Below are 98,246 nucleotides of genomic sequence, written 5' to 3'. Positions count from 1 at the left end.
CGGTCGCATCCGTACCGCAGGAGAACTTCGGTGCCATCGGCCCGATCTTCGCCATGGACCAACCCGCGTCCAGCGACCACACCCGCACCGCCCTCCGCTGGCGGCCCACTCGCCCGAGCCTCCTCGCGGACCTGGAGAACATCGATTCCTGATGCCGCTTGCCAAGCAGCGAGGGCGACAGGCGGCGTGAGCTCGTGGCACCGTCCATCTTGCAGAAAGGCCCAGAAGCCTTTGATGCAGAGGTCTTTGATGCGGCGGCGGGCGAGAGCACGTACGGCCTGCGCGGCACCGCGCGCTCACCGCCCGCCCTAAGCATCCGGTCACCGTGACCACGTACATCAGGGCCTGCTCCGGTCACCCGGCGAAAGGCGGAACCACTGCTTGGTTCCTCTTCCGCGATGCGCTCGGCAAGCACGGCTTGAGCCGGATAGGGCTGTCCGGGCTGCGCGATCCTGGTTCGGAGCAGGTAAACGGACGCCCAGGGACCGATGAGGTACCTGGAGTCGGCGCGACCGCGCGTGACCTCGCGGTCAGGTGGGGCCACGGTGCGGTCACGCCGATTCCAGGAACGCATGCAGGTCGCGTACCGCGCGGGCGACCTCTGCGGGCGCGTCGAACGGCTGGTTGTGGCCGCTCGGGATGCGCCGGTAGTCGAGGAGGCGCGGGAACCGGTCGGCGTGCTCCTCGCGCGGACGGGGGTGCAGTGCCGGATCCTCGGTGGGATCGAGCACGATCGCCGGGACGTCGACGGTCGGGAGAGCGGCCAGGAAGCGCTCGTCGTCCTCGTACTCCGCGGCGCCGGGCACCAGCCCGAAGCGATGTCGGTAGGAGTGGACGGCGACCTCGACGAAATCGGGGTTGTCGAACGACGGAGCCGTCCGTTCGAACTCCGCGTCGTCGACCGGACGTGTCGGCGACCACTCGCGCCAGAGCTGCGCCGCCAGTTCCCGCCGATGGCGCGTGAGACCTTCCCGGCCACGCGCGCTATGGAAGTAGTACTGGTACCAGTCCCGGCTCTCGTCCAACGGCGGCGCAGGCTCGGTGGACGCGGCGATGTCCTGGATGGAGTAGCCCCCGAGGGCGACGACACCCCCGGCGAGATCGGGGCGCAGGGCTGCGGCCACGCACGCTGCGCGGCCGCCCCAGTCGTACCCGACGAGGATCGGCGCCTGCAGCCCGAGCGTGTCCACGAGGCCCAGTACGTCACGCCCGATCGCCGCCTGTTGTCCGGAACGGGCCGTCGAGCGGGACACGAAGCGCGTCGCGCCGAAGCCGCGCAGATAGGGGGCGAGCACGCGCGCTCCCCCACGCGCCAGTTCGTCCGCGACGGCCTCGAAGGAGTACGGGTCGTACGGGAAGCCGTGCAGGAGCAGGACGGGTGGGCCGTCCGCGGGCCCCGCCGTCTCGATACCCACGTCCAGCGGACCGCTGCGCACGGAGACTCGGGTAAAGGTCACAACGACGACATTAGCCGGTCCGCAGAGCGCCGGTTCGGCGAGGCGTCGATCAGCAGCCCGCACCGGCCCTGCCCCCATCGCGCCGCCTACGCAGGCCAGTTCCCGGGAGAGAATGCTCATGCCGTCACGCCCGTGGCCCGTCCTCCCATCGGCAGGTGCCGGTTCACCGTCGTCGGGCAGGCGGGCCGCAGGAGTGCGGTCACGAATGGCCCACCACGTCTGCCCGCAGGTGGGCAGACAGGGCTCGCACCTGCTCCGGGTCACCGCCACCGGACTGCTGCGGTTCGGCCACTCCTGGGCCGCCGTGCACGCCCTCCACACCGTCCGCCCCTCAGCCGCCCACCCCACCGGACGATTCCTGCTCACCCTCATCCCCAAGGCGTATGCGGGCACCGGCGTCCAGGCTGTTTATCCCGGCCCGTAGCCACCGCGCCCGCGTCGGGAGACGGGGTGTAAGCATTTGTGCGCAGGATCATGAGGAAGGCTTTTGGCGCCACCGGCTGATGACATGATCGGCGCCGGGTACCCATAGGCTCATGACAGAAGTGGTTCAGGCGGGTCTGTGGGGGCTGGTTGCAGGTTCTGCGCTGCTCCTCGGGGCAGTGGCGGGTTTCGGGCTGCGGGTGCCGCAGAAGGTGATCGCGACAGTGATGGCCTTCGGAGCCGGCGTGCTGCTGTCGGCGGTCAGCTTCGAGCTGGTCGGGGAAGCCTACGAGCAGGCAGGACTGGCGCCGGCGGCTATCGGCACGCTGGCCGGCGCCGTGGCCTACACGGCGGGCAACATGTGGCTGGCCCACCGCGGCGCCCGCCACCGCAAGCGCTCCGGCCACCACCAGGACCAGACACAGCCCTCCGAGGACCAGCAGAGCGGTTCGGGACTCGCGCTGGCCTTCGGTGCCCTGCTCGACGGCGTCCCGGAGTCGGCGGTCATCGGCGTGAGCCTGCTCGACGGCGGAGCAGTGAGCCTGGTGACCGTGGCGGCGGTGTTCATCAGCAATGTTCCCGAAGGGCTGTCCAGCTCGGCGGGGATGAAGAAGGCCGGCCGCAGCAAGGCGTACGTCTTCGGGGTGTGGGGTGCCATCGCCGCGGCGAGCACCCTCTCGGCGGTCCTCGGCTACACCGTGGTCGGCGGTTTCTCCCCCGCCGTGATCGCCGCCGTGACCGCCGTGGCAGCAGGAGCGATCCTCGCGATGGTCGCCGACACGATGATCCCCGAGGCGTTCGAGGAAGCCCACCTGGCCATCGGGCTGGTCACGGTCAGCGGCTTCCTGGTCTCCTTCGCCCTCTCCCACACCTGACGGACCCGATCACCGTCGCAGGCGGGGACGGCCTTACGCCCGCTGAGGGTCCCAACAGACAGGGCCGATCGCCTTGAAGCGGTGGATCACATCGCGCACGGTGTCCTCGTCGGCCTGGACTGGCTACTGGCTGGACCGGCTACTCCTCGGGCTCCCAGGCGATCAGCTGCTCGAACACCTGCTGGTCGCCCTCGATCTTCGGGCCGCTCAGCGTCAGGCGGCCCCAGACGAAGAGAAGCAGCTGCTCAGCCGTGCCCGTGGCCGAAGCGGAGGGGAGCGCGGCGTCGTCCGTGAGGGGTGCGGGCCAGGCGCCGGTACCGTCCAGCGCGAGGAGCCAGGAGCGGCCTTCGGTGGCGTGGTAGTGGACGGTGGCGGGCTCGTGCGGCCAGGGCACCGGGGTGGAGTTGCAGGTTTCGAGGAACTCGGCCACGCCGTCGATCGCGACGTCCGCCGGCATCGGCTGCACGGCACCTGCGGCGAGCTGAGCGTCATAGGTGTGCACCAGCACCTCGTGCACCCGGCGGCGGGCGACGCCCCAGGCATTCGCCGGCGACATGCCAGCACCCCACCACGTCCAGCACTCGCGCTCCGGGCCGGCCTCGCGCAGCGCACGCAGCAGCAGCTCGTTCGACTCGGCGTACCAGGCCAGCAGTGCCTTGAGCTCGCGCGGCGCCTGTGCGGCGTCCTTGGCCGGCGCAGTCTCGGCCGGGCCCGCAGCGACGATCGCGGCCCACCAGCGCTGGCCCGTCCCCAGATGCTGCACCAGATCGAACAACGTCCACCCGGGGCAGAAAGGCACCGGCGCGCCGAGACTGGGCGTGGCGGCAACCGCACTGCCAAATGCGGCCGACCGCTCGTCGATCAGTTGCAGCAGGGCGCCATACTCAAGACTGTCTGTCACACCGCTTACCTACCAACCCAGTTCAGCAGACCGCACCCTATTTCTGAGGCGGTCATCGCGTGCACCGCGTGCGGGCTGATCGGCAGCGAAAGCGGCGTACGCCAGTCCGAGCACAAGTAGTGCTGCTGCCGGCGCACGTGCCGCAACGCGGCCTCGCTCTCGCCGTGCTCGGACGGTCTAGCGAAGGGCTCGACCACAAGGAAACGAGGCGTCAGCCAGAGTGGCACCGTGGGTCAGAGATAGGGCACCGGGGCCAGGACAGACGGACGACGTCGGTCTTCAAGGCCACAACCAGGTCTTGAAGACCGACGTCACGTCAGGCCCCCGAATTCACCATCAGCATCCCGGTGATACCGCGCCGCTCGCATGCCTGTGGGGTGCACAGGATCTTCTTGGAGGCGAAACGTGCGGTTTGCATGCGCATCACGGGGGGCTGCAGGGGTAGCTGTTGCCGGTGCCCAAGAAGATGGAGTTGATCGGGCTGAGATTCGAGACGGTGCCGTACGGCGAGCCGAAGATGATGGTGGTGCCCCTGCCAGTGGCGTTGTAGCCGGTGCACAGCTCCACCCAGGCGCCACCGTACTGGTTGTTCACCACGTAGTGGTCGCCGAACTGATTGCTGAGGTTGTGCGCGCCATAGGCCCAGTAGATGCCGCCGTCCTGTATACCCGAGTTCGGGTCGGCAGTGTTGTAAATGCAGACGGCTCCGGATGGGCATCCGTAGTAGGTGTCGTTGGCCTTCGCGGACGCGGTCCCGGCGGTAACGGTCATGACTGACCCCGCTACCGCGAGGACCGAAACCGCAATCCTCGCGAATTTACTGAAAATCGCAAGTACCTCCTCGTAAATAGCACTTCTACGGTCCACACCGACAAAAGTGGTGAGGAACGTGACTTTAAAAGACTGCGGCTCCCACGGTCCCTGACAGATGTCAGGGGGACCGGCCCGCCCTGGTGTATGGGGTGCCGGTAAGAACGCTGTCGCCAGCCGCAAACGATAGTGATCTTGTGGGGCGTCACCGGTGTGGGTGGGTCCGGGGCCGTACGGCTGCGGTGGGTGAAGCTCTGCGAGGACGATCGTCGATCGTGGCCCGTACTCCGTTGGACCTGGATGAACTCGTCGAGCGCTGGACGCTGTTGAAGGACGAGCAGGTGCTCGTGTCCGGCAAGCGCAGTGCGACGCGACTGTGCTTCGCCGTGCTGCTGAAGTTCTCTACGCAGTACGGACGGTTTCCCCGGAACCGGACAGGGCTGCCCGGTGAGGCCGTGGAGTTCGTCGCCCTCAAGTACAGGTTCCCGCATCGGAGTTGGAGTCCTACGACTGGACGGGCCGCACGGTCGAGTACCACCGTGCGCAGATCCGGGAGCACCTTGGTTTCCGGGAGTCCAGCGTCGCGGACACGGAGAAGCTGACGACGTATATGGCCGAGCACGTCGCGCACAAGGAACGCAGGCCCGAGCAGGTCCGGGTGGAACCCAGTCGCTCCACATGGCGCACCGCGTGGACCCGGACGCCGACAGCTCACGGCGAGCCCATCGCCCGCTCACCTGAACACCCCAGACGGCCTGGGCGGGGCGCGATCCGCATCCCCGAATGGACGCCCCGACCCAGTCTCACGCGAGCGGCCCCCGGCACACTCGCCGGGGCCCCGTCTCCCATGGGAGACGGATGGGAGAAAGATCTTCCCAATCAGGGCTAGCCAGGGCGAGTGGAAGCTAAGTAAGGCCAGGTAGTGGGATCGGATAGATGCAGGTAGGGACGCTGACCGGGCTTTGCGTCGGCGCAATCGTTGATCCTAACGATCACGATTCCCCCTCTGCTGTTGGCCCCGGAGGCTTGCCCGCTCCACCCTGCCACGGGAACCAGGTCTTGGTGAGTGCGTGTTTGAGGGCTCGAACACGCACGGAAGCCCGGCCCTCAAAGGGCCGGGCTTCGGGTCGCGACAGGCCGGAACGGGCGGGCAGGGCCCGGTCAGCCGTCCTACTTCGACGAATCGTCGTCCGTCGCCAGGCTGCCGTCGCTGATCGTCCGGTCGACCGTGCTGACGGTGTCCTGGAGGTCGAGTGTGCTGAGGCTGTTGAGGGCGTCACCGTCGAGGGAGTGGGACGGGGTGACGGCCGCCACCACGAAGCCGGTGGCGAGGGACGCGATGGCGAGCATGCTGCGCTTCTTCATGCCCCACTCAACTGCCGACCCGCCCTTGGGTCACGGTCGGGCCTTCCGGAACCCACGGTCGGCTCTTCACCGAATCCGCTGACATCCGATGTCCTGACCCGCTGTCAGGCGCCCTGAACCGGGCGAGCACCGACCGCACCGGGATCGGCCTTGTTGGCGCAATTCAACACAACCGCACGTACGGCTCGGATCGCACGCGCCAAGACGCAGGGTCAAGGCATCTGACGGGGTATCGAACAACCATGACCACACCCCTTCCACCACAGTGCAACAGGTCCTACCGTAAACGCGCATGGATGACGCGGACATGCGGACATCCAACCTTTCGCGAGTACGGAGGAACGTAACGATGCGTCACCTTCCCACCCGCACAACTCGCCGAAGAGTGGTCGGAGCACTCACCGCCGGGCTGCTCGGCGCCTTGGGCCTGACCGGTACCTGGGGGACGACCGGGCCGGTCCCGACCGCCGGGGCCGCGACCCCGGCCGTGTCGGCGTCGACCCCGCCGGTGTCTGCCGCGCCCGTGTCTGGCGCGCCCGTGTCGCCCGCGCCGGCCCTGGACGACGGTCTCGCCCTCACCCCGCCCATGGGCTTCAACAACTGGAACTCCACGCACTGCCGAGCGGAGTTCGACGAGGCGATGGTCAAGGGGATCGCGGACATCTTCGTCGACAAGGGGCTCAAGGACGCCGGGTACGAGTACGTCAACCTCGACGACTGCTGGGCACTGCCCGCCCGTGACGCCGACGGCAAACTGGTGCCGGACCCGGCCCGCTTCCCCGGCGGGATCAAGGCGGTCGCGGACTATGTGCACGCCAAGGGGCTCAAGCTCGGCATCTACACCAGCGCGGGCACGAAGACCTGCAACGACGCGGGATTTCCCGGCGCGCTCGGCCACGAGTACAGCGACGCCCAGCAGTTCGCCGACTGGGGCGTGGACTACCTGAAGTACGACAACTGCAACAACCAGGGCGTCGACGCCAGACAGCGCTACACGACGATGCGTGACGCCCTGAAGGCCGCCTCGCAGACGACCGGCCGCCCCATCGTCTACAGCATCTGCGAGTGGGGCGAGAACAAGCCCTGGGAGTGGGCGGCCGACGTCGGTCACCTGTGGCGTACGACCGGGGACATCAGTGACAACTGGGGTTCGATGCTCTCGATCATGAAGCAGAACCTGCCTCTCACGCAGTACGCCGGTCCCGGGCGGTGGAACGACCCCGACATGCTGGAGGTCGGCAACGGCGGGATGACGGACACGGAGTACCGCACGCACTTCTCGATGTGGTCGGTCATGGCCGCGCCCCTGCTCATCGGCTCGGACCTGCGGTCCGCGTCCGAGGAGACCTTCGCCGTCATCGGCAACAAGGAGGTCATCGCGGTCGACCAGGACCCGCTCGGCAAGCAGGGGGCGGTGCTCTCCTCCGAGGGCGGTCGCTGGGTGGTCGCCAAGGAGATGAAGGACGGCAGCCGCGCGGTCGCCCTCTTCAACGAGACCGGCAGCCCGCAGCGCGTCGCCACCAGCGCGAAGGCCGTCGGGTTGCCCGAGGCGGACGCCTACACGCTGCGCGATCTGTGGCAGCACAGGAGCTACAACACTGCGGGCACGATCTCGGCGACCGTCCCCGCCCACGGCACGGTCCTCGTGCGCGTCTCGGCCGACGGCCGGTGGGCCGTGCACCCGCCCGCCGTGGAACTCGGCGTGGACGGAAGCACGTTGACCGAAGCGGGGAGGGCGACCGCCCTGACGACGTCGGTCACCGGTCTGGGCCGCACGCCCGCGAAACGTGTCTCCGTCTCCCTGACCGGACCCGAGGGCTGGCGGGTGCGGGCCATGTCGCCGACCACGGCGGGCTCGCTGCCGACCGGCAAGGCGTTGCGCACCGGGTGGACGGTGACCGCGCCCGCCGGCACGCCCCCGGGGTCGTACGACGTGACGCTGAAGGCTGTGTACCGCTCGCCCGGCGGGGCGCGGGCGCAAAGCGTGCTGCCGCTCACGGCGACCATCGCGGTGGCCCCGCCGTCCGGCACGTCGGATCTCGGCGATCTCCCCTGGCTGTCGACCAGCAACGGCTGGGGTCCCGTCGAGCGCGACACCAGCAACGGCGAGAGCGCGGCCGGGGACGGCGGTCCGCTCACGATCAACGGCGCCGTGTACGCCACCGGGCTCGGCGTCCATGCGGAGAGCGCGGTCGAGTACTACGCGGGTGAGGCCTGCGAGACCGTCGGCGCACAGGTCGGTGTCGACGACGAGGAGGGTGCCGACGGGTCCGTCGCGTTCGAGATCTGGGCCGACGGCACGAAGGTGGCCTCGACCGGGGTTCTCACCAACGCGGACGCGGCGCAGGCCCTTGTCGCCGACGTGAGCGGGGCGCGGGTGATCCGGCTGGTCGTGACGGACGGCGGCGACGGGATCACGTCGGACCACGGCGACTGGGCGTCGGCGCGGCTCAATTGCTGACGCCGTCGGCCCATGGCGGGCCACGCAGTTCCCCGAGCCCCCAGCCCACCGGGGGGCGCGGGCCTGCCCGGGAGGGGACGGTAGTCGTCCGGGTGCGGGCCCGCCGTGGCGCGGCGCGCAGTTCCCCGCGCCCCCAAACCCCTCCCGGGCGCCAGCCTGCCCCGACGCCGAGCCCCTCCCAGGCGCGGGCTGCACGGATGCGGCAGTCGTCCGGGTGCCGGCCCATCGCGGCTCGGCGCGCCGTTCCCCGCGCCCCCAAACCCCTCCCGGGCGGTGTCGTGGTCCGTTGGCCGCCGAGCGGAGCCCCCGCACCCCGACCTCCCAGGGGCGCGGGGAACTGCGCGGCACGCCCCCACCGGCCGTCACGTCTCCGCGGCCGGCGGGCCCCACCCTCAAAACAGCGGGCGGCTCAGCCGACAACCACCGTGCTGCTCGGCCGGAGGCTCAGCGCAGCCGACGCCGCGCCCACAAGACCCGCGTCCGTGCCCATCTGCGCTGGCGTCACCGTGAGCCGCTGGACGAACGACAGCGTCGCGTAGTCGCGCAGAGCGGCCCGCAGCGGCGCGAACAGCACCTCGCCCGCCTTTCCCACTCCCCCGCCGATCACCGCGATGTCGATCTCCACGAGGGTCGCGGTCGCCGCGATGCCCGCCGCCAGCGCCTGCGCGGCCCGTTCGAAGGAGGCCGTCGCAACGGGGTCGCCCGCGCGGGCGGCAGCGGCCACGGCCGCCGCGGAGGCGTCACCTTCGGGGCCCGGCCGCCAGCCACCCTCGACGGCGCGGCGCGCGATGTTCGGCCCGCTCGCGATGCGCTCGACGCACCCACGGGACCCGCACGGACACAGATCGCCGTCGAGATCCACGCTGATGTGGCCGATATGACCGGCGTTGCCCGTGGGACCGGGGTGAAGCTTCCCCCCGAGGACCAGCCCGCCACCGACGCCCGTCGAGACCACCATGCACAGCGCGTTGTCATGGCCACGGGCCGCCCCCTGCCAGTGCTCGGCCGCCGTGATCGCCACCCCGTCACCGATCAGCTCGACGGGCAGCCCGTCCGTCACGGCACGCACCCGCTCGACGAGGGGGAAGTCGCGCCAGCCGGGCACGTTCACCGGACTCACCGTGCCCGCCGAGGCGTCCACGGGACCGGCGCTGCCGATGCCGACCGCCGTGACCCCGCTCCACAGCGGCGAGGCGGTCAGTTCGCCGAGCACGGCCTCGACGGCCCGTATGACGATGTCGCCGTGCTCCTGCGCGGGCGTCGGCCGCTGGGCGCGCAGCAGGATCCGGCCGTGGCCGTCCACCAGCGCTCCGGCGATCTTGGTGCCGCCGATGTCGAGCGCGGCCACGAGGTCGGTGTGCATCAGTGTCAGTTCTCCCGATCGGATCCCGATTGGACCATGAGGAAAGGGCAGGCCGGTCGCGCGGTGGGGAGAGCGGGCCGGAGAAAGCGATGGACAGTCTCTCTCGCATCTGACAACGTTGTCCAGGCTCTATGCTCGACGCCACATCCCGATCCGGGTGCCCACCGGGCCCGTCAAGCCCGACGCGGCCCCACAGGACTACAGGACAGGACAGCGCATCGTGGCCGAGACCACCCGCCGAACCGAGAGCCGCTACGGCAACCGCCCGACGATGAAGGACGTCGCCGCGCGTGCCGGGGTCGGCCTGAAGACGGTATCGCGCGTAGTCAACGGCGAGCCCGGGGTGACCCCCGACACCGAGCGCCGGGTGCAGGAGGCCATCGACGCGCTGGGCTTCCGGCGCAACGACAGCGCACGCGTGCTGCGCAAGGGCACCACCGCGAGCATCGGCCTGGTCCTTGAGGACCTGGCGGACCCCTTCTACGGCCCGCTGAGCCGGGCGGTGGAAGAGGTGGCCCGCGCCCATGGCGCCCTGCTGATCAACGGCTCCAGCGCCGAGGACCCGGACCGCGAGCAGGAACTGGTCCTCGCGCTCTGCGCGCGCCGCGTGGACGGGCTGGTCGTCATCCCGGCGGGTGACGACCACCGCTATCTGGAGCCCGAGATAAAGGCGGGCGTCGCCACGGTGTTCGTGGACCGCCCCGCCGGGCAGATCGACGCGGACGTCGTGCTCTCCGACAGCTTCGGCGGCGCTCGCGACGGCGTCGCGCATCTCATCGCGCACGGCCACCGCCGGATCGGATTCATCGGGGACATGCCCCGCATCCACACCGCCGCCGAGCGGCTGCGCGGCTACCGCGCCGCGATGGAGGACGCCGGCATCCCGGTGGAGCCCGACTGGATGTCCCTGGGCGTCACCGGCCCGGAGCGGGTCCGCCTGGCGGCCGAGACCATGCTCTCGGGCTCCTCCCCCGTGACCGCGGTCTTCGCGGGCAACAACCGCGTGACGGTCACGGTCGTACGGGTCATCGCGGAGCGCGCCCGCCCGGTCGCCCTGGTCGGCTTCGACGACATCGAGCTCGCCGACCTCCTCCAGCCCGGGGTCACCGTCGTCGCCCAGGACGCCGCCCAGCTCGGCCGTACCGCCGCCGACCGCCTCTTCCGCCAGCTCGACGGCTCCCTCGTACTGCCCGAGCGCATCGAACTGCCGACCCGTCTGATCACCCGTGGCTCGGGTGAACTGCCGCCCTCCGCCTGATACATGGGAGAGTCCCGGCACCACCACTCCGCCGACCGCACGCTCGAAGCCCTCGGCCTGGCCGTGGCGCCGCGCGAGGACCCCCTGGTCTATCCCGGCACCTGGCCCGCGGAGTCGGGGCTCCTCGACGGGGACCGGCTGCTGCCCCTGACCCGCCGCACGTTCCCGGGCCGGGTGCCCGTCCTCGCGGTCGGCTCGAACGCCTCTCCCGCGCAGCTCCGGCACAAGATGCGCCAGTACGAGTTGTCGTCCCCGATCCCCCTGGTGAAGGCGCGGGTCACCGGGCTGAAGATCGGCGTCTCGGCGCACGTCAGCGCCCTGGGATACGTGTCCGCGTCGCCCTTTCGCGCCCCCGGGCACACCCGGGAACTGTTCCTCACCTGGCTGGACCCGGCCCAGCTGGCCGCGATCGACGCGAGCGAGGGAGTCACGAGGCCGTCGGGTGCGTACGATCGCGTGCTGCTGCCTTCGGCAGGCTTCCGCGTCGAGCCGGAGCCGGGCGGGCCGGGTGCACCGGGTGAGCCGAGCGGGCCGGGTGCGCCGCTCGACGGTGTCCACCTGTATGTGAACCGTCACGGTGTCCTCCGGGACGGCACCGGGAAGCCGCGCGAGCACCCCGGCGAGCGTCGGCTGCTCACCGAACTCCTCGCGGAATCAACGGGGTTGCGGAAGCTGTTCGGGGCCACGCCCGAGGAGTTCTGCTCCCGGGCCCGCGGCGACCTGCGGCTCTGCGCCGAGGGGACCCGGCTCTTCGCCCGGGAGGGGCGCACGACGGCTTCCGGCCTGGAGAAGTACGTACGCGGTCAGCAGACGGGCAGTCCTGGCACCGGTGCGTCGTTGTCGCCGCCCTGGATGTAGACGTCGCTGACATAGACGCCGGTGTTGCCGCTGTCGTCGTCGGTCTTCGCCCACCAGGTGTTCGTCCACTTCCCGGAGGTCTCGCGGCGCCCCAGGTTCTGCTGGCAGTAGAAGTAGTTGGTGCCGGAGTTGAGCGTGCCCGCCCGCGCTCCCGCGGCGGTGTACGACGCCGCGGTCTTCCAGACCTGGCAGTTGTACTTGCCGCCCCCGATGGCATGGCAGACCGGTGCGGGGCCCGCGGTCTCCCCGCCGCCCGAACTCCCGCCCGTGGTACCGCCCTTGGTGGCTCCGGGCGAGGCAGCGGGTGCCTTGTCCGTCGGCTCGGCGTCCTCGGTGCGGTCGGCGTCCTGCGTGGCATCCGGCTTGTCGCCCGGGGGCGACGACTTCTTCTTGTCGGCCTGTTCCGTGGGCTTCCTGTCGTCCGTCAGGTCGACCGAGCCTCGGGTGGCGCCCGGGGAGGCGGTGCCGTCCGCGTCCCGGGAGGTCCCGGCCCTCGCGGCGGACCCGGACTCGCCGGAGTCCGTCAGCTGGGCGACGATGACGCCGGTCGAGGCCAGCACGACGGCGACGGCCGCGCCGACGAGCAGGACGCGTCCCCTGCCGCGTCGGGGATCGGCGGGCGTGGCGGGGTCGGCAGTGACCGGGGTGACCTGCGCGGCCGGGGCGGCCGGAGCGGCCGACTGCGGCATCGGCTGGGGCGGCCCGAATCCCGGTGGTATCACCGGTACGCTCCGCTCGGTCGCGTCCCGTACCGGGGGCGCGGGCGCCCTCAGCCCGCGGGTCGCCGAGTCCTGGCCGGTCGGGTCCTGGCCGGTCGGGTGATCGTCGGTCGCCGCCGCCACCGCTTCCAGGAGCTCACTCGCGCGGCCGGCCTCCGGGCGGGACTCGGGCTGCTTGTGCATCAGCTGTCGCAGGACGGGACCCAGCGGCCCGGCCCGTCGCGGTTCCGGCAGCGGTTCGACGACGATCGCCGTGAGCGTGGACCACGTGGAGGTGCGGCGGAACGGCGAGGACCCCTCGACGGCCGCGTAGAGCGTGGCACCGAGCGCCCAGATGTCGGAGGCGGGGCCCGGCTCGTACCCCTGGGCCCGTTCGGGTGCCAGGTAGTCCAGGGAACCGACCAGTTCGCCGCTGCGCGTGAGATGCGTGGTGGAGCCGTCGCCGGGGTCCTCCATCGTGGCGATGCCGAAGTCCGTGAGGACGACCCGCCCCGAACGGTCGAGCAGGATGTTGCCCGGCTTCACGTCGCGGTGCAGGACCCCGGCCCGGTGGGCCGCGGCGAGCGCGTCCATGACCTTCGCACCGATCCCGGCGGCCTCGCGGGCGCCGATCGTGCCGCGCTCGCGCAGGACGTCGTCCAGGGACGGCCCGTCCACCAGCTCCATGACGATGAGCGGGCGGCCGTCGATCTCCGCCACGTCGTGCACGGCGATCACACCGGGGTGGCGCACCCGGGCCGCCGCCCGGGCCTCGCGCTGCATCCGCAGTCCCAGGCCAGCGAGTTCGGGTGCGTCCGCGTCCGTGTAGGTGCGCAGTTCCTTGACGGCCACCTCGCGGCCGAGCACCTCGTCGCGGGCCCGCCAGACCACGCCCATTCCGCCGCGGCCCAGTGGGGCCACGACACGGTAGCGGCCGGCCAGGAGCCGCCCGGTCCCGTCCGGCTGTTCGCTCTCCCCGGGCCGGCTCTTCTCTCCCGGCTGCTGGTTCTCCCCCGCAGACACCGCTGCCCCGTTCCTGTGACACGTCAATGAAGTGCCGCCCACAGTACGGGGCCCGGGTGACGGCGAGCGCCGGCGGTAAGGGCTGTGACAGGGCCGCTACTTGGCCGAGACAGTCAGGTCGGCCCGCCTCGGTACGGCGAAGCCCTCCAGGTCCGCGCGCGTGAGCCCGGTCGCGCGTGCCACCTCCGCGATGTCGAGGGCCCCGCAGTCCAGGCCGCGCAGCAGATAGCCGCTGAGCGCCTTGGCGGTGGCGGGCTCGTCCATCACGTCGCCGCCGGCACGGTTGGCGTACGCGACGAGGCGGGCCGCGGCCTGCTCGAACCCTTCGCGGTAGAAGGCGAACACTGCCGCGTACCGGGTCGGGAGGTGCCCGGGGTGCATGTCCCAGCCCTGGTAGTAGGCGCGGGCGAGGGCGCGGCGGGTGAGTCCGAAGTGCAGGCGCCAGGCGTCGTGGACCTTCGCCGTCGGGCCGACCGGCAGCACGTTGGTGGAACCGTCCGAGACCCGTACGCCGGTGCCCGCGGCCGCCACCTGCATGATCGCCTTGGCATGGTCGGCGGCCGGGTGGTCGCTCGCCTGGTAGGCGGCGGAGACCCCGAGGCAGGCGCTGTAGTCGAAGGTCCCGTAGTGCAGGCCGCTCGCGCGGCCCCCGGCGGCCTGGATCATCCGGGCGACGGTCGCCGTGCCGTCGGTGGCGAGGATGGACTGGCTGGTCTCGATCTGGATCTCGAACCCGATCCGGCCCCGCTCCAGACCGTGCGCCTTCTCGAACTCCTCCAGGAGCCGCACCATCGCGGTGACCTGCTCCGCGTACGTGACCTTCGGCAGGGTCAGCACCAGCCCGTCGGGCAGTCCGCCGGCCTCCATCAGCCCGGTGAGGAAGATGTCGAGCGTGCGGATGCCCCGGTCGCGGACCGGCGCCTCCATGCACTTCATCCGAATACCCATGTAGGGGGCGGCCGTGCCGTCCCGGTACGCCTCCGTGATCAGCCGCGCGGCGCGGGCCGCGGTCTCGTCCTCCTCGGCGTCGGGACGCGGCCCGTAGCCGTCCTCGAAGTCGACGCGCAGGTCTTCGATCGGTTCGCGCTCCAGCTTGGCGCGTACGCGGGCGTACACGGGCTCCGCGAGGTCGTCGGAGAGGCCGAGGACGGCGGCGAAGGAGTCCGCGTCGGGCGCGTGCCGGTCGAGGGCGGCGAGGGCCTGGTCGCCCCAGGAGCGGATGGTGTCCGCGGCGAAGGCGTCGCCCGGGACGTACACGGTGTGGACGGGCTGGCGGGTGCCGGGGTCTCCGGGGTAGCGGCGCTCCAACTCGGCGTCGACCGGGGCGAGGGAGGCGCTGATCTCCTCGCTGACGGCGCCGGCGAGGCTCGTCGTCACCTTCTCCTGCTGACCCTGACCCATTCCACACCCTCCTGTTTTCCGCTCAGCGGAATCAACTATCCGTAGAGCGAAGTTATCCGCGACCTTCTGGCTGGTCAACACCCTCATTCCAGCGCTCCCGCAATGAGATCCTCCCCCGACCCCCTCCCGGAACACGCGCGGACTTCCCCCGGGGTCCATCCCGGCATCTCGACATGTTCACGCCCAACTTCGAGACTGCGAGGCGCACGACTCGACCGGCATCCGTGCAGAACCGGTCCGCACCACAGACCGGCATTGGCCACAGAAGGAGCATCCCGTGCCCCGTCACAGCCGAGTCACGCGCCGCCTGGGACTCAGGACCGCGCTCGCCACCGCGGTCGCCCTGCCCCTGTCCAGTACAGCGCTCTCCAGGTCGCCCGCCTCGGCGGCGGACCGCCGCGGCCACCTGGAGGTCATGTCCTTCAACCTGCGGTACGCGAGCACCGCCGAACCCAACAGCTGGGCCGTCCGCCGCCCTGTCACCCGTGCACTGCTGCGCCGGGAGCGACTGCACGTCATCGGCACCCAGGAAGGCCTCCACCAGCAGGTGCGCGACATCGCGACGGACCTCGGCGCGCACTACGACTGGATCGGCACGGGCCGCGCGGGCGGCAGCCGGGACGAGTTCATGACGGTCTTCTACGACACCCGCAGACTCGCCCCGGTCGAGTACGACCACTTCTGGCTCTCGGACACGCCCGCCGTCATCGGCTCGAACACCTGGGGCGGCGGCTCCATACGCATGGTCACCTGGGTCCGCTTCCGTGATCTGCGGGACGGGCAGCGGGAGTTCTACTTCCTCAACACGCACCTGGACAACGCGAGCCAGAACGCACGCGCGCGGGCCGCGTCCCTGATCGCCGAGCGGATCACGGGGCTCGACCGGTCCCTGCCGCTGGTGGTGACCGGCGACTTCAACGTCGCCGCCCACAAGAACCCGGTCTACGACACGATGCTGGGCGCCGGCCTCGTCGACACCTGGGAGACGGCGGCCGAGCGGAGCAGGCTGTACGCGACGTTCCACGGGTACCGGCCGCTGACCCCGGACGGCGACCGCATCGACTGGATCCTCGCCTCGCCCGGGGTGAGCGCGCACCGGGCGTCGATCGACACCTTCTCCGTGGACGGGCAGTTCCCGAGCGACCACCTGCCCGTACAGGCGTCCCTGACCCTGGGCTGAGCAGTGCCCGCACGCCGTGAGGCCCCCTCGACCGACACGGTCGAGGGGGCCTCACCCAGACAAGGAGAGCGCTCAGCCCTTGCGGGTCTTGATTTCTTCGGTGAGTTGCGGGACGACCTCGAAGAGGTCGCCGACGACGCCGTAGTCGACGAGGTCGAAGATCGGGGCTTCGGCGTCCTTGTTGACTGCCACGATCGTCTTCGAGGTCTGCATGCCGGCGCGGTGCTGGATCGCGCCGGAGATGCCGTTGGCGATGTACAGCTGCGGGGACACGCTCTTGCCGGTCTGGCCCACCTGGTTGGTGTGCGGGTACCAGCCGGCGTCCACGGCGGCGCGCGAGGCGCCGACGGCCGCGCCGAGGGAGTCGGCGAGTGCCTCGATGATGGCGAAGTTCTCGCTGCCGTTGACGCCACGGCCGCCGGAGACCACGATCGCGGCCTCGGTCAGGTCCGGGCGGCCCGTCGATGCGCGCGGGGTGCGGCCGGTGACCTTGGTGCCGGTGGCAGCCGCGGAGAAGGTCACGGACAGCGCCTCGACGGTGCCGGCGGCCGGGGCGGCCTCGACGGGGGCCGAGTTGGGCTTGACGGTGATGACCGGGGTGCCCTTGGAGACCCGGGTCTTCGTGGAGTACGAGGCGGCGAACACCGACTGGGTGGCCACCGGGCCGGAGTCGCCGGCCTCGACGTCGACGGCGTCGGTGATGACACCCGAGCCGATGCGCAGCGCGAGGCGGGCGGCGATCTCCTTGGCCTCGGCGGACGAGGGGACCAGCACGGCGGCCAGGGAGCCCGCGGCGGACACGGCCCCGACGGCGGCCTGCAGCGCGTCCACCTTCGGTACGACGAGGTAGTCGGCGTACTCGGCGGCCTCGTCGGTGAGTACCTTGACGGCGCCGTGTTCGGCGAGCGTGGCGGCGGTGTCCGCGGCGCCGGCGCCGAGCGCGACGGCGACCGGGTCGCCGATGCGGCGGGCCAGTGTCAGCAGTTCCAGGGTGGGCTTGCGGACGGAGCCGTCCACGTGGTCGACGTAGACGAGAACTTCAGCCATGGGACTTCTTCTCTCCTGCTTGCGGAAGATGAGGGGCGGGCGGCAACCGCGGGCTCGGACGGACTCCTGGCCCGCGAGGCTCGGCTTAGACGAACTTGCGCTCCGCGAGGAAGGCGGCGAGCTGCTTGCCGCCCTCGCCCTCGTCCTTGACGATCGTGCCCGCGGTGCGCGCCGGCCGCTCGGTGGCGGAGTCGACCCTGGTCCAGGAGCCTTCGAGACCGACCTCGTCGGCCTCGATCTCCAGGTCTTCGAGGTCCCAGGACTCGACGGGCTTCTTCTTGGCGGCCATGATGCCCTTGAAGGACGGGTAACGCGCCTCGCCCGACTGGTCGGTGACCGACACGACGGCGGGCAGGGACGCCTCAAGCTGCTCGGAGGCGCTGTCGCCGTCACGGCGGCCCCTGACGACGCCGTCCGCGACGGAGACCTCGGAGAGCAGCGTGATCTGCGGGACGCCCAGGCGCTCGGCTACCAGGGCCGGGAGCACGCCCATGGTGCCGTCGGTGGAGGCCATGCCGGAGATGACCAGGTCGTAGCCGGCCTTCTCGATCGCCTTGGCCAGCACCAGCGAGGTGCCGATCGCGTCGGTGCCGTGCAGATCGTCGTCCTCGACGTGGATGGCCTTGTCCGCGCCCATCGACAGCGCCTTGCGCAGCGCGTCCTTCGCGTCCTCGGGGCCCACGGTCAGCACGGTGATCTCCGCGTCGTCCGCTTCGCCGGCGATCTGCAGTGCCTGCTCGACCGCGTACTCGTCGAGCTCCGACAGCAGGCCGTCCACGTCGTCACGGTCGACGGTCAGGTCCTCGGCGAAGTGCCGGTCGCCAGTGGCGTCGGGCACGTACTTAACAGTGACAACGATCCTCAAGCTCACGCCGGCTCTCCTACTGCATCGTCTTTTCTGGGCTGCCTGCCTACGGGCAGCATAGGCGCCTGAAGCGGCCGTTCCCGGTGGGGGCGACCCGCGCTCCGGGCGAAATATTACTCGCCAGTACGCGCTTCTACGGTCCCGTAGCTGGTTCCCTCTAAGCAAGCGCTTTGAACTGTGACCTTCGCAACGCAGCGTAATCGGAACTCGACGTGTTCGCAGACGGGGGCGGGCAGGGTGGGCCGGGCGGCCGGACACACCCGCCCCCGAGCGCGCTATTCCCTCAGCGCGTTGAACCGCCCCTGGTGGTACAGCAGCGGGCGTCCGGCACCGGCGGGGTCCCCGAGCACCACCTCGGCGAGCACGACGCGATGATCCCCGGCGGGAACACGGGTGACGACCCGGCACACGAGCCAGGCGAGGACGTCGTCGAGCACGGGAACGCCTTCGGGGCCCTCCCGCCAGGCGGTGGGCTCGCCGAAGCGGTCGGCGCCGCTGCTGGCGAAGGTGGCGGCCAGTTCCCGCTGATGCTCGCCGAGCAGGTGGACGCCCACATGGTCCGTCCGCGAGACGGCCGGCCAGCTGGAGGCGCCGGTGCCGATACCGAAGGAGATCAACGGGGGCTCGGCGGACACGGAGGCGAGCGAGGTGGCGGTGAAGCCGACAGGGCCCTCGTCGCCGCGCGCGGTGATCACGGCGACACCGGCGGCGTGCTGCCGGAAGACGGAGCGGAGCAGGTCCGGGGAGGCGAGTCGGGAGGTACGGAGATCGGGCGTGGCCGTCATGGAGTCGTCCTTCTGCGCGAGGCCGGCGGGGGTCCTGGGCTGCTCAGCAGCCCGGACAGCGCCCGCCCGCACCGCGGACAGGGGCCGCGGCGGAATGGCGTTCACGCGCGAACAGGTCGAAGGGAGGGAGTTCCATGGGCATACGGTCAGACTGACGATAGCTGGCTGATGCAGTCAAGTGCGTCCCGGCAGGTGGGAGATGCGTCACCGAGGGCCTCCAGCCTCACGATCAGGGGCTTTTGGATGATCAGGGTGGTCCGGATGACGAGGGTCTGCCGGATGATCAGGTGGTGCCGACCGCCTCACCGAGCGCGGCGATCACATCCGCCTTGCGCGGCTGTCCGGTGGCGCGGCGCACGACGCGACCCTCGGCGTCGAGGACGAGCACGGTCGGCGTCTTGAGGATCTCCAGTTCGCGGACGAGTCCGAGACGGCTTTCGGCGTCGATCTCGACGTGCCGCACGCCCGGAACCAGCTCGGCGACCTCGCCGAGCACCCTGCGGGTCGCCCTGCAGGGGGCGCAGAAGGCGCTGGAGAACTGGACGAGGGTGGCCCGTTCCCCGAGGCCCTCGCCCAACTCGGCCGCGCCCAGCCGTTTTCCGTCGTCCCGCCCACGCACTACGACCCTCCCGCTCCGACGTCGGTTCAGCACTCCGTAGGCGCTCGCCAGGGCGAGCACCACCACACACACCGCGAGTCCGGTCATCCCCGGCTTCAGCGTTCACGAGGCTGTAAAGATTCCCCGGCCCGCGGAAGTCCTCCCCGCGGAATACTCGATTCATGGACATCGATGCACGTGGGCCGCGTTTCGGAGCGGCCGTGACGACCGCGGTACTGGCGGTCGTACTGATCACCGGCAGTGCCTGGCTGCTGGCCTGGCAGACGCTGGTGTTCGCGCTCGGCGCGGTGGGCGGCGCGGGCCGCTCCCCGTACGGTCTGCTGTTCCGCGGGGTCGTGCGTCCACGCCTCGCGCCGCCCACGGAGTTCGAGGCGCCCGAGCCGCCGCGGTTCGCGCAGGCGGTCGGGTTCGCGTTCGCGGCGATCGGTCTCCTCGGCCTCACCGTGGGCCCCGAGTGGCTCGGACTCGCCGCGACCGGGGCGGCGCTCGCGGCGGCGTTTCTCAACGCGGCGTTCGGGTATTGCGTCGGGTGCGAGATGTACCTGCTCGTACGGCGGGTGGCGGTTCGCGCAAAGTAAAGGCGACGTAAAACACCGAGGTGGATCAAGGGTTACGTGACGAGGATCTCGCCAATCTCAGGCACCAGGGCTGGTCACTCGTCCGTTCTTCGGGCACGATCTGCGCAATGCCGTAAACCTACGGCAGCGTAAGTTTCCCGCCGGGAGCACCCCTTCCCAGGCAGAACAGAGAGAAGGGTCCACTCCGTTCATGGCTGAGCTTGCCTACCGTCCCGCCATCGGTCTCGCCCAGACGTTGTTCAAGGCCTGGGACCTGAAGATCGATCTCAAGGGGACGGAGAACATCCCGCGCACGGGCGGTGCGGTGCTGGTGAGCAACCACATCAGCTATCTGGACTTCATCTTCGACGGTCTCGCCGCCCTGCCGCAGAAGCGCCTCGTCCGTTTCATGGCCAAGGAGTCGGTGTTCCGGCACAGGATCTCGGGCCCGCTGATGCGCAACATGAAGCACATCCCCGTGGACCGCAAGCAGGGAGAGACGGCGTACGCCCACGCGCTGGCCTCACTGCGGTCCGGTGAAATCGTCGGCGTCTTCCCCGAGGCCACGATCTCCCAGTCCTTCACCCTGAAGAGCTTCAAGTCGGGTGCGGCGCGCATGGCCCAGGAGGCGGGCGTCCCGCTGATCCCGATGGCCGTGTGGGGTACGCAGCGGCTGTGGACCAAGGGCCACCCGCGCAACTTCAAGCGCAGCCACACCCCGATCACCATCCGGGTCGGCGAGGCGATCGAGGCCTCCCGCGACAAGTACGCGGGCGCGATCACCCGGCAGGTGCGCGAGCGCGTACAGGAGCTCCTGGAAGCCGCGCAGCGCGCCTACCCCGTACGCCCCAAGGGCCCGGACGACACCTGGTGGATGCCGGCGCACCTCGGCGGTACGGCGCCGACCCCCGAAGAAGTGAAGGCCTCCGAGGCCCGCTGAGCGCGCGGCGCTCCGCCGACGACGGGCGGGCCGCCCGCGGGCCCGCCGACTCAGAGCTCGGTGGGAAGCGACTCCCACAGGTGTGGGCGGTCCCGGGCGGCCTTGAGCGCGGCCAGGACGGCCGGGTGCGGTTCGGCGTACAGCTCCGGGTAGTCCAGCTCGTGCGCCTCCGGGTCGGGCGTGAAGGCCAGGCGCTCGCCGTCGAGGGAGAAACGGGCGTCCACGCCCGGTTTGTTGCCCCGGGGGTCCTGCCGGTGCCAGGCACCGTTGAAGCGGACCGCGACGAGTCCGTGCACCACGTCGAACTTCTGGTAGCAGAACGCCGTCGGGATGTCCTCGGCTCGCAGCAGGGCGGCCAGGGCGTGGGCCTTGGCGTAGCAGATGCCCGTACCCCGCTCCAGGACGTCGGAGGCGCGCCAGGTGACGCGCGGGTCGCCGGAGTCCTGGGAGTGCGGGATGGTGTCGCGCACGAACTCGAACGCGGCCTGTGCATAGGCATACGAGTCGGCGACCTCGCCCGCCAGCCGCGCGGACACCTCTCGCACGATCGGATGATGGTGGTCGATGGCCTCGTCCGCGGCCAGATAGGCGGACAGGTCGGGGTTTTCCTGGATCAGCTCCATACCTGCAGAGCATAGGAAGACGATCACCCGGCGTCAATTACTTTTCCAGGCATCCGCATATCTATGCATGACTCTCCAGGCCGTCAGCTCGCCATCTCCTCCTTGAGCGCCGCCACGAATCCGTCGACGTCGTCCTCGGTCGTGTCGAACGCGCACATCCAGCGGACGTCTCCCGCGGCCTCGTCCCAGAAGTAGAAGCGGTAGCGCTTCTGCAGCCGTTCACTCACGTCGTGGGGCAACCGGGCGAAGACCGCGTTGGCCTGCACCGGGTACAGGATCTCGACGCCGTGCACCGCGCGCACACCCTCGGCGAGGCGCTGGGCCATCTCGTTGGCGTGGCGGGCGTTGCGCAGCCACAGGTCCTTGGCGAGCAGGGCCTCCAACTGCACCGACACGAAGCGCGCCTTGGAGGCGAGCTGCATCGACAGCTTGCGCAGGTGCTTCATGTGGCTGACGGCGTCCCGGTTCAGGACGACGACGGCCTCACCGAACAGCGCGCCGTTCTTGGTGCCGCCGAAGGACAGGACGTCCACGCCGACCGCGTTGGTGAACGCCCGCATCGGTACGTCCAGGGAGGCGGCCGCGTTGGCTATCCGGGCGCCGTCGAGGTGCACCTTCATGCCGTGCCCGTGGGCGTGCTCGCAGATGGCGCGGACCTCGTCGGGCGTGTACACCGTGCCCAGTTCGGTGTTCTGGGTGATCGACACCACCTGCGGCATCGCCCGGTGCTCGTCGTCCCAGCCGTAGGCCTGCCGGTCGATCAGCTCGGGGGTGAGCTTGCCGTCGGGCGTGGCCACCGTGAGCAGCTTGAGCCCGCCCATGCGCTCGGGAGCACCGCCCTCGTCGACGTTGATGTGCGCGCTCTCCGCGCAGATCACCGCGCCCCAGCGGTCGGTGAGCGCCTGCAGTGCCACGACGTTGGCGCCCGTGCCGTTGAAGACGGGGAACGCCTCGGCGCCCGCGCCGAAGTGCCCGCGCATCACCTGCTGGAGGTGGCCGGTGTAGTCGTCCTCGCCGTACGCGATCTGGTGGCCGCCGTTGGCGAGGGCCAGGGCGGCGAGCACCTCGGGGTGGGCCCCGGCGTAGTTGTCGCTCGCGAAGCCGCGCACCTGCGGGTCGTGGCGCCGCCGGGCATCCGTCCTCGGTGGGTTCACGGCTTCTCGGTCAGCCACAGACGCTTTCCGTTCACTTCGGGGGCGGGCTGCTCCCAGACACCGGTGATGGACTCGGCGAGATCCTTGACGTCCGTGAAGCCCGCGAACTTCGCGTTCGGGCGCTCGGCGCGCATCGCGTCGTGCACCAGCGCCTTCACGACCAGGATGGCGGCTGCGGACGTCGGCCCTTCGGCGCCCTCGGAGATGCCCGCCTTGCGGAAGTAGTCGGCCATGGCCAGCGTCCACGCCTCGGCGGCGGCCTTGGCGGCCGCGTACGCGGCGTTGCCCGCGGTGGGCTTGCCGGCGCCCGCGGCGCTGATCAGGACGTACCGGCCGCGGTCGCTGCGCTGCAGTGCCTCGTGGAAGGCGAGGGAGGTGTGCTGCACGGTACGGATGAGCAGCAGTTCCAGCAGGTCCCAGTCGTCGAGACTGGTCTTGGTGAAGGTCTCGCTGCCGCGCCAGCCGCCGACGAGGTGGACCAGTCCGTCGACGCGCCCGAACTCCTTCTCGGTGCGCGTCGCCCAGTCCTTGGCCGAGTCCCGGTCGAGGAGGTCGACCGTGTCGCCGACGACGGTGGCGCCGCCGTGCGCGTAGCGGGCCGCGTCCACGGCCTCGGCCAGTCGCTCCGGGTCGTTGTCGGACCCGACGACCACGGCCCCGGCCTCGGCGAGCCGCAGCAGGGTCGCCCGGCCCACCGGACCGCCCGCGCCGGCCACCGCGATCACCGCGCCGCTCAGTGCCCCGCCGTTACCGTTCCCCATGGTCTTCGCCTCCTGAGCAGTGTTACGGACGCGGTCGCTCACGCGGCCACCCGCTCGGCACTCGCGGCGGTGATGCCCCGGGTACTGGCGATCACGTTCTTGAGCTTCTTCGAGAGTGCCTCATAGAACATGCTCAGGGGAAACTCGTCCGGAAGCACGTCGTCCACCAGTTTTCGCGGCGGCAGCGTCAGATCGAGGGCGTCGGGGCCCTTGGCCCAGCGGGATCCCGGGTGCGGGGAAAGGTACTGGGAGACCAGCTCGTACGCGGCGAACCAGTGGACCAGTTTCGGACGGTCGATGCCGTCGCGGTACAGCTTCTCGATCTCGGCGCACAGCTCGTTGGTGACCTGCGGGGCGCGCTGCCAGTCGATGAAGAGCTTGTTGTCGGTCCAGCGCACGACATCGTGCTTGTGCAGGTAGGCGAAGAGCAGCTGTCCGCCGAGGCCGTCGTAGTTGCGGACGCGGTCGCCGGTCACGGGGAAGCGGAACATCCGGTCGAAGAGCACCGCGTACTGCACGTCGCGGCCCTGCGGGAAGCCGTCGGCCTCCAGCCCCACGGCCTCACGGAAGGCGGTGAGGTCGCAGCGCAGCTCCTCCAGGCCGTACATCCAGAACGGCTGGCGCTGCTTGATCATGAAGGGGTCGAAGGGCAGGTCGCCGTGGCTGTGGGTACGGTCGTGGACCATGTCCCACAGGACGAAGGCCTGCTCGCAGCGTGCCTGGTCGCCGACCATCTCGCGGATGTCGTCGGGCAGTTCGAGGCCGAGCGTGCCGACGGCGGCCTCGGTGACCTTGCGGAAGCGGGCGGCCTCGCGGTCGCAGAAGATACCGCCCCAGCTGAACCGCTCCGGGGCCTCGCGCACGGCGATGGTCTCGGGGAAGAGGACGGCCGAGTTGGTGTCGTACCCGGCGGTGAAGTCCTCGAAGGTGATGCCGCAGAACAACGGGTTGTCGTAGCGGGTGCGCTCCAGCTCGGCCAGCCAGTCGGGCCACACCATGCGAAGGACGACCGCCTCGAAGTTGCGGTCCGGATTCCCGTTCTGCGTGTACATGGGGAAGAGGACCAGGTGTTCGAGGCCGTCCTCGCGGTGCGCCGCCGGCTGGAAGGCCAGCAGCGAGTCGAGGAAGTCGGGCACCTTGAAGCCGCCGTCGGCCCAGCGGCGCAGGTCCTCGACGAGCGCCGCGTGGTACTCGGCGTCGTGCGAGACGAGCGGCGACAGCTCCTGGACGGCGTCCATGACCCGGCGCACGGCCAGGTCGGCGTCGGCCGGATCGGGGGCGCTCTCGGCGTCGAAGTCGATCGACCCGTCCTTGGACTGCCATGGCCGGATCCGCTCCACGGCATCCTTGAGCACGGGCCAGGCCGGGTGGCTCACCACCCTGCTCCGGGGAGGAATCCGCTCCTCCGCACCCACCTGCACAAGAATTTCCGTCATGACCCACCTTCCACGGGAGAACCTCGCGTATGAACACCGTATGCGTGGAGGACTCTCCGGGACAAGTGGAGCATCGGGAGATTATCCTGCCCCCTTGCAACTTCACCGCTATTTTTCCTGCGGGACACCCTGGGGGCGAATACTTCCGCCGTCAGCCGGGTACCTGCCGGAGTTCGGGTGACCGGCTGCCGGTAGCCGGCCCGACGTCCGGTCAACCGGCCGGGGACTCGCCCACGCGGGGGTGAGCCGCGAAGGGGTGGGCAGGGCCCGTTCCCCCGCGCCGACAGGGCTCATTCCCGGCCACCGGAGCGGGTACAAGGTCCGTCGGGGCCATTAGGCTGCGGCCTTGCCGCGTGGGCACGGGACCGCCGTGCGCGGCAGCCGAGCCGCCGTCGACGGAAGCGGAGTCAACCCTTGAACTTCCTCACCATCGGTCATCGCGGGATCATGGGTGTCGAACCGGAGAACACCCTTCGTTCCTTCACCGCCGCCCAGCAGGCGGGCCTCGACCTGATCGAGCTGGATCTGCATCTGAGCAAGGACGGCGCGCTCGTCGTCATGCACGACGCCGACGTGGACCGTACGACCGACGGTTCGGGGCCGATCGCCGAGAAGACCCTCGCGGAGCTGCGCGTGCTGGACGCGGGTCGCGGTGAGCGCGTCCCGGTCTTCGAGGAGGTCCTGGACGCCGTCACGGCCCCGCTCCAGGCAGAGATCAAGGACGTGGCCGCGGCCCGGGCGCTGGCCGAGGTGATGAACCGGCGCGACCTGGTCGGCCGGGTCGAGGTGCTGTCCTTCCACGACGAGGCCGTCGCCGAGATCGCGCGGCTCGTGCCGGGCGTCCGTACGGCGCTGGTCGCCAGCCGCTATGGCATCGATGTCGTCGAGCGGGCGACCGCGGTCGGCGCCACGACCCTGGTGCTGAACATCCGGCGGCTGACGCTGGAGGTCGTCGAGCGCGCCCGCAAGGCGGATCTGCGGATCATCGGCTGGGTCGTGAACACCCAGGACCATCTGCGGCTGGTCCGCGCCCTGGAGCTGGACGGCGCGACCACCGACTACCCGGAGATCAAGCGCACCGGCCGCTTCACGGCGTAGTCACCGACGCGGGGCTGCGGCGTGACGATGGTACGAGCGGCTTCGTCAGGAGCTCGAACTGCAGGTCGTCGCGCTGCGGCACACCGAACCGCTCGTCGCCGTAGGGGAAGGGAGTCATCTCTCCCGTACGGCGGTAGCCGCGCCGTTCGTACCAGGCGATGAGGTCCTCGCGCACGGAGATCACGGTCATGTGCATCTCCTTGGCGTCCCAGGTCTCGCCGGCCAGCCGCTCCGCCTCGGCGATGATCACCTTGCCTAGACCTGCCCCCTGGAGGGCGGGGCTGACCGCGAACATGCCGAAGTAGGCGTGCCTGCCCCGGTGTTCGAGCTGACAGCAGGCGACCGTCGTGCCGTCGCGCTCGACGATCAGCAGCCGGCTGTCGGGCGACTCGATGACGGCGAGGACGCCTTCCGGGTCCGTCCGCCGGCCCTGGAGGATGTCCGCCTCGGTGGTCCAGCCGGTCCGGCTGGAGTCCCCTCGGTAGGCCGACTCGATCAGTGCGACCAGGGCGTCCACGTCGGTGTCGACGGCGTCCCGGAAGGTCAGTCCGTCGGGAGCGGTGGGCATGGAGCGGTTCTCCGATCTCGGGCGCGGCGCGGCTCGGCCATGGACGAGAGTAACCCCTGCCTTCACTCCCCCTACGCTGGGGACTCATGGTGCATGTACTGAGCAGTCGGACCTTGCTCCGCCCCTCCGATCCCGAGCGTTCCCACGCCTTCTACGGCGAGAAGCTCGGGCTGCCCGTCTACCGCGAGTTCGGCACGGGACCCGAGCGCGGCACCGTCTACTTCCTCGGCGGCGGCTTCCTCGAAGTCTCGGGCCGTTCCGCGGAACCGCCCTCCCCTGCCGTCGAGCTGTGGCTTCAGGTGGCCGACGTGCGGGCGGCGTACGAGGAACTCGTGGCCGCCGGTGTCGAGGTGGACCGGCCGCCGGTGAAGGAGCCGTGGGGGCTCGTCGAGATGTGGCTCACGGATCCGGACGGCACGCGGATCGCGGTGGTGGAGGTGCCGTCGGACCATCCGCTGCGGTACCGGCCCTGAGGGACCGGGCACGGTGACTCGGCGGGCCCGGCGGGCCGAGCCCGCCGTCAGCGCCGGGCCGCTCGCGGCGGCGGCCGGCGGCCGCGGCCGACGGTGGTGACAGCGGTCGACGGTGGTGACTGCGGCCGACGGTGGTGGCGCCCGATCACCGTTCCCCGGCCGGGCGGGCAGGCGGGCAGGCGTTACTGCCGGCAGAGGCAGAACGGGTGGCCCGCCGGATCCGCGTACACGCGAAAGCCCCGGCGGCCGTCCTCGTCGTCCAGGTCGAGCGGGGTGGCGCCGAGGGCCAGTACCTGCGCCTCGGCCTCGTCCATGTCCGGCACGTCGAAGTCCAGGTGCAGCTGCTGGGAGCCGCCGTCGGCGCTCGGCCAGTCCGGCGGGCGGTGGTCCGGGGCCCGCTGGAAGGAGATGCGATGGCCGCCGGGCACGCGAAGGTCGTACCAGTCGTCGCTGTACCGACTCACCTCGCCGCCCAGGACGCCCGCGTAGAACTCCGCCAGCGCGGGCGGATCCGGGCAGTCGAGGGCTACGAGGCTGTACGTGGCGATGGCCATGGTGGTCCCTTCGCTTCGGCGTTCACAGGTCCTTCAGCGCGGGCAGCAGCTTCTTCTCCGCCCAGTCCAGGAAGGGGAACTGGTGGTCTCCCCCGATCTGGACGAGGGCGACCTCGGTGAAGCCCGCCTCGACGTAGGGGCGGACGGCCTCGACGAAGGCGTCCACGTCGTCGCCGCACGGGACGCTCTCGGCGACGTCCTCGGGCCGGACGAGCTGGGTGGCCGTGTCGAAGCTCGCCGGGCCCGGAAGTTCGGAGTTGACCGGCCAGCCGCCCAGCGACCAGCGGAACTGCTCGTGCGCCCGCGCCACCGCGGCATCCCTGTCGGTGTCGAAGCAGACGGGCAGCTGGCCCACCCTGGGCTTGCCGCTGCCGCCGTGCCGGTCGAAGGACTCGATCAGTTCGGCCTTCGGCTCGGTCGCGATCACCAGGTCGGCCAGCCGCCCCGCGAGGGCGCAGGAGCGTTCGCCCGAGACGGCGACACCGATGGGCGTCGGCTCGTCCGGCAGATCGAAGAGCTTGGCGTTCTCCACGTCGAAGTGCGTTCCGTGGTGGTTCACGTTCTTGCCCTCGAACAGCGCGCGGATGATCTCGACGGCCTCTTCCAGCATTTCGAGGCGCACGTGGGCGGCGGGCCAACCACCGCCCACCACATGCTCGTTGAGGTTCTCGCCGGAGCCGAGCCCGAGCCGGAAGCGGCCCTCGGCGAGCAGCTGCGTGGTGGCGGCCTTCTGCGCGACGACCGCCGGGTGGTAGCGGGTCGTCGGACAGGTCACGTACGTCATGAGGGGGATCGTGGAAGTGGCCTGCGCGGCGGCCCCGAGAACGCTCCACGCGTACGGCGCGTGTCCCTGCTCGGCCAGCCAGGGGAAGTAGTGGTCGGACGTGACCGAGAAGTCGAAGCCCACCTTCTCGGCGGCCAACACGTGCTGTACGAGCTCGCGCGGCCCGGCCTGTTCGGTCATCATCGTGTATCCGATTTGCACCATATATTCCTAGTAGCCGGTCGAGGTGACCCGAAACGTTCTCCCTTCGGGCGGCACCCGAGTGCCCGTACCTCGACGGTCCAGTCATCCGGCGGGACGAACGCGCGCGGGTCGGGGCGCCGGTGCGGATGGAGGCGCGGGTGCGGGTGCAGGCGTGGGTGCGGGTCAGTCGACCGGGTGGCCGGCGGCGATGTGGCTCACATCGCTCAGCCGCAACGGCTCCTCGCCGATTCTGCCGGTTGTGCCGGTCGTACCGCTTCCGGCGGGCCCGCCCGTTCCGCGGGTCCCGTCATCGGCTCCGGACGCGATCGGGCCGAGCAGGAAGCCCACATGATCACCGGCGTCCACGCGCCCCTCGACCTGCCCCACGAACCAGGCGGGCACCCCGTCCAGCACGGGGACGCCACCCGGCCCGGGGGTCCACGCCGCGCGGGTGAACTTGTCGACCCGGTGCCCGCTCCCGTCCACGCCGTCCCCGGTCTCTCCTCCGAACAGCTCCGCGAGCGCGTACTGGTCCCGGCCGAGCAGATGCACGGCGAGCCGCGGGGCCGAGCGGGCCACCCGGTAGGTGCGGTTGGCCTTCGACAGCCACACCATGAAACGGGCCGGCCGGATCGAGCACTGCGCGGCGAAACCCACCAGACAGCCCGCCCGCTCCCCGTCGGCGTGGACCGTCACCACGTAGACCGGGGTGTCGAGCCGGTCGAGGAACGGCTCCATGGACCCGGCCGCCCCCGAATTCCCCACCATCCCCGGGTCCCCCGCCCTTCGCCGAAGTCCTCGTCTGCGCGGAACGCTCCATCACCTCTGAAAACTCCGCACCCGACGTCTCAGTGGCTGCCGAGACCGCCGCTCCCGAAGCCGCCGCTGCTGTTCCGGCTCCACCGGCGCCGCTTCTGGTTCCTGGCCCGCCGCGTGGACATGTTGCCCGAGGAACGCAGCTCATGCGGGGTGAGGACGCTGCCGTCGTGCGGCATCTCGTCGGGCTCGCGCATCTCCGAGATCTCGTGGACCGCGCCGGTCTCGGGCAGCCGGGGCTGGTCCTCGGGTCGCGGCGGACCGGGTTCCCGGCCGCGCACCCGCATGCCCCACCACACCGCGACGACCAGCATGGCCGTGACCAGAAGTCCCACCACGAGGGGTCCCACGACGAAGGGCGCCGAACCGGCCACGACCTCGTGCGGGATCGCTGCGTCCCTGCCGAAGCTCTCCATAAAGGCGCGAGTACCCGCGCAGAACGACCCAAACAAGGCGGGGCCGGTAGGCGGGTCGCGGTGTGCCGGGAGCCGCCGGGGGTACGGGGAGGGGATGCGAATGGGTGTACTCGACGTCGGCTCGAACACGGTACGGCTTGTGATCGCGGAAACGGATGGTGCGGTTCCGCTTCCCGTGCACACCGCCAAGCGTCAGCTGCGTCTCTCCGCCCATGTGGAGCGGGGCGGCCATCTGCCGACGAAACAGGTGGACCGGCTGGTGGAAGCGGTGCGGGACACCCGGGCGGAGGGCAGGCGGTGGGGGGTGAGCAGGCCGTTCGCGTTCGCCACCGCCATCGTGCGGGACGCCCCGAACCGCGACGAGATCCTCGGCCGGATCGCCGCGGAGTCGGGGGTGGCGCTGCACGTGCTGCCCGGCGAGGTGGAGGCCGAGCTGACCTTCCTGGCCGCGCGACGCTGGATGGGCTGGCGCGCCGGACCGCTGGCCCTGCTGGACATCGGGGGCGGATCGTTCGAGGTCGCCTTCGGCCGGAGCAGGCTGCCCGACTTCGCCATCGCGCTGCCCCTGGGCGCCAACCGGCTGACCCGTGAGTTCTTCCGCGGCCAGGACCCGCCGTCGCCGCACCGGACCCGGCTGCTGCGCCGGCACGTACGCCATCAGCTGCGCGATGTCGCGGCCCGCATCCGCTGGGAGGCACCACGGACGGCGGTCGTCACCTCGCGGACGTTCCAGCAGCTGGGACGGCTGTGCGGGGCGGCTCCCGGCCGGTCCGGGCCCTTCACCACCAGGACCATGACCCGCTCCGACCTGGGCAGGGCCGTGCAGCAGCTGGCGGTGCTGCCGGCCGCGGAGCGCGCTCTCCTGCCCGGTATCTCCCTCGCGCGCTCCGGGCAGTCCCTGGCCGGAGCGATCGTCGCGCACACCACGATGAAACTGATGGGCATCGACGAGGTGACCATCTGCCCTTGGGCGCTGCGTGAAGGGGTGCTGCTGCGCTGTATCGAGGACGGCAGCTCCGAGTGGTGGGACTCGTACAGCCTGGAGGCCCAGGAGAGCGCGGCGTCGGCGGCGACGCCGCTGGTGCTCCGCCCCCTGCGCGGGGCGGAGCCGACGGCCGCGTCGGCCCCCTCGTCCTCGGCCCGACGCCCGGGCTGACAACCGGCGCTCGCGCTGTGCGGTGCGGGCCGTTCACGTGGTGCGGGCCGTCACGCGGTGCAGGTCGTCATGTGGTGCAGGCCGTCCCGTTGAGGGTGAAGGCCGTGGGCGCGGTGTTGCCGCCGGACCAGGAGCCGTTGAAGCCGAAGGTGACGGCGGCGCCCGGTGCGATGGCCGCGTTGTAGCTCGCGTTGGCGGCGGTGACGGCCGAGCCGGACTGGGTGACGGTCGCGTTCCACGCCTGCGTCACGCTCTGCCCGGCGGGCCAGCTCCACGCCAGCCGCCAGCCGTCGACGGCGGTGGTGCTCGTGTTCCTGACCGTCACCTGCGCGGTGAAGCCGGTGTTCCACTGGCTCTGCACGGCGTACGCGACCGCGCAGGCTCCCACCGGCTCGGGCGTACCGTCGTCCACCCAGCCGAGCGCCTCGGCGATGCCGTAATAGGCGGGCTTGGGCTGGAAGTTCTCGTCGTACGGGGTCGCCGCGCCGTACCCGGTGAACACGTCCGGGATCCATGAGTCGGAGTCGGTGAACCCCCAGACGGTGATGCCCTCGCAGCGCGCCACGGCGACGCAGGCGGCGGTGACCGCCTTGTACTCGGCCTTCTGCTGGGCGAGTTGGGCGGTCGTGGGCGGGACGGTCATACGGATGTCGAGTTCGGTGATCGCGACGTCCACGCCGAGGTCGGCGAAGCGCTGGATGTTGGCCTGGAGCGTGGACGGCACCTGCCCGAGGATCAGGTGGGCCTGCAGTCCCACGCCGTCGATCGGGACGCCCTGCTCCTTGAGCGACTTGACGAGGTTGTAGAGCGCGGTGCTCTTCGCGTTGACGCCCTCGACGTTGTAGTCGTTGACGTACAGCTTCGCGGCCGGGTCGGCGGCGCGGGCGGCCCGCAGCGCGTCGGCTATGTACGAGTCGCCGATCGCCGACTGGAAGACCGACTGCCTGCGCGTACCGTCCTCGTTGAACGGCTCGTTGACGACGTCCCAGTGGTCGATGCGGCCCTGGTAGCGGCCCGCCTCGGTGGCGATGTGGTCGGTCATCACGGTCCGCAGGGTGTCGGCGGTCCAGGTGCCGTTGCTGACCCAGTCGGGGAGTTGGCTGTGCCAGACCAGGGTGTGGCCGCGGACCTTCTGGGCGTGGGCCTCGGCGAAGGCGACCACGGCGTCGGCGCCGGACCAGTTGAAGCTGCCGCGGGTCGCCTCGACCGAGCCCCACTTCATCTCGTTGCCCGGCGTGATGGAGTCGAACTGTTCGCCGGTGATCGTGCCGTAGGTGCCGTTGAGCTTGGAGGCCGTGACGGCCGTCCCGTAGTAGATGCCCTTGGCGGCGGCGAGATCCCGCAGTACGGGCTCGGCGGCGGCCTGGCGGTTCGTGGCGGCCGGTTCGGGGCCGGCGGCGTGACCGGAGGGGGCTCCCCCGACCACGAGCGAGGCCGCGGCCAGGATCGCGGACGCGGCTCTCCGTAAGCTCTGGGGCTTCATGGACGTCCCTCTCATGATGGCTTCACGTCGCTTCCGGAATTTCCGGAAGACCTCTGCAAAGTTTCGAGAGTGCGTCCGGAACGGTAGAGGCGTACGGGGTGACCGTCAACGGAGGTGGGGCAGTTGACCGAGGAGGACACCGGGGACGCCGGGGACGGCAGGGCTCGGGAGGGCCGGGGCAAGGTCACGATCACGGAGATCGCCCGGGAGGCGGGGGTCTCCGTACCGACCGTGTCGCGGGTGGTCAACGGCCGGTCGGACGTGGCGCCGGGCACGCGCGCCCGGGTGGAGGACCTGCTGCATCTGCACGGCTACCGCAGACGGCCGCCCGGCGCGCGGGTGCGGGCCGCGCTGATCGACCTGGTCTTCGACGACCTCGACAGCCCCTGGGCGGTGGAGATCATCCGGGGCGTGGAGGAGGTGGCGCACGCGGCGGGCGTCGGGACGGTCGTCTCCGCGATCCACGGACGATCGGGGGACGCCCGCCGGTGGATGACCAATCTGCGGGCGCGCGCCTCGGACGGCGTCATCCTGGTCACGTCAGTCCTGGAACCCGTCCTCCACGAGGAACTGCGCCGTCTCGGGGTCCCGCTCGTGGTGGTCGATCCGGCGGGCTCCCCCGCCCTGGACGCGCCCACGGTGGGGGTCACCAACTGGGCCGGCGGGATGGCCGCCACCGAGCATCTGGTGCGGCTCGGTCACCGCAGGATCGGGTTCGTGGCGGGGCCGCCCAGGCTGCTCTGCTCGCGGGCCCGCCTGGACGGCTACCGCGCTGCCCTGGACCGGGCGGGGATCGCCGTCGACGAGTCGCTGATCGTGCCCGGGGACTTCTACCCCGAGTCCGGGTTCGCCGGCTGCGCCGCTCTTCTGGACCTCGACCGGCCGCCCACGGCCCTCTTCGCGGCGAGCGACCAGATGGCGATGGGGGCCGTCGAGGCGTTGCGCCGGCGCGGGCTGCGCGTCCCGGAGGACATGAGTGTGGTGGGTTTCGACGACCTTCCGGAAGTCCGCTGGTCGGCTCCGCCGCTCACGACGGTCCGCCAGCCCCTCGCGGAGATGGGCAAACTCGCGGTCCGCACGGTTCTGAGGCTCACCCGGGGCGAACACCCTGACTCGCCCCGGGTGGAGCTGGCCACGGAACTGGTCGTACGGTCCAGCACGGCGCCACGGTCCTGACGGCGCGGCCTTCCCGGGCGTGGAGTGTTTCACAGTGCGGGCCGGTGGGGGCCTGTCGCGCCGTTCCCCGCGCCCCTTGAGGGCGCCTGCCCGGCAGCGGTGAGCGAGAGAGGTCAGGCGCGTGGGGCGCCCAGGCGGCCCTCCAGTTGGACCAGGAGGTCGCCGAGCAGGACCGCGAGTTCGCGTTGGCCGGTGTCGTCGAGGCCGGACAGGACCGTCGTCTCGTACGAGAGCTGTTCGGGGAGGATGCCGTCGACGAGGGCGCGGCCGGCGTCCGTGAGGCGGACATGGGCGACGCGGCGGTCACGGGTGTCGCCGCGCCGCTCGACGAGACCACGCTCGGCCAGCTGCTTGAGCCGCTTGGTGACGGCGGCGCCGGAGGAGAAGGTCTCCCGGGCCAGCTCGCCCGGTGTCAGTTCGAGGCCCGTGCGGCGCAGTGCGCCGAGGAGGTCGAACTCGGGGCGGGTGAGTCCGGCGTGCCGCAGCGGCGCGTCCTCGGCCTGCTGCAGGAGCGCGGCACACCGGTTGATACGGCCGATGACCTCCATGGGTCCGGTGTCGAGCTCGGGATGGACCGTCCGCCACTGCCGGACCACCGCGGCGACCGTGTCGCCCGGGACCGGCCGTCCCGCCTTGGCACCCCCGTGCGGCCCGCCACCGGCGGTGTCGGCGCCGACCGCCCTCCGACCGTTCGCTGCCGTCATGCCTCTGCGTCCTCCAGAACGTGCGGTCCCTGCCGTCGTACCGTCGCCGCGAGCGTACGGTGTCCGGCCTGCTCCGCCAGCATCACCCGCTCCTGCGGCAGGGCGCGCTGCCACCACTCGCCGGCCGCCGCGTCGGCCGTGGCACGCAGCTCGACGAGTGCGGCGGCCAGGCGTCGGCGGGCGGCCTCCAGGGCGCCGGGGCCTGGACCGGGACCCGGGCCGGGGCCGGGCCACTCGGCGGCGGCCAGCCGTGCCGCGTACTCGCGGGCGCGCTCCACGGTGTCGAGAGCGTCCTCGACGCGGTCGCCTGCGCGCCGGTTGGTGACGGCGACCGCGGTCACGAAACCGACGGCCGCGCCGACCAGCGTGTCCACGACCCGGTCCGTCATCAGCCCGCCGGGCTCCTGGAAGCCCGTGAACTCGGTGATCAGCAGAGCCATCGGGGTCACGCAGATGCTGCCGAGCCAGTAGTTGCGGGTGATCAGTGCCTCCGCGCCGAAGTTGAAGGCGAGGCAGCACAGGACCAGGGCGGCGGGGCCGAGGTGGGCGAGCGGGGCGACGGCCGCGAAGAGGAGGACGCCGACCAGGTTGCCGACGACGCGCTGGACCCCTCGGCTCCAGGTCAGCGTGAGGTTCGCCTGGTAGAGCGAGGCCGCGGTGACCAGGGCCCAGTACGGGCGGCCGACGCCGAGCGCCAGGGACACGTAACCGGCGAGGGCGCAGCCGAGAGCGGTGCGCAGGGCGAGCGGGAGGAGGGGGCCCAGCCTGCCGGTCCACCCTCTCTCGTCGCTCTTCCCGGCAGCCGGTCCGGCCTCCAGCAACTCGACCTCCACGCCGAGCAGTTCATCGGCGTCCCGTCCGGACGCCACACGGGGTACGGGTTGCGTGCCGCGCAGATCGCGCGCCCAGGAGCGCAGCCGGGCGGGGTCCGCGTCGGCGGGAGCCGCGAGCGCGACCTCGGCCCGCACGACGAGCCGTTCGAGCGTGCGGCGGGGCTCCGGGCGCGCCCCGCCGGCCAGGAGCGACTGCCAGGCGGCGTGCACGGCGGCGGCAGCGGCGACGCGGGCCCGCTCGTGGCCCGCCTCGCCGCGTACGCCGGAGGCGGACACCGGCTCGTACGCGGTCACGTATCCGGCAGCGGCGTTCAGGGCGCGGGCCGTGGCCCGGCGCTCGGGTCCGTGCGGGCGCACGAGGCCCGGCGCCATACCGACGAGCCAGGCCCAGGCGCCCGCCGCGGCGGCGAGGGCGAGATGACCGGGGACCTGGCCGAGCGTCTGGGGCGCGAAGAGCGAGGCGGAGCTGATGAAGGAGAAGATCACCGGCCCGGGCGGGCCGATCCGCGTCAGGTCGCACACTGCCTTGTGCGCGGCGGCGAGCAGCGCGCCGACGGCGACCAGGACCACGGCGGAGGACGTGAGCGAGGCCGTGACCAGGGCGACCGCGACCGAGGCGAGCATGCCGAGGACGACCCGGGCGAGGACACGGCCGCGGGCCGCGTACGGCAGGTTGTGGGCGTAGAGCGCGCAGAGCGAGCCGGCCATGGAGTACAGGGCGAGGTCCAGCCGGCCCAGCGCCAGCAGCGTCAGGTTCGGCACCCCGACCGCGACGACCACGCTCAGCGCGGGCTTGAACCAGATGTCGGAGGGGCGGTCGAGGCGCAGGACGCCCACGAGGGGCAGTCGGCGGACGGGGGTGGCGCGGTGGCGGGGACGGACACTGCTCATACCCACAAGGTTAGCAGGTGTTTTACTCATAAAAGATTCGGGACGGCCGGAGCCCGGATCTGCCGCGCACCCCCCGCACGCTCCCCATGTACGCCGTTGCGCTCGCTTGCGCCCGCCTGCCTCCGCTTGCACGCCGCCCGGCCGGGGCATCACTTCGACCGGACTGTCCGACACCGTCGAGCGGGGAGGTGCGCGGTGCACGGACCGGGGGCGGGATCGTCCGGTTGGCTGCTCGTCGCGCTGTGCACGGCGACCGGGGCCTACTGCCTGCTTCGTATGCGCAGCAAGGTCGAGGAGCAGCGCCGCACCGCGGGCGGCGAGGCGCTGATGGGCTTCGGCATGGCCGCGATGGCGGTGCCCGCGGCGGTACCGGCGCTGCCGCGCTGGGCCTGGGCCGTCTACGCGGCCGTGTTCGGGGCGGCGGCGCTGCGCGCCCTGTGGGCGGCGCGGAGCAGCGCCCACCATCTGCACCACCTGGTGGGTGCCTTCGCCATGGTCTACATGGCCGCGACGGCGGCGAGCGGGACACATGCCGGGATTCCCGTCCTGACCGGGGTGCTGCTCCTGTACTTCACGGCGTACGTGCTGTGGACCGGGACACGGCTCGTACCGGTCGCGGCCGGCGCTCCGGCGGGAGACCTGGGTGGGCCCGGCTGGGGCGACCGGCTGGAGCTGGCGCGGGCCTGCCGACTCTCCATGGGCATCGGAATGCTGGCGATGCTTCTCACTCTCTGAGGACACCCTCTGACGACACCCTGTGAGGGGACCCTCTCGGGAGACGCTCTGGGGGCACGCTCTGGGAGGATTCACGCCTGTACGCAACCGTGGTCTGCGTCACTTGCCGCGACCGGCCGTATCCGGCGGCGCCGCCGCGCTCATAGGCTGCGTCCATGATGGTCCCCGCGGCACTGTTGCTGCTCGGCGCCCTGGCCGCCGTTCTCGCTCCGCGGCTGCTCGCGCGGGCGAAATGGCAGGACCGCGAACCTGTGATCGCCCTGTGGGCGTGGCAGTGCGTGGTGGTGGCCGTCCTGCTCTGCTGCGCGCTGTCGATGGCGCTCAGCGCGGCCGCCGCCTGGCAGGCGGTACGCGGCAGGCTCTTCGCCCCCGCCCCGCACGCCGTGGTGGAGGCCTACGCGCTCGCCGGAGGCCCCTGGGCCGCGGCGACGGCGGTGACGCTGGCACTCGGCGGCGTGTGGAGCGCAGCCATGCTGGCCCGTGAGATCCGTCGGGCCGCGGCCCGACGGAGTCGCCGACGTGCCGAACTCCTTCTGCGCGCACCGCTGTTGCCCGGTGAGGAGCCGGGCGGTGAGCGGCTGGTCGTCCTGGAGGGGGAACGTCCCGATGCCTGGTGGCTGCCCGGCGCCGCGCCCCAACTGGTCATCACCACCGCCGCGTTGCGCCGCCTCAAGGGAGAGCAGCTGGACGCCGTGCTCGCCCATGAGCAGGGGCACGCGCGCGCCAGGCACGACTGGCTGCTGCACTCCTCGGCGGCGCTGGCGGGCGGCTTTCCGCAGGTCCCGGTGTTCGCGGCGTTCCGCGACGAGATGCACCGGCTGGTCGAACTCGCCGCCGACGACATGGCGTCACGCCGGTTCGGCCGGCTGACGACCGCCCTCGCGCTGGTGGAACTCAACGAGGACCGCGGTGTGTTCGGCCCCTGCCCGACCCCGCAGGCGCACGTCCCGCAGCGGGTCCACCGGCTGCTCACTCCCCCGGACCGCCTCCCGCCCACCCGCCGGCTGAAGCTCACCGCGGCGGCTGCGCTGGCGCCGGTGATCCCGGTCCTGGTGGCCTTCGGGCCGGGGCTGCGGGCACTGGGGTAGACGGAACCGGTACACGCGGGAAACCCCCGGGTTCGCCCCGGGCCCCGCCCGTCGGGGAGGATCGGGGTATGCACTCTCCCGTCGACTCGCCGCCCCACGCGACCGGCCCCGGGATCGCCCTGCGCGTTGCCATGGCTCTCGCTCTGCCCACCGTGCTGCTGCTCGTCCTGGTCGCGGCCTCCTGGGACCCGCTCATGGCCCTCGACGGCGACATCGCCCGCACCACCCACCGGTGGGCGGTCGACGACCCGGACCTGACCCAGGCGTTCCGCGTCCTCACCGACTGGGTGTGGGACCCCTGGACGATGCGGGCCCTGATCGCCGTCACCGTGCTCCGGCTGGTACTGCACCACGGCGCGTGGTGGCTCGCGCTGTGGCTGACGGCCACCTGCCTCCTCGCCGCGCTCCTCTCACAGGGGATCAAGGCGGCCGTCGACCGCGAACGCCCCGTGTGGCCCGACCCGGTGGACTCCGCCCACTTCGCCGCCTTCCCCTCCGGGCACGCCATGACGGCCACGGTGGCGTGCGGCCTGCTGCTGTGGGTCATGCGCCTGTACGGCGCCCGGCGCGTCCTGTGGCGTATCGCGCTGGCCGTGTCGGTGGTGTCCGTCGTCGGTGTGGGGTTCACCCGGATCTGGCTGGGTGTGCACTGGTCGTCGGACGTGCTCGGCGGCTGGCTCCTGGGCGCGTCGGCGGTGGCACTGGCGATGGTCTCGTACGCCCGGCGCTTCCCTCCCGCGCGTAGCACATGATGTACTCCACTGGCGTGATCGAATAGTTGATCCAACCCGTTCATTGGCGCGATGGAGTTGCTTGTCATGTCGACCGGCCCACAGCGGTTCTCGCAGATCGTTACCGACAAGGCGCATCCCGCGCGTGTCTATGACTGGCTGCTGGGCGGCAAGGACAACTACCCCGTCGACGAGGCGGTGGGCGAGAAGCTGCCGCCCGAGGCCAAGGACGCGGCCCGGCAGAACCGGCAGTTCATGCACCGGGCGGCCGCCTGGCTCGCCGCCCAGGGCGTCGACCAGTTCCTGGACATCGGTACGGGCATCCCCACCGAGCCCAACCTCCATCAGATCGTCCAGGACATCGTGCCGACGGCGAAGGTCGTCTACACCGACAACGACCCGATCGTGCTGCGTCACGCCGAGGCGCTGCTGGTCAGCCGTCCCGGCGGAGTCACCGACTACATCGAGGCCGATGTGCGGCAGCCGGAGGCGATCGTCGAACACGCCCGGCGCGTCCTGGACTTCAGCCGTCCCATCGCGCTGTCGCTGATCGCGCTGATGCACTTCGTCCCCGACGAGCAGGACGCCCACTCCATCGTCCGCGACCTGGTCGCCACGCTCCCGCCGGGCAGCTATCTGGTGCTGTCGCACGCCGCCTCCGACCTGTATCCGGAACTGGCGGCCCAGGTCACCGCCGAGTACGCCAAGGGCGGCATCCAGCTCGGTTTCCGCACCCGCGCGGAGGTGGAACGCTTCTTCGACGGCCTCGATCTCGTGCCGCCGGGCCTGGTGACGGCGACGGAGTGGGACGCCTCCGGCAAGGTGGAGGCGGCCGAGGGCAGCGGCATCTACACGGGCGTGGCCCGCACTTCTTGACCGCGGGGCCTTCGGTACGGACCGGGCCGGGCGGCAACTGACCGGCGTGATCCGGTAATTGGCACCGGCCGTCACGTCTGACCCAGGCGCCCCAGGGGCAGGCCATACGGGACGAGAGCCTGCGCGGTCCCGGCGGTTCCGCCCGCACGCCGGGACCGTACGCCACCGAAGGGACCCCCCCCCATGCCCCCTTTCCGTACGCCCTCCCCGCGCAGCGCCGCTCTGGCCCTGGCCCTGACGCTCCTGGCGTCGGGGTCGGCGGTCTCCGCGACCACCGCCGCCACGGCGGACACCACCGCGGCCGCCGCCACGGCGTCCGACCCGGGCGGCCGGCACCCGGCGGCGCCGGCCGGACGCGCCTGGTTCACTTCCTGGGCGCAGTCGCAGCAGGACCTCGCCCCGACTCCCCTGCGCGATCAGTCCGTCCGCATGATCACCCATCTCGGCCAGGGCGGCGGGGCTCTGCGGATCAGGATCCAGAACACCTTCGGCACGACCCCGCTCACCGTCGACGCCGCCTCCGTCGGCCACAGCGACGGACCCGGCGCGGCGGTAGAAGGTGACGTCCTCGCCGTCACCTTCGACGGGCGGCGCGAGGTCGTCGTACCGGCCGGCGGCGAGGTGTGGAGCGACGCGGCGGCGCTGGAGACCCGTGCGCAGGACGACGTCGCGGTCTCCCTCTCCGTGTCCGGCACGGTCGCACCGGGACGGCACACCAGCGCCTTCCGCTCCAACTACCTGACCGCGCCCGGCTCCGGCGACCACACGGCCGAGGCGAGCGGTTCCGCGTACACGCAGACCGTCGGCTCCACGTACCTGGTCAGCGCGGTCGACGTACACAACCCGCAGCTCAAGGGCACGATCGTGGCGTACGGCAGCTCGGTGGTCGACGGGACCGGCAGCACCGACTGCGGACCCGGCTGCACGCCGGAGGGAACCGATCACCGGTGGACGGACGACCTCGCCCGCCGCGTCACCGCCGAACTCCCCCGCACCCGGCAGCTCGCGATCGCCAACGCGGGCATCGCCGGCACGACCAGTTCCGCCGACTGCCCCCGCAATCCCGCCGGCATCCGGGGTCTCGACGCGGCGGCCCGGCTGGACCGCGATGTCCTCGCCCTGCACGGGGTGACCGGGGTCCTCTACTACTACGGCACGAACGACCTCGCCAACGGCTGTGACGCCGACCTGATCCTGCGGAGCTACGACGCGGTGTTCGAGCGTCTGCGGGCCGCCGGGATCAAGGTGTACGTCACGCCGATCACCTCGCGTCCCGGCTACACCGACCAGAACAACCTCGACCGCCACGCCGTCGGCACCCACGTCAAGAAGGGCAACACCTGCGACGGGACGTGCGACGGCGTGACGGACTTCGACCAGGTGCTCAAGGACCCGCTGAAGCCCAACAGCATCAACCCGGCGTACGACACCGGCGACGGCGTCCACGCCAACATCGCGGGCCAGCGGGCGCTCGCCGACTTCGTCTCGCTGCCGATGCTTCTGTCGTCGGCCGCGCGCCGCTGACGTCGCTGACCGGCGCCCCCGTCGGGTGCCGGATCATGAGTGGGGTCAGAATCAGGGAGTGACCGTGCCATCCGAGACCTCACCGCCCTCGCTGCAGACCCTGTGCGGCAGCGCCCCCCGCAGCCCCCTGCGCGCCTTCCTGCGGACGGAGACCGGCAGTGCCGCCGTCCTGCTGGTCGGCGCGCTCGCCGCGCTCGTCTGGGCCAACACCGGCGCCGGCTCGTACGAGTCCCTGTGGGAGACCGAGTTGTCGGTCCGCGTCGGATCGGGCGGAGTCTCCCTCGAACTGCGCGAGTGGCTGAACAGCGGGCTGATGACGCTGTTCTTCTTCGTGGTCGGCCTGGAGGCGCGCCGCGAGTTCGACATGGGCGAGCTGCGGGAACGGCGGCGGATCACCCTGCCGCTGCTCGCCGGGCTGAGCGGCATGCTCGTACCCGTCGCGATCTATCTGGCGGTCAACGCGGGCGAGGACTCCGTGCACGGCTGGGGCGCGGCCATGTCCACGGACACGGCCTTCGCGCTGGGCATGCTCGCCGTCTTCGGGAACAGGCTGCCCGGCAGCCTGCGGGTCTTCATCCTCACCGTCGCCGTCGTCGACGACTTCCTGGCCCTGGCCGTCATCGCCTTCGCGTACAGCGGAGCCGTCTCCCTGCCCGCGCTGCTGACCGCGCTCGGCCTCTTCGCCGTCGTCCTGCTGGTGCGCCGCACCCTCGGCATGCGGGTGCCGTCCCTGTACGGGGTGCTGGGCGTGGCGATCTGGGTGGCGCTCCTGAAGTCGGGGGTGGACCCGGTGGTGACCGGCCTCGCGATGGGACTGCTGACCTACGCGCGCCCGGCGGAACGCGGCGACCTGGAACAGGCCAGCAGGCAGTTCCGGCGCTTCCGCGAGCAGCCGACCCCCGAACTCGAACGCACCGTACGCCGCCAGATCGCCTCGACGCTCTCCCCCAACGACCGGCTCCAGCGCATGCTCCACCCCTGGACCAGCTATGTGATCGTGCCGCTGTTCGCCCTCGCCAACGCCGGCATCACCCTCAGCGCCGACCAGCTGACCGGCGCGTTCACCTCGCCGGTCACCCTCGGCATCCTCCTCGGTTACGTGCTCGGCAAGCCGGTCGGCATCATCGGCGCGACCTGGCTCACGACACGTGTCAGCAAGGGGCGTCTGCATCCGCCGGTCGGCTGGGGCGCCATCTCCGCGGGCGGCACCCTGGCCGGGGTGGGCTTCACCGTGTCCCTGCTGATCGCCACGCTCGCCTTCGACGGCGACCGGCTGGAGCAGGCGAAGATCGGCATCCTGGGCGCCGTACTCTGCTCGTTCCTCCTCGCCTGGCTGGTCACCGGCGTGACCGGGGCCCTCTCCGCGCCGTCCCGGGCCCGCGCCCTGCTGGGCACGGGGCAGAGCATCGTCGACCTCAGCGACCCCGTCGACATGGACCGCGACCATGTGCGCGGCCCCCGGGACGCACCTGTGACGCTCCTGGAGTACGGGGACTTCGAGTGCCCCTACTGCGGGCTGGCCGAGCCCGTGGTGCGCGAACTGCTCGCCGGCTTCGGCGACGTACGGTACGTATGGCGTCATCTGCCGCTCCCGGACGTGCACCCGGGTGCGCAGCTCGCCGCGGAGGCCGCCGAGGCCGCCGACCGGCAGGGCAGCTACTGGGAGATGCACGAGCAGCTGATGGCGCACCAGGGGGACCTGCTGCCGAAGGACCTGCTCCGCTATGCCGAGGAGATCGGCCTCGACACCGACCGCTTCCGCGCCGACCTCCGGGCCGGTACGGGCGCCGCCAGGGTCGCCGCGGACGTGGAGTCCGCCGACCTCAGCGGGGTGTCGGGCACGCCCACGTTCTTCGTCAACGGCCGCCGTCACCACGGCGCCTACGACATCGTCGCGCTGTCCGCGGCGGTGCGCGCCGCGCGGCAGCGGGCCTCGCTCACGGGGACGGGCCGGAAGAACTGACGCCGTGCGTTCAGACCGCGCGCAGGCCCCGGTCGGCGAAGGCGATCAGCCACTCGAAGCTCTCGTCGATGTCGGCGCTCCACTGGAAGCCGCCCCCCGCCTGCAGCGTGGCGAACCCGTGGCAGAGACTGCGGAGCATGCGCAGGGCGTGGTCCACCTCGGCCTCCGGGATCTCGTAACCGCGCAGAACCGCCGTGAACGCGCCGAGCAGCCGCAGGCCAGCGACGGCCATCGGATCGTCCGGGCCGGTCGGTTCCACGCCGATCGTCGCCGCGTACCGGCCCGGATGCTCCACGACGAAGGCGCGGAAGGCGCGCGCCGCTGCCGCCAGGGCGTCGCGGCCCGCGTACCCCTGGACCGCGCCCCCGACGGCGTCGGCGGCCTCGCTCACGGCCAGGACCGCGATACGCCGGTTGAGGTCGTCCTGGCCGCCCACGTGCTTGTACAGGGACGGCGTACGCACGCCGAGCCGCTCGGCCAGCAGACGCATCGTCAGCCCGGCGAAGCCCACCTCGTCGGCGAGGGCGGCCCCGGCCGCGACCACGGCCGCCGGGTCCAGGCCGGCCCTAGGCACGGGTGGCCTCCGAGCGGAGGAATTCGAGCATGAGCGAAAGCACCTCGTCGGGGAACTGGTCGTGCGGGTAATGTCCGGCGCCCTCGATCATCTCAAGACGGCCGAGGCCGGCCGGCAGGTCACCGATGATCGCCGAACCCTCGGCACGCGGGTCGGCCCAGTCGGGGTCGAGGGTGCCCATCACGACCAGGACCGGGCAGCGGACGTTGCCGAGCTGCGCGCCGGCGTCGGTCGGGGCGCTGCGGCCCATCCCCTGCATGGCCTTCATCCGGCCCGGCTCGCGCATCAGGGAGTCGATGTGGCCGAGCCGCTCCGCCCAGTGGGCCGGCTTGGTGCCGGGGTAGGCCACGTCGAGGTACGAGCGCCACTGCCCCACGCTGCCGAAGACACCGGCACCGAGCAGCCTCAGCATGCCCTGCCGGTAGCGCTTGAGACGCAGGTCGCCGAGGCGGACCGACTGCTTGCGGGTGAACGGCGCCAGCTCGACGACCGCGGTGATCAGGGAGGGCTCCTGCGCCGCGGCGATGGTGGCGGCGCCGCCGGAGACCGAGTGGCCGACGAGCACGGCCGGGCCGCCGAGATGGCGGATCAGGGCGAGCAGGTCACCGGCGATCGCGGTGCGGCTCCATGCGGGCCAGTCGGTACTGGATTCGCCGCAGCCACGCAGGTCGACGGCGGCGACGCGATGGCCCGCCGCCACCAGCCGCGGGATCAGCGCGCGGTAGGCGGCGCGGCTGTCGCCCATGCCGTGCGCGAGCACGATCAGCGGGCCGGACCCCGCCACCTCGTACGCGATCGTGCCGCCGTCGACAGCGAGGTTCTCGGTCATGACATCTCCCGGGTCGGATGGCTGGTCTCTCGACCAACCCGTTGGCTAATCTTGTTAGCTAAAAGCTAATGCCATTAGCCGAACCTGTCAACGGCGAGCCCGTGGACCGATCCGGCGGAAATTTTTCCTCTTTGGACCAATCCGCCCACCGCGGTGGCAACGGATCACTTGCGCAGGCCGACGACACGCGAACCACAGCACGGTGAAAGGGCAGTTGCATGACAGGCAAGGCGGGCGGGGAAGGGCACATACCTTCGGAGCACGGTACGGACGTCATGGACCGCGGCACGGAGAGCCGGTCGGAGTCGCTGGGGTCGGACTCGCGGGGGTCGGACTCGGCGGGGTCGGACTCCGCGGGGTCGGACTCCGCGGGGGTCGACTCGTTGAGGGCCGACCAGTCGGGAGCCGACCAATCGGGGTCCGACTCGGTCGGCGGTGCGCCGATATTCGTCGATCCCAGCGGCCGGCGGGCCGGCCGGATGCGCCGGATGGGCTGGCTCGTGGCCGCCGGGTGCGTGTGCTCCGCCGCCACGCTCGGCGTGGCGATCGCCGACGGCAACTCCACCGCGCCCTGGCTCCAGATACCCGGCGTGCTCGGAGGCAGCGGCCAGAACCGGAGCGTGGACGAGGCGCGGCAGCCGGAGCGGCGGGAATCCGGTGCACCGACCGCCGACGGCCCCTCGTCCACCGCCGCGGGGTCAGCGATCCGGCCGCCGTCCGAAACCCCGGCCGCGGAGGCGAGGGCCGGTTCGTCCTCGGGCAAGGAGGGCTGGGACACCTCGGCCGCCAAGCCGTCCGCGGCGAGCCCGTCCTCGAAGGCGAGCAACGCCGGGGTGGTGCCCGCGGACGAGGGCGAAGCGGTCGCCGTTCAGCCCGGCACGTCCCCCGACACGGCCCAGGAGCCGACAACGCCTCCGAGTCCGGCCGACTCCACTCCCCCGGACACCTCGCCCGAACCCTCGCCGACCGGGACACCCTCCGGCGGTCTCCTCGACGGGATCGTGGGCGTCGTCACGGGCCTGTTCGGCAAGTGACGGCAGGTGACGGCGACCGGCAGCGGGTGACGGCGTCCAGCGGCGGGTGACGGCGCGGCCTTGAGCGTGCCCGCCGGTCAGCTCCGTATCAGGCGGATGCCCAGCGCCCATGCGCACAACGTGCCGGGGGACCGTTCCCCGTGGTCCTTCGATCCCGACCCGACACCGGGGCTCGTACCGTCCGTGGTGGGTTCCAACCGCCACAGCAGGGAGCCCGGTTCGGCGGGGAGGGCCTCGGCGCCGATGCCGGTCAGGACGTGACCGCTCGCGGGGAGCGGCAGCGCGGCGGACGGATGCGGCACCGGGCCGCCGTCGCTCTCGGCGAAGTCCGTCCAGACATCGACGGTGTACCGGACGCCGTCGACCACGAAGGAGGACTTCAGGCAGACCGCGTACGCGTCGATGGTGCAGGGGCTGGAGACCCGATGGTCCTTGGAGCGCGCGGTCCAGGCGCCTCCTGCCCTCGGGAAGGAGCCGGTCGCGAGGTTGCCCTCGGTGTGACCGCCCCTGGGATCACGCCAGTTGACGCGGAAACCCCCGCCTATCAGTGTGCGCCCCTCCGGGACGCGGGCGGAGGCGAAGGGGTGCGCCGCGTGCGCGCTCCGGGTCCGGACGACCTTCAGCAGTTCCCCGGCCAGCCGCTCACGGCTGACCCCGTCGATCCTCATTCCGATCGCGAAGGCGGTCAGCCGGTGCGGCTGCGGGATGTTGTGGTCCTTGGACGACGCCAGCCAGGCCGATCCGTCGTCCGCCGGGTACGAGGCGGTGAGCAGGGCACCCTGCGGTGAGTCCACGGCGGTCGCGCCGCCGCCGATCGCCACCATGTCGCCGTCGACCTCGGCGGCGAGGTCGGTGAAGTGCTGCCGGTCGTGGCCGGCCCGGTGCCGGAAGGCCGCGGTGGTGATCAGCCCGGAGGCGTCACGGCGGCGGAACAGCTCACCGCTCCGCCGGGGCGCGGCCACCGACGGCAGACGCTCGACCGGCGAGAGCGCTCGCTCGACCGACGAGAGCGCCCGCTCGGCCGGCGCCGCGGTCGGCGTGTCGGCCGACGGCCCGATGTCCGTGCCGAGGGCCGGCGCGTGATTCATACCGAGATCCGCCCCGAGACCCGTACCGGGATCCCGCCCGAGACCAGGCACGCGATCCGTCCGGAGAGCCAGCAGGTGGCGGACCGCCTCACGACCCGCGCGCGTGCCGTAGTGCTTGAACGCGAACCGGCGGGCCCGCTCGGGAGAACGGCCGGTCAGACAGCGGAGCAGGGACGGAGCGGCCCCCGGAGCCGAGTCGTCGGTCGCCCGCCAGGTGTCGTCGCCCGTCTCCCGCCAGATCGCGGCAGCCATCAGCGGCGGATTGTCCAGGCAGGCGCAGGAGGCGTCCTCCAGGATCCGCCACAGCGTCCTGGGGACGTCGTCCAGCACTCCGGGCCGCCCCTGTCCCGGCTCCTGATGCCAGTGCAGCAGCGCTCCGGCCTCGGCGCCGGCGCCGGCCCCGGAGAAGCCGACGCTCAGCCACCGGCCGTCCGGGTGCCGCAGTCGGGCGGTCTGCGACCCCTCCTCGACGGCGGTGAGGGTGCAGCCCCGGTGGGCGGGATCCGGTTCGAGGACCGCGTGCAGGACCGCCAACGAGCCGCAGCGGTCGAGGACTTCGGCGGTGCCCGGCAGCCGCAGCGCGACATCGTGGAGGTTCATGCCGCCATTCAAGCGCCCGGCACCGACAACGCGGGAAACCGGCCGGCCGCGGGGCGGGAACGGAACGGGAACGGGATTCGGGACAGTCCGGGTGACCCGGAGGGCGGAAAGCTCCCGCGCCACCCGGGCCGCACGCACCGCCTCCGCCCCCGACCGCCGTTCGACGAACCGTTCAGGAGACCCCTCGTGCACCCTTTGCTGCGTACAAGTGAGGAAGTAGGTGACGCGCTGGCCGAGAACCGGCCCGTTGTCGCCCTGGAATCAACGGTGATCGCCCACGGGCTGCCCTATCCGGGCAACGTGGAGACCGCGCTCGCCATCGAGAAGGCGGTCCGGGAGTCGGGTGCCGTGCCGGCGACCGTCGGCCTGGACGGCGGCCGGTTCACCGTGGGCATGTCCCCCGACGACATGGAGCGCTTCGCGGTCGGCACCGATGTGCCCAAGGTGTCCAGCAGGGATGTCGGCGTCGTACTGGCCGGTGGCGGCCTGGGCGCCACCACGGTGGCCTCGTCGATCGTCGCCGCCGATCTCGCGGGTATCCCGTTCTTCTCCACGGCGGGCATCGGCGGCGTCCACCGCGGTGCGGGTGAGAGCTTCGACGTCTCCGCCGACCTCGTGCAGTTCACGCGGAGCAAGGTGGCCGTGGTCTGTGCCGGCGCCAAGAGCATCCTGGACCTGGGGCTGACCCTGGAGTACCTGGAGACGCTGGGCGTTCCGGTGATCGGCTACCGCTTCGACCACTTCCCCGCCTTCTACTGCCGTTCCAGCGGCCTGCGCGTCCCCCAGCGGATCGACGACCCGGGCGACATCGCCCGCGCGGTACGGATGCACTGGGCGGCCGGGCTGCCCGGCGGTGCCCTGATCACCGCGCCCATCGACGAGGAACACGCCCTGGACAGCGACCTCATGGAGGGTGTCATCCAGGAAGCGCTGCGCGCCGCCGAGGACGACGGAGTACGCGGTCCCGCCTCGACCCCGTACCTGATGAAGGCCGTCTCGCGGGCCACCCAGGGCCGTTCCGCCGCCGCCAACCGCGAGGTCCTGATCAGTACCGCCCGGCTCGCCGGACACCTCGCGGTCGCCTACGCCGCCACCGCCGTGCCGGACGGGCAGGTGACCGCGGCATGACCACAGCGTTCGTCTTCGACATCGACGGCACCCTCGCCGACACCCCGTCCGCCATCGCCGAGCTGATCGGTGACGTGGTACGCGGTCTCGGCGCCGATCCCTTGCCCGCGGAGGTGCTGGCCACGGTCGGAAAGCCGCTGGAGGCCTCTCTCGCGGGGCTGTTGGGCACGTGCGTCCACGACACCGTGACCGCCGAGGCCGCCGCCCGCTACCGCCGCCGCTTCACCACGGACGTCCTCAGCCGGGGGCCGGAGCTCCTGCTGCCGGGCGTGACCGAAGGGCTGGACCGGCTGCGGTCGGCAGGGCATCCACTCGGTATCGCCACCTCCAAGATCTACGCCAGTGCCCACGCGCTGCTGGACGCCACCGGCATCCTCAACCGGTTCGACACCGTCGTCTGCCACAACATGGTCGAACGCGGCAAGCCCCACCCCGACATGGCACTGCGGGCCCTGGCCGACCTCCGCGCACAGGCCTCGCGGTCCTGGTACGTCGGCGACACCGTCACCGACATGACGATGGCCCGTGCCGCGGCCCTGCGGACCGTGGCCGTCTCCTACGGCGTCGACACCGCCGAGGCGCTCAAGGCCGCCGGTGCCGACCATGTCGTGGCCGACTTCCCCTCGGTGATCGACGTCCTCCTGCACGGAACACCGCTCACCGCCCGCGTCACGACCCCAGCCACGACCCGCGTCACCACCCGAGCCCTCACCGGGACCAGCCCGGAACCGACCGGAGCCCTGTCATGACCACCGCCCAAACGCCCCGCACCTCCACCGAGACCTCCGCCTCCGCCCCCTCCGCCTCCTCACCCTCCACGACTCCAGCGTCCACGACTCCCGCGTCCACCCGGTTCAGCGGTCGTATGGTGGCCGCGCTGCTGGCCCTGTCCATCGCCCAGTTCCTGGTGGCTCTCGACTACTCGATCATCTACGTGGCGCTGCCCAGCATCGGATCGGGCCTGGGCCTCGCTCCGGAGCGGCTCCAGTGGGTCGTGTCGGCCTACGCCGTCTTCTTCGCCAGTTTCCTGGTCGTCGGGGGCCGGGCCGCCGACCTGACCGGGCCGCGCCGGCTCTTCCTCGGCGCGCTGGCCCTGTTCGGTCTCGGCTCGCTCGCGGCCGGACTGGCCGGGGACCAGTGGCTGCTGGTCGCCTTTCGGGCCGCCCAGGGCATCGGCGCCGCGGCCCTGACCCCGGCCATGCTGGCCCTGATCGGTGCCGCGTTCCCGGCAGGTCCCGTCCGCTCCCGGGCGCTCGCCGTCTGGGGCGCGATCGGCGCGGTGGGACTCGCGGCCGGTGTGCTGGTCGGGGGTGTGCTGACCGCGGCGCTCTCCTGGCGGTGGGTCTTCTTCGTGAACGTGCCGCTCATCGTGCTCACCGTCGTCCTCGCGCTGCGGGTGCTGCCGGCCGGCGCGCGGACCAAGGCCTCGGTCAGGCACCTCAACCTCCCCGGCGCCGCCCTCTTCACCGGCGCCGTGCTCTTCCTGGTGGCGGCGCTCACCCAGGCCGCGGTCGACGGCTGGGCCTCCGCCTCCTGCCTGGGCTGCCTCGCCGCGGCCGTCGCACTGGGCACGGCCTGGTCGGCGTACGACCGGCGCCCGGCCGCCACCCCGCTCATCCCGCCGGCCCTGCTGCGGGTGCGCTCGCTGGCCGGCGCGAGCACGATGTCGGCGCTCTACATGGCGAGCGTCGGCGCCGAGTTCTTCCTGATCACCCTCTTCCTCCAGGACGTGTGGGGCTACGGTCCGCTCGGTGCCGGTATCGCCTTCCTGCCGCTGGCGTCGAGCGTGGTGGCGGGCAACCTCGTCACCGGGCGGCTCGCCGGGCCCTGGGGCATCCGCCGCACCCTCGCCACCGGATTCGCGGTCGGCGCGGCGGGCCTCGCCCTGCTGGGCCTCGGGACGGGCGGCTCGGACTACTGGACGGCCGTACTGCCCGGCCTGCTGGTCAGCGGGCTGGGCCAGGGCATGGCCTTCGCGGGGATGTACATCGCGGGTACCCAGGACGTGCCGGACAGCGAGCAGGGCACCGCGTCCGCCGTACTGACGACGACGCAGTACACGGGTGGCGCGATGGGGCTGGCCGTACTGGTCCTCGTCCTCGGCGACGCGCCCGCCGGCGGGGCGTTCGGCCGGGCCTACGCGCTGACCGCCCTCCTCGCCCTGGTCGCCGCGGCGGTGGCACTGCGGACGCTGTCACCCCGTACGGCGACCGTCCGGACCGAAGCCGGGGGCGAGCGGTGACGCTCCCCCGGGTGATCGAGCCCGGAGCCGGTCCCACCGCGGTCGTCGGCGGCACCCCCGTCTCCTTCCTCGTCACCGGCGACGACACGGCCGGCCGCTTCGGCCTCACCGAACACCGGCTCCCGCCCCGCGCCCCCGGAGCACCTCTGCACTTCCACAACGAACTGACCGAGATGTTCTACGTGGCGGGCGGCGACGTCCTGCTCACCCTGGGCACGGAGCGGCGCGTCGCCGGTCCTGGCACGTTCATGATGGTGCCGCCCGGCACCCACCACGCGTTCGGGAACCCCGGTGCCGAGCCCGCCACCCTGCTGGTGATGTTCACCCCGGACGGCGGCCGGGAGCGGTACTTCCGCGAACTGGGCGATCTGCTGAACTCGTCGCCCGAGCCAACGCCCGAGGCGCTGGAGGAACTGGCGCGCAGATTCGACCAGTTCCCGGCGAACGAGGGCCTCATCACCCCTGAGAAAGCTCCCGACAGATCCTTCGGCGAACGAAACGAATGAGGAGAGAACCGTGCCTGTGGTGACCGTGGACTGGTGGAAGGGCAACGACCGACAGAAACGAGCCGATCTCGTGGACGAGTTGACCACGACGGTGGCCCGGATCGCGGGATGCCCGAGAGATGTCGTGACCGTGCTCGTGCGGGATGTCGAGCAGGATCACTGGGGGCGTGGCGGCCTCCTCGCCGACACGCCGGTCGAGGAGCCGGCGGGCCGTGCGCCGGTGCCCCCGGACGCCGAACCCGCGCTGTCGAGGCGCCCTTGACAACAACGGACGCACACGGCCGGTGGCCGACGGTTTCCGCCGTCGGCCCCCGGCCGTGTGCGCTTGCGCGTCCGCTTTTGAACGCCGCTGAGGCCGGGGGGACTTCGGCCGCGGGCCGGTGCGGGCCGGTCGCGCAGTTCCCCGCAACCGCGGGAGGCGGGGCTGCACCCCTGCCTCCTGGCCCGGCCGGTAAGCGAGCGGGAACTACGCTCCGCGACACGGACGGTACAGAAACAATGCTTCCCGCCGTGTCGTTCCCGCCCCCGGGAGGGGCTCCTTCGCGGCGGGGAACATCCGGCCGTCAACGCCCGCCCGCCGTACGCCCGTTGCACCCGGTCCGTTCACCCGGCGGCGACCTGCGCAAAGCCTAAACCCCTACAAAAACTTGTCCGATATCCACCAGCGCACCCTGCGTCGCCGACACGAGACACGGGAAGCCGCACCGGTCGGTACACATTGTGGGCCAGGATGTACACGACAACGACGGCCGCCCAGCGCGGTTCCCTGCGGAACATCGAGGAACGGGAAGCGCTCCGCGGTCCCGCCACGAGTTCCCCTCCGCAGGTGAGCAGCGGGGTGACGGCCGCCCCCGGACCGAGGAGAGGGCACGCGCCATGCGCCAAACACCGCCCGTACGCTTTCGCATCCTCGGATCTCTGGAATGTTGGGACGGTGACGAGCGCGTCCACGTCGGCGGGCCCGTCAGCGAACGCGTCCTGGTGACGCTGCTCCTCGAACCCCAGCGCGTCCTGCCGGTGCACCGGCTCGTCGAAGCCGTCTGGGACGAGGACGCCCCCGCCACCGCGGCACACCAGGTACGCAAGGCCGTCGCCGAACTGCGCCAGCGCATCCCCGACGGACGCACCCTCATCGCGACGGACGGACCCGGCTACCGCGCCGCCGTCACACCCGAGCAACTGGACCTGCTGCAGTTCACCGACGCCCTGCGGCGGGCCCGCGACCACGCCGCCGCCGGCCTCTCCGTGGAGGCGACGGCCCTGCTGCGCGAAGCGGTCGCCCTGTGGCGCGGGCCCGTGCTGTCCGGCAACGGCGGAGCGGTCGTCGACGCGGCCTCCGCCTCGCTGGAGGAACGCCGCATGACCGCGGTGGAGCAGCTCTTCGACCTCGGCCTTGAGGCCGGGGAGGGCGCCGAACTGGTCGCCGGGATCCGCGAGGCAATCGGCGGCAACCCGCTGCGCGAGACCCTCCGCGGCCAGCTCATGCTCGCCCTGTACCGCTCGGGCCGCCAGGCCGAGGCACTGGAGGAGTACGGGAACATCCGTGATCTGCTCGACGAGGAACTCGGCATCCAGCCGGGCGACGCGCTGCGCGAGCTGCACCAGGCCATCCTGCGCAACGAGTCCTCGCTGACCGTCGCCGCCGCACCCTCGCCGACCGCGGCCCCGGCGGTGACCGGCAACCGCTCCACCCTGCCCTACGACCTGCGGGACTTCACCGGCCGCGAGGAGGAACTGCACAAGCTCCTGGGCTTCGTCGAGGGAGCCACCGGCTCCGGTCCCCTGATCATCGCCATCGACGGCATGGGAGGCAGCGGCAAGACCTCCCTCGCCGTGCGCGCCGCCCACCGTCTCACCGAGCAGTACCCCGACGCGCAGCTCCATCTCGACCTGCGCGGCTACACCCCGGGCGAGGAACCCCTCGCCCCGCCCGCGGCGGCCGAAGCCCTGCTGCGCATGCTCGGCATCCCGGGCGAACGCATCCCCGACGACCCGCAGGGCCGTATCAACCTGTGGCGCTCCACCATGACCAGGCACCGGATGATCCTGCTGCTCGACAACGTGGTCGACGAGGCTCAGGTGAAGCCGCTCCTCGCCTCGCCCACCGGCACGGTCGTCCTGATCACCAGTCGCGCCCTGCTCGTCGACCTCGACGCGGCGCACTCGGTGTCCCTGGGCACGATGGCGCCGCCGGACAGCGTCGCCCTGATCGTCGGCATCATCGGGGACCGCCGGGCGGAGGCCGAGCCCACGGCCGTCGCCGATCTCGCCGACCTGGCCGGACATCTGCCGCTCGCCCTGCGCATCGCGGCGGCACGGCTGCGCAAACGACCCCGCTGGACCGTGCGCTACCTCGTGGACCGGCTCCGCGACGACACCCACCGCCTCGCCGAACTCAGCGCCGGCGAACGCAGCGTGGAGGTCACCCTGCGGCTGTCGTACGAGGGGCTGGGCGCCGACTACCGCAAGTCCTTCCGGCTGCTCGGCCAGTACCCGGGCGCCGATCTCGACGTCTACACGGCGGCGGCCCTGCTCGACCTGGGGGTCAGGGACGCCGAGGACGTCCTTGAGTACCTGCTCGACATGCACCTCGTCCAGCAGCACGAGCCGGGCCGCTACGCGTTCCACGACCTCGTGCGCAGTTTCGCCCTCATGCTGTCGCACACGCGAAGTTCCGGTGGCACCGGCGAGTTCTCCGAGGAAGCCGCGGGCGCGGTACGCCGATTGCTGGAGTTCTCGCTCACCGCCTCGGACGCCGCCTGCGACCTGCTCTTCCCCGGCCGGGTGCGGACGCCCCGCCCGGCACCCTCGTTCCAGCCGGAACTGGCACCGCTGTCCACACCGGAAGCCGCCCGCGACTGGTTCGAGCGCGAGCAGGACAGTCTGCTCGCGGCGATCGCCCTGGCCTTCCGCCGGGGCCTGGACCGCGAGGTCGCCCTGCTCGCGGCGAACGTCGTCTTCCACCTCGATCTGCGGGGCAGGCTCGACGACTTCCTCGCCCTGTGCCGCACCGCGCTCGCCGCGGCCCGCCGTCTGGACGAGGCCGACCTCCTGCGGCTGAGTCTGTCCAATCTGGCGGTCGCCTGCTGGAAGCGCGGCAGGTTCGAGGACGGCATAGCGGCGGCGGTCGAGGCGCACGAACTGGCGGTGGAACTGGGCGACCGGCGCGGCCAGGCCAAGGACACCGGCGTCCTGGGGTTGCTCCTCGCCACCACCGGCCGCTTCGACGAGGCACTGCCCCGGCTGGAGCGGTCGATCGCCCTCAAACGCGAACTCGGCGCCGAGCGGGCCGAGTCGGAGTCCCTGTCGAACGTCAGCGGCGTCTACATGGAACGCGGCTGCTTCGAGGAGGCGGTGAGCGCGGCGACCCGGTCCATCGAACTCGCCCGCAGACTCGGCGCGGCGGAGAAGGAGCTCGTGGGACTGAGCGATCTCGCACAGGTCCAGCTGGCCATGGGTGAGGTCGCGACGGCCGCCCGCACGCTGGCGGCGGCCCGCGAGCGTGCCCCCGGGTCGCTGGCCCCGGCCGACCGGGCGCTGCAGCTCGTCCTCTCCGCGGAGGCCGAGGGCCGGCTAGGGCGGCGGCAACAGGTGCTGCCCTGGGTGGAGGAGGCCCTCGCCACCAAGGGGCTGGAGGACGCGCCCGTACGGGAGGTCACCGTGTGGAACACCGCGGGACGGTTCTTCCACCGGGAGGGCGACGACGAGCGGGCGCTTGGCCTGCACCGGCAGGCCCATGTGTCCGCGGCCCGGCTGGGCCACCGGGTGGAGGAGGCCTATGCCCTGGACGGCATCGCCCGGGCCCTGGCGGCACTGGGTGACGCCGAGGGGGCCGCCGAGCGGGCGGCTGCCGCCGAGGAGGCGTTCCGGGCCATGGGGATCCCCGGCCGTCACCGCCGAGCGGACTGACGTGCCGGCCGGCTGAACCCCGCCCCACATGCCGATGCCCGCCGTTCGTCACGGCGGGCATCGGCATGTGGGGCGGAGTTCAGCGGTTCAGCGGGGCGGACGCGACGTCCGGGATCGGGCCTCATGCGGCTCACGCAACTCACGCGACTCAGGCGGCTCGCGCGGCTCAGGCGGCGTAGAAGTTGGGCCCCTCGTCACCGTTCACACCGTCGGTGACGACGTTGGGGCCTTCGTCACCTTCGGCGCCGGCCGTCACGACGTTCGGACCCTCGTCGCCCTCCACACCCGCCGCGACGACGTTCGGGCCCTCATCGCCCTCGGCGCCTGTCACGACGACGTTGGGGCCCTCGTCACCCTCCGCGCCGGCCGTCACGACGTTCGGGCCCTCGTCGCCGTCCGCGCCGGCCGTCACGACGTTCGGGCCCTCGTCGCCGTCCGCGCCGGTCGTGATGACGTTCGGGCCCTCGTCGGAGGCGAGGGTGGGGGCCGGGCCGCGGTCCGGGGCGGTGTCCAGGGCGAGCGAGAAGCCGGAGACGAAGTTCGGGCCCTCGTCCGAGGCGGGGCTCGCGGCGGCCGTCCCGGCGGCGACACCGGCCGCGAGGACCAGGGTGACCGCCGCGGAGGCGAAGAGACCGGCCGAGGTTCCGAAGCCCTTGAGAATCATGATGTCCGCCTTCTGTCGTCGCGATCTGCGGTGCTGACAGAAAGAAAGGTCGCGTCAGGCGCTCCCGGCCCGTTCCGCTTCCGTTACCGGCCCGTCGGATGCGGCGGGGAAGCACCCGGGAACCCCATCGGTACTGTCCGCGCACGCCGACGACGACCGCCCGCACGGCCTGCTTCGGGCCATGCGGGCGGCGTACGGCTGAGGCGTGCGAGAAGGGGTGTACGACGGCGGCGTACCGGACCTCAGATGTGGTCGGGGCGCCGGCTCACCTCCGCGCGCAGCAGCCGTGCCGCCGCGGTGACCGTCTCCGCGGCCTCCTGCGTGGACTCCGCGCTGAGCAGCACGTAGCCGTCCGCGCCGCCGTGGCCGGCGATGTCGTCCCCGGACGCGTACGGGAAGTGGACCCGGTGCACACCGGGCAGCTCGGAGACCGATTCGAGGCCCGACACCGACAACAGCCGCCCCACGGGCAGCCGGTAGGACGCGACGGCGGCGTACCGGTCGGCCGTCGGCACGTTCACGGGCTTCCCGGCCAGCGCCTGCACGAGTTCCGCTTCGGCGCGGAAGCCCGTCGCCAGCTCGATCAGCGAGGCGAGCGGCTCGTCCGGATAGTCGGCCCGGGAACGCACCACGCGCGGGCCGTCGGCCGTCAGGACGACCACGGTGTAGGCGTAGCCGAACTCGTACCCGGCGAGGTCGAGCAGCTCGGTCGCGATCGCGCGCGCCTCCGCCTCGTCCCGTTCCCCCAGGGGTGCCGGGAAGAGATGACTGCTCGGATGCCAGGCGCCGTGCAGTGCCACGACCCCGACGACCCGGTGCATACCGTCCACGGTGAGGGTCACGACGCCGTACTCCGGCCCTTCCAGATACTGCTCCACGAGATAGGAACGCTCACCCGCCGACCCGCTGCGACAGGCGGCGGTCTGCGCGGAGGGCGGCAGGGTGCGTACGGTGACCGGCGCGCCGATCTCCTCGACCGCGGCGGGCAGTTCCTGGGCCGTACGGGCCTGTGCGGCGGGTACGTACGAGTGCCTGCTGCCGTTGAGCAGCGCCCTCATGGCCGCGGGCTCGCCCAGCAGCCGGGCCGCGTCGACCGGGTTGGGGGTCAGCCCCAGCCGGGCCGCGGTCTTCGCGACCGCGGGAAGGGCGGCCGTGCCGGCGAAGGCCAGCAGCCGTTGCGTCCCATGGACACGGACCGAGGCGTCGATCGCCTCGGCCAGCGTGGTCTCGTCCGTGAGGTCGACGAGCTCCACCGGTATCCCCGGGGGAACGTCGTCGTCCGGGGAGTCCGGAGTGTTCGGGGTGTTCGCGGACTTCGGGGACCTCGGTGGCTCCGCGGGCTTCGGGGGTTTCCCGGGCTTCGGGGGAAGAGTGGCGTCCGCGAGCACCCGTACGGCGAAGCCCGCCGCGACGGCCTCGCGGACGAGGCGGTTCGAAGGACAGAGCAGCAGCAGGCGCTGCGGAGCACTGTCCGGGGGGTGAGGCTCTCGGTAGCGGTCGGCCGTCGCGCTCATGGCTGGCTCCTCGTCTCCTCGACGGCGGGCGGGATCCGGCGGCTGTCGCGCTCGCCCAGGTCCCGCGTGCCCCGGACAACTGACGGCCGGGCAACTGACGGCCGGTCAACTGATGGTTCGTACATGTGTGGATGCTTCCTTGATACGTGAGGGCGCCGGACCGACTGTTCCGGTCGTGCCCACGCGTTTCCGCGCGGAGTGGCGCTCGACGGGAGTGTCCCGCCGCCCGTTCCCGGATCCCTCCCCGTACGTTCCCGGCCGGGCCGCCGAGCGGCTCCCGCGCACCGGTGGGCAGGGGGAACCGGGCGGGAAGAGAGCGGGAACGGCATGGGGCACGGTCTTCTCGGGACCTCGACCACAGCGGCGGCCGTCGGGCTCCCCCCTCCTCGTCCGGAGCGGCACGTGCCCCCCGCGCACCGTCCCGGACCCGTCCACGGCCGCCCCTTCCTCACCGACTGGAGCCCCCATGAGCGCCACCGACAAGGAGCCCACTGACCAGGAGCCCGCCTCCGTCCTGCCCTTCAGGCGGGCCGACGCGGCCGGCCCCCGGGCCGCCGTACCGACGGCCACCCCTCCGTCCCTCCCCGGTACCGGTCCGCTGCACCTGCTGCGGGTGATGCGGGAGGACCTGCGCGTCGTCGTCGAACGCGACCCCTCCGTCCGCGGCCGTCTCGAAGCCGCGCTGCACCCCGCGCTGACCGCCCTGTGGACGCACCGGGTCGCACACCGGCTGCACACCCGCGGACACCGGATGACGGCACGTCTGCTGGCCCGCTGGGCCCGCCGGCTGACCGCCGTAGAGATCCACCCCGGAGCGGTACTGGGCCGCCGGGTGTTCATCGACCACGGAGCCGCGGTGGTCATCGGTGAGACGTGCACGGTCGGCGACGACGTGACGATCTACCACCAGGTGACACTCGGCGCGGTCGGCTGGTGGAGCGACAACGACAGGCCGCGGGGCGACCGCCGGCATCCGGTCGTGGGCCGCAACGTCATCCTCGGCACCAACGCCACCGTGCTCGGCCCGGTGACCGTCGGCGACGACGCGATCATCGGCGCGCAGGCCCTGGTCAACAAGGACGTGCCGGAGGGGATGCGGATGCTGGCCGCCACCGCCTCCGGGCGTACGCCGGGCCGCCCGTCCGAGGACACCATCGCGAGCATCGCCTCGGCCGGTTCCTGGTAGCCGCTCCCCCGCCGCCGGATCGCCCGGCACCCTCTCCTCCGCCTTCCGCGCCACCGGTCCGCCTCCCTCCGGTCTCCCCGCCCGCAGCCCGGTGTTCCCGCCCCTTCCGCCCGCAGGCCCAGATCTGACAAGGAATCACACCATGCGCACCCTCGCACCGCACACCTCCCGACCGTCCCTGGTCCGGCCGGCCGTCGCCGACGGCATCGACGACCTGGTGGGCGCCACCCCGCTGATCCGGCTGAGGCTCGAAGGCCTGGCGCCGGGCGCCGAGATACTGGCCAAGCTGGAGGCCGCCAACCCGATGTCCAGCAGCAAGGACCGGGCGGCCCTGTACATGCTCAGGGCGGCCGAGGCGCGCGGCGATCTGGCGCCGGGCGGCACGATCGTCGAGGCCACCTCGGGCAACACCGGTATCTCGCTCGCCGCCCTCGCCGCGGCCCGCGGTTACCGCTGCGTCATCGTGCTGCCCGACAACGCGACGACCGAGCGGGTGCGTCTGCTGGCGGCGCTGGGCGCCGAGGTCGTCCGGACCCCCGCCGACCGCGGCTACCCGGGAGCGATCGAGAAGGCCGAGGAGATCCACGCGTTCACGCCGGGCTCCTGGTTCCCCTGCCAGCACGAGAACGCGGACAACGTCGAGGCCCACTACGCCACCACCGGCCCCGAGATCACCGCCGCGCTCACGGCGACCGGCCGTCGCGTCGACACCCTCGTCTGCGCGGTGGGCACCGGCGGGACGCTCACCGGGATCGCCCGTCACCTGCGGGAACACGACTCCGGGGTACGGATCGTCGCGGTCGAGCCGCAGGGGTCCCCGCTGCTGTCGGGCGGGCAGGCCGGGCGGCACCGCATTCCCGGCCTCAACGGCGGTTTCATCGCCCCGACGACCGACGTCTCCCTGATCGACGAGGTGATCGCCGTCAGCGACGCGGACGCGCTGCACACCGCGCGTCGACTCGCCGCCGGGCAGGGCCTGTTCGTCGGTGTCTCCTCCGGCGCGGCGGTGCACGCCGCGCAGGCGGTGGCCGGCCGCCCCGAGTACCGGGACAAGACGGTCGTCACCGTTCTGCCGGACACCGGCGAGCGGTACCTGAGCATGTGGGAGGACCCGTCATGACGCTGCTGGTCTCGACCCTGAAGAGGTTCGGCGACGCCGTCAAGGTCCGTATCGGGGAGACCACCACCACCCGGTACATCGCGCTCGCCGAGACCACCGACGGCCGCCTCGGCCTCTTCCACCACCACATGCTGCCGGGCGCCGCCGGAGCGGCCCCGCACTACCACACCCGGATCTCGGAGTCCTTCTACGTCATCTCCGGAGAGGTCACCGTCCATGACGGCACGGGATGGCACAAGGCCCATGCCGGCGACTTCCTGCACGTGCCCGAGCACGCCGTGCACGGCTTCCGCAACGACAGCGACGCACCGGCGGAGATGCTGATCATCTTCACGCCCGCCGAGAACCGCGAGGCCTACTTCACGGGGCTGGCGGAGCTTCTGGCCGACGGGAACACCCCGTCCCGGGCCGAGATGGTCGCGCTCATGGAGAAGTACGACCAGTTCGAGATCGACGAGCCCTGACCGTTACGCGCCCTGTCCCTCATGCGCCCTGTTCCTTGCGCGCGCTGTTCCTTGCGCGCGCTGTCGGCACCCGTGCTTCCGCGTTCCTCCCGTCCGTTCGACAAATCTCAGGAGTCATCACATGCATCCCGTCAACTGGGCCCGCTTCGGCCTGCTCGCCGCCCTGTGGGGGTGCAGCTTCGCCTTCATCAAGGTGTCGCTGGACGCCTTCGCCCCGCTCCAACTCGCCTTCGGACGGCTCCTCGTGGGCGCCCTCGTCGTCGGCCTGATCCTCGCCGTGACCAAGGGCTCCTTCCCCGACCGCGCCGTCTGGGGACACATCGCCGTCGCCTCGGTGTTCGGCAACGTCGTACCGTTCACCCTCTTCGCCGTCGGCGAGCAGCACACCACCGCGACCATCGCCGGGGTCATCCAGGGCGCGACGCCGCTGGTCACCCTGGGTCTCGCCGCCCTGGCCATCCGCACGGAGAAGCCCACGGCCCGCAAGGTGACCGGACTCGTGATCGGCTTCGTCGGCCTGATCGTCGTGGTCGGACCGTGGCGCACCGACGGATTCGGTTCCCTCGGCGGCCAACTCGCCTGTGTCGGGGCGGCGATCAGCTACGCGATCAGCTTCGTCTACCTCCGCCGCTTCATCTCCCCGTACAAGATCCCGGCGCTCTCCGTGACCGCGGCGCAGCTCACCTCGGCCATGGTCATCACCGGTCTGATCACCACGTTCAGCATCGGCTGGGACCTGCCGGGCGAGGTGACGGCCGGCCCGCTGCTGTCCCTCCTGGTGCTCGGCGGCGCCTCCACCGGTATCGCCTTCGTCCTGATGAACCGGCTCATCGCGGACGCGGGACCGACCACGGCCTCCGGCGTCAACTACCTGGTCCCGGTGTTCTCGGTGATCGTCGGTGCGGCTGCCCTCGGCGAGTCCGTCACCTGGAACGTGCCGGTGGGCGGCGTGGTGGTCATCGGGGCGCTGGCTCTCGCGGAGGGGCGGCTGCCGCTGCCCGCGCGGCGCGCGGCCGAGCCGCCGGCTGCGGCCACTCCGGCACCGCCCGTTCCCGACCCGACCGACCCGACCGACCGGACCCAGCCGACCGACCGGGCCGACCGGCCCGAACGGAACGACCAGGCCGACCGGGCCCAGCCCGTCGCCGCCCAAGAGGCCTGCTGACCCGGCCTGTTCGGACCCACCCGGACCGACTCGGGCCTCCACAGGCACCGCCACGCACAGCAGCAAGAACGCCGCACGGCGCGCCCCACTCCCGGGGCGCGCCGTGCAGCGTTCACGCACAACTGACCGCCGGCTGCCGGGGCCGGGCCTAGGGCCGGAGCCGGGGCCGGAGCCAGGGCCGGAGCCGGAGCCAGGGCCAGGGCCGAGGCCAAGGCCGGAGCCGGAGCCAGGGCCGGGGCCGGAGCCGAGGCCAAGGCCGGAGCCGGAGCCAGGGCCGAGGCCAAGGCGGGCACCCGACGCCGGGCGACCAGGCCGGCGCTGTGCCCACCGCCGGGCGCCGGCCGCCCGGCGCCCGGCAACCGGCGCCCGGCGGCTCACCGCTCCGTGCCCACCGCCCCGTTCCCGCGACCGCCCCGTTCCCGCGACCGCCCCGTTCCCGCGACCGCTCCGTGCGCCGGGAGCGGCGCGGGACACGACCGGGAACCCGGCGCGCGAACCTGCAGGAGGAAGAGAGAGGGAGCCACAGCAGCCCCTCCGGCCCCCGTGGCCCACCCCACTCGCCTCTCCCATCTCCCCCCGTCTCTCCCCCAACTCCCCCACCGCACCAGCGGGCCGACGCCACCGCACCGGCCTTCGTACACAGGAAGCAGCCATCGGAATGCCCCCATCCACCGCATCCGCACCCGCATCCGCACCCGTCTCAGCCGCCGTGTCCTCTTCGGCCACCGCCCTCGGTGACGCCCGCATCATCACCGCGGCCGAGTTCGAGTTCCGCCCCGTCGCCGGCGCCGACCCCACCGCCCGCACCACGGTCGCCACCCCCGTCAGTCCGGCCGCGGGCGCCACCCATGTCACCCTCCACGTCGTCCGGATAGCCGCCGGCGAGTCGTACTCCCCCGAGCGCAGCGCGGTCGAGGAGAACACCGTCGTGATCTTCTCGGGCACGGGTACCGCGGCCGTCGGCGACCTTGCCCTCCCCGTCGAGCGCGGATCCGCCGCCTACGCCCCCACCGGTCGCGCCCTCACCCTCACGGCGGGCGGCAGGGGCCTGACCGCCTACGTGTGGCGCACCCCGCTCGCGAACGCCCCCGTCGGGAGCGCTCCGGTCCTGCACTCCTCCCTCTGGGACGACACCACCCAGCTGCGCGGCTTCGGCGGCACCGGGCAGGTCGACGCCGCCGAACGCCGGGCCACCATGAACTTCGTGTTCTGGCCCGGCAACGGCAGCAGCCGCCTGTGCCTGCACTGCGGCATCCAGCAGCCGGGCGAGACCTTCAACGTCCATCTGCACCCCGACAGCGACGAGGCGTTCATCGCCTTCGAGGGCGTCGGCCAGATGTATCTGCGTGACCGCTGGATCGACGTGAGCGCCGGCGACGTCCTGTACGCGGCGCCCGGGGTGCTGCACGGCGCCCGCAACCCGCACACCGGTCCCACCGCCCGCCGCTTCGTGACCTGCGGCGGACCCAGCCCCTTCGACCCGGCGCTCTACTCCGCCGCCGGCTACTCCTCACAGGTCAGGTGAACGCAGCGTGTGCCGCATATACGGAACCTTCAACGTCCATTCCGACCAGGCCGAACTGCGCCGCGTCGCCGACCTGATGCACCACGGCGGTCCCGACGCCCAGGGTGTCGCCCACCGGCCCGACTGGGCACTGGGCAACAACCGCCTGTCGATCATGGACCCCGAAGGCGGGGCCCAGCCCTACCACCTCGGCAGGGTCACCGTGGTCTTCAACGGTGAGATCTACAACCACCGCGAGCTGCGCACCCGCCTGGCCGGCCTCGGCTTCCACTTCGACGACCTGTGCGACGGCTCGATCCTGCCCGCGCTGTACATCACCTACGGGGACCGGTTCGCCGAGCACCTGGACGGCATGTACTCGGTGGCGGTCATGGACCTGCGGGAGACCCCCCGGATGGTGCTGGCCACCGACGACTCGGGCATGAAGCCGCTCTACTACCACTGGGACCGCGGCGCCGGCCGCTTCCACTTCGCCTCCGAACTGCCCGCGCTGCTGGGCTTCGCCGGGGTGAAGGCGGAGGAGGACGAGGCAGGTCTCGACGCCTACCTCACCTCCAAGACGCCGTTCGGCAACCGCACGATGTTCCGCGGGGTGCAGGTGTTCCCGCCGGCCGCCACCGTCCTCCTCAGCCACCGGGACGGACTGCGGATCAAGCAGCGTCCGATGGCCCACGAGCAGGGCCTGCGCCCCGACAAGGACCGCACCCTGGAAGAGGCCGGGGACCAGCTGCGTGACCTGCTGTCCGAAGAGGTGTCACGGCTCCTCATCGCGGACGCCCCCGTCGCCGCGGTCACCTCCGGCGGGCTCGATTCCAGCCTCGTCACCGCACTCGCCGCGCAGGCACTGCGCGACAGCGGCGGCACCGGCAGCCTGCACACCTTCAACATCGCCTACACCGGCACCTGGCCCAGCGACGAACGCGCCTACGCCGCCGAGGTCGCCCGCGCCGCAGGCACCACCCACCACCAGGTCGAGGTCGATCCGGCCACCTTCCCGGACCTCATGACCGACGTCGTACGCCACCTGGGACAGCCCAACGCCGACCCCATCACCCTCTCCACCTTCTCCCTCTTCCGCGCGGTCCGTGACGCCGGCTTCAAGGTCGCCCTCACCGGCGACGCGGCCGACGAACTGTTCAGCGGTTACTCCCGGATGACCCAGGCGGTCGCCGCACACCACGGTTCGAGCTGGATCGACGGCTACCTCGACCACCTCGCCGCCGTCCCGGGGGCCCTGCGCCGGAGCCTGTACACCGACGAGTACGCCTTCGCCGTGAACGCGGTCGGCCCCGCCCTGCCGCCCGGCATCCGGCGGATCCTGCACAGCAGCCCCGGCACCCGGCTGCAGCGCATCGGCGCGGTGGAGCAGCGTTACCGGCTGCCCGCCTACCACCTGCGCCGCGTCGACCACCTGTCGATGGCCAGCTCGGTGGAGGTACGGCTGCCGTTCACCCAGCCGTCCGTGGTGCGCTTCGCCTCCACCCTCACCGACGAGCAGCGGCTCGTACCGGGCCTGGGAGTGAAGCGGGCCCTGTACCAGGCCGCGCAGGGGCTGATCCCGCGCAGTGTGCTGGAGCGGCCCAAGCAGCCCTTCACCCTCCCCGTCACCGCGATGCTCACGCCCGGCCAGCGGCTGTGGACCCTCGCCCGTGACGTGCTGTCGCCGCAGACCCTGCGCGCCGACGGCCGGATCCGCCCCGAGCGGGTCGACGCCCTCTTCGACGAGCAGGCCAACCGGCCCAGCGACACCGTCTCCCTGGCCCTGTGGTCCCTGATGTCGCACCAGCTGTGGCGCCAGGAGTTCTTCGCCACGGCCAAGACCCCGATCACCCTCCACACTCCGGTACGAGTTCTCCAGGAGGCGGCGTGACCGTCAGCCTCGCCCGCGCCCACGGCACCCCCTGCCCCACCGCCGTGATGGACGCGCGCACCCTGCCCGCCTCGGAACCCGAACTGCTCGCCCGGCTCACCGAGTTGAGGACGGCCCTGGCCGACCAGGGAGCCGCGGACGTCCTGAAGAACGCCCTCGTCCAGCCCTCCCGGCATCCCCTCTTCGACCTGGACTACCGCTTCGTCCAGTCGATGCCGGACAGTCTCGACAGCTTCGACCTGCGCGGCTCCTGCGGCCACTCCATCCTGGCGGCGGTCGAGGCGGCGGCCCGTACCGGCATGATCCAGCCCCTCGTGGCCGGCTGCCGGGTCCGGGTCAACGTCCTCAACAACGGCGACAACGTGGTGTGCGAGGCGGAGGAGACCGACGACGGGGGCACCCGTTTCACGGCCCACTTCCTCTGCTCGCCGCCGCGGCCGGTGAACGACCTCCTGATCACCGGCGAGCCCGTCACCGGTATCCCCTTCGAGGGGCGTACGGTCCCCGTCTCGCTGGTCTCCATGGGCAATCCGTACCTCTTCGTGCACGCCGCCGAACTCGGTGTCCACACGGTCGAGGACCTCTTCGCCGACGACCCCGTGCTGTTCGACCGGATGACCGGGCTGCGTCTCGCCGTCTGCCGGGCCCTGGGCTGGGACACCACCGGAGCCTTCCCCAAGGTGGCCACCCTGCTCCCCGACGGTCCGGGCGCCCTCGCGGTCCGCGCCATCTCCGTACCGTCCTGGCACCCGACGGTGGCGCTGACCGGCGCCACCTGCCTCGCCGCCGGGGCCGCCGTGGAAGGCACGATCCCCTACCTGCTGTCCGGTGTCTCGGAGCAGCCGGACAACGACCTGCTCTCGCTGCGCACCCCGGGCGCCACGGTCCGCGCCTCGGCCCGCATCACGGGCGACCCCGGCGACCGACGGCTCGCCTGGATCTCCGTCGCGGAGAAGCAGGTCGACTACCGCGGCCTCTTCCTGCCCGCCTCCACCTCCGAGGAGTTGTCATGGCTTCCGCTGACAGCCTGACCGTGCCCGAAGCCCCGGCACTGACCGCGACCGACGTGCCGCTCCCCGTGCCGACCGGCGATCCGACCACCGGCCCGTCCACCGGTCTGACCGCGCCGATGCGCGAGCGCCTCGCCGCCGCCGCCCGGGACGCCGACGCGAGCGGCGAACCCGACCGGCCGGCGCTGGCCCTGCTGCGCGAGACCGGACTGCTCGGTCTGGCACTGCCCTACGAGTACGGCGGCACCGGCGCCGACGCGCACGGCCTCAACTCGGCGGTCGCGCGGGTGGCGCAGGTCAACGCCTCCGCCTCGATCATGCTGTTCCAGCACTACGCGGTCAGCAGGCGCATCCTCGAACACGGCAGTCCTGCCCTGCGGCGCCGGCTGCTGCCGCAACTCGCCCGCGGTGACTGGCTCGCCGCCTCCGCCTGGAGCGAGACGGGGGCCGGCGCGAACAAGAAGCACCTGTCCACCGTCGCCCGCCGCACGTCCGACGGGGGCTGGGTCCTCAACGGCGCCAAGTCCTTCACCACCAGCGCGGGGCTTGCCGACATCTACCTGGTGCTGGCCCAGACCGAGGAGCCCGCGCCGGACGCCGCCCCGGACACCGGCTACGGCTCCGCCGGCCAGACCTTCTTCCTCATACCGGCGGACGCCCCCGGCCTGGAACCCGACACCTCGCTGCGGCTGACCGGCATGCGCGGTTCGGCGACCGGTTTCGTCTCCGTGCACGACTGCCACGTACCCGACAGTGCACGGCTCGGCCCGATCGGCGCCGCCGCCTCGATCATCGCCGGGGTCCGGGACAGCGGCGCCACGCTCGGTGCCGTGTCCGTCGGCCTGGCCGAGGCGGCCCTCGATCTCGCCCACCGGCACGCCGAGCGGCGCGGTCTGCTGGCCCAACAGGCCGTCCGGCACCGGCTGGTGGACATCGCGGGCGAGGTCGAGGCCGCCCGCGCGGTCGTCGAGCGGGCCGGCCGGCGGACCGCCGACGACCCGGGGATCGCCACGCTCCACTCCAAGCTCGTCGCCTCCTCGGCCGCCGAGCGCGTCATCAACGCCGTCGAGCGGCTGCTGGGCTCGGCCGGCTATGTCGCCTCGAACGAGATCAACCGCTACGGCCGCGACGCCCGTGCCGTCGCCCTGATGGGACCGACCAACGACCTCTGCAAGGAACTGGTGAGTCTGACGTGGAACCGTTGAAGCCCCGATCCGCCGACCTTCCCGCCGATCTGATCGTCGAAGGGGGCCGTCTCGTCACCCCCGACGGTGTCCGCGACGCAACGGTGGTCGTCCGTGACGGCCGGGTCGCGGCCCTGCCCACCCCGGGCGAGCCGCTGCCGCCGGGCCCGCGCCTCGACGCCCGTGGCCGTTACGTGCTGCCGGGCCTGATCGACTCCCACGTCCACTTCCGTACACCCGGTCTGGAGTACAAGGAGGACTGGGAGCACGGCAGCCGGGCCGCCCTCGTCGGCGGTGTGACGACCGTGATGGACATGCCCAACACCCGTCCGCCGTCCCTGGACGAGACCAGCATGCTCGCCAAGGCCGCGGTCATCCAGGGCACTTCATGGATCGACTACCGCTTCCACATGGGCGCCGACCCCGACCACCCCGAGCTGCTGGCCGAGCTGGACCCGCGGATCGCGAGCTCGGCGAAGGTGTTCATGGCCGGCCACCACACGGCCCCGGTCGTGTTCCGCGACGGCGAGCAGCTGCGGCGGGCCTTCGCCGCCGCCGCCCGCGGTGGGGTCCGGCTCGTCCTGCACGCCGAGGACCAGCACGTCTTCGACCTGCTCGACGCGAGTGCGGGCGCCCCCGACTCGTACGGCGGGTACGAGCCGCACCGGCCTCGTTCCGGTGGGATCGTCGCCGTCGCCCATGTCGTGCGCCTGGTGCGCGAGTACGGCACGAAGACGCACATCCTGCATGTGTCGTCGGCGGAGGAGGCCGATCTGCTGTCGGCCGCCGCCGCCGAGGGACTGCCGCTCACCTACGAAGTGACCGGCCATCACCTGTCGTTCACCCACGACGACACCACCCGGCGCGGTCCACGGACCCGGCTCTCCCCCGCCATCCGCGAGTGCCGGGACCAGAAGCGGCTGTGGCAGGCCCTGCTGCGCGGCGAGGTCGTCACCCTGGGCAGCGACCACGCCCCGCACACCGTGGAGGAGAAGAACCGTCCGCCGGCCGACGCGCCGCCCGGCCTGCCCGGCGTCCAGGAACTGGCCACGGCCGTCTGGACCGGCCTGCGGACCCGGGACATCGCCCCGGACGAGGCGGCCACGCACCTCGCCCGGCTGATGGGCGAGGGGCCCGCCCGGCTCTTCGACCTGGCCGGCAAGGGCCGGCTCGAAGTGGGTGCGGACGCGGACCTGACCCTCCTGAACCCGTCCGACCGCTGGCAGTTCTCCGCACACGACGTACAGGCGCTCTGCGGCTGGTCCGCGTACGAGGGCTGGACGTTCACCGGGCGCTTCACCACCACGGTGAAGGGCGGCCACGTCGCCTGGGACATCCGGGACGGATTCTCCGGCCGCCCCGAGGGCCGCTGGCTGCAGGGCTCGGCCCGGCCCCTGGAGGTGGCCCGATGAGTTCGACGCTCCTCGAATCCCAGTCCCCGCCCAGCACATCTCCGCCCGGCACGTCTCCGCCCGGCACGTCTCCGTCCGGCACGTCTCCGTCCGCGACGCCGGCTCAGGACCTCGCCGAGGCCTTCCGCGCGGCGATGTCCGCCCTGGCCGCCCCCGTCACCCTCGTCACCTGCTACGACGACCTGGGCAGGCCACGCGGCCTGACGGCCAGCGCCGTCAGCTCACTGTCCCTCACCCCGCCGCTGTTCCTCGTCTGCCTCGACCGCACCTCCCGTACGCACGACACGCTGACCGGCGCCGAGGACTTCGCCGTGCACCTCCTCGGACCGGGCGAGGAACACCTCGTCAAACGCTTCATGCGGCCGGCCGAACACCGCTTCGACGGCGTACCCCTGGCCGCGGATTCCCACCGGGCACCTGTCATCAGGGACGCGTCCCTCACCCTGCACTGTGTCCGCCACGACGTCCTGGAAGGAGGCGACCACACGATCCTCGTGGGACGGGTGACCGCTGTGCGCGGCGAGCCCGCGCACTCGGGCGGCCTGCTCTGGCACCGACGGGGCTTCGCCCACGCGCGACGCCCATGACCCGGACGGGGGCTGCCACCGCGACGCGGTCGGCGGCCCCCGTCCGGGATCCGGCACATGGAAAAGGGCACAGGACACAGGAGAAAAGGGGGAAGACAGATCGTCGTCGGCGTGGTTACCATGCGGGCGATGAACACCTTCTCCTTTTCCGGATTGGGGGAATCATTCGCGCAAGGTGAGTGCTGATGGCACATCACTTCGCGAACGAGATTCCTTCCCACCTGCTGATGTGGCGGCGCGTACGTGAGTACGCCGTGCCACCGTCCATGGTCGAGAACGCGACCGCACGCCGTGCGGTCGGTGACTGGGCGGGGGCCTGCGCCGCCGCCCGTGTCTACGTCGATCTCGATCTGCGCGCCGTGCGCCATCGCCACGGCACCTCTCTCGTCACCCGACTCCGCGACGACCTGCGCCGGCTGGCGCCGGACCTGCTCCGCTGGCACATGCCCCGCATCGCCCCGGACGGACGGCTCCGTCCCGGGCTCACCCTCTCGCTGGCCCGTTACGGGAGTTACGGCGGCAACCCGTTGCACCTGGTGGTGCGGACCCCGCCCGCCTGGGCGGACGGCGGGCAGTGGATGTCCCTCTCTCTGTGGGAGGGGCCGGGGAACAGCACCCCCGAACATCACCCCCATCCACATCCCGAGCGGCGTTTCCGGCTCGACCTGCACCGGCATCTCTGGGACGCCGGTCGGAGCGGCGACCTGGCGGCGCGGAGCGGGGCGGGACAAGCACCGCCCCATGATTCCGTGTGGGCGGAGGGGAGTTGGGCCGCCGAGGCCGAGGTGCTGTTGCGGGCCGAGGGGCTTCCTCGCGGGGCCTTCACCGTGCGGCTCGGTGCCCGCAGGCGGGCCGCACTGGAACTCGTCGCCCCCGACGACAGCCATGTCCCGACGATCCGGCCCCTGCGCGCCGGCACCGGCATGCCGCCACCGCAGGAGATCGCGGCGCTTCCGGTGCTGCCGGAGGCCGCGGCCCGTGTCCTGCCGGATCTGGAACTGCTGCGGCTGGGACTCCTCCCGGCCGAACGGCTGCATCCGCTCGTCGCCACAGCACTGGCGGGCTACGGGTCGGCGCCGGTGGGCGGTCCCGTTCCCGAGCCCGGCGACCCGCACCGCGTGGACTGCCGTGGCGAGAGCCACCGGATCGCGCTGCGGGAAGGCGTGCTGACCGCGGTCGATCACCACCCCGCCCAACTGCGGCGCGAAGAACTACTCGTGGCACTCGGCGGGCCCGCGCTGCCGTGTCTGCGGGCCATCGACACGGTGCACCGCGATCCGGAGGCACTGCCCGCGGTCCGGGAACGGCTCCGCCACGGTGACATCGCCGGGGCACTGGCCGTCGTCGAAGGCCTGCTCGGCCCTGGTGCGGTCCTGCGCGACGGGCCGCTCCGCGAGGAAGTGGAGTCGGCCGCGGCCCGCCGCGTCGACCACGGACTCTTCCGCTCGGGACTGGTCGCCGTGCACCCGGCCGCCGGTACGGCAGGGAGCGCGGACGTCCCGGTCGGTGAGGACGGCTCGGGCGCGAAACGGGTGAAAGTCCATCACCGCCCCCGGCTCGACCGTTTCACGCCGCTTCCGATGCGCAGCAAGCGGATCGGCCGGTCCCGGCCCCGCACCGGTCTGGTGTCGTGACCGGCGACCCGCCGCGGCCCCCCTTCCACTCCCTTTGCCGTCCCGGACGGGCTTTCCCGTTCCCTCAACCCCCTCAGGTGATGCCCATGACCCTCAGCACCCTCCTGCCCGCCCCGGCCCCGGCTCCGGCCGACGGCACACCCGTACCCGTACCTGTCCGCGTACCGGGTACAGACACCCACCTCGCCGTCGCCGACGGCCTCCTGGCCCTCCTGCGGACGACCACCACCGAGCCGCGCCCCGACGAGCAGCTCGAAGCGCTCACCCTGGCCGTGGCGGCGGACCTGCCCGTGCTGCTCTGGGGCGAGCCGGGTATCGGCAAGACCGCGGCCCTGACCCAGCTCGCCGCCTCCCTCGACCTGCCGCTGACGACCGTGATCGCCAGCGTCCATGAGCCGTCCGACTTCTCGGGACTGCCCATCGTGGGCGAGGACCCCGCGGTGCAGGGCGTACCGATGGCGCCGCCGCAGTGGGCCGTGGAACTCGTACGAGCCGGCCGTGGACTCCTCTTCCTGGACGAACTCTCCACCGCCACCCCGGCCGTTCAGGCCGCACTGCTCCGGGTCGTCCTGGAGCGGCGGGTCGGTGCGCTGCAACTGCCGCCGGGCGTACGGATCGTGGCCGCCGCCAACCCACGCGCTTCCGCGGCGGACGGATGGGAGCTGAGCCCGCCGCTGGCCAACCGGTTCGTGCATCTGTACTGGGTGCACGACCAGGAGGTGGTGGTGCGCGGACTGGGCGGCGTCTGGCCGAGGGCAGAACTGCCCCGGCTGGCACCGGAGTCGCTGCCGGAGGCGGTGGCCTTCGCCCGGCGCGCGGTCTGCGGCTTCCTGACCGCACGGCCGACGCTGATCCACCGGCTGCCGAGCACCGAGACGCGGCGCGGCGGCGCGTGGCCCTCGCCCCGGAGCTGGGACACCGCGTTGACCCTGCTGGCCTTCGGTACGGCGGCCTCGGTCTCCCGCGAGGTGCTGGCCCTGCTCGTACGGGGTGCGGTGGGCGACGGTCCCGGGCTCGAACTCCTCGCCCATCTGGACCGGATGGACCTGCCGGACCCGGAGACACTGCTCGCCGACCCGGCCGCCGCCGAGCTGCCGGAGCGGGGCGATCTGCGGCAGGCCGCGCTGGAGGCGGTGGTGGCGGCCGTCGGAGCACGGCCGCAACGGGCGCGCTGGGAGGCGGGCTGGGCCGTGCTGGTACGGGCGTTGGAGACCGGCACCGCGGACCTGCTGGTCGCCCCGGCGACGGCCCTGGCCGCGCTGCGTCGCGACGACTGGGAGGTGCCTGCGACGATGGACCGGCTGGCCGGGGTGGTGGGTCTCGCCCGGCAGGCGGACCGGTCGGTGGAACGGGTCGCGGCGGCGGCCGCGGCCGCCGAGCGCGCGGCGGCGGGAACACGCCGGTGACGGGGGCCCCGAGGACTCCTGGGCAGCGGGCTCCGCACCCCCGGCCGCGTCCGATGCCCCGGCCCGCGCCGCCGCGCCCGGTGCGGGCCGCCCTGCCGAAGCAGCCGGCCGGCTCCGGTGCGGCGGCCGACCGGGCCGGACTCCCCCTGGACATGGAGAAGTTGCTGGCCGCCCGGCTGCACGCGGTGAAGGTGCGCCCCTACCTCGCCGCTGCGCTCTTCGCCCTGCATGTGGTGGAGGACCGGTCGGTGCCGACGATGGCGGTGGACGCGCACTGGCGCTGCTATGTCTCCCCCGGGTTCGTGGCGCGCATGCCGATGGAGGAACTGGCGGGCGTGTGGGTGCACGAGGTCTCCCACCTGCTCCGGGACCACCACGGCAGGAGCGAGCGGTACGCGCGGCAGCACGAGGAGTTCGGACCGGGCGAGCGAAGCGGGACGGGGATCCCCCGAGCCGAGGGCTGGGGGAGGCTGCGCCGGAACATCGCCGCGGACTTCGAGATCAACGACGACATCTACGGGGACGGTCTGCCGCGGCCCGCCGGAGCGGTGCTCCCGTCACTGCTGCGGTTGCCGGACGGGCTGTTGATGGAGGAGTACCTGCGGACGGCGTCGATGTCCGGACTCACCGCGGACCTGGCCTGGCTGGACTGCGGCAGTGGCGCCGACGGGCAGCACCGGCCGTGGGAACTGGGTCCCGACGGGGCGCACGGGCTGAGCGGGCACCAGCAGGACGCGGTCCGCTTCCGGGTCGCGGAGGGGATCAAAGGCCGGCCGGGCGAGGCCCCGGAAGGATGGCGCCGATGGGCGGACGAGGCCTTCCAGCCCCCGCAGCCCTGGCGGCAGTTGCTGGGTGCGGCGGTGCGGTCGGCGGCGGGCGCGCCGGGCGCGGGCGAGAACCACAGCTACCGGCGCCCGTCCCGGCGCTCGGCCGGTGTCCCCGGAGTCGTGCTGCCGAGCCTGCGCCGTACACCGCCCGGCGTCTGTGTCGTGATCGACACCTCCGGGTCGGTGAGCGACGCCGAGCTGGGCAGCGCGCTGCTGGAGGTGGCGGCGATCGCGCGGGCGGTGGGCGGGCGGCGCGACCTGGTCTCGGTGATCTCCTGCGACGCGGCGGCCGGGGTCGCCGTGCCGCTCTGCCGCGCGGAGAACATCGAGCTGGTCGGCGGTGGGGGCACGGACCTGCGCTCCGGTTTCGCCCGGGCACTGCGCTCCCGGCCGCGCCCCGACGTGATCGTCGCCCTCACGGACGGCCAGACCCCCTGGCCCTCCGCGCCGCCGCCCTGCCGTACGGTCGTCGGTCTCTTCCCGCGCCCCGTCCGCGCGGCGGACGAGGAGGACCCCGACTACGTCCCGGACACCCCGCCGTCCTGGGCGCGGGTCGTCACGATCGGCTGAGAGGCCGGGCAGTCACTGCCGCTGCCTCTACCGCTGCCGCCGCCTCTACCGCTACCCCTACCCCTGTCGCTGTCGCTGTCGGCGAGCCGGCCGCGGTGAGGCGGCGCTCGGCCATCTGCCGGGCGGCCCGCGCCGGGGTGACACCGGTCGTGCGCGCGAGGCCGAGGATGTGCCCGACGGTGTCCCCGATGCCCTCCACCCGCTCCAGGGCGGCTTCGTGGCTGTAGCCCTCGGACTCCCGGCTGAGCGTGTAGGCGACCCCTCCGGCGCCGGCCACATAGTCCGGCACCCAGACGATGCCGCGTTCCGCGAGGGCGTCGGCGATCGACTCGTCGGCGAGCTGGTTGTTGGCCGGCCCGACGATCAGCGGTGCGGTGAGCCGGGGGACACTCGCCTCGTCGAACACCCCGCCCACGGCGGCCGGAACGAGAATGTCGGCCGGAGCCGACAGGGCCCGGCCGGGCTCGACCCAGCCGTACCCGCTCGCCAGCGCGGCCTCCTCGCGGGAGTGGTCCACGTCCGACACCACGACGTGTGCCCCTTCTGCGGCCAGGCCGGCGGCGACCCGGCTGCCGACCGACCCGAACCCGCTGACGACCACCACCTTGCCGGTGCAGGAGGCGTCGCCGTAGACATGCCGGGCGCCGGCCCGCAGAGCGGCCAGGACACCGGTGGCGGTGGGCCCGCCGGAGTCGCCGGTGCCGCCGTGCTCCTCGGGCGCGCAGTACGCGTACGGCGAGAAGCGCCGCAGGACCACCATGTCCTCGGGGCCGGTGCCGATGTCCGGGCCGGTGCGGTAGGAACCGTCGAAGGAGGCGACCAGCTCGCCCAGGTCCTCCAGTGCGGCCTCCCGCAGGGCCGGGGTGACGTCGGTGTCCCGGTCCAGGGCGATCACGCTCTTGCCGCCCCCGAAGTCCAGACCGGCCACCGCCGACTTGTACGTCATCGCCTCCGACAGGCGCAGCGCGTCGGTCAGTCCGTCCTGCCAGGTGTCGTAACGGCGCATCCGGCAGCCGCCGGCCGCCGGCCCCAGCACGCGGGAGTGGATGGCGACGATCAGCGGCAGGCCGGAGCGGCGTCCGCGGCGGACGACGACCTCTTCATGTGCGAATGCTCGACTCATGGCGCCGAAGCTAGGCTGATGCGCGGACCACCGGGAGTTGCACCGAATCCCATTCGGCAGGCGGACAGTGGAGGAAGCCGTGGACGAACTTGATTCGGCGATCGTGCGCGAACTGCAGGCCGACGGTCGGCAGTCCAACCGCGCCCTCGCCGGGAAACTCGGCATAGCCCCCTCGACCTGTCTGGAACGCACGAGGCTCCTGCGGCGGCGCGGCGTCATCCGGGGCTACCGGGCCGAGATCTCCTTCAAGGCCCTCAACCGGTCGGTCCAGGCGATGGTGTTCACCCAGGTACGCCCCCTGCGCCGGGACGTCGTCACCGCGTTCGAGCAGTCGGTGACCCAACTGCCGGAGGTCGTCTCCGTGTACACGATGACCGGGAGCGACGACTTCCTCGTGCATGTCACGGCCCAGGACATCGACCATCTGCACGCCTTCCTCCTGGACCAGTTCACCAACCGCCGCGAGATCATCGCCTTCCGCACCTCGATCATCTACCAGCATCTGACCAACCCGGTCCTCGGCCCGCTGCCGCCCGCGGAGTAGGAGCGCATCGGCGGCGTGGCGGGCCACCCGACCGACCCGACCGCCCCTTCGGCAGACCGACGACGACACGGTTTCCTCCGCGCCCGTAAGGACCCATGCCATGACCACTTCGCGCACCTTCCCCCTGGAGCCCACCCCGATCCACGTGTCCGACGAGGTCCTCGACGACCTGCGCGCCCGTCTCGCGTCGACCCGCCCCCCACTGGACGAGGGGAACGAGGACTGGTCCTACGGCGTCCCGGACAGTTGTCTGCGTGAGCTGGTCGCCTACTGGCGGGACGGCTACGACTGGCGCAGGGCCGAGGCCGCCATCAACGTCCACGAGCACTACCGCGTGGCCGTCGATGGTGTCCCGGTGCACTTCATGCGCAAGGCGGGCCGCGGCCCCCGCCCGGTCCCGCTGATCCTCACCCACGGCTGGCCTTGGACGTTCTGGCACTGGTCGAAGGTGATCGGCCCGCTCGCCGACCCGGCCGCGTTCGGCGGTGACCCCGCGGACGCGTTCGACGTCATCGTGCCGTCCCTGCCCGGCTTCGGTTTCCCCGGCCCGCTCACCGGCTTCCCGGACGTCAACTTCTGGAAGGTCTCCGACCTCTGGCACACCCTGATGACCGAGACCCTGGGCTACGAGAAGTACGCCGCCGGGGGCTGCGACATCGGCGGGATCGTCTCCAGCCAGCTCGGCCACAAGTACGCCGACGAGCTGTACGGCATCCACATCGGCTCCGGTCTGCCGCTGGACTTCTTCACCGGCCCCCGCGCCTGGGACTTCGCCCGGAACCGGCCCCTCACCGACGACCAGCCAGCCGACGTGCGCGCCCGCGTCGTCGAGCTGGACCACCGCTCGGCGTCCCACCTCACCGTGCACATGCTCGACGGCGCCACCCTGGCCCACGGGCTGAGCGACTCTCCCGCCGGGCTGCTCGCCTGGCTGCTGGAGCGCTGGAACTCCTGGAGCGACAACGGCGGCGACGTCGAGTCCGTCTTCACCAGGGACGACCTGCTCACCCACGCCACGATCTACTGGGTGAACAACTCCATCGCCACGTCGATGCGTTACTACGCCAACGCCAACCGCTACCCGTGGGTCCCTTCCCATGACCGCACCCCGGTCGTGCAGGCCCCGGTCGGCCTGACCTTCGTCACGTACGAGAACCCACCCGGCGTCCACACCGCCGCAGAGCGCGTCCGGGCGTTCGAGACCGGCCCGCAGGCGGCCTGGTTCCACCACGTCAACGTCAACGCCCATGACCACGGCGGTCACTTCATCCCGTGGGAGAACCCCGACGCTTGGGTGAGCGACCTGCGCCGCACCTTCCGGGACCGCAGGCCCTGAGTGCGCGTCGGACGTCGGGCACGGCCGGCACTCCGACGCGACGCCCGAGGGCCCGTGCGGCTGATGCCGTACGGGCCCTCGGAAACGAGTAGCGGGGACAGGATTTGAACCTGCGACCTCTGGGTTATGAGCCCAGCGAGCTACCGAGCTGCTCCACCCCGCGTCGATGTCTCCACCCTACGGCATCGAACGGCACCTCTCTGACCAGGGGCGGAGGCCCGCGGGAGGACATACCCGGACCGCGGGGTGGGTAACTTCCCCCGCATGGCTGCCGTGTTGTTCGACTTCTCCGGGACCCTCTTCCGTATCGAATCCACCGAGAGCTGGCTGCGCACCGTACTGGCCGAGGCCGGGACATCCCTGCCGGAGCAGGAGTTGCTCCGGACGGCGAAGGAACTGGAGGCGGCGGGCGCGCTGCCCGGCGGCGCTCCGCACAGGGGGCCGGTGCCGCCGGAGCTGACCGCGCTGTGGGGGATCCGCGACGAGAGCGCCGAGGCGCACCGGGCCGCGTACACCGGAGCCTGCCGCCAGGTGGCGCTGCCCGCCGCGGAGCTGTACGAGGCGCTGTACGACCGGCACATGAACCCGGCGGCCTGGCGTCCGTACGCCGACGCGATCGACGTACTGCGCACGCTTCGCGGCCGAGGGGTCGCCATCGGTGTGGTCAGCAACATCGGCTGGGATCTGCGGCCCGTCTTCCGCGAGCACGGCCTCGACGCGTACGTGGGGACCTACGTCCTGTCGTACGAGCACGGTGTCCAGAAGCCGGACGCCCGGCTCTTCGCGACGGCCTGCGACGCGCTCGGGGCCGATCCGCGCGACACCCTGATGGTCGGGGACGACCGGCTGGCGGACGGCGGAGCGGCGGCCCTGGGGTGCGGGGTGTACTTCGTCGACCATCTGCCGGTGACCGACCGGCCGAACGGACTTCGGCCGGTACTGGACCTGATCCCCACCTGATCCGGGCCTGATCCCCCGGGCCGTCCCTCAGCTCTGATAGCCCGGCAGGGGCGCGCTGCTTCCTTCCCGACCGCCCGGGACGATCCCCCGCGTCGCCCCGGACGGACGGCAGCCCGGAAGTGATCCCCGAGGGGACCGGCCCGGACGCGCTGAGTATAGTTGGCTGGCAGCCAGTCAACGCAGGAGTTCATAGGATGTCCCCTCGCAGCGCATCGGTCAATGAAGAGTTGCGGCGGCGTTCGCGCGAGCGGCTTCTGCAGGCGGCGCTGGAGCTCGTCGGCGAGCGGGGATACGACGCCACGACGCTGGGCGACATCGCGGACCGCGCGGGCTCCGCCCGGGGTCTCGTCTCGTACTACTTCCCCGGTAAGCGTCTGCTCGTGCAGTCCGCCGTGCACCGGCTGATGCACCGCACGCTGGACGAGGCGCTGGAGCGCGAGCCGTGCACCGAGGACGGCCAGGAGCGGATGGCGCGGGCCATCGACGCGATCCTGGGCCTCGCCCGGGACCACCCGGTGCTGATGCGCCAGCACATGGCGGGCATCCTGCAGGGCGAGGGGTTCAAGCAGTGTCCGGAGCAGCGCCGGCTGGCGGAGCTGCTGAGCGACACCATGTCCCGCTACGGCTCGCCGGACACCGCCGCCGACTACCCGATGCTGCGGGCGCTGCTGATGGGCGCGGTGTACTCGGCCCTGGTGCCCGGGGTCCCGATGCCGGTGCCGGTGCTGCGGGCCGAGCTGTTCCGGCGGTACGGGCTGGACTGGGAACGGGGTGCCCCGCCGGGCGCCGAAGCACCCGGCGGGACGTACCACGACGATCTCTCACGGTTCTTCGCTCCCGGCGGCCGCGAGCTGGAAGAAGGCCGCGGTCACGGTGGCGTGGCGAACCAGGAGACGGACGCCGCCGGTCAGTCGAAGTAGTCCGGCTGCGTCTGGACGTTCAGCTCGTTCAGCCGGTTCTTCTTCGCCGGATCCGTACGACGGTCATTGATCTTCAGAACGTCGAAGCCCTTGGCGATGTCGTTCGAGTAGATGTAGCCGTTGTAGTAGTACGCGGACCAGGAGCCGCCGGTGACCATGGTCGTGGTGCTCAGCGGACCGCGCTCGAAGAAGGCGATCTCCTTGGGCTTCGAGGAGTTCGTGAAGTCCCAGACGGAGATACCGCCCTGGTACCAGGCCTGGACCATGATGTCCTTGCCCTTGACCGGGATCAGCGAGCCGTTGTGGGCCACGCAGTTCTCGGTGTCGGCCTGGTGGCGCGGGATCTTGAAGTAGCTCTTGAAGACGAGCTTGCGCTTGTCGCCCTTGCCGACGATGTCGTAGATGCCGTCCGCGCCGCGGTTCGGGCCCACGGTCTCGTTGCAGGTGGCCGCACCGCCGCCGCCCAGCTCGTCGGTGAAGACGACCTTGTCGGCCTTCTGGTTGAAGCTCGCCGAGTGCCAGAACGCGAAGTTCACGTTGTCCTGGACCTGGTCGATGATCTTCGGGTTCTCCGGGTCCTTGATGGAGAACAGGATGCCGTCGCCCATGCAGGCGCCCGCGGCGAGGTCCTTGGAGGGCAGCACGGTGATGTCGTGGCAGCCGGTGGTCTTGGAGACGCCCGGGTTGGTGGGTCCGCCCGGGTTGCCGCCGCCGTCCGCGCCCTCACCGGGGAACAGGACGGGGAAGCTGACGACCGCCGCCTTCTCGGGAGCCTTGCGCGGCACCTTGATGATCGAGATGCCGTCGTGCGGCGGCTGGCAGTCGGGGAACGTGGCGCTCGGCGAGTACGAGGACACGTAGACGTAGACGTTCTTGCGCTCCGGCACCAGCGTGTGGGTGTGGGAGCCGCAGGCAGTCTCGACGGCGGCGACGTACTTCGGGTTCTTCTTGTCGCTGATGTCGAAGACCTTCATGCCCTCCCAGGAGGACTTCTCGGTCGCGGGCTGCGTGGTGCTGCTGCAGGAGTTGTCGCTGCGCGAGGAGTCCGTGGACAGGAAGAGCAGGTCGCCGGAGACGGTGATGTCGTTCTGCGAGCCCGGGCAGAGCACCTGGGAGACCGTCTTCGGGGCCTTCGGGTTGCTGATGTCGAAGATGCGGAAGCCGTCGTAGTTGCCGGCGAACGCGTACTTGCCCTGGAAGGCGAGGTCCGAGTTGGTGCCGGGCAGGGCGTCCTTGGGGATGTTCGCGAGGTGCTGGATGTTGTCCGAGTGGACGATCTCGTCCTGCCCGGGTATCTCGCCGTTCGCGATCGCCGCTCTGGCCTCGGCCGCCTCGCTCTTGGAGACCTTCTCCGAAGTCACCGGAGCGTCCCCGGGGTCGGGGGTCGCGACCGCGGGGCCCGCCGTCAGCAGGGCGGCCAGCAGACCGGCCGCGGTGGCGGCAACTCCCAGACGTCTGCGCCGCGTTCGGTGATTGTTCAACAGGATCACTGCGTCCTCCCTAGTGGCCGTTCGAAGTCGAACGGTTCAGGTACCACCGCAGTATCGTCTTCATCATGCACAGATCAACAGGTGGCAACGCATTCGTAATGAATGTTTTTGATCATTGGCGCGCGGAAGCGTGCTAGGACGGTCATCGACACTCACAAGGTGTCCGCACTCACAAGATTCACCAGGTGTCTGCCGATTCATGTGCCACAGGAGGTCACTGTGCTCGCTCGCCGTACGTCCCGCCGTCTGATCACGGCGTCCGTGACGGCCGCCGTTCTCGCACTCGGCGGCTGCACGGGCTCCGACGACGACGCCAAGTCCGCTCCGGACACGGGCCCTTCGGTGATCGCGCCGGGCAAACCGGGCGAGGCCGCCGAGACGCTCTCCGCCGCGGACGCGGCGAAGCAGCGGTCCGACGACGACACCCCCAACTCCGCGGACTTCGACTACGCCCGGATGATGATCGAGCATCACACCCAGGCCATCGTGATGACCGAACTGGCCCCGAAGCAGGCCTCGTCGACGCCGGTGAAACGGCTCGCCGAGCGGATCGCCGCCTCACAGGGGCCGGAGGTCGAGACGATGAAGGCCTGGCTCAAGAACCACGGCGGCGACGGGAAGAGCGAGAAGGACAAGGGTCACCACCACGACGTGATGCCGGGCATGGCGACCGAGGCGCAGCTCAAGACGTTGCGCGCGGCGAGGGGCAAGGCGTTCGACGAGCTGTTCCTGAAGCTGATGATCACCCATCACAACGGGGCGATCACCATGGCCACGGACGTCCTCTCCCAGGGCAACAACATCCAGATCGGCGAAATGGCCGACGACGTGATCGCCCAGCAGACGACCGAGATCAGCAGGATGCGCGAGATGTGAGGGCAGCCCCGCAGGCGCGCCCGCCGAGGGGCGCGGGGAACTGCGCGGCCGGCCACGACGCACCCGCACCCGCACCCGAGCTGCACCCGACCGGCCGCTCCTTGGCACCTGCGGAGCCGGATGGCGTCAGCGCCGGACATGCCGCGCGGCCAGAAGCCCCGCGTCCCGCGCCCCCGCGATCAGCCTGAGCGACCGCCGCCGGCTGTACCCCGTCGCGGACATCACCGCGAGCACCGGATCGCGCCCCGACCGCTGGGCCGCCAGATACTCCCCGGCGACCAGCCGACGGCTCTCGACACCGCGCGGCGGCGCAGGGCGCGCGTGCCGCTTGCCGGGGCCCCCGTCACCGCCCGCGGCGCCCGCCGCCACGGCCGTGCCCCCGCACGCCTCAAGGAGCGGGCCCTCGATCCAGTCGGCGAGCACGGCCAGGTCGTCGAGGGAGAGCGCGGGCCGGGCGCGTACGTCCTCGATGCAGACGCACCCCTCGCACACCGCCGCGAGCAGGTCGACCCCGGCGCCGTCGGCGAAACTCAGCCGGACATCGCACCACGTCGTGGCGGTGTCGTTCTCGCGCACTTGCCAGGCGCGCCGTACGGACACCGCCCCGTCCGGCTCATCACGATCAGAAAGATGAAGAAAGGATGTTTCCAGCACATACGCAACGTAACCGCATGATCACATTCATCGTGGACAGGCACGCGCGCGTGGCCCGCGCGGCACACTGTCGGCGCAGCGCCTCGGCCCGGCCCTCTCCCACCCCTCCCCCGGCGCCCTGTGCGGTGCGATGCTGGAAGCACCAGCGAGCTCCTCGTTCTCCTCGGGGAAGGGGTTGTGCCGTGCTGCAGGTCGCCGTCGTCGGCTCAGGGCCGAGTGGGGTGTACGCCGCGCAGGGTCTCGTCCAGCAGGAGCGGGTGCCCGGAATCCGGGTGGACGTTCTGGACCGGCTGCCGTGCCCGTACGGTCTGGTGCGCTACGGAGTGGCGCCCGACCACGAGAAGATCAAGTCGCTGCAGGGCACGCTGCGCACGGTCCTTGAGCACGAGCGGGTGCGGTTCCTCGGCGGGGTCCGGATCGGCCCGGAAGGTCTGCCCGCCGTCCGGCTCCGGGACCTCTACCACGCGGTCGTGTACTGCGTGGGCGCCGCCACCGACCGGCACCTCGGAGTGCCGGGCGAGGAGTTGCCGGGCAGTTGGTCGGCGACCGACTTCGTGTCCTGGTACAGCGCGCACCCGGACGTCGTGTCCGACGGTTTCGTGGCCGGCGCGCGGGCGGCGGTCGTCATCGGCGTGGGGAACGTGGCGGTGGACGTGACCCGGATACTGGCCCGCGGCGCCGCGGAACTGAGTGCGACCGACATGCCCCAGGCGGCACTCGCCGCCCTCGCCGACAGCCAGGTGCGGGAGATCCAGATGGTGGGGCGGCGCGGCCCCTCGCAGGCGCGCTTCACCACCAAGGAACTGCGGGAGCTGGGCAGCCTGCCGGACACCGAAGTGGTCGTGGATCCGGCGGAGTTGGCGCTCGATCCGGCGTACCTGGATCCGTCCGTCCTGCCCGCCGCGCAGCGGCGCAACGTGGAGGTGCTGCGCGGGTGGGCCGCGCGTCCGCCGTCCGCCGGTTCCCGGCGGATCCGGCTCCGCTTCTTCCTGCGGCCGGTCGCACTGCTCCCGGACGGCGGCGGGCGCGTGGGCACGGTCCGCTTCGAACGGACCCTCCCGGACGGCCTCGGCGGCGTGACGGGCACGGGGCGTTACGAGGACATCGGGGCCCAGTTGGTCCTGCGCTCGGTCGGCTATCGCGGGGTTCCGCTGGAGGGCCTGCCGTTCGACGCGGACCGCGGCACCGTTCCGCATCTCGCGGGCCGCGTCCTGCGGGAGGGCTCGGTCGCGCCCGGCGAGTACGTGGCCGGCTGGATCAAGCGCGGCCCGACGGGCGTGATCGGCACCAACCGCCCCTGCGCGAAGGAAACGGTGACGTCACTCCTGGAGGACGCCCCCGCCCTCGTGCACCGCGAGGTCCCGCCCGACCCGCTCGCCGCCCTGCGGTCCGAGGGCCTGCGCCCGGTCGACTGGTCGGGCTGGCAGTCGATCGAACGGGCGGAGGCGGCCCTGGGCGCCTCGCTGGGCAGGGGCGTGGTCAAACTCCCCGACTGGCAGGCACTGATGGAGGCGTCCGGGGCCGAGGGCACCCCGTAGGGGTCCCCCCGAAAGGGGCGCGGGGAACTGCGCGCCCCGCCACGTAGGACCCGCGGGTGACGAACGACCCCTCCGGGCAGGACACCAACCGGCAACACCCCTGAAATCAACAAATTGTTTAACCCCCGTACGGTCACGGACAGCCCCCTCTCCGCCACTCCTGGAGTCATACCCATGGCAACCCCCGCCCCTGAGCCCGCACGGCAAGTGCGCCCCGTGCGCCCCGTGCACCCTGTGGACGAGGTCCCACCCGTCCACAAACTCGCCGCGTTCGGTCTGCAGCACGTCCTCGCGATGTACGCGGGCGCCGTGGCCGTCCCCCTGATCGTCGGCAGCGCGATGAAGCTCCCGCCCGCGGACATGGCGTACCTGATCACCGCGGACCTGCTGGTGTGCGGCATCGCGACGCTCATCCAGTGCGTCGGCTTCTGGCGGTTCGGGGTGCGGCTGCCGATCATGCAGGGGTGCACCTTCGCGGCCGTGTCGCCGATGGTGCTGATCGGGACGGGCGGCGGCGGACTGCCCGCGATCTACGGCTCGGTGATCGTCGCCGGTCTCGCCATCATGCTGCTCGCACCGGTCTTCGGGAAGCTGCTGCGGTTCTTCCCGCCGCTCGTCACGGGCACGGTGATCCTGATCATCGGGCTCTCGCTGCTGCCGGTGGCCGGCAACTGGGCTGCGGGCGGCGCGGGTTCGGCGGACTTCGGTGAGCCGAAGAACCTGGCGCTGGCCGCCTTCGTGCTCGCGGTGGTGCTCGGTGTGCAGCGGTTCGCGCCGGCGTTCCTGAGCCGGATCGCGGTGCTGATCGGCATCGTCGTGGGTCTCGCGGTCGCGGTCCCGCTCGGCTTCACGGACTTCGGCGGGGTCGGGGACGCGCACTGGCTCGGCGTCAGCACGCCCTTCCACTTCGGCGCCCCCACCTTCGAGGCGTCGGCGATCGCGTCGATGCTGGTCGTGGCGCTGGTGACGATGACCGAGACGACCGGTGACTTCATCGCGGTGGGTGAGATGACCGGGCGGCGGATCGAGCCCCGGACGCTCGGCGACGGGCTGCGCGCCGACGGCCTGTCCACCGTCCTGGGCGGCGTGTTCAACACCTTCCCGTACACGGCGTACGCGCAGAACGTGGGCCTCGTCGGCATGACACGGGTCCGCAGCCGCTGGGTCGTGGCCGCCGCGGGCGGCATCCTCGTCCTGCTCGGCCTGCTGCCGAAGCTGGGCGCGGTGGTCGCGGCGATACCGGCTCCGGTGCTCGGCGGCGCGGGTCTGGTCATGTTCGGCACGGTCGCCGCGAGCGGGCTGCGGACCCTGGCCCAGGTGGACTTCAAGGGCAACGACAACCTGACGGTCGTGGCCGTCTCGGTGGCCGTGGGCATGCTGCCGGTCGGCGTTCCGACGGTGTACGAGAAGTTCCCCGACTGGTTCCAGACGGTGATGAACAGCGGTATCAGCGCGGGCTGTCTCACGGCGATCACACTGAACCTGCTCTTCAACCACCTCGCGGCGAAAGCCCGTGCAGGGGACCGCGACGGTGCGGCGACCCTCGACGGTGCGGCGGGCCCCGACGGTGCGGCGGATCCCGGGATTCCCGCACAGGCCGGTTCAGCGGCCCCCGAGCCGGACGGCCTGCCGGGCGGCCGCGGCGAGGACGCTGTCGAGAAGACCCGGGAAGAGTCCGTCTAGGTCGTCCCGGCGCAGCCCGTTCATCTTGGCGGTGCCCCGGTAGATCTGCCGGATCACCCCGGCCTCGCGCAGCACCCGGAAGTGGTGCGTGGTCGTGGACTTGGTGACGGGCAGGTCGAAGTGCGAACAGGAGAGCTCGTCGCCGTCGGCGGCCAGCTCCCGCACGACCTGGAGCCGCAGCGGGTCGGAGAGCGCGTGCAGCACGGCCTCCAGCCGGATCTCCGCGCGCTGCGGATGCGGCAGGTCGCGGCTGCTGCCGGTCGGGGCGGCGATCGTCACGGCGGCTCCAGTACGTCGGGTCCGGAGGTCTCCCCGGAGCCCCCCATTGTACGAGAGCCTTCGTAGTTTGACATCCACCGTACTACGATGCCTATCGTACGAGTTGACCACCCCGCCCCGCCATGATTGGAGTCCGCCGTGAGCGCGCTCTTCGAGCCCTACACCCTGCGCGAGCTGACCGTCCCGAACCGGGTCTGGATGCCGCCGATGTGCCAGTACTCGGCCGCGCCGGAGGGACCCGAGGCGGGCGCGCCGAACGACTGGCACCTCCAGCACTACGGGGCCCGTGCCGCCGGCGGAGCGGGCCTGATCATCGTCGAGGCCACCGCGGTCAGCCCCGAGGGCCGGATCTCACCGTACGACCTGGGCATCTGGAACGACACCCAGGTCGAGGCGTTCCGGCGGATCACGCGCTTTCTGGTGTCGCAGGGCACGGTCCCGGCGATCCAGCTCGCGCACGCCGGCCGCAAGGCCTCGACGGACCGCCCCTGGACGGGCGGCGCGCCGGTCGGACCCGACGCGCACGGCTGGCAGGCGCTCGCGCCGAGCCCGCTCGCCTTCGACGAGAACCACCCGGTGCCCACCGAGCTGACGGTGGACGGGATCCGCGAGGTCGTCGGCCAGTTCGCCGACGCCGCACGGCGGGCGCTGGACGCCGGCTTCCAGATCGCCGAGATCCATGGCGCCCACGGCTATCTGATCGGCGAGTTCCTCTCCCCGCACTCCAACCGGCGCACGGACGCGTACGGCGGCTCGTGGGAGAACCGCGTGCGCTTCGCCCTTGAGGTCGTCGACGCCGTGCGCGAGGTGTGGCCCGACGACAAGCCGCTGTTCTTCCGTATCTCGGCCACCGACTGGCTGGCGGAGAACGGCTGGACGGCCGACGATACGGTCCGTCTCGCCGCCGAGCTGACCGCCCACGGTGTCGACCTGATCGACGTGTCCACGGGCGGCAACGCGGCCGGTGTACGCATCCCGGTCGGGCCCGGCTACCAGGTCCCCTTCGCCGCCCGCATCAAGGACGAGACCTCCATGGCCGTCGCCGCCGTCGGTCTCATCACCGAAGTCGAGCAGGCCGAGAAGATCCTCGCCAACGGCGAGGCGGACGCCGTGCTGCTCGGCCGGGAACTGCTGCGCAACCCGTCGTGGGCCCGGCACGCGGCCCGCGAACTCGGGGGCGCCGTGCACGTACCGGACCAGTACCACCGTTCGGTCTGACGGGACCTGCACCGGGGTCCGTCGGAATCTGTCACCCGGGGTCCGTCGGGATCTGTCGTCCCGGGCTCCGTCGGGATCTGCCGTCCCGGGTCCGTCGCCGGTCGGGGACTACCGTCGGCGTTCGAGCCAGTCCGCGAAGCGGGTCTCGGCGAGATGGGCCCCGGGGCCGGGCAGCAGCTCGCGACCCTGGGGGTTCGCGCCGAAGTAGCCGACGGACTCGTCGGTGACGACCTCGCGCGGGTCCTTCTCGGCCGCCAGGCCCGTGCGGACGAACTCGTCGAGGTGCAGCTCCTCGGGTCCCGCCACCTCGGTGGTGCCGTTCAGCGGAGCCGCCACGGCGACCCGGGCGACCGCCGCGACCACGTCGTCGGACGCGAGGGGCTGCAGGAGCGAGGAAGGCAGCCGGACCGTGTCGCCTTCGGTGGACCCGGCCGCGATGCCCCGCACGAACTCGAAGAACTGCGTGGCACGCACGACGGAGTACGGGATTCCGGACCCCTTGATCAGCTCCTCCTGCGCGACCTTGGCCCGCAGGTAGCCCGAGTCGGGCAGCGCGTCGCTGCCCACGACCGACAGGGCGACGTGGTGCCCCACGCCCGCCGCGGCCTCGGCCGCGACGAGGTTGCCCGTGGACGTGCGGAAGAACTCCAGCACCGCGCTGTCCTCGAAGGAGGGCGAGTTGGACACGTCGACGACGACCGCCGCGCCCTTCAGCGCCTCGTCGAGGCCCTCGCCGGTGATGCTGTTGACGCCGGTGTTCGGGGAGGCCGGGAGGGCGTCGTGGCCGTCCGCCCGAAGGCTGTCCACCAGTTTCGACCCGATGAGCCCGGTACCGCCGATCACTACGATCTTCATGGAGCGACCCTTCCGCTTTCGTCCGTCGGAATCGGACGTGTTCACCATGCTGACCGGGCAGGGTCCTGATCCGTGACAGCCGGCGCCGCCTCAGCCGGTTTTCCACCTCCATTGGGGGCCGACCCGCTCCCACTCCGTGTCCCACCGGTCGAGCCGCCGGCGCTCCAGGCGCCCCGTGACCAGCCGCCCGCCCGCGAGGGGCACGAGCGTCGCTGTCGCCCCCACCAGGACACCGATGAGTCCCGCCCGCAGGCTCGCCTGGGCCTGCGTGGCGGGTCTGGTGACCAGGCGTCCCTGGAGATCGCTCCACACCGTGACCCGGGTCCCCGCGGCGCTGCCCGGATCGACCCGGGTCTGCCCCTCGTGGGTGGAGCCGTCCGCGACGGACCAGCGGACCTCGGCCCACACCTGCTCGGAACCGGAGGCTGTGCCCGGCGCGCGCTCGGTGAGCAGCGCGGTCACGGGGCGCCACTCCACGCGCTCCCGCGCGAGACCGAGTTCGACGGACCGGGTCGCCCACAGGCCCGCGAGAGTCCCCACGAGCAGGGCCAGGAGCCCGGCGGTGAGCAGGGTCCAGGCCTCGATCCTGTCGCTGCGCCGCCGCAGCGGATTGGGCCACCAACGCCACAGCAACGCCCTCGGACCACGCAAAGCCGCCATCGGGGCCCCTCTCCACACGCGCACACCGGACCCCCTCCCATACGGGCGAGGCCGCCCGCTTGCTCACGAGACCTGCCCCACATCGCTGGTGCACCGCCGGCACCTCTTGGGAATCGCCCTGACCTGCACCGATATGGCGTCCAGGGGTGACTGTCAGTGGTGGGGTGCAGACTGGCCGATATCTGAGACAACGACGTCCGGAGGTGGATCGGCATGACCGAGGTTCTGCTCACGGTTGGCACGCGCAAAGGACTGTTCGTCGGGCGGCGGCGCGGTGGCGCGTGGGAGTTCGACGACAGCCCGTACTTCAATGCCCAGGCGGTCTACTCGGTCGCCATCGACACCCGTCGTGACGTGCCGAGACTTCTCGTGGGAGGCGACAGCGCGCACTGGGGCCCGTCGGTGTTCCACTCCGACGACCTGGGGCGCACCTGGACCGAACCGGCCAAGGCCGCCGTCAAGTTCCCCCAGGACACGGGTGCTTCGCTGGAGCGGGTCTGGCAGCTGCACCCGGCGGCGGCCGAGCCGGACGTGGTGTACGCGGGCACGGAGCCCGCCGCGCTGTACCGCTCGACGGACCGCGGCGAGTCCTTCGAGCTCGTCCGCCCGCTCTGGGAGCACCCCACCCGCTCCCGGTGGGTGCCGGGTGGCGGCGGGGAGGGTCTGCACACGATCCTGACCGACGCCCGCGATCCGCGGGCGGTGACGGTCGCCGTGTCCACGGCCGGTGTCTTCCGTACGGAGGACGGCGGGAAGAGCTGGTCGCCGTCCAACTCCGGGGTCGCGGCGGTGTTCCTGCCCGATCCGAACCCGGAGTTCGGCCAGTGCGTCCACAAGGTCACGCAGGACGCGGCCACCCCCGACCGGCTCTATCTGCAGAACCACTGGGGTGTGTACCGCAGCGACGACGCCGGGGCGCACTGGACGGACATCGGCGAGGGCCTGCCGTCCACGTTCGGCTTCGCCGCTGCCGCGCATCCCCACCGCGGCGGCACCGCGTACGTGTTCCCCATCACCGCCGACTCCGACCGGGTCCCGGCGGACCGCCGATGTCGTGTCTTCCGCACGGCGGACGCGGGCAAGAGCTGGGAGCCTCTCACCGCGGGGCTGCCGCAGGAGGACCACTACGGCACGGTGCTGCGGGACGCCCTGTGCACGGACGGCGCGGACCCGGCGGGCGTGTACTTCGGCAACCGCAACGGCGAGGTGTTCGCGTCTGCCGACGACGGCGACACCTGGCAGCAACTGGCGTCGCATCTGCCGGACGTGCTCTGCGTACGGGCGGCGGTGATCGACTGAGCGGCGCCCCACAGGCGGTCCTTGACAGCCGGGCCACCGCACGCCCCGGAGCGGAACGTGCGGTGCCACCGACGGGTGCTGCTCACGCAGGCGGGACGCGGGTCGGCGTGTCCGGCGCCGCAGGGGCGGGCCACGAGAACCGCCGCCCGCTCACCCCACAGTCGCCTGCTTCGGGTCGCGCAGTCGCCTACTTCGGGTCGCGGTTGAACTGCGCCCTCGACCAGCGGTAGCCGAGCGCGGTGAGGCCGAGGCACCAGACGACGACGAGCCATCCGTTGTGGCCGATCTCGGTGCCGAGAAGGAGGCCGCGCAAGGTCTCGATGGCGGGTGTGAAGGGCTGGTACTCGGCGATGGGCTGGAACCAGCCGGGCATCGCGTCGATGGGGACGAAGGCGCTGGAGATGAGGGGCAGGAGGATCAGCGGCATGGCGTTGTTGCTGGCGGCTTCGGCGTTGGGACTGCCCATACCCAGGCCGACCCCCATCCAGGTGAAGGCCAGGGCGACCAGTACGAGCAGTCCGAATGCCGCGATCCACTCCAGGACGGTGGCGTCGGTGGAGCGGAAGCCCATGGCGACGGCGACGGCGCCGACGAGAACGACACTGATGATCGCCTGCAGCACGCTGCCGACGACGTGTCCGAAGAGCACGGAGCCGCGATGGATGGCCATGGTGCGGAAGCGGGCGACGATGCCCTCGTTCATATCGGTGGCGACGGACACGGCCGTGCCGACGACGTTGGAGCCGATGGTCATGAGGAGGATGCCGGGGACGATGTAGGCGATGTACTCGGAGCGGTCGGCCCCACCGCCGCCGATGCCCGCGCTCATCGCGTCGCCGAAGACGTAGACGAAGAGCAGGAGCAGCATGATCGGGGTGAGCAGCAGGTTCAGGGTGAGCGACGGGTAGCGCCGGGCGTGCAGGAGGTTGCGGCGCAGCATCGTGGACGAGTCGCGCACGGCGAGGGAGAGGGAACTCATCGGGCTGTCTCCTTGGGGAGATGGGGCTGATCGGCCGGGGCGGCGGTACCGGTCAGGGCGAAGAAGACGTCGTCGAGGTCGGGGGTGTGCACGGTCAGCTCGTCGGCCTCGATACCGGTGGAGTCGAGCCAGTCGAGGATGGAGCGCAGCTCGCGCTGGCTGCCGTCGCTGGGGATCTGCAGCGCCAGCGCCTCGTCGTCGCGGGTCACCTCGCGCAACGCGGTGGCGGCGGACTGATAGGCGGTCGGGTCGGTGAAGCGGAGCCGGATGTGTCCGCCGGGGATGAGCCGCTTGAGTTCGGCGGCGGTGCCGTGGGCGGCGATCTTCCCGTCGTTGAGTACGGCGATGCGGTCGGCGAGTTCGTCGGCTTCTTCGAGGTACTGGGTGGTGAGGAAGACGGAGACGCCGCCTGTGACCAGTTCGCGGATGATCTGCCACATGTTGTGGCGGCTGCGGGGGTCGAGGCCGGTGGTCGGTTCGTCGAGGAAGATGATTTGCGGGCTGCCGACCAGGGTCATGGCGATGTCGAGGCGGCGCTTCATACCGCCGGAGTAGGTGGAGGCGGGCTTCTTGGCAGCCTCCACCAGGTCGAAGCGCTCCAGCAGTTCGGCGGCGGCCCGGCGGCCCTCGGTCTTGGACAAGTGGTGCAGGTCGGCCATGAGGAGCATGTTCTCCTCGCCGGTGATCAGCCCGTCGACCGCGGAGAACTGCCCGGTGACACCGATCATGGCCCGGACCGCCTGCGGGTCGGCGCGGAGGTCGTGGCCGCCGACACTGATCGCGCCGGAGGCGGGGTCGGGGGAGATCAGCGTGGAGAGGACCTTGACGGCGGTGGTCTTGCCGGACCCGTTCGGGCCGAGCAGGGAGAAGATCGTTCCTTCGGGGACGACCAGGTCGATGCCGTCGAGCACGACCTTGTCGCCGTAGGACTTGCGCAGCCCGTTCGCCGCGATGGCCAGATTGGTCACAGGAGTGCTCCTCGGAGGCTTCGGGCGGTGATGTCGCCGTGCGCGGTGGTCGCGTGGATGTCCAGGTCGACGGCAGTGCCGCCGGCGTTCTTGAGCGGGTGGTGGATGCGGCCGAAGGTGGTGCCGTCGTCCGGGGAGGCGGAGAGTCCGCGAGCGGCGCCGACCGGCAGGTCCCCGGCCTCGGTGCACGGCGTGCGCGTGATGCGCACGCTCTTGAGGGCGACGGCACCCCCGAACGTACCCGTCGATGCGGCGGAAGGCCTCAACGCGCCCGCCCGCAACGGAAGTTGTTGTCTCACGCCTGGTCCGCCCCGCGCACCACGATGTCGCCGCTGCTGGTGACCGCGTGGACCTCAAGGTCGGCGTCGTCGCGGACGAACGACTCGGCCGGGCCGAGCGAGTTGTGCACCGTGCCGATCTTGGACTTGGTCTGGAGGTCGAGCCAGGCGGTGGCGCCCTCGCGGACACCCACCTCGATCTCACCGGCCGAGGTCTTCAACTCCAGCCGGCCCCCGAGCGCCTCGTTGACGCGGATGTGGCCGTTGCTGGACCGAACGGTGACGGTGGTGTGGGCCACACCGACGATGAGGTCGCCGTTGCCGGCGGTCGCCTTGACCGGTCCGGTGACCTCCTTGACGTGTATTGCGCCGTTGGAGTTCTTGAGGGTCAACGCCCCGTCGACACTGCCCAGCCGGATGTCGCCGGAGCCGGCCCGGATGTCGGCGTCACCGGAGACGGAGCCGACCGCGATGTCGCCGGAGCCGCTCTGCAACTGAACCTCACCGGTGCGGTCCAGTTGGATCTCGCCGAAGTCGGTGGTGAACTCGCAGCCGGCCAGCTCACCCACGCAGTAGAGGGCGCCCATGTCGCTCTTCCCGGACAGCCGTGACCCGGCGGGCAGTTCGACGGAGATGTCGACCGAGCCGCCGCCGTCGAGGAAGCTGCGCTTGCGGGGGCCTTCGATCACCAACTCGGTGCCGGAGCAGTCGACATGGGTCCGCTCGGCGGCCTTCCGGTCCCGCTCGCTGTTCTGGTCACTGGGTTTCACCTCGACCACGGTCTCCGACCTCGTGCCGGCCGTGACGCGCACGGCTCCCCGGGGCAGCCAGAGATTCACGGAAAGGGGTGACGGAGTGGCGAAAGCAGGCATGGCGGGTCCCGTCCTGTTCGGTCTGTGGTGCGTCCTCGCACACCCGGGGGCGCGGCACGGACTGCGGTGAGCGGAGTGCGGATTGCGGCGGTGTACGAGCGCGGCGCGCCCCGCCTCCACCATCGTGGCACCATGATGGCGCCACCGCAAGCCGCTTTGGCGTTACATGGCACCGCCACCCAGTCGGCGTCCTCTTCGGCATCCTCTTCGGCGGCTCCCAGGCGTCGTCTTCGGGGTCCACGTCAGACGGCAGCGGACAACTCCGGCCCGGTGTCCGTGAACCGGCGAAGCACTTGACCGCCCCACGGCCCCCGCGCACACGGACCGGCGGCTCGATCGGCAGACAGGCAGGCAGACAGGCAAGCAAGCAAGGGGGCACGTAGGCAAGGGGGGCACGCAGCGCCACGGCCCGGGCGGCCGTCGCCGTACGGCAGCGACGGGCAGGTCCGGCCGTCGCCGGTACCGCCTGCCGAGCCGCACTCAACCCCTGCGGCGCCCGAGCATTCTCACGGTTACGGACACCGCTGTCCGGCTCTCACCCAGGGCGGATCACACGCGCCGGACGGCGATGTCTCCCCGCGAGGTGCTGGCGTACACCTCTACCCGCGCATCGGCGGTCCCGGGACTGTCCGTCGCGGTCATGAAGTTGTACACACGCCCCGACTTGGTCCGTACGTCGAGGAACGCCGAGGTGCCCGCACGGATACCGATGTCCAGCTGACCGCTGGAGGTCCCGAGCATCACCGAACCGTGCACCACTTCGCTGATCCGGATGTCACCGTTGGCGGTCTTGGCCTCCACGGCCGCGAGCGCCCGGTCGACGGAGATGCCGCCGTTGGCGGCCTTCACCCGCAGGTCACCGGTCACCGACCGCACCACGGTGTCTCCGTTGGAGTTCTTGATCACGGCCTGGCCCTCGATCTCGCCGATCCGCACGGCGCCGGACCCGGTGGTGACTTCGGCTGCGCCCTCGACCCGGTCCGCGGAGATGTCCCCGAGCGAACTGGCGGCGATGAGCGGACCGGTCTCCTGCAACCGGACATCGCCGATGGACGTCTTGAAGCGGCACTCCCCCAGCCGGCCGGTGCCTCGGAAAGCCGCCGTCTGCGCGACCGCCCGGATCTCGGATCCCGACGGCAGTTCGACCCGCACATCGATGGACCCGGCCCGGCCGAACAGCTGGCGCTGCTTGGGCCCCTTCACCAGCAGCTGGCCACCCGCGTACTCGACCCGAGTGTTCTCGGCGGCCTTGACGTCGAGTTCGTTGCGCGGGTCGCTCGGATGCACGTCGACGACCGTGTCGATGCGGTCTCCAGCGTCGAGACGTACGTCACCGACCGACAGGTCGATGGTCACCGTGATCGGCTGTGGTGTCTCGAAGGCTGGCATTGCCGCCCTTCCTGATTGACCGGCCAGACGTGCGGCCGACCGGATGCATGGCCGGCGGTACCGAAACGCAGCACTTGGGAAACAGCGCCGGTGGTCAGTTCACCCAGCCGCTGAATTGCGAACTTCCACGAGCGGCGCGCCGCTCGGGCACGCGAGAGCGGTTCTCCGTCTCAAGCATCTCGGACACCGCACGGACCAGCCAGGCATTGACGGACAGCCGTTCCCGGCTCGCGGCCTCTTCGATTCGCGCCTTGAGATACTCCGGGGGACGAAAGTTGATACGCGAGGTGGCGCCGTCGTCGCCGCCCGCCACCGCGGACAGAGCGGGCCGTCCGGAATTCTCCTCGCGCGGGAAGTCTTCCTCGGGTTTGTCTTCGAATCCGTGGGCCGCGGGGGGCAGCGTCACCACGAAACTCGGATCGAGCCCGCGCAGCCGGATCTCCACCGAGCCAGGCGCCAACTCACGGGTGATCTCGTCCGCGGCGGCCGACAACGCTTCGAGCAGGGCGAGCCGGACGACCGACGACAGCGGCGCGACCAGACGTTCAGCCAGTTCACGTGACGCTTCGTCACCCGTCTCGGCCGCGGCGACGAACTCCTGCCGCAAGCTGTCGACGTACCGCGTGAGGTCCATAGCGCCAAGATTGCACCACAATGGTGCCACGCGCAACCTGGATACCTGTCCCGTCGACGGGACAGATCCCGATGCCCCCTTCGGACTCGGGCTTTACCGCGTCTGCCCGAATGCGCTGAGCCGCATTTATCCGGTGCCGCTGATTTCTGGTTCACCATTCCCCGGCCGAGGGGTATGTTTGCCGTCGCTGGAATCAGAAAGTGCGAAAGTCCCAAGCGGGTGCGGTAATCCCGCACTACGGGGAAACGGGAAATGGCGTACTGTCGCGCACCGTCTGGCAGTTCGCTCCCAGGTCCGCACGGCCCCTGCCAAAGAAGCGCGGCCGTGCGGGCCTTCCACAGGAATTGAAGAACCGCAGGAATTGACATAAACGGCTGAGCCGGTTGATTTACCGGATGCACCGGCGGCGTCGGCCGCATTCAGTGATCCAGCAGCGGGAGGATCGGAAATGACGCATTACCCGGCCGCGAGGTCCGCCGTCTCCACGCGGGCGGCCCGGCTGCCGAACAGCGGCCTGGCCGAGGTGTTCATGCTCGGACGAAGCACCGACGCCATAGATCTGGCGATCGGCACCCCGGGTTATCCCGATACCCCGACGGCGATGATCGAGGAGGCGTCCCGTGCCATGCGGGCGGGACACAACCAGTACGAGAATCCCGCCGGCGGACAGTTGCTGCGACAGCGGATCGCCGAGATGCTCAGCGCTCCCACCGACGCCGACACCGAGATAACCGTCACCGCCGGAGCGACCGAGGCCCTGTACCTCGCACTGCTGGCGACCATCGACCCCGGCGACGAGGTCATCGTGTTCACCCCGGGCTTCGACCAGTTCGCCGCCGCCATCGAACTGGTCGGCGGAATTCCACGGTTCGTCGAGCTGGAGGCGCCCGAGTGGCGCTTCGACCCCGCCACGCTGGCGGCGGCCTTCACCGCAAGGACCCGGGCCATCGTCCTGAACACTCCGAGCAACCCCACCGGACGGGTGCTCAGCCATGACGAGCTGACCGGGCTGGCCGAGCTGTGCGAGCGCTGGAACGTCACCGTCATCAGCGACGAGGTCTACAGCACCTATGTCTTCGACGGCCGGCGTCACCTCTCCGTCGCCGACGTCCCCGGCCTCTGCGAGCGCAGCATCGTGGTCGGTTCGCTGTCCAAGAGCCATGCGGTGAGCGGCTGGCGACTGGGCTTCCTGCGTGCCGATCCCGCACGCACCCAGGTGCTTCAGCGGGTGCATCAGCTGACCACCCTGGGCACCGCCGCCCCGTTGCAGCACGCCGCCGGCCTGGCCATCCAGTCGGTGGACCGGGCAGCCGTGGCCGCGCAGATGTCGGCGCGGCGCGACCTGGCACAGGACATCTTCTCCCGGCTGGGCATGAAGTTCGCTCCGGTGGAGGGCGGTTGCTATCTGTTCGCGGACATCAGCCCGCTCACCGGTGGACGGCAGAACAGCAAGGAGTTCATGCGTGACCTCGTCAACCGCTGCCGGGTGCTGATCGTCCCGGGCGGCGCCTTCTTCGCCGACCCCGCCGACGGGGACCAGTACGTGCGCATCGCGTTCAACCGTCCGCTGGAGACCCTGCGCACGGCCGGACGGCAACTGCTGCCGGAGTGACCGCAGGGCCCGCGCCCGACGCACCGGTGGCACGGCACGGTCCGGGCGGCACGGCCCCCTACAAGCCCCATAGAACGCCGCTGACCTGAAGTGAGGACCGCGTGTCTGTTGAGAATCGCCGCAGCGATACCGGAGGCGCTCGGGAGCCGATCGCCGTCATCGGGCTGTCGGACCGCTTCCCGAGTACGCCCGGCGACCCCGCCGGGGACACCGCCGGGGACTCCGCCGCCCACGACAGCTTCGACGCCGGTTTCTTCGACGCCGGTTTCTTCGGTGTCGCGCCGGAGGAGGCCACGGCGCTGGACGCGCGGCGGCGGACGATGCTGGAGCTGTGCTGGGAGGCGCTGGAATCGGCCGGTGTGCTGCCCGCCGAGCTCCGCGACGGCGGTACCGGGGTGTTTCTCGGCTCGGAACGGGCCGGCGTCGCCGATGTGGTCTCCTCGGTGTTCGGTCTGCGAGGACCCAGCGAGACGATCACGACCGGTGACGTCCCCGCGCTGACCGCCGTACGACGGGCCTGCGCTCAGCTGCGGGCGGGCGGCGGCGGGAGCGTACTCACCGGCGGCGAACCGACGGCGGACGGGGCGGGCGCCACGGGCGGCGCCGTGCTGGTCCTCAAGACACTTACCCGCGCGCTGGCCGACGGCGACCGGGTCCGTGCGGTACTGCGTGACACCGAGGACGCCGGGGACGCCGGGGACGGCGGGGACAGCGAAAACGGCGAGGACACCGCCGATCTGACCACTCTGGTCGAGCGGATCCGCGACGGCGGCGGCCGGCAGCCGGAGCGGGTGCCGACGAACGAGCCGGCCGCCTTCCGTAGCCGCGCGCTGCCCTGGATGCTGTCCGGGCACACCGCCGCAGCGCTGCGCGCCCAGGGAAGCAGGCTGCTCGCCCACCTCGACGAGGCCACCGGGCTCCCGGACGCTGTCGGGGCCGACGCACCGGGTGTCGCGGAGTACGGCCGCGCGCTGGCGGTGTCCCGCACCGCGTTCCGGCACCGGGCGGTCGTCCTGGCGGAGACCCGCGAGGAGTTCACCGGTGAACTGGCCGCGCTGGCCACCGGCCGCCGCAGCACGGGCCGGATCGGCGGTGCGGCCGGGCCCCGTGACCGCGTCGTGTTCGTCTTCCCCGGCCAGGGCTCGCAGTGGGCCGGCATGGCCGGCGACCTGCTGGACAGCTCGGACGTGTTCCGCGACCGCATCGACGACTGCGCCCGGGCCCTCGCCCCCTACATCGACTGGTCCCTGGAGGACGTGCTGCGCGACGCACCCGGCGCGCCGCCACTGACCCGCGACGACGTGGTGCAGCCCGCGCTGTTCGCCGTGCTGGTGGCGCTAGCCGACCTGTGGCAGTCGTTCGGCGTGCGTCCCTCGGCGGTGGTGGGGCACAGCAACGGGGAGATCGCCGCGGCCGTGGTCGCGGGGGGCCTGTCGCTGGAGGACGGGGCGCGCACGGTCGCGCTGTGGAGCAAGGCACAGGCCCGGCTCGCCGGCCTCGGCGCGATGATCTCCGTACCGCTGCCGTCGGCCGAGGTGCGGCCGCTGCTGGAACGCCACGCCGGGCGGCTGTCCCTCGCGGCGGTCAACGGACCACGGCTGGTGGTGCTGTCGGGCGACCGCGAGGTCGTCGACGAACTGCTGGCGGAGTTCACCGCTCAGGGCGTCCGGGCCCGGCGCATCCCGGTCGACGTGGCCGCGCACTCCGCGCACATCGAGCGGCTGCGCGAGGAACTGCTCGCCGATCTGGCGCCTGTGGCGCCACGCGCCGGGTCCGTGCCGTTCCACTCCACCGTCACGGGCGAGGTCCTGGACACCACCGCCCTCGACGCGGGCTACTGGTACCGCAATCTCCGCAGCACCATCGCGTTCGACCAGGTGGTCCGGTCGCTGGCGGACCACGACGCCTTTGTCGAGATCAGCCCGCACCCGGTGCTGACCATGGCGCTCGAACAGACCCTGGAGGAGGCGGAGTCGACGGCGACGGTGGTGAGCACGCTGCGCCGCGACCAGGACGGTCCGCGCCGCTTCCTCACCTCACTGGCCGAGTTGTACACGGCCGGCGCCGCGGTGGACTGGCGCCCGGCGTTCCCGGCCGATGCCGCGCCGGTCGACCTGCCCGGCTATCCGTTCGGTCACGCCGCGCGGCTGCCGGACACCGACGACGGTGCCGCGGCGCCCGGAGCACCGCACATCCCGGCGGAGCTGCGGACAGCGGGCCGGAGCGAGGAGGAGACCGCCCGCTTCCTGCTGGATCTCGTGCTCTCCGAGACCGCCGCGGTCCTGGGGCGCCAGGAGCACCCCGACGACCCGTCCGAGGCGTTCCGGGATCTGGGGCTGGAGTCGGCGACCGCCGTGGAGGTGCGCAACCGCCTGGTGGCCGCCACCGGCCTGCGGCTGCCGGCGACCCTCCTGTTCGACCACCCCTCTCCGGAGCGGCTGGTGGCGTTCCTCCAGGGCGAGTTGAGCGGCGTCCGGCCCGCGGACCGTACGGCGCCGCGCCGTACGGTCGCGGCACCCGACGAGCCCGTGGCGATCGTCTCCATGGCGTGCCGCTTCCCGGGCGGGGTGGCCACACCGGAGGAGCTGTGGAAACTGCTGATGGACGAACGGGACGTCATCGGTGAGTTCCCCGACAACCGCGGGTGGGACCTGGAGAGCCTTCTGGACGAAGCCCCGGACCGGTCGGGCACGTCGAGTACCCGGTACGGGGGTTTCCTGTACGACGCCGACCGGTTCGACGCCGAGTTCTTCGGCATCAGCCCGCGCGAGGCGCTGGGGATGGACCCGCAGCAGCGGCTGGTCATGGAGACCGTCTGGGAGTCCCTCGAACGGGCCGGGATGGACACGGCGGCCCTGCACGGCAGCCGCACCGGCGTGTACTTCGGCGCCATCGGCCAGGACTACGGCCCCCGCCTGCACGAGGCGGACGACGACGCCGGCGGCTATCTGCTCACCGGAAACTTCACCAGCGTGCTCTCGGGCCGCGTCTCCTACGCGCTCGGCCTGAGCGGTCCGGCCGTGACGGTGGACACCGCGTGCTCCTCGTCGCTGGTGGCGCTGCATCTGGCCGCGCAGGCGCTGCGGTCCGGCGAGGTCGACCTGGCACTGGCCGGCGGC

90 protein-coding genes and 1 tRNA gene are annotated in these 98,246 nt (G+C 71.8%); 50 read left to right on the top strand and 41 right to left on the bottom strand.

Going from position 1 to position 98,246, the window contains the following annotated elements:
* Positions 1 to 551: 551 nt before the first annotated feature.
* Positions 552 to 1,457 (bottom strand): alpha/beta fold hydrolase, encoded by a 906-nt coding sequence (locus ACH4DZ_RS41765; RefSeq protein WP_398294578.1) that lies wholly within the window; start codon positions 1,455 to 1,457, stop codon positions 552 to 554.
* 205 nt (positions 1,458 to 1,662) lie between these two features.
* Here ACH4DZ_RS41765 and ACH4DZ_RS41760 point away from each other — a divergent pair, with 205 nt between their 5' ends.
* Both ACH4DZ_RS41760 and ACH4DZ_RS41755 read left to right on the top strand, forming a co-directional pair.
* The gene (locus ACH4DZ_RS41760) at positions 1,663 to 1,881 is read left to right on the top strand and encodes a hypothetical protein (protein ID WP_398294576.1); all 219 of its coding nucleotides are present in this window, start codon (positions 1,663 to 1,665) and stop codon (positions 1,879 to 1,881) included.
* A gap of 112 nt (positions 1,882 to 1,993) precedes the next feature.
* Entirely contained in the window at positions 1,994 to 2,755 is a 762-nt protein-coding gene (locus tag ACH4DZ_RS41755) for a ZIP family metal transporter (RefSeq protein ID WP_398294574.1), read from the top strand.
* 139 nt (positions 2,756 to 2,894) lie between these two features.
* Here the strand turns inward: ACH4DZ_RS41755 and ACH4DZ_RS41750 are convergent, their stop codons facing one another.
* Together ACH4DZ_RS41750 and ACH4DZ_RS41745 are read right to left on the bottom strand one after the other, a co-directional pair.
* Entirely contained in the window at positions 2,895 to 3,656 is a 762-nt protein-coding gene (locus tag ACH4DZ_RS41750) for a maleylpyruvate isomerase family mycothiol-dependent enzyme (protein ID WP_398294572.1), read from the bottom strand.
* Positions 3,657 to 4,079: 423 nt separating this feature from the next.
* Positions 4,080 to 4,427, bottom strand: a complete 348-nt coding sequence (locus ACH4DZ_RS41745) for a hypothetical protein (RefSeq protein WP_398294570.1) — start codon at positions 4,425 to 4,427, stop codon at positions 4,080 to 4,082.
* 182 nt (positions 4,428 to 4,609) lie between these two features.
* On the opposite strand from ACH4DZ_RS41745, the gene ACH4DZ_RS41740 reads away from it, so the two are divergent.
* A complete protein-coding gene (locus ACH4DZ_RS41740; protein ID WP_398294568.1) occupies positions 4,610 to 5,068 on the top strand; it encodes a DUF4158 domain-containing protein in 459 nt (152 codons plus the stop codon).
* 568 nt (positions 5,069 to 5,636) lie between these two features.
* Here the strand turns inward: ACH4DZ_RS41740 and ACH4DZ_RS41735 are convergent.
* Positions 5,637 to 5,831, bottom strand: coding sequence for a hypothetical protein (locus ACH4DZ_RS41735; RefSeq protein ID WP_398294566.1), 195 nt, complete (start codon positions 5,829 to 5,831; stop codon positions 5,637 to 5,639).
* 349 nt (positions 5,832 to 6,180) lie between these two features.
* Here ACH4DZ_RS41735 and ACH4DZ_RS41730 point away from each other — a divergent pair, with 349 nt between their 5' ends.
* Positions 6,181 to 8,292: an NPCBM/NEW2 domain-containing protein gene (locus ACH4DZ_RS41730; RefSeq protein ID WP_398294564.1), complete on the top strand. Its 2,112-nt coding sequence runs from the start codon at positions 6,181 to 6,183 to the stop codon at positions 8,290 to 8,292.
* 409 nt (positions 8,293 to 8,701) lie between these two features.
* Here the strand turns inward: ACH4DZ_RS41730 and ACH4DZ_RS41725 are convergent, their stop codons facing one another.
* Positions 8,702 to 9,655 carry an ROK family protein gene (locus ACH4DZ_RS41725; protein WP_398294562.1) on the bottom strand — a complete coding sequence of 318 codons (954 nt, stop codon included), beginning with the start codon at positions 9,653 to 9,655 and terminating at the stop codon, positions 8,702 to 8,704.
* Positions 9,656 to 9,875: 220 nt separating this feature from the next.
* Between ACH4DZ_RS41725 and ACH4DZ_RS41720 the strand changes: the two genes are divergently transcribed.
* Together ACH4DZ_RS41720 and ACH4DZ_RS41715 are read left to right on the top strand one after the other, a co-directional pair.
* On the top strand, positions 9,876 to 10,913 hold the full coding sequence (locus ACH4DZ_RS41720; RefSeq protein ID WP_398294560.1) for a LacI family DNA-binding transcriptional regulator: 1,038 nt from the start codon (positions 9,876 to 9,878) through the stop codon (positions 10,911 to 10,913).
* A gap of 3 nt (positions 10,914 to 10,916) precedes the next feature.
* Positions 10,917 to 11,771, top strand: coding sequence for a hypothetical protein (locus ACH4DZ_RS41715; protein WP_398294558.1), 855 nt, complete (start codon positions 10,917 to 10,919; stop codon positions 11,769 to 11,771).
* On the opposite strand, the gene ACH4DZ_RS41710 is transcribed toward ACH4DZ_RS41715, so the two are convergent.
* Together ACH4DZ_RS41710 and ACH4DZ_RS41705 are read right to left on the bottom strand one after the other, a co-directional pair.
* Positions 11,717 to 13,492 carry a protein kinase gene (locus tag ACH4DZ_RS41710; protein ID WP_398294556.1) on the bottom strand — a complete coding sequence of 592 codons (1,776 nt, stop codon included), beginning with the start codon at positions 13,490 to 13,492 and terminating at the stop codon, positions 11,717 to 11,719. The two genes, ACH4DZ_RS41715 and ACH4DZ_RS41710, sit on opposite strands and share 55 nt — an antisense overlap.
* Before the next feature lie 96 nt (positions 13,493 to 13,588).
* Positions 13,589 to 14,893, bottom strand: coding sequence for a DUF6986 family protein (locus ACH4DZ_RS41705; RefSeq protein ID WP_398294554.1), 1,305 nt, complete (start codon positions 14,891 to 14,893; stop codon positions 13,589 to 13,591).
* A 277-nt stretch (positions 14,894 to 15,170) separates the two neighbouring features.
* On the opposite strand from ACH4DZ_RS41705, the gene ACH4DZ_RS41700 reads away from it, so the two are divergent.
* Positions 15,171 to 16,073 carry an endonuclease/exonuclease/phosphatase family protein gene (locus ACH4DZ_RS41700; RefSeq protein WP_398294552.1) on the top strand — a complete coding sequence of 301 codons (903 nt, stop codon included), beginning with the start codon at positions 15,171 to 15,173 and terminating at the stop codon, positions 16,071 to 16,073.
* Between the two features lie 72 nt (positions 16,074 to 16,145).
* On the opposite strand, the gene ACH4DZ_RS41695 is transcribed toward ACH4DZ_RS41700, so the two are convergent.
* From ACH4DZ_RS41695 to ACH4DZ_RS41680, 4 genes are all read right to left on the bottom strand, one after another.
* A complete protein-coding gene (locus ACH4DZ_RS41695; protein ID WP_398294550.1) occupies positions 16,146 to 17,120 on the bottom strand; it encodes an electron transfer flavoprotein subunit alpha/FixB family protein in 975 nt (324 codons plus the stop codon).
* 85 nt (positions 17,121 to 17,205) lie between these two features.
* A complete protein-coding gene (locus tag ACH4DZ_RS41690) occupies positions 17,206 to 17,991 on the bottom strand; it encodes an electron transfer flavoprotein subunit beta/FixA family protein (protein WP_398294549.1) in 786 nt (261 codons plus the stop codon).
* A 269-nt stretch (positions 17,992 to 18,260) separates the two neighbouring features.
* Positions 18,261 to 18,770 (bottom strand): flavin reductase family protein, encoded by a 510-nt coding sequence (locus ACH4DZ_RS41685; protein WP_398294547.1) that lies wholly within the window; start codon positions 18,768 to 18,770, stop codon positions 18,261 to 18,263.
* Positions 18,771 to 19,053: 283 nt separating this feature from the next.
* Positions 19,054 to 19,476, bottom strand: a complete 423-nt coding sequence (locus tag ACH4DZ_RS41680; protein WP_398294545.1) for a TlpA family protein disulfide reductase — start codon at positions 19,474 to 19,476, stop codon at positions 19,054 to 19,056.
* A gap of 74 nt (positions 19,477 to 19,550) precedes the next feature.
* Between ACH4DZ_RS41680 and ACH4DZ_RS41675 the strand changes: the two genes are divergently transcribed.
* On the top strand, positions 19,551 to 19,967 hold the full coding sequence (locus ACH4DZ_RS41675; RefSeq protein WP_398294543.1) for a DUF4395 domain-containing protein: 417 nt from the start codon (positions 19,551 to 19,553) through the stop codon (positions 19,965 to 19,967).
* Between the two features lie 190 nt (positions 19,968 to 20,157).
* Positions 20,158 to 20,886 carry a 1-acyl-sn-glycerol-3-phosphate acyltransferase gene (locus tag ACH4DZ_RS41670; RefSeq protein WP_210890802.1) on the top strand — a complete coding sequence of 243 codons (729 nt, stop codon included), beginning with the start codon at positions 20,158 to 20,160 and terminating at the stop codon, positions 20,884 to 20,886.
* Positions 20,887 to 20,936: 50 nt separating this feature from the next.
* Here the strand turns inward: ACH4DZ_RS41670 and ACH4DZ_RS41665 are convergent, their stop codons facing one another.
* The 4 genes from ACH4DZ_RS41665 to ACH4DZ_RS41650 form a co-directional block, all read right to left on the bottom strand.
* On the bottom strand, positions 20,937 to 21,509 hold the full coding sequence (locus ACH4DZ_RS41665; protein WP_398294541.1) for a transglutaminase domain-containing protein: 573 nt from the start codon (positions 21,507 to 21,509) through the stop codon (positions 20,937 to 20,939).
* An 83-nt stretch (positions 21,510 to 21,592) separates the two neighbouring features.
* Positions 21,593 to 22,663 (bottom strand): threonine aldolase family protein, encoded by a 1,071-nt coding sequence (locus tag ACH4DZ_RS41660; RefSeq protein WP_398294590.1) that lies wholly within the window; start codon positions 22,661 to 22,663, stop codon positions 21,593 to 21,595.
* A complete protein-coding gene (locus tag ACH4DZ_RS41655) occupies positions 22,660 to 23,424 on the bottom strand; it encodes an SDR family NAD(P)-dependent oxidoreductase (RefSeq protein ID WP_398294539.1) in 765 nt (254 codons plus the stop codon). The genes ACH4DZ_RS41660 and ACH4DZ_RS41655 overlap by 4 nt, the downstream gene beginning before the upstream one ends.
* Positions 23,425 to 23,462: 38 nt before the next feature.
* On the bottom strand, positions 23,463 to 24,860 hold the full coding sequence (locus ACH4DZ_RS41650) for a DUF6421 family protein (RefSeq protein WP_398294537.1): 1,398 nt from the start codon (positions 24,858 to 24,860) through the stop codon (positions 23,463 to 23,465).
* Between the two features lie 414 nt (positions 24,861 to 25,274).
* On the opposite strand from ACH4DZ_RS41650, the gene ACH4DZ_RS41645 reads away from it, so the two are divergent.
* Positions 25,275 to 25,958: a glycerophosphodiester phosphodiesterase family protein gene (locus ACH4DZ_RS41645; RefSeq protein WP_189773929.1), complete on the top strand. Its 684-nt coding sequence runs from the start codon at positions 25,275 to 25,277 to the stop codon at positions 25,956 to 25,958.
* On the opposite strand, the gene ACH4DZ_RS41640 is transcribed toward ACH4DZ_RS41645, so the two are convergent.
* Positions 25,948 to 26,526 (bottom strand): GNAT family N-acetyltransferase, encoded by a 579-nt coding sequence (locus tag ACH4DZ_RS41640; protein ID WP_398294535.1) that lies wholly within the window; start codon positions 26,524 to 26,526, stop codon positions 25,948 to 25,950. The genes ACH4DZ_RS41645 and ACH4DZ_RS41640 overlap by 11 nt on opposite strands.
* Before the next feature lie 86 nt (positions 26,527 to 26,612).
* Between ACH4DZ_RS41640 and ACH4DZ_RS41635 the strand changes: the two genes are divergently transcribed.
* Positions 26,613 to 26,999, top strand: coding sequence for a VOC family protein (locus ACH4DZ_RS41635; protein ID WP_398294533.1), 387 nt, complete (start codon positions 26,613 to 26,615; stop codon positions 26,997 to 26,999).
* A gap of 182 nt (positions 27,000 to 27,181) precedes the next feature.
* Here the strand turns inward: ACH4DZ_RS41635 and ACH4DZ_RS41630 are convergent, their stop codons facing one another.
* The 4 genes from ACH4DZ_RS41630 to ACH4DZ_RS41615 form a co-directional block, all read right to left on the bottom strand.
* Positions 27,182 to 27,553: a VOC family protein gene (locus tag ACH4DZ_RS41630; RefSeq protein ID WP_398294531.1), complete on the bottom strand. Its 372-nt coding sequence runs from the start codon at positions 27,551 to 27,553 to the stop codon at positions 27,182 to 27,184.
* 22 nt (positions 27,554 to 27,575) lie between these two features.
* The gene (locus tag ACH4DZ_RS41625; RefSeq protein ID WP_398294529.1) at positions 27,576 to 28,541 is read right to left on the bottom strand and encodes an LLM class F420-dependent oxidoreductase; all 966 of its coding nucleotides are present in this window, start codon (positions 28,539 to 28,541) and stop codon (positions 27,576 to 27,578) included.
* A gap of 162 nt (positions 28,542 to 28,703) precedes the next feature.
* On the bottom strand, positions 28,704 to 29,288 hold the full coding sequence (locus ACH4DZ_RS41620; protein ID WP_398294527.1) for a flavin reductase family protein: 585 nt from the start codon (positions 29,286 to 29,288) through the stop codon (positions 28,704 to 28,706).
* 80 nt (positions 29,289 to 29,368) lie between these two features.
* A complete protein-coding gene (locus tag ACH4DZ_RS41615; RefSeq protein WP_398294525.1) occupies positions 29,369 to 29,752 on the bottom strand; it encodes a DUF6479 family protein in 384 nt (127 codons plus the stop codon).
* Positions 29,753 to 29,846: 94 nt separating this feature from the next.
* Between ACH4DZ_RS41615 and ACH4DZ_RS41610 the strand changes: the two genes are divergently transcribed.
* The gene (locus ACH4DZ_RS41610) at positions 29,847 to 30,908 is read left to right on the top strand and encodes a Ppx/GppA family phosphatase (protein WP_398294523.1); all 1,062 of its coding nucleotides are present in this window, start codon (positions 29,847 to 29,849) and stop codon (positions 30,906 to 30,908) included.
* Between the two features lie 67 nt (positions 30,909 to 30,975).
* Here the strand turns inward: ACH4DZ_RS41610 and ACH4DZ_RS41605 are convergent, their stop codons facing one another.
* Positions 30,976 to 32,391 carry an endo-1,4-beta-xylanase gene (locus tag ACH4DZ_RS41605; protein ID WP_398294521.1) on the bottom strand — a complete coding sequence of 472 codons (1,416 nt, stop codon included), beginning with the start codon at positions 32,389 to 32,391 and terminating at the stop codon, positions 30,976 to 30,978.
* Positions 32,392 to 32,514: 123 nt separating this feature from the next.
* Here ACH4DZ_RS41605 and ACH4DZ_RS41600 point away from each other — a divergent pair, with 123 nt between their 5' ends.
* Positions 32,515 to 33,567, top strand: coding sequence for a LacI family DNA-binding transcriptional regulator (locus ACH4DZ_RS41600; RefSeq protein WP_398294519.1), 1,053 nt, complete (start codon positions 32,515 to 32,517; stop codon positions 33,565 to 33,567).
* Between the two features lie 113 nt (positions 33,568 to 33,680).
* On the opposite strand, the gene ACH4DZ_RS41595 is transcribed toward ACH4DZ_RS41600, so the two are convergent.
* Positions 33,681 to 34,271 (bottom strand): MarR family winged helix-turn-helix transcriptional regulator, encoded by a 591-nt coding sequence (locus ACH4DZ_RS41595; protein WP_398294517.1) that lies wholly within the window; start codon positions 34,269 to 34,271, stop codon positions 33,681 to 33,683.
* Positions 34,268 to 35,995 carry an FUSC family protein gene (locus ACH4DZ_RS41590; protein WP_398294515.1) on the bottom strand — a complete coding sequence of 576 codons (1,728 nt, stop codon included), beginning with the start codon at positions 35,993 to 35,995 and terminating at the stop codon, positions 34,268 to 34,270. Before ACH4DZ_RS41590 ends, ACH4DZ_RS41595 begins: the two co-directional genes overlap by 4 nt.
* A gap of 195 nt (positions 35,996 to 36,190) precedes the next feature.
* Here ACH4DZ_RS41590 and ACH4DZ_RS41585 point away from each other — a divergent pair, with 195 nt between their 5' ends.
* The 6 genes from ACH4DZ_RS41585 to nhaA all read left to right on the top strand — a co-directional run bounded on the left by ACH4DZ_RS41585 (position 36,191) and on the right by nhaA (position 42,912).
* Positions 36,191 to 36,730: a DUF5134 domain-containing protein gene (locus tag ACH4DZ_RS41585; protein WP_398294514.1), complete on the top strand. Its 540-nt coding sequence runs from the start codon at positions 36,191 to 36,193 to the stop codon at positions 36,728 to 36,730.
* Between the two features lie 155 nt (positions 36,731 to 36,885).
* Positions 36,886 to 37,818 carry a M56 family metallopeptidase gene (locus tag ACH4DZ_RS41580; protein WP_398294512.1) on the top strand — a complete coding sequence of 311 codons (933 nt, stop codon included), beginning with the start codon at positions 36,886 to 36,888 and terminating at the stop codon, positions 37,816 to 37,818.
* A 68-nt stretch (positions 37,819 to 37,886) separates the two neighbouring features.
* Positions 37,887 to 38,570 (top strand): phosphatase PAP2 family protein, encoded by a 684-nt coding sequence (locus tag ACH4DZ_RS41575; protein WP_398294510.1) that lies wholly within the window; start codon positions 37,887 to 37,889, stop codon positions 38,568 to 38,570.
* A 66-nt stretch (positions 38,571 to 38,636) separates the two neighbouring features.
* The gene (locus ACH4DZ_RS41570; protein WP_398294508.1) at positions 38,637 to 39,425 is read left to right on the top strand and encodes an SAM-dependent methyltransferase; all 789 of its coding nucleotides are present in this window, start codon (positions 38,637 to 38,639) and stop codon (positions 39,423 to 39,425) included.
* A 183-nt stretch (positions 39,426 to 39,608) separates the two neighbouring features.
* Positions 39,609 to 40,949, top strand: a complete 1,341-nt coding sequence (locus tag ACH4DZ_RS41565; RefSeq protein WP_398294506.1) for an SGNH/GDSL hydrolase family protein — start codon at positions 39,609 to 39,611, stop codon at positions 40,947 to 40,949.
* A gap of 64 nt (positions 40,950 to 41,013) precedes the next feature.
* Positions 41,014 to 42,912, top strand: a complete 1,899-nt coding sequence (gene nhaA / locus ACH4DZ_RS41560; protein WP_398294588.1) for a Na+/H+ antiporter NhaA — start codon at positions 41,014 to 41,016, stop codon at positions 42,910 to 42,912.
* Between the two features lie 10 nt (positions 42,913 to 42,922).
* Here the strand turns inward: nhaA and ACH4DZ_RS41555 are convergent, their stop codons facing one another.
* Both ACH4DZ_RS41555 and ACH4DZ_RS41550 read right to left on the bottom strand, forming a co-directional pair.
* A complete protein-coding gene (locus ACH4DZ_RS41555) occupies positions 42,923 to 43,456 on the bottom strand; it encodes a TetR/AcrR family transcriptional regulator (RefSeq protein ID WP_398294586.1) in 534 nt (177 codons plus the stop codon).
* A 22-nt stretch (positions 43,457 to 43,478) separates the two neighbouring features.
* Entirely contained in the window at positions 43,479 to 44,315 is an 837-nt protein-coding gene (locus ACH4DZ_RS41550) for an alpha/beta fold hydrolase (protein WP_398294504.1), read from the bottom strand.
* 218 nt (positions 44,316 to 44,533) lie between these two features.
* Between ACH4DZ_RS41550 and ACH4DZ_RS41545 the strand changes: the two genes are divergently transcribed.
* On the top strand, positions 44,534 to 45,349 hold the full coding sequence (locus ACH4DZ_RS41545; RefSeq protein WP_398294502.1) for a hypothetical protein: 816 nt from the start codon (positions 44,534 to 44,536) through the stop codon (positions 45,347 to 45,349).
* A gap of 77 nt (positions 45,350 to 45,426) precedes the next feature.
* On the opposite strand, the gene ACH4DZ_RS41540 is transcribed toward ACH4DZ_RS41545, so the two are convergent.
* The gene (locus tag ACH4DZ_RS41540) at positions 45,427 to 47,037 is read right to left on the bottom strand and encodes a hypothetical protein (protein ID WP_398294500.1); all 1,611 of its coding nucleotides are present in this window, start codon (positions 47,035 to 47,037) and stop codon (positions 45,427 to 45,429) included.
* 186 nt (positions 47,038 to 47,223) lie between these two features.
* Between ACH4DZ_RS41540 and ACH4DZ_RS41535 the strand changes: the two genes are divergently transcribed.
* The 6 genes from ACH4DZ_RS41535 to ACH4DZ_RS41510 all read left to right on the top strand — a co-directional run bounded on the left by ACH4DZ_RS41535 (position 47,224) and on the right by ACH4DZ_RS41510 (position 54,822).
* Positions 47,224 to 48,165, top strand: a complete 942-nt coding sequence (locus ACH4DZ_RS41535) for a pseudouridine-5'-phosphate glycosidase (protein ID WP_398294498.1) — start codon at positions 47,224 to 47,226, stop codon at positions 48,163 to 48,165.
* Entirely contained in the window at positions 48,162 to 48,914 is a 753-nt protein-coding gene (locus tag ACH4DZ_RS41530; RefSeq protein WP_398294496.1) for an HAD family hydrolase, read from the top strand. The genes ACH4DZ_RS41535 and ACH4DZ_RS41530 overlap by 4 nt, the downstream gene beginning before the upstream one ends.
* Positions 48,911 to 50,407: an MFS transporter gene (locus ACH4DZ_RS41525; protein WP_398294494.1), complete on the top strand. Its 1,497-nt coding sequence runs from the start codon at positions 48,911 to 48,913 to the stop codon at positions 50,405 to 50,407. Before ACH4DZ_RS41530 ends, ACH4DZ_RS41525 begins: the two co-directional genes overlap by 4 nt.
* An 11-nt stretch (positions 50,408 to 50,418) precedes the next feature.
* The gene (locus tag ACH4DZ_RS41520; protein WP_398294492.1) at positions 50,419 to 50,913 is read left to right on the top strand and encodes a cupin domain-containing protein; all 495 of its coding nucleotides are present in this window, start codon (positions 50,419 to 50,421) and stop codon (positions 50,911 to 50,913) included.
* A 10-nt stretch (positions 50,914 to 50,923) separates the two neighbouring features.
* Positions 50,924 to 51,175, top strand: coding sequence for a 4-oxalocrotonate tautomerase family protein (locus ACH4DZ_RS41515; protein ID WP_398294490.1), 252 nt, complete (start codon positions 50,924 to 50,926; stop codon positions 51,173 to 51,175).
* Positions 51,176 to 51,789: 614 nt separating this feature from the next.
* Positions 51,790 to 54,822 (top strand): BTAD domain-containing putative transcriptional regulator, encoded by a 3,033-nt coding sequence (locus ACH4DZ_RS41510; protein WP_398294488.1) that lies wholly within the window; start codon positions 51,790 to 51,792, stop codon positions 54,820 to 54,822.
* A gap of 166 nt (positions 54,823 to 54,988) precedes the next feature.
* On the opposite strand, the gene ACH4DZ_RS41505 is transcribed toward ACH4DZ_RS41510, so the two are convergent.
* Positions 54,989 to 55,486, bottom strand: coding sequence for a hypothetical protein (locus ACH4DZ_RS41505; RefSeq protein ID WP_398294486.1), 498 nt, complete (start codon positions 55,484 to 55,486; stop codon positions 54,989 to 54,991).
* Positions 55,487 to 55,728: 242 nt separating this feature from the next.
* On the bottom strand, positions 55,729 to 57,000 hold the full coding sequence (locus ACH4DZ_RS41500; protein ID WP_398294484.1) for a hypothetical protein: 1,272 nt from the start codon (positions 56,998 to 57,000) through the stop codon (positions 55,729 to 55,731).
* A 604-nt stretch (positions 57,001 to 57,604) separates the two neighbouring features.
* On the opposite strand from ACH4DZ_RS41500, the gene epsC reads away from it, so the two are divergent.
* The 13 genes from epsC to ACH4DZ_RS41435 all read left to right on the top strand — a co-directional run bounded on the left by epsC (position 57,605) and on the right by ACH4DZ_RS41435 (position 72,960).
* Positions 57,605 to 58,186, top strand: a complete 582-nt coding sequence (epsC, locus tag ACH4DZ_RS41495; protein WP_398294584.1) for a serine O-acetyltransferase EpsC — start codon at positions 57,605 to 57,607, stop codon at positions 58,184 to 58,186.
* A gap of 142 nt (positions 58,187 to 58,328) precedes the next feature.
* The gene (locus tag ACH4DZ_RS41490) at positions 58,329 to 59,306 is read left to right on the top strand and encodes a PLP-dependent cysteine synthase family protein (RefSeq protein WP_398294482.1); all 978 of its coding nucleotides are present in this window, start codon (positions 58,329 to 58,331) and stop codon (positions 59,304 to 59,306) included.
* A complete protein-coding gene (locus tag ACH4DZ_RS41485) occupies positions 59,303 to 59,770 on the top strand; it encodes a cupin domain-containing protein (RefSeq protein WP_210890866.1) in 468 nt (155 codons plus the stop codon). Before ACH4DZ_RS41490 ends, ACH4DZ_RS41485 begins: the two co-directional genes overlap by 4 nt.
* A 121-nt stretch (positions 59,771 to 59,891) precedes the next feature.
* Positions 59,892 to 60,935: a DMT family transporter gene (locus tag ACH4DZ_RS41480; protein WP_398294480.1), complete on the top strand. Its 1,044-nt coding sequence runs from the start codon at positions 59,892 to 59,894 to the stop codon at positions 60,933 to 60,935.
* Between the two features lie 709 nt (positions 60,936 to 61,644).
* Entirely contained in the window at positions 61,645 to 62,460 is an 816-nt protein-coding gene (locus ACH4DZ_RS41475; RefSeq protein WP_398294478.1) for a cupin domain-containing protein, read from the top strand.
* A 7-nt stretch (positions 62,461 to 62,467) separates the two neighbouring features.
* Positions 62,468 to 64,330: an asparagine synthase (glutamine-hydrolyzing) gene (asnB, locus tag ACH4DZ_RS41470; protein ID WP_398294476.1), complete on the top strand. Its 1,863-nt coding sequence runs from the start codon at positions 62,468 to 62,470 to the stop codon at positions 64,328 to 64,330.
* On the top strand, positions 64,327 to 65,361 hold the full coding sequence (locus tag ACH4DZ_RS41465; protein ID WP_398294474.1) for a PrpF domain-containing protein: 1,035 nt from the start codon (positions 64,327 to 64,329) through the stop codon (positions 65,359 to 65,361). Before asnB ends, ACH4DZ_RS41465 begins: the two co-directional genes overlap by 4 nt.
* Positions 65,340 to 66,545, top strand: a complete 1,206-nt coding sequence (locus ACH4DZ_RS41460) for an acyl-CoA dehydrogenase family protein (RefSeq protein WP_398294472.1) — start codon at positions 65,340 to 65,342, stop codon at positions 66,543 to 66,545. The genes ACH4DZ_RS41465 and ACH4DZ_RS41460 overlap by 22 nt, the downstream gene beginning before the upstream one ends.
* Positions 66,533 to 67,936 carry a dihydroorotase family protein gene (locus ACH4DZ_RS41455; RefSeq protein ID WP_398294470.1) on the top strand — a complete coding sequence of 468 codons (1,404 nt, stop codon included), beginning with the start codon at positions 66,533 to 66,535 and terminating at the stop codon, positions 67,934 to 67,936. Before ACH4DZ_RS41460 ends, ACH4DZ_RS41455 begins: the two co-directional genes overlap by 13 nt.
* Positions 67,933 to 68,523 carry a flavin reductase family protein gene (locus tag ACH4DZ_RS41450; RefSeq protein ID WP_398294468.1) on the top strand — a complete coding sequence of 197 codons (591 nt, stop codon included), beginning with the start codon at positions 67,933 to 67,935 and terminating at the stop codon, positions 68,521 to 68,523. Before ACH4DZ_RS41455 ends, ACH4DZ_RS41450 begins: the two co-directional genes overlap by 4 nt.
* A gap of 185 nt (positions 68,524 to 68,708) precedes the next feature.
* The gene (locus ACH4DZ_RS41445) at positions 68,709 to 70,157 is read left to right on the top strand and encodes a hypothetical protein (RefSeq protein WP_398294466.1); all 1,449 of its coding nucleotides are present in this window, start codon (positions 68,709 to 68,711) and stop codon (positions 70,155 to 70,157) included.
* Positions 70,158 to 70,243: 86 nt separating this feature from the next.
* Positions 70,244 to 71,563: an AAA family ATPase gene (locus ACH4DZ_RS41440; protein WP_398294464.1), complete on the top strand. Its 1,320-nt coding sequence runs from the start codon at positions 70,244 to 70,246 to the stop codon at positions 71,561 to 71,563.
* Positions 71,564 to 71,715: 152 nt separating this feature from the next.
* Positions 71,716 to 72,960 (top strand): VWA-like domain-containing protein, encoded by a 1,245-nt coding sequence (locus ACH4DZ_RS41435; RefSeq protein WP_398294582.1) that lies wholly within the window; start codon positions 71,716 to 71,718, stop codon positions 72,958 to 72,960.
* Here the strand turns inward: ACH4DZ_RS41435 and ACH4DZ_RS41430 are convergent.
* Positions 72,947 to 74,083, bottom strand: coding sequence for a Glu/Leu/Phe/Val dehydrogenase dimerization domain-containing protein (locus ACH4DZ_RS41430; protein WP_398294462.1), 1,137 nt, complete (start codon positions 74,081 to 74,083; stop codon positions 72,947 to 72,949). The two genes, ACH4DZ_RS41435 and ACH4DZ_RS41430, sit on opposite strands and share 14 nt — an antisense overlap.
* Before the next feature lie 79 nt (positions 74,084 to 74,162).
* Between ACH4DZ_RS41430 and ACH4DZ_RS41425 the strand changes: the two genes are divergently transcribed.
* Positions 74,163 to 74,627, top strand: a complete 465-nt coding sequence (locus ACH4DZ_RS41425) for an Lrp/AsnC family transcriptional regulator (RefSeq protein ID WP_398294460.1) — start codon at positions 74,163 to 74,165, stop codon at positions 74,625 to 74,627.
* 100 nt (positions 74,628 to 74,727) lie between these two features.
* Complete coding sequence (locus ACH4DZ_RS41420; RefSeq protein WP_398294458.1) at positions 74,728 to 75,963, top strand: epoxide hydrolase family protein; 1,236 nt, start codon at positions 74,728 to 74,730, stop codon at positions 75,961 to 75,963.
* Positions 75,964 to 76,052: 89 nt separating this feature from the next.
* Here the strand turns inward: ACH4DZ_RS41420 and ACH4DZ_RS41415 are convergent.
* Positions 76,053 to 76,126, bottom strand: a tRNA-Met gene (locus ACH4DZ_RS41415).
* Positions 76,127 to 76,227: 101 nt separating this feature from the next.
* On the opposite strand from ACH4DZ_RS41415, the gene ACH4DZ_RS41410 reads away from it, so the two are divergent.
* Together ACH4DZ_RS41410 and ACH4DZ_RS41405 are read left to right on the top strand one after the other, a co-directional pair.
* Positions 76,228 to 76,923, top strand: coding sequence for an HAD family hydrolase (locus ACH4DZ_RS41410; protein ID WP_398294456.1), 696 nt, complete (start codon positions 76,228 to 76,230; stop codon positions 76,921 to 76,923).
* A gap of 194 nt (positions 76,924 to 77,117) precedes the next feature.
* Positions 77,118 to 77,843, top strand: a complete 726-nt coding sequence (locus ACH4DZ_RS41405) for a TetR/AcrR family transcriptional regulator (protein ID WP_398294454.1) — start codon at positions 77,118 to 77,120, stop codon at positions 77,841 to 77,843.
* Here the strand turns inward: ACH4DZ_RS41405 and ACH4DZ_RS41400 are convergent.
* A complete protein-coding gene (locus tag ACH4DZ_RS41400; protein WP_398294452.1) occupies positions 77,831 to 79,333 on the bottom strand; it encodes an LVIVD repeat-containing protein in 1,503 nt (500 codons plus the stop codon). The two genes, ACH4DZ_RS41405 and ACH4DZ_RS41400, sit on opposite strands and share 13 nt — an antisense overlap.
* 219 nt (positions 79,334 to 79,552) lie before the next feature.
* On the opposite strand from ACH4DZ_RS41400, the gene ACH4DZ_RS41395 reads away from it, so the two are divergent.
* On the top strand, positions 79,553 to 80,209 hold the full coding sequence (locus ACH4DZ_RS41395; RefSeq protein WP_398294450.1) for a DUF305 domain-containing protein: 657 nt from the start codon (positions 79,553 to 79,555) through the stop codon (positions 80,207 to 80,209).
* A gap of 126 nt (positions 80,210 to 80,335) precedes the next feature.
* Here the strand turns inward: ACH4DZ_RS41395 and ACH4DZ_RS41390 are convergent, their stop codons facing one another.
* The gene (locus tag ACH4DZ_RS41390) at positions 80,336 to 80,809 is read right to left on the bottom strand and encodes a DUF6214 family protein (protein WP_398294580.1); all 474 of its coding nucleotides are present in this window, start codon (positions 80,807 to 80,809) and stop codon (positions 80,336 to 80,338) included.
* 236 nt (positions 80,810 to 81,045) lie between these two features.
* Here ACH4DZ_RS41390 and ACH4DZ_RS41385 point away from each other — a divergent pair, with 236 nt between their 5' ends.
* Together ACH4DZ_RS41385 and ACH4DZ_RS41380 are read left to right on the top strand one after the other, a co-directional pair.
* Positions 81,046 to 82,401, top strand: coding sequence for an FAD-dependent oxidoreductase (locus ACH4DZ_RS41385; RefSeq protein ID WP_398294448.1), 1,356 nt, complete (start codon positions 81,046 to 81,048; stop codon positions 82,399 to 82,401).
* 174 nt (positions 82,402 to 82,575) lie between these two features.
* On the top strand, positions 82,576 to 84,084 hold the full coding sequence (locus ACH4DZ_RS41380; RefSeq protein WP_398294446.1) for a nucleobase:cation symporter-2 family protein: 1,509 nt from the start codon (positions 82,576 to 82,578) through the stop codon (positions 84,082 to 84,084).
* Here ACH4DZ_RS41380 and ACH4DZ_RS41375 read toward each other — a convergent pair.
* Positions 84,004 to 84,363 (bottom strand): ArsR/SmtB family transcription factor, encoded by a 360-nt coding sequence (locus tag ACH4DZ_RS41375; protein ID WP_384799254.1) that lies wholly within the window; start codon positions 84,361 to 84,363, stop codon positions 84,004 to 84,006. The two genes, ACH4DZ_RS41380 and ACH4DZ_RS41375, sit on opposite strands and share 81 nt — an antisense overlap.
* 138 nt (positions 84,364 to 84,501) lie before the next feature.
* Between ACH4DZ_RS41375 and ACH4DZ_RS41370 the strand changes: the two genes are divergently transcribed.
* On the top strand, positions 84,502 to 85,581 hold the full coding sequence (locus ACH4DZ_RS41370; RefSeq protein ID WP_398294444.1) for an NADH:flavin oxidoreductase/NADH oxidase: 1,080 nt from the start codon (positions 84,502 to 84,504) through the stop codon (positions 85,579 to 85,581).
* 108 nt (positions 85,582 to 85,689) lie between these two features.
* Here ACH4DZ_RS41370 and ACH4DZ_RS41365 read toward each other — a convergent pair whose 3' ends face one another.
* Positions 85,690 to 86,436, bottom strand: a complete 747-nt coding sequence (locus ACH4DZ_RS41365) for an SDR family oxidoreductase (protein WP_398294442.1) — start codon at positions 86,434 to 86,436, stop codon at positions 85,690 to 85,692.
* 90 nt (positions 86,437 to 86,526) lie between these two features.
* Positions 86,527 to 87,096, bottom strand: coding sequence for a hypothetical protein (locus tag ACH4DZ_RS41360; RefSeq protein WP_398294440.1), 570 nt, complete (start codon positions 87,094 to 87,096; stop codon positions 86,527 to 86,529).
* A 213-nt stretch (positions 87,097 to 87,309) separates the two neighbouring features.
* On the opposite strand from ACH4DZ_RS41360, the gene ACH4DZ_RS41355 reads away from it, so the two are divergent.
* Complete coding sequence (locus ACH4DZ_RS41355; RefSeq protein ID WP_398294438.1) at positions 87,310 to 88,395, top strand: WD40/YVTN/BNR-like repeat-containing protein; 1,086 nt, start codon at positions 87,310 to 87,312, stop codon at positions 88,393 to 88,395.
* A gap of 187 nt (positions 88,396 to 88,582) precedes the next feature.
* On the opposite strand, the gene ACH4DZ_RS41350 is transcribed toward ACH4DZ_RS41355, so the two are convergent.
* The 6 genes from ACH4DZ_RS41350 to ACH4DZ_RS41325 form a co-directional block, all read right to left on the bottom strand.
* Positions 88,583 to 89,374, bottom strand: a complete 792-nt coding sequence (locus tag ACH4DZ_RS41350; RefSeq protein ID WP_398294436.1) for an ABC transporter permease — start codon at positions 89,372 to 89,374, stop codon at positions 88,583 to 88,585.
* Positions 89,371 to 90,342: an ATP-binding cassette domain-containing protein gene (locus ACH4DZ_RS41345; protein WP_398294434.1), complete on the bottom strand. Its 972-nt coding sequence runs from the start codon at positions 90,340 to 90,342 to the stop codon at positions 89,371 to 89,373. The genes ACH4DZ_RS41350 and ACH4DZ_RS41345 overlap by 4 nt, the downstream gene beginning before the upstream one ends.
* A complete protein-coding gene (locus ACH4DZ_RS41340) occupies positions 90,339 to 90,641 on the bottom strand; it encodes a hypothetical protein (protein WP_398294432.1) in 303 nt (100 codons plus the stop codon). The genes ACH4DZ_RS41345 and ACH4DZ_RS41340 overlap by 4 nt, the downstream gene beginning before the upstream one ends.
* Positions 90,638 to 91,432 (bottom strand): DUF4097 family beta strand repeat-containing protein, encoded by a 795-nt coding sequence (locus tag ACH4DZ_RS41335; RefSeq protein ID WP_398294430.1) that lies wholly within the window; start codon positions 91,430 to 91,432, stop codon positions 90,638 to 90,640. The genes ACH4DZ_RS41340 and ACH4DZ_RS41335 overlap by 4 nt, the downstream gene beginning before the upstream one ends.
* Positions 91,433 to 92,041: 609 nt before the next feature.
* Entirely contained in the window at positions 92,042 to 92,881 is an 840-nt protein-coding gene (locus tag ACH4DZ_RS41330; protein ID WP_398294428.1) for a DUF4097 family beta strand repeat-containing protein, read from the bottom strand.
* A 94-nt stretch (positions 92,882 to 92,975) separates the two neighbouring features.
* Complete coding sequence (locus ACH4DZ_RS41325) at positions 92,976 to 93,515, bottom strand: hypothetical protein (protein WP_398294426.1); 540 nt, start codon at positions 93,513 to 93,515, stop codon at positions 92,976 to 92,978.
* 448 nt (positions 93,516 to 93,963) lie between these two features.
* On the opposite strand from ACH4DZ_RS41325, the gene ACH4DZ_RS41320 reads away from it, so the two are divergent.
* Entirely contained in the window at positions 93,964 to 95,127 is a 1,164-nt protein-coding gene (locus ACH4DZ_RS41320) for a pyridoxal phosphate-dependent aminotransferase (protein WP_398294424.1), read from the top strand.
* A gap of 101 nt (positions 95,128 to 95,228) precedes the next feature.
* Positions 95,229 to 98,246, top strand: a 3,018-nt coding sequence (locus tag ACH4DZ_RS41315; protein WP_398294422.1) for an acyltransferase domain-containing protein, incomplete at its 3' end; no start/stop codon positions are given.

Source organism: Streptomyces sp. NPDC017991, assembly GCF_044328075.1.
Classification (GTDB): Bacteria; Actinomycetota; Actinomycetes; order Streptomycetales; family Streptomycetaceae; genus Streptomyces.
This window is presented reverse-complemented; position numbering and strand designations above follow the sequence as displayed.

Excerpts from the sequence above, each read along its gene's own strand:
- ACH4DZ_RS41760 (WP_398294576.1), top strand. The coding sequence starts at position 1,663 with ATGGCCCACCACGTCTGCCCGCAGGTGGGCAGACAGGGCTCGCACCTG.
- ACH4DZ_RS41755 (WP_398294574.1), top strand. The coding sequence starts at position 1,994 with ATGACAGAAGTGGTTCAGGCGGGTCTGTGGGGGCTGGTTGCAGGTTCT.
- ACH4DZ_RS41745 (WP_398294570.1), bottom strand. The coding sequence starts at position 4,427 with ATGACCGTTACCGCCGGGACCGCGTCCGCGAAGGCCAACGACACCTAC.
- ACH4DZ_RS41735 (WP_398294566.1), bottom strand. The coding sequence starts at position 5,831 with ATGAAGAAGCGCAGCATGCTCGCCATCGCGTCCCTCGCCACCGGCTTC.
- ACH4DZ_RS41730 (WP_398294564.1), top strand. The coding sequence starts at position 6,181 with ATGCGTCACCTTCCCACCCGCACAACTCGCCGAAGAGTGGTCGGAGCA.
- ACH4DZ_RS41725 (WP_398294562.1), bottom strand. The coding sequence starts at position 9,655 with ATGCACACCGACCTCGTGGCCGCGCTCGACATCGGCGGCACCAAGATC.
- ACH4DZ_RS41715 (WP_398294558.1), top strand. The coding sequence starts at position 10,917 with ATGGGAGAGTCCCGGCACCACCACTCCGCCGACCGCACGCTCGAAGCC.
- ACH4DZ_RS41705 (WP_398294554.1), bottom strand. The coding sequence starts at position 14,893 with ATGGGTCAGGGTCAGCAGGAGAAGGTGACGACGAGCCTCGCCGGCGCC.
- ACH4DZ_RS41695 (WP_398294550.1), bottom strand. The coding sequence starts at position 17,120 with ATGGCTGAAGTTCTCGTCTACGTCGACCACGTGGACGGCTCCGTCCGC.
- ACH4DZ_RS41685 (WP_398294547.1), bottom strand. The coding sequence starts at position 18,770 with ATGACGGCCACGCCCGATCTCCGTACCTCCCGACTCGCCTCCCCGGAC.
- ACH4DZ_RS41680 (WP_398294545.1), bottom strand. The coding sequence starts at position 19,476 with ATGACCGGACTCGCGGTGTGTGTGGTGGTGCTCGCCCTGGCGAGCGCC.
- ACH4DZ_RS41675 (WP_398294543.1), top strand. The coding sequence starts at position 19,551 with ATGGACATCGATGCACGTGGGCCGCGTTTCGGAGCGGCCGTGACGACC.
- ACH4DZ_RS41670 (WP_210890802.1), top strand. The coding sequence starts at position 20,158 with ATGGCTGAGCTTGCCTACCGTCCCGCCATCGGTCTCGCCCAGACGTTG.
- ACH4DZ_RS41665 (WP_398294541.1), bottom strand. The coding sequence starts at position 21,509 with ATGGAGCTGATCCAGGAAAACCCCGACCTGTCCGCCTATCTGGCCGCG.
- ACH4DZ_RS41655 (WP_398294539.1), bottom strand. The coding sequence starts at position 23,424 with ATGGGGAACGGTAACGGCGGGGCACTGAGCGGCGCGGTGATCGCGGTG.
- ACH4DZ_RS41650 (WP_398294537.1), bottom strand. The coding sequence starts at position 24,860 with ATGACGGAAATTCTTGTGCAGGTGGGTGCGGAGGAGCGGATTCCTCCC.
- ACH4DZ_RS41640 (WP_398294535.1), bottom strand. The coding sequence starts at position 26,526 with ATGCCCACCGCTCCCGACGGACTGACCTTCCGGGACGCCGTCGACACC.
- ACH4DZ_RS41635 (WP_398294533.1), top strand. The coding sequence starts at position 26,613 with ATGGTGCATGTACTGAGCAGTCGGACCTTGCTCCGCCCCTCCGATCCC.
- ACH4DZ_RS41630 (WP_398294531.1), bottom strand. The coding sequence starts at position 27,553 with ATGGCCATCGCCACGTACAGCCTCGTAGCCCTCGACTGCCCGGATCCG.
- ACH4DZ_RS41625 (WP_398294529.1), bottom strand. The coding sequence starts at position 28,541 with ATGGTGCAAATCGGATACACGATGATGACCGAACAGGCCGGGCCGCGC.
- ACH4DZ_RS41620 (WP_398294527.1), bottom strand. The coding sequence starts at position 29,288 with ATGGTGGGGAATTCGGGGGCGGCCGGGTCCATGGAGCCGTTCCTCGAC.
- ACH4DZ_RS41615 (WP_398294525.1), bottom strand. The coding sequence starts at position 29,752 with ATGGAGAGCTTCGGCAGGGACGCAGCGATCCCGCACGAGGTCGTGGCC.
- ACH4DZ_RS41610 (WP_398294523.1), top strand. The coding sequence starts at position 29,847 with ATGCGAATGGGTGTACTCGACGTCGGCTCGAACACGGTACGGCTTGTG.
- ACH4DZ_RS41605 (WP_398294521.1), bottom strand. The coding sequence starts at position 32,391 with ATGAAGCCCCAGAGCTTACGGAGAGCCGCGTCCGCGATCCTGGCCGCG.
- ACH4DZ_RS41595 (WP_398294517.1), bottom strand. The coding sequence starts at position 34,271 with ATGACGGCAGCGAACGGTCGGAGGGCGGTCGGCGCCGACACCGCCGGT.
- ACH4DZ_RS41590 (WP_398294515.1), bottom strand. The coding sequence starts at position 35,995 with ATGAGCAGTGTCCGTCCCCGCCACCGCGCCACCCCCGTCCGCCGACTG.
- ACH4DZ_RS41580 (WP_398294512.1), top strand. The coding sequence starts at position 36,886 with ATGATGGTCCCCGCGGCACTGTTGCTGCTCGGCGCCCTGGCCGCCGTT.
- ACH4DZ_RS41575 (WP_398294510.1), top strand. The coding sequence starts at position 37,887 with ATGCACTCTCCCGTCGACTCGCCGCCCCACGCGACCGGCCCCGGGATC.
- ACH4DZ_RS41570 (WP_398294508.1), top strand. The coding sequence starts at position 38,637 with ATGTCGACCGGCCCACAGCGGTTCTCGCAGATCGTTACCGACAAGGCG.
- ACH4DZ_RS41565 (WP_398294506.1), top strand. The coding sequence starts at position 39,609 with ATGCCCCCTTTCCGTACGCCCTCCCCGCGCAGCGCCGCTCTGGCCCTG.
- ACH4DZ_RS41550 (WP_398294504.1), bottom strand. The coding sequence starts at position 44,315 with ATGACCGAGAACCTCGCTGTCGACGGCGGCACGATCGCGTACGAGGTG.
- ACH4DZ_RS41545 (WP_398294502.1), top strand. The coding sequence starts at position 44,534 with ATGACAGGCAAGGCGGGCGGGGAAGGGCACATACCTTCGGAGCACGGT.
- ACH4DZ_RS41540 (WP_398294500.1), bottom strand. The coding sequence starts at position 47,037 with ATGAACCTCCACGATGTCGCGCTGCGGCTGCCGGGCACCGCCGAAGTC.
- ACH4DZ_RS41530 (WP_398294496.1), top strand. The coding sequence starts at position 48,162 with ATGACCACAGCGTTCGTCTTCGACATCGACGGCACCCTCGCCGACACC.
- ACH4DZ_RS41525 (WP_398294494.1), top strand. The coding sequence starts at position 48,911 with ATGACCACCGCCCAAACGCCCCGCACCTCCACCGAGACCTCCGCCTCC.
- ACH4DZ_RS41510 (WP_398294488.1), top strand. The coding sequence starts at position 51,790 with ATGCGCCAAACACCGCCCGTACGCTTTCGCATCCTCGGATCTCTGGAA.
- ACH4DZ_RS41505 (WP_398294486.1), bottom strand. The coding sequence starts at position 55,486 with ATGATTCTCAAGGGCTTCGGAACCTCGGCCGGTCTCTTCGCCTCCGCG.
- ACH4DZ_RS41500 (WP_398294484.1), bottom strand. The coding sequence starts at position 57,000 with ATGAGCGCGACGGCCGACCGCTACCGAGAGCCTCACCCCCCGGACAGT.
- ACH4DZ_RS41490 (WP_398294482.1), top strand. The coding sequence starts at position 58,329 with ATGCGCACCCTCGCACCGCACACCTCCCGACCGTCCCTGGTCCGGCCG.
- ACH4DZ_RS41485 (WP_210890866.1), top strand. The coding sequence starts at position 59,303 with ATGACGCTGCTGGTCTCGACCCTGAAGAGGTTCGGCGACGCCGTCAAG.
- ACH4DZ_RS41480 (WP_398294480.1), top strand. The coding sequence starts at position 59,892 with ATGCATCCCGTCAACTGGGCCCGCTTCGGCCTGCTCGCCGCCCTGTGG.
- ACH4DZ_RS41460 (WP_398294472.1), top strand. The coding sequence starts at position 65,340 with ATGGCTTCCGCTGACAGCCTGACCGTGCCCGAAGCCCCGGCACTGACC.
- ACH4DZ_RS41450 (WP_398294468.1), top strand. The coding sequence starts at position 67,933 with ATGAGTTCGACGCTCCTCGAATCCCAGTCCCCGCCCAGCACATCTCCG.
- ACH4DZ_RS41445 (WP_398294466.1), top strand. The coding sequence starts at position 68,709 with ATGGCACATCACTTCGCGAACGAGATTCCTTCCCACCTGCTGATGTGG.
- ACH4DZ_RS41440 (WP_398294464.1), top strand. The coding sequence starts at position 70,244 with ATGACCCTCAGCACCCTCCTGCCCGCCCCGGCCCCGGCTCCGGCCGAC.
- ACH4DZ_RS41435 (WP_398294582.1), top strand. The coding sequence starts at position 71,716 with ATGGAGAAGTTGCTGGCCGCCCGGCTGCACGCGGTGAAGGTGCGCCCC.
- ACH4DZ_RS41430 (WP_398294462.1), bottom strand. The coding sequence starts at position 74,083 with ATGAGTCGAGCATTCGCACATGAAGAGGTCGTCGTCCGCCGCGGACGC.
- ACH4DZ_RS41420 (WP_398294458.1), top strand. The coding sequence starts at position 74,728 with ATGACCACTTCGCGCACCTTCCCCCTGGAGCCCACCCCGATCCACGTG.
- ACH4DZ_RS41410 (WP_398294456.1), top strand. The coding sequence starts at position 76,228 with ATGGCTGCCGTGTTGTTCGACTTCTCCGGGACCCTCTTCCGTATCGAA.
- ACH4DZ_RS41405 (WP_398294454.1), top strand. The coding sequence starts at position 77,118 with ATGTCCCCTCGCAGCGCATCGGTCAATGAAGAGTTGCGGCGGCGTTCG.
- ACH4DZ_RS41380 (WP_398294446.1), top strand. The coding sequence starts at position 82,576 with ATGGCAACCCCCGCCCCTGAGCCCGCACGGCAAGTGCGCCCCGTGCGC.
- ACH4DZ_RS41365 (WP_398294442.1), bottom strand. The coding sequence starts at position 86,436 with ATGAAGATCGTAGTGATCGGCGGTACCGGGCTCATCGGGTCGAAACTG.
- ACH4DZ_RS41360 (WP_398294440.1), bottom strand. The coding sequence starts at position 87,096 with ATGGCGGCTTTGCGTGGTCCGAGGGCGTTGCTGTGGCGTTGGTGGCCC.
- ACH4DZ_RS41355 (WP_398294438.1), top strand. The coding sequence starts at position 87,310 with ATGACCGAGGTTCTGCTCACGGTTGGCACGCGCAAAGGACTGTTCGTC.
- ACH4DZ_RS41350 (WP_398294436.1), bottom strand. The coding sequence starts at position 89,374 with ATGAGTTCCCTCTCCCTCGCCGTGCGCGACTCGTCCACGATGCTGCGC.
- ACH4DZ_RS41330 (WP_398294428.1), bottom strand. The coding sequence starts at position 92,881 with ATGCCAGCCTTCGAGACACCACAGCCGATCACGGTGACCATCGACCTG.
- ACH4DZ_RS41325 (WP_398294426.1), bottom strand. The coding sequence starts at position 93,515 with ATGGACCTCACGCGGTACGTCGACAGCTTGCGGCAGGAGTTCGTCGCC.
- ACH4DZ_RS41320 (WP_398294424.1), top strand. The coding sequence starts at position 93,964 with ATGACGCATTACCCGGCCGCGAGGTCCGCCGTCTCCACGCGGGCGGCC.